Origin of the sequence: Enterobacter cloacae complex sp. P6RS (genome assembly GCF_014982245.1) — a bacterium.
Taxonomy (GTDB): Bacteria; Pseudomonadota; Gammaproteobacteria; order Enterobacterales; family Enterobacteriaceae; genus Enterobacter; species Enterobacter bugandensis.
In genome coordinates this window covers 176197-291539 of the sequence record NZ_JADCLB010000020.1, presented here as the reverse complement: position 1 = coordinate 291539, position 115343 = coordinate 176197, and the positions used below count along the sequence as shown (strand labels likewise).

At 56.7% G+C, this 115343-nt stretch carries 108 protein-coding genes, 2 pseudogenes and 1 riboswitch (2 of these 111 only partly in view); of the genes and pseudogenes, 69 read left to right on the top strand and 41 right to left on the bottom strand.

What is annotated here, in order from left to right; translation table 11 throughout:
* On the bottom strand, window positions 1–418 hold the 5' portion of the coding sequence (locus INF73_RS15105) for a hydrolase (RefSeq protein WP_028013628.1). It extends 149 nt beyond the left edge of the window; 418 of the gene's 567 nt are visible here — the first part of the coding sequence; its start codon is at window positions 416–418; its stop codon lies off the left edge, out of view.
* A 264-nt stretch (window positions 419–682) separates the two neighbouring features.
* Between INF73_RS15105 and aspS the strand changes: the two genes are divergently transcribed.
* The 6 genes from aspS to ruvB all read left to right on the top strand — a co-directional run bounded on the left by aspS (window position 683) and on the right by ruvB (window position 5938).
* On the top strand, window positions 683–2455 hold the full coding sequence (gene aspS / locus INF73_RS15100; RefSeq protein ID WP_028013627.1) for an aspartate--tRNA ligase: 1773 nt from the start codon (window positions 683–685) through the stop codon (window positions 2453–2455).
* A gap of 1 nt (window position 2456) precedes the next feature.
* Entirely contained in the window at window positions 2457–2900 is a 444-nt protein-coding gene (nudB, locus tag INF73_RS15095; RefSeq protein ID WP_059353978.1) for a dihydroneopterin triphosphate diphosphatase, read from the top strand.
* A gap of 27 nt (window positions 2901–2927) precedes the next feature.
* The gene (locus INF73_RS15090; protein WP_003859747.1) at window positions 2928–3668 is read left to right on the top strand and encodes a YebC/PmpR family DNA-binding transcriptional regulator; all 741 of its coding nucleotides are present in this window, start codon (window positions 2928–2930) and stop codon (window positions 3666–3668) included.
* A 34-nt stretch (window positions 3669–3702) separates the two neighbouring features.
* Window positions 3703–4224, top strand: a complete 522-nt coding sequence (gene ruvC, locus INF73_RS15085; protein ID WP_003859749.1) for a crossover junction endodeoxyribonuclease RuvC — start codon at window positions 3703–3705, stop codon at window positions 4222–4224.
* An 80-nt stretch (window positions 4225–4304) separates the two neighbouring features.
* A complete protein-coding gene (gene ruvA, locus INF73_RS15080; protein ID WP_193540538.1) occupies window positions 4305–4919 on the top strand; it encodes a Holliday junction branch migration protein RuvA in 615 nt (204 codons plus the stop codon).
* 8 nt (window positions 4920–4927) lie between these two features.
* On the top strand, window positions 4928–5938 hold the full coding sequence (ruvB, locus tag INF73_RS15075; protein WP_028013623.1) for a Holliday junction branch migration DNA helicase RuvB: 1011 nt from the start codon (window positions 4928–4930) through the stop codon (window positions 5936–5938).
* A gap of 52 nt (window positions 5939–5990) precedes the next feature.
* On the opposite strand, the gene znuB is transcribed toward ruvB, so the two are convergent.
* Window positions 5991–6776 carry a zinc ABC transporter permease subunit ZnuB gene (gene znuB, locus INF73_RS15070; protein WP_041909449.1) on the bottom strand — a complete coding sequence of 262 codons (786 nt, stop codon included), beginning with the start codon at window positions 6774–6776 and terminating at the stop codon, window positions 5991–5993.
* Window positions 6773–7528 carry a zinc ABC transporter ATP-binding protein ZnuC gene (gene znuC / locus INF73_RS15065; RefSeq protein WP_028013621.1) on the bottom strand — a complete coding sequence of 252 codons (756 nt, stop codon included), beginning with the start codon at window positions 7526–7528 and terminating at the stop codon, window positions 6773–6775. Before znuC ends, znuB begins: the two co-directional genes overlap by 4 nt.
* A gap of 77 nt (window positions 7529–7605) precedes the next feature.
* Here znuC and znuA point away from each other — a divergent pair, with 77 nt between their 5' ends.
* The 3 genes from znuA to lpxM all read left to right on the top strand — a co-directional run bounded on the left by znuA (window position 7606) and on the right by lpxM (window position 10977).
* Window positions 7606–8550 (top strand): zinc ABC transporter substrate-binding protein ZnuA, encoded by a 945-nt coding sequence (znuA, locus tag INF73_RS15060; RefSeq protein ID WP_069733103.1) that lies wholly within the window; start codon window positions 7606–7608, stop codon window positions 8548–8550.
* 15 nt (window positions 8551–8565) lie between these two features.
* Complete coding sequence (gene mepM / locus INF73_RS15055; protein WP_088205060.1) at window positions 8566–9885, top strand: murein DD-endopeptidase MepM; 1320 nt, start codon at window positions 8566–8568, stop codon at window positions 9883–9885.
* Between the two features lie 120 nt (window positions 9886–10005).
* Window positions 10006–10977, top strand: a complete 972-nt coding sequence (gene lpxM, locus INF73_RS15050; RefSeq protein ID WP_193540540.1) for a lauroyl-Kdo(2)-lipid IV(A) myristoyltransferase — start codon at window positions 10006–10008, stop codon at window positions 10975–10977.
* A gap of 48 nt (window positions 10978–11025) precedes the next feature.
* Here the strand turns inward: lpxM and pyk are convergent, their stop codons facing one another.
* Together pyk and INF73_RS15040 are read right to left on the bottom strand one after the other, a co-directional pair.
* Window positions 11026–12468 (bottom strand): pyruvate kinase, encoded by a 1443-nt coding sequence (gene pyk, locus INF73_RS15045; protein WP_028013616.1) that lies wholly within the window; start codon window positions 12466–12468, stop codon window positions 11026–11028.
* Between the two features lie 139 nt (window positions 12469–12607).
* Window positions 12608–13477, bottom strand: coding sequence for a MurR/RpiR family transcriptional regulator (locus INF73_RS15040; RefSeq protein WP_028013615.1), 870 nt, complete (start codon window positions 13475–13477; stop codon window positions 12608–12610).
* A 358-nt stretch (window positions 13478–13835) separates the two neighbouring features.
* Between INF73_RS15040 and zwf the strand changes: the two genes are divergently transcribed.
* The 3 genes from zwf (at window position 13836) to kdgA (ending at window position 18038) form a co-directional block, all read left to right on the top strand.
* Window positions 13836–15311 carry a glucose-6-phosphate dehydrogenase gene (gene zwf / locus INF73_RS15035; RefSeq protein WP_193540542.1) on the top strand — a complete coding sequence of 492 codons (1476 nt, stop codon included), beginning with the start codon at window positions 13836–13838 and terminating at the stop codon, window positions 15309–15311.
* Window positions 15312–15545: 234 nt separating this feature from the next.
* Window positions 15546–17357 carry a phosphogluconate dehydratase gene (edd, locus tag INF73_RS15030; protein ID WP_041909456.1) on the top strand — a complete coding sequence of 604 codons (1812 nt, stop codon included), beginning with the start codon at window positions 15546–15548 and terminating at the stop codon, window positions 17355–17357.
* A 39-nt stretch (window positions 17358–17396) separates the two neighbouring features.
* Window positions 17397–18038, top strand: coding sequence for a bifunctional 4-hydroxy-2-oxoglutarate aldolase/2-dehydro-3-deoxy-phosphogluconate aldolase (gene kdgA / locus INF73_RS15025; protein WP_014884307.1), 642 nt, complete (start codon window positions 17397–17399; stop codon window positions 18036–18038).
* A 42-nt stretch (window positions 18039–18080) separates the two neighbouring features.
* On the opposite strand, the gene purT is transcribed toward kdgA, so the two are convergent.
* Window positions 18081–19259, bottom strand: a complete 1179-nt coding sequence (gene purT, locus INF73_RS15020; RefSeq protein WP_193540544.1) for a formate-dependent phosphoribosylglycinamide formyltransferase — start codon at window positions 19257–19259, stop codon at window positions 18081–18083.
* Between the two features lie 170 nt (window positions 19260–19429).
* Here purT and INF73_RS15015 point away from each other — a divergent pair, with 170 nt between their 5' ends.
* Both INF73_RS15015 and ptrB read left to right on the top strand, forming a co-directional pair.
* The gene (locus tag INF73_RS15015; protein WP_045260314.1) at window positions 19430–20080 is read left to right on the top strand and encodes a tellurite resistance TerB family protein; all 651 of its coding nucleotides are present in this window, start codon (window positions 19430–19432) and stop codon (window positions 20078–20080) included.
* Between the two features lie 85 nt (window positions 20081–20165).
* Window positions 20166–22226, top strand: a complete 2061-nt coding sequence (ptrB, locus tag INF73_RS15010; RefSeq protein WP_193540546.1) for an oligopeptidase B — start codon at window positions 20166–20168, stop codon at window positions 22224–22226.
* Here the strand turns inward: ptrB and exoX are convergent.
* The 3 genes from exoX to INF73_RS14995 form a co-directional block, all read right to left on the bottom strand.
* A complete protein-coding gene (gene exoX, locus INF73_RS15005; protein WP_025756911.1) occupies window positions 22223–22885 on the bottom strand; it encodes an exodeoxyribonuclease X in 663 nt (220 codons plus the stop codon). The two genes, ptrB and exoX, sit on opposite strands and share 4 nt — an antisense overlap.
* Window positions 22886–22909: 24 nt before the next feature.
* Window positions 22910–23560: a carbon-nitrogen hydrolase family protein gene (locus tag INF73_RS15000; protein WP_193540548.1), complete on the bottom strand. Its 651-nt coding sequence runs from the start codon at window positions 23558–23560 to the stop codon at window positions 22910–22912.
* A 110-nt stretch (window positions 23561–23670) separates the two neighbouring features.
* The gene (locus INF73_RS14995) at window positions 23671–23901 is read right to left on the bottom strand and encodes a DNA polymerase III subunit theta (protein WP_013096102.1); all 231 of its coding nucleotides are present in this window, start codon (window positions 23899–23901) and stop codon (window positions 23671–23673) included.
* Window positions 23902–24037: 136 nt separating this feature from the next.
* Here INF73_RS14995 and yobA point away from each other — a divergent pair, with 136 nt between their 5' ends.
* Genes yobA through INF73_RS14980 form a run of 3 tightly spaced genes read left to right on the top strand, consistent with a single transcriptional unit; the run spans window position 24038 to window position 25635 of the window.
* Window positions 24038–24409, top strand: coding sequence for a CopC domain-containing protein YobA (gene yobA, locus INF73_RS14990; protein ID WP_193540550.1), 372 nt, complete (start codon window positions 24038–24040; stop codon window positions 24407–24409).
* Between the two features lies 1 nt (window position 24410).
* Entirely contained in the window at window positions 24411–25280 is an 870-nt protein-coding gene (copD, locus tag INF73_RS14985; RefSeq protein WP_047364782.1) for a copper homeostasis membrane protein CopD, read from the top strand.
* A 16-nt stretch (window positions 25281–25296) separates the two neighbouring features.
* Window positions 25297–25635, top strand: a complete 339-nt coding sequence (locus INF73_RS14980; RefSeq protein ID WP_028013604.1) for a YebY family protein — start codon at window positions 25297–25299, stop codon at window positions 25633–25635.
* A gap of 440 nt (window positions 25636–26075) precedes the next feature.
* Here INF73_RS14980 and INF73_RS14975 read toward each other — a convergent pair whose 3' ends face one another.
* Together INF73_RS14975 and INF73_RS14970 are read right to left on the bottom strand one after the other, a co-directional pair.
* Window positions 26076–26951, bottom strand: a complete 876-nt coding sequence (locus INF73_RS14975) for a benzoate transporter (protein ID WP_028013549.1) — start codon at window positions 26949–26951, stop codon at window positions 26076–26078.
* 172 nt (window positions 26952–27123) lie between these two features.
* On the bottom strand, window positions 27124–28065 hold the full coding sequence (locus INF73_RS14970) for a VirK/YbjX family protein (protein ID WP_193540552.1): 942 nt from the start codon (window positions 28063–28065) through the stop codon (window positions 27124–27126).
* A gap of 168 nt (window positions 28066–28233) precedes the next feature.
* On the opposite strand from INF73_RS14970, the gene pphA reads away from it, so the two are divergent.
* Window positions 28234–28878, top strand: a complete 645-nt coding sequence (pphA, locus tag INF73_RS14965; protein WP_193540554.1) for a protein-serine/threonine phosphatase — start codon at window positions 28234–28236, stop codon at window positions 28876–28878.
* A gap of 34 nt (window positions 28879–28912) precedes the next feature.
* Here pphA and INF73_RS14960 read toward each other — a convergent pair whose 3' ends face one another.
* From INF73_RS14960 to yebS, 4 genes are all read right to left on the bottom strand, one after another.
* Window positions 28913–29152, bottom strand: coding sequence for a YebV family protein (locus INF73_RS14960; protein ID WP_008500472.1), 240 nt, complete (start codon window positions 29150–29152; stop codon window positions 28913–28915).
* Between the two features lie 105 nt (window positions 29153–29257).
* Entirely contained in the window at window positions 29258–30706 is a 1449-nt protein-coding gene (gene rsmF, locus INF73_RS14955) for a 16S rRNA (cytosine(1407)-C(5))-methyltransferase RsmF (RefSeq protein ID WP_370567538.1), read from the bottom strand.
* 71 nt (window positions 30707–30777) lie between these two features.
* Window positions 30778–33411: a PqiB family protein gene (locus tag INF73_RS14950; RefSeq protein WP_028013545.1), complete on the bottom strand. Its 2634-nt coding sequence runs from the start codon at window positions 33409–33411 to the stop codon at window positions 30778–30780.
* Window positions 33380–34663, bottom strand: coding sequence for a membrane integrity lipid transport subunit YebS (yebS, locus tag INF73_RS14945; protein WP_193540558.1), 1284 nt, complete (start codon window positions 34661–34663; stop codon window positions 33380–33382). The genes INF73_RS14950 and yebS overlap by 32 nt, the downstream gene beginning before the upstream one ends.
* Window positions 34664–34795: 132 nt before the next feature.
* On the opposite strand from yebS, the gene INF73_RS14940 reads away from it, so the two are divergent.
* From INF73_RS14940 to htpX, 4 genes are all read left to right on the top strand, one after another.
* A complete protein-coding gene (locus tag INF73_RS14940; RefSeq protein ID WP_008500476.1) occupies window positions 34796–35293 on the top strand; it encodes a GAF domain-containing protein in 498 nt (165 codons plus the stop codon).
* Between the two features lie 96 nt (window positions 35294–35389).
* On the top strand, window positions 35390–36076 hold the full coding sequence (proQ, locus tag INF73_RS14935) for an RNA chaperone ProQ (RefSeq protein WP_193540560.1): 687 nt from the start codon (window positions 35390–35392) through the stop codon (window positions 36074–36076).
* Window positions 36077–36095: 19 nt separating this feature from the next.
* Window positions 36096–38144, top strand: a complete 2049-nt coding sequence (gene prc / locus INF73_RS14930) for a carboxy terminal-processing peptidase (RefSeq protein ID WP_028013542.1) — start codon at window positions 36096–36098, stop codon at window positions 38142–38144.
* Window positions 38145–38337: 193 nt separating this feature from the next.
* Window positions 38338–39219, top strand: a complete 882-nt coding sequence (gene htpX / locus INF73_RS14925; RefSeq protein ID WP_010432647.1) for a protease HtpX — start codon at window positions 38338–38340, stop codon at window positions 39217–39219.
* Window positions 39220–39269: 50 nt separating this feature from the next.
* Here the strand turns inward: htpX and INF73_RS14920 are convergent, their stop codons facing one another.
* Window positions 39270–40643, bottom strand: a complete 1374-nt coding sequence (locus INF73_RS14920; protein ID WP_193540562.1) for an MFS transporter — start codon at window positions 40641–40643, stop codon at window positions 39270–39272.
* Window positions 40644–40821: 178 nt separating this feature from the next.
* Between INF73_RS14920 and kdgR the strand changes: the two genes are divergently transcribed.
* Window positions 40822–41613, top strand: coding sequence for a DNA-binding transcriptional regulator KdgR (kdgR, locus tag INF73_RS14915; RefSeq protein ID WP_014884288.1), 792 nt, complete (start codon window positions 40822–40824; stop codon window positions 41611–41613).
* 65 nt (window positions 41614–41678) lie between these two features.
* On the opposite strand, the gene INF73_RS14910 is transcribed toward kdgR, so the two are convergent.
* Complete coding sequence (locus INF73_RS14910) at window positions 41679–41918, bottom strand: YobH family protein (protein ID WP_193540564.1); 240 nt, start codon at window positions 41916–41918, stop codon at window positions 41679–41681.
* Window positions 41919–42077: 159 nt separating this feature from the next.
* Here INF73_RS14910 and mgrB point away from each other — a divergent pair, with 159 nt between their 5' ends.
* From mgrB to rlmA, 7 genes and pseudogenes are all read left to right on the top strand, one after another.
* Window positions 42078–42221, top strand: coding sequence for a PhoP/PhoQ regulator MgrB (gene mgrB, locus INF73_RS14905; RefSeq protein WP_006175995.1), 144 nt, complete (start codon window positions 42078–42080; stop codon window positions 42219–42221).
* A 74-nt stretch (window positions 42222–42295) separates the two neighbouring features.
* Window positions 42296–42586 carry a YebO family protein gene (locus INF73_RS14900; protein WP_193540566.1) on the top strand — a complete coding sequence of 97 codons (291 nt, stop codon included), beginning with the start codon at window positions 42296–42298 and terminating at the stop codon, window positions 42584–42586.
* 23 nt (window positions 42587–42609) lie between these two features.
* Window positions 42610–43599 carry an MBL fold metallo-hydrolase gene (locus tag INF73_RS14895; RefSeq protein ID WP_193540568.1) on the top strand — a complete coding sequence of 330 codons (990 nt, stop codon included), beginning with the start codon at window positions 42610–42612 and terminating at the stop codon, window positions 43597–43599.
* Window positions 43600–44123: 524 nt separating this feature from the next.
* Window positions 44124–44268, top strand: a pseudogene (locus tag INF73_RS14890) (DUF2627 domain-containing protein).
* A 13-nt stretch (window positions 44269–44281) separates the two neighbouring features.
* Window positions 44282–44491 carry a transcription antiterminator/RNA stability regulator CspE gene (cspE, locus tag INF73_RS14885; protein WP_001062678.1) on the top strand — a complete coding sequence of 70 codons (210 nt, stop codon included), beginning with the start codon at window positions 44282–44284 and terminating at the stop codon, window positions 44489–44491.
* A 217-nt stretch (window positions 44492–44708) separates the two neighbouring features.
* Window positions 44709–46427, top strand: coding sequence for a peptidoglycan glycosyltransferase FtsI (gene ftsI / locus INF73_RS14880; RefSeq protein ID WP_028013537.1), 1719 nt, complete (start codon window positions 44709–44711; stop codon window positions 46425–46427).
* Window positions 46428–46494: 67 nt separating this feature from the next.
* Window positions 46495–47310, top strand: coding sequence for a 23S rRNA (guanine(745)-N(1))-methyltransferase (gene rlmA / locus INF73_RS14875; RefSeq protein WP_049138827.1), 816 nt, complete (start codon window positions 46495–46497; stop codon window positions 47308–47310).
* On the opposite strand, the gene mntP is transcribed toward rlmA, so the two are convergent.
* From mntP to manX, 5 genes are all read right to left on the bottom strand, one after another.
* Window positions 47307–47873, bottom strand: a complete 567-nt coding sequence (gene mntP, locus INF73_RS14870) for a manganese efflux pump MntP (protein WP_193540570.1) — start codon at window positions 47871–47873, stop codon at window positions 47307–47309. The two genes, rlmA and mntP, sit on opposite strands and share 4 nt — an antisense overlap.
* Before the next feature lie 10 nt (window positions 47874–47883).
* Window positions 47884–48074: riboswitch (yybP-ykoY riboswitch) on the bottom strand.
* Window positions 48075–48272: 198 nt separating this feature from the next.
* A complete protein-coding gene (locus INF73_RS14865) occupies window positions 48273–48731 on the bottom strand; it encodes a DUF986 family protein (RefSeq protein WP_047367801.1) in 459 nt (152 codons plus the stop codon).
* A 54-nt stretch (window positions 48732–48785) separates the two neighbouring features.
* The gene (locus INF73_RS14860; protein ID WP_006810994.1) at window positions 48786–49637 is read right to left on the bottom strand and encodes a PTS mannose transporter subunit IID; all 852 of its coding nucleotides are present in this window, start codon (window positions 49635–49637) and stop codon (window positions 48786–48788) included.
* A gap of 12 nt (window positions 49638–49649) precedes the next feature.
* Window positions 49650–50450 carry a PTS mannose transporter subunit IIC gene (manY, locus tag INF73_RS14855; protein ID WP_003859914.1) on the bottom strand — a complete coding sequence of 267 codons (801 nt, stop codon included), beginning with the start codon at window positions 50448–50450 and terminating at the stop codon, window positions 49650–49652.
* A 47-nt stretch (window positions 50451–50497) separates the two neighbouring features.
* Window positions 50498–51466 carry a PTS mannose transporter subunit IIAB gene (manX, locus tag INF73_RS14850; RefSeq protein ID WP_028013533.1) on the bottom strand — a complete coding sequence of 323 codons (969 nt, stop codon included), beginning with the start codon at window positions 51464–51466 and terminating at the stop codon, window positions 50498–50500.
* Window positions 51467–51927: 461 nt separating this feature from the next.
* On the opposite strand from manX, the gene yoaE reads away from it, so the two are divergent.
* Window positions 51928–53487, top strand: coding sequence for a CNNM family cation transport protein YoaE (yoaE, locus tag INF73_RS14845; protein ID WP_028013532.1), 1560 nt, complete (start codon window positions 51928–51930; stop codon window positions 53485–53487).
* Between the two features lie 241 nt (window positions 53488–53728).
* Here the strand turns inward: yoaE and sdaA are convergent, their stop codons facing one another.
* From sdaA to pabB, 3 genes are all read right to left on the bottom strand, one after another.
* Entirely contained in the window at window positions 53729–55093 is a 1365-nt protein-coding gene (gene sdaA, locus INF73_RS14840) for an L-serine ammonia-lyase (RefSeq protein WP_028013531.1), read from the bottom strand.
* 184 nt (window positions 55094–55277) lie between these two features.
* Window positions 55278–55856, bottom strand: a complete 579-nt coding sequence (locus INF73_RS14835; protein ID WP_028013530.1) for a CoA pyrophosphatase — start codon at window positions 55854–55856, stop codon at window positions 55278–55280.
* A gap of 2 nt (window positions 55857–55858) precedes the next feature.
* A complete protein-coding gene (gene pabB, locus INF73_RS14830) occupies window positions 55859–57187 on the bottom strand; it encodes an aminodeoxychorismate synthase component 1 (RefSeq protein WP_028013529.1) in 1329 nt (442 codons plus the stop codon).
* Window positions 57188–57248: 61 nt separating this feature from the next.
* Here pabB and INF73_RS14825 point away from each other — a divergent pair, with 61 nt between their 5' ends.
* On the top strand, window positions 57249–57431 hold the full coding sequence (locus INF73_RS14825; RefSeq protein WP_008500497.1) for a YoaH family protein: 183 nt from the start codon (window positions 57249–57251) through the stop codon (window positions 57429–57431).
* A 6-nt stretch (window positions 57432–57437) separates the two neighbouring features.
* On the opposite strand, the gene INF73_RS14820 is transcribed toward INF73_RS14825, so the two are convergent.
* A complete protein-coding gene (locus INF73_RS14820) occupies window positions 57438–57782 on the bottom strand; it encodes a RidA family protein (protein WP_028013528.1) in 345 nt (114 codons plus the stop codon).
* A 133-nt stretch (window positions 57783–57915) separates the two neighbouring features.
* Between INF73_RS14820 and INF73_RS14815 the strand changes: the two genes are divergently transcribed.
* The 5 genes from INF73_RS14815 to rnd all read left to right on the top strand — a co-directional run bounded on the left by INF73_RS14815 (window position 57916) and on the right by rnd (window position 64295).
* Window positions 57916–59826: an ATP-dependent DNA helicase gene (locus INF73_RS14815; RefSeq protein ID WP_182035259.1), complete on the top strand. Its 1911-nt coding sequence runs from the start codon at window positions 57916–57918 to the stop codon at window positions 59824–59826.
* Between the two features lie 66 nt (window positions 59827–59892).
* Window positions 59893–60588 (top strand): tRNA (adenosine(37)-N6)-threonylcarbamoyltransferase complex dimerization subunit type 1 TsaB, encoded by a 696-nt coding sequence (gene tsaB, locus INF73_RS14810; protein WP_047367799.1) that lies wholly within the window; start codon window positions 59893–59895, stop codon window positions 60586–60588.
* A 37-nt stretch (window positions 60589–60625) separates the two neighbouring features.
* Window positions 60626–61207 carry a Slp family lipoprotein gene (locus INF73_RS14805; protein ID WP_041909497.1) on the top strand — a complete coding sequence of 194 codons (582 nt, stop codon included), beginning with the start codon at window positions 60626–60628 and terminating at the stop codon, window positions 61205–61207.
* Between the two features lie 203 nt (window positions 61208–61410).
* The gene (fadD, locus tag INF73_RS14800) at window positions 61411–63096 is read left to right on the top strand and encodes a long-chain-fatty-acid--CoA ligase FadD (protein ID WP_072252102.1); all 1686 of its coding nucleotides are present in this window, start codon (window positions 61411–61413) and stop codon (window positions 63094–63096) included.
* Window positions 63097–63167: 71 nt separating this feature from the next.
* Window positions 63168–64295, top strand: a complete 1128-nt coding sequence (rnd, locus tag INF73_RS14795) for a ribonuclease D (RefSeq protein ID WP_028013523.1) — start codon at window positions 63168–63170, stop codon at window positions 64293–64295.
* A 74-nt stretch (window positions 64296–64369) separates the two neighbouring features.
* Here rnd and minE read toward each other — a convergent pair whose 3' ends face one another.
* The 3 genes from minE to minC are packed head-to-tail and all read right to left on the bottom strand — an operon-like array spanning window position 64370 to window position 66186.
* Window positions 64370–64639, bottom strand: a complete 270-nt coding sequence (gene minE / locus INF73_RS14790; RefSeq protein WP_010432714.1) for a cell division topological specificity factor MinE — start codon at window positions 64637–64639, stop codon at window positions 64370–64372.
* A 3-nt stretch (window positions 64640–64642) separates the two neighbouring features.
* Window positions 64643–65455: a septum site-determining protein MinD gene (minD, locus tag INF73_RS14785; RefSeq protein ID WP_045260291.1), complete on the bottom strand. Its 813-nt coding sequence runs from the start codon at window positions 65453–65455 to the stop codon at window positions 64643–64645.
* 23 nt (window positions 65456–65478) lie between these two features.
* Window positions 65479–66186 carry a septum site-determining protein MinC gene (gene minC, locus INF73_RS14780; RefSeq protein WP_028013521.1) on the bottom strand — a complete coding sequence of 236 codons (708 nt, stop codon included), beginning with the start codon at window positions 66184–66186 and terminating at the stop codon, window positions 65479–65481.
* Between the two features lie 123 nt (window positions 66187–66309).
* Between minC and INF73_RS14775 the strand changes: the two genes are divergently transcribed.
* The 3 genes from INF73_RS14775 (at window position 66310) to INF73_RS14765 (ending at window position 67826) form a co-directional block, all read left to right on the top strand.
* On the top strand, window positions 66310–66585 hold the full coding sequence (locus tag INF73_RS14775) for a YcgL domain-containing protein (RefSeq protein WP_041909499.1): 276 nt from the start codon (window positions 66310–66312) through the stop codon (window positions 66583–66585).
* Window positions 66586–66632: 47 nt separating this feature from the next.
* Window positions 66633–67292: a fumarylacetoacetate hydrolase family protein gene (locus INF73_RS14770; protein ID WP_193540572.1), complete on the top strand. Its 660-nt coding sequence runs from the start codon at window positions 66633–66635 to the stop codon at window positions 67290–67292.
* A gap of 93 nt (window positions 67293–67385) precedes the next feature.
* The gene (locus INF73_RS14765; RefSeq protein ID WP_028013518.1) at window positions 67386–67826 is read left to right on the top strand and encodes a YcgN family cysteine cluster protein; all 441 of its coding nucleotides are present in this window, start codon (window positions 67386–67388) and stop codon (window positions 67824–67826) included.
* Between the two features lie 33 nt (window positions 67827–67859).
* On the opposite strand, the gene dsbB is transcribed toward INF73_RS14765, so the two are convergent.
* The gene (gene dsbB / locus INF73_RS14760) at window positions 67860–68390 is read right to left on the bottom strand and encodes a disulfide bond formation protein DsbB (protein WP_028013517.1); all 531 of its coding nucleotides are present in this window, start codon (window positions 68388–68390) and stop codon (window positions 67860–67862) included.
* A 46-nt stretch (window positions 68391–68436) separates the two neighbouring features.
* Window positions 68437–69975: a sodium/proton antiporter NhaB gene (gene nhaB / locus INF73_RS14755; RefSeq protein WP_048998676.1), complete on the bottom strand. Its 1539-nt coding sequence runs from the start codon at window positions 69973–69975 to the stop codon at window positions 68437–68439.
* 201 nt (window positions 69976–70176) lie between these two features.
* On the opposite strand from nhaB, the gene fadR reads away from it, so the two are divergent.
* Window positions 70177–70896: a fatty acid metabolism transcriptional regulator FadR gene (gene fadR, locus INF73_RS14750; RefSeq protein ID WP_028013515.1), complete on the top strand. Its 720-nt coding sequence runs from the start codon at window positions 70177–70179 to the stop codon at window positions 70894–70896.
* 45 nt (window positions 70897–70941) lie between these two features.
* Here fadR and INF73_RS14745 read toward each other — a convergent pair whose 3' ends face one another.
* Window positions 70942–72474, bottom strand: coding sequence for a SpoVR family protein (locus INF73_RS14745; protein WP_023293929.1), 1533 nt, complete (start codon window positions 72472–72474; stop codon window positions 70942–70944).
* Between the two features lie 321 nt (window positions 72475–72795).
* Between INF73_RS14745 and INF73_RS14740 the strand changes: the two genes are divergently transcribed.
* The gene (locus INF73_RS14740) at window positions 72796–74094 is read left to right on the top strand and encodes a D-amino acid dehydrogenase (RefSeq protein ID WP_192987264.1); all 1299 of its coding nucleotides are present in this window, start codon (window positions 72796–72798) and stop codon (window positions 74092–74094) included.
* 9 nt (window positions 74095–74103) lie between these two features.
* Window positions 74104–75174 (top strand): catabolic alanine racemase DadX, encoded by a 1071-nt coding sequence (gene dadX, locus INF73_RS14735; RefSeq protein ID WP_028013513.1) that lies wholly within the window; start codon window positions 74104–74106, stop codon window positions 75172–75174.
* Window positions 75175–75220: 46 nt separating this feature from the next.
* Here dadX and INF73_RS14730 read toward each other — a convergent pair whose 3' ends face one another.
* Window positions 75221–76954, bottom strand: a complete 1734-nt coding sequence (locus INF73_RS14730) for a potassium/proton antiporter (protein ID WP_193540574.1) — start codon at window positions 76952–76954, stop codon at window positions 75221–75223.
* Between the two features lie 88 nt (window positions 76955–77042).
* Complete coding sequence (gene ldcA / locus INF73_RS14725) at window positions 77043–77957, bottom strand: muramoyltetrapeptide carboxypeptidase (protein WP_193540576.1); 915 nt, start codon at window positions 77955–77957, stop codon at window positions 77043–77045.
* A 106-nt stretch (window positions 77958–78063) separates the two neighbouring features.
* On the opposite strand from ldcA, the gene emtA reads away from it, so the two are divergent.
* Entirely contained in the window at window positions 78064–78675 is a 612-nt protein-coding gene (gene emtA, locus INF73_RS14720; protein ID WP_028013510.1) for a membrane-bound lytic murein transglycosylase EmtA, read from the top strand.
* A 36-nt stretch (window positions 78676–78711) separates the two neighbouring features.
* Here the strand turns inward: emtA and INF73_RS14715 are convergent, their stop codons facing one another.
* A complete protein-coding gene (locus tag INF73_RS14715) occupies window positions 78712–79443 on the bottom strand; it encodes a flagellar brake protein (RefSeq protein ID WP_193540578.1) in 732 nt (243 codons plus the stop codon).
* A gap of 207 nt (window positions 79444–79650) precedes the next feature.
* On the opposite strand from INF73_RS14715, the gene INF73_RS14710 reads away from it, so the two are divergent.
* Window positions 79651–79905 (top strand): GlsB/YeaQ/YmgE family stress response membrane protein, encoded by a 255-nt coding sequence (locus INF73_RS14710; RefSeq protein WP_028013508.1) that lies wholly within the window; start codon window positions 79651–79653, stop codon window positions 79903–79905.
* A gap of 112 nt (window positions 79906–80017) precedes the next feature.
* Window positions 80018–82120: a TonB-dependent siderophore receptor gene (locus tag INF73_RS14705; RefSeq protein WP_193540580.1), complete on the top strand. Its 2103-nt coding sequence runs from the start codon at window positions 80018–80020 to the stop codon at window positions 82118–82120.
* Between the two features lie 60 nt (window positions 82121–82180).
* Here INF73_RS14705 and INF73_RS14700 read toward each other — a convergent pair whose 3' ends face one another.
* The gene (locus INF73_RS14700; RefSeq protein WP_193540582.1) at window positions 82181–83866 is read right to left on the bottom strand and encodes an alpha,alpha-trehalase; all 1686 of its coding nucleotides are present in this window, start codon (window positions 83864–83866) and stop codon (window positions 82181–82183) included.
* 282 nt (window positions 83867–84148) lie between these two features.
* Here INF73_RS14700 and INF73_RS14695 point away from each other — a divergent pair.
* Window positions 84149–84841: pseudogene (locus INF73_RS14695) on the top strand (carbohydrate porin).
* Window positions 84842–84855: 14 nt separating this feature from the next.
* On the opposite strand, the gene INF73_RS14690 reads toward INF73_RS14695, so the two are convergent.
* Window positions 84856–85812, bottom strand: coding sequence for an AraC family transcriptional regulator (locus INF73_RS14690; RefSeq protein WP_028013503.1), 957 nt, complete (start codon window positions 85810–85812; stop codon window positions 84856–84858).
* 115 nt (window positions 85813–85927) lie between these two features.
* On the opposite strand from INF73_RS14690, the gene INF73_RS14685 reads away from it, so the two are divergent.
* Entirely contained in the window at window positions 85928–87115 is a 1188-nt protein-coding gene (locus tag INF73_RS14685; protein WP_045260284.1) for an MFS transporter, read from the top strand.
* Window positions 87116–87155: 40 nt separating this feature from the next.
* Here INF73_RS14685 and gap read toward each other — a convergent pair whose 3' ends face one another.
* On the bottom strand, window positions 87156–88166 hold the full coding sequence (gene gap, locus INF73_RS14680) for a type I glyceraldehyde-3-phosphate dehydrogenase (RefSeq protein WP_049138809.1): 1011 nt from the start codon (window positions 88164–88166) through the stop codon (window positions 87156–87158).
* Between the two features lie 78 nt (window positions 88167–88244).
* On the bottom strand, window positions 88245–89225 hold the full coding sequence (locus INF73_RS14675; RefSeq protein WP_047364876.1) for a GlxA family transcriptional regulator: 981 nt from the start codon (window positions 89223–89225) through the stop codon (window positions 88245–88247).
* A 148-nt stretch (window positions 89226–89373) separates the two neighbouring features.
* Between INF73_RS14675 and INF73_RS14670 the strand changes: the two genes are divergently transcribed.
* On the top strand, window positions 89374–90345 hold the full coding sequence (locus INF73_RS14670; protein ID WP_193540584.1) for a fatty acid desaturase: 972 nt from the start codon (window positions 89374–89376) through the stop codon (window positions 90343–90345).
* Entirely contained in the window at window positions 90338–91096 is a 759-nt protein-coding gene (locus INF73_RS14665; protein ID WP_028013498.1) for a phosphate/phosphite/phosphonate ABC transporter substrate-binding protein, read from the top strand. The genes INF73_RS14670 and INF73_RS14665 overlap by 8 nt, the downstream gene beginning before the upstream one ends.
* Here INF73_RS14665 and INF73_RS14660 read toward each other — a convergent pair.
* Complete coding sequence (locus tag INF73_RS14660; RefSeq protein WP_048956565.1) at window positions 91075–91971, bottom strand: LysR family transcriptional regulator; 897 nt, start codon at window positions 91969–91971, stop codon at window positions 91075–91077. The two genes, INF73_RS14665 and INF73_RS14660, sit on opposite strands and share 22 nt — an antisense overlap.
* 23 nt (window positions 91972–91994) lie before the next feature.
* A complete protein-coding gene (locus INF73_RS14655; protein ID WP_193540586.1) occupies window positions 91995–94283 on the bottom strand; it encodes an FdhF/YdeP family oxidoreductase in 2289 nt (762 codons plus the stop codon).
* 978 nt (window positions 94284–95261) lie between these two features.
* Between INF73_RS14655 and INF73_RS14650 the strand changes: the two genes are divergently transcribed.
* The 19 genes from INF73_RS14650 to tssG form a co-directional block, all read left to right on the top strand.
* Window positions 95262–95756, top strand: a complete 495-nt coding sequence (locus INF73_RS14650) for a hypothetical protein (RefSeq protein WP_028013496.1) — start codon at window positions 95262–95264, stop codon at window positions 95754–95756.
* Between the two features lie 23 nt (window positions 95757–95779).
* Window positions 95780–96283 (top strand): type VI secretion system lipoprotein TssJ, encoded by a 504-nt coding sequence (gene tssJ / locus INF73_RS14645; protein WP_028013495.1) that lies wholly within the window; start codon window positions 95780–95782, stop codon window positions 96281–96283.
* A 28-nt stretch (window positions 96284–96311) separates the two neighbouring features.
* Entirely contained in the window at window positions 96312–97655 is a 1344-nt protein-coding gene (tssK, locus tag INF73_RS14640) for a type VI secretion system baseplate subunit TssK (protein WP_041909533.1), read from the top strand.
* Window positions 97656–97672: 17 nt separating this feature from the next.
* Entirely contained in the window at window positions 97673–98911 is a 1239-nt protein-coding gene (locus tag INF73_RS14635) for a DotU family type VI secretion system protein (RefSeq protein ID WP_028013493.1), read from the top strand.
* Window positions 98912–98913: 2 nt separating this feature from the next.
* Window positions 98914–102534, top strand: a complete 3621-nt coding sequence (gene tssM, locus INF73_RS14630) for a type VI secretion system membrane subunit TssM (RefSeq protein ID WP_193541641.1) — start codon at window positions 98914–98916, stop codon at window positions 102532–102534.
* Between the two features lie 16 nt (window positions 102535–102550).
* On the top strand, window positions 102551–103267 hold the full coding sequence (gene tagF / locus INF73_RS14625) for a type VI secretion system-associated protein TagF (protein ID WP_028013492.1): 717 nt from the start codon (window positions 102551–102553) through the stop codon (window positions 103265–103267).
* Window positions 103268–103278: 11 nt separating this feature from the next.
* A complete protein-coding gene (gene tssA, locus INF73_RS14620) occupies window positions 103279–104295 on the top strand; it encodes a type VI secretion system protein TssA (protein WP_193541639.1) in 1017 nt (338 codons plus the stop codon).
* Between the two features lie 75 nt (window positions 104296–104370).
* Window positions 104371–104895, top strand: coding sequence for a type VI secretion system contractile sheath small subunit (gene tssB, locus INF73_RS14615; protein ID WP_008502644.1), 525 nt, complete (start codon window positions 104371–104373; stop codon window positions 104893–104895).
* 3 nt (window positions 104896–104898) lie between these two features.
* On the top strand, window positions 104899–106398 hold the full coding sequence (gene tssC / locus INF73_RS14610; RefSeq protein WP_006810956.1) for a type VI secretion system contractile sheath large subunit: 1500 nt from the start codon (window positions 104899–104901) through the stop codon (window positions 106396–106398).
* Between the two features lie 224 nt (window positions 106399–106622).
* On the top strand, window positions 106623–107105 hold the full coding sequence (locus tag INF73_RS14605) for a type VI secretion system tube protein Hcp (RefSeq protein WP_008502640.1): 483 nt from the start codon (window positions 106623–106625) through the stop codon (window positions 107103–107105).
* Between the two features lie 58 nt (window positions 107106–107163).
* Window positions 107164–107655, top strand: coding sequence for a type VI secretion system amidase effector protein Tae4 (locus INF73_RS14600; protein ID WP_023330611.1), 492 nt, complete (start codon window positions 107164–107166; stop codon window positions 107653–107655).
* A complete protein-coding gene (locus INF73_RS14595) occupies window positions 107652–108005 on the top strand; it encodes a T6SS amidase immunity protein Tai4 family protein (RefSeq protein ID WP_048960690.1) in 354 nt (117 codons plus the stop codon). Before INF73_RS14600 ends, INF73_RS14595 begins: the two co-directional genes overlap by 4 nt.
* 86 nt (window positions 108006–108091) lie before the next feature.
* Window positions 108092–109852: a type VI secretion system-associated FHA domain protein TagH gene (gene tagH, locus INF73_RS14590; protein ID WP_059358138.1), complete on the top strand. Its 1761-nt coding sequence runs from the start codon at window positions 108092–108094 to the stop codon at window positions 109850–109852.
* Window positions 109849–110646, top strand: a complete 798-nt coding sequence (locus INF73_RS14585) for a PP2C family serine/threonine-protein phosphatase (RefSeq protein WP_023336024.1) — start codon at window positions 109849–109851, stop codon at window positions 110644–110646. The genes tagH and INF73_RS14585 overlap by 4 nt, the downstream gene beginning before the upstream one ends.
* A 16-nt stretch (window positions 110647–110662) precedes the next feature.
* The gene (locus tag INF73_RS14580) at window positions 110663–111661 is read left to right on the top strand and encodes a hypothetical protein (protein ID WP_059358136.1); all 999 of its coding nucleotides are present in this window, start codon (window positions 110663–110665) and stop codon (window positions 111659–111661) included.
* A 9-nt stretch (window positions 111662–111670) separates the two neighbouring features.
* Window positions 111671–112483 (top strand): type VI secretion system accessory protein TagJ, encoded by an 813-nt coding sequence (locus INF73_RS14575; protein ID WP_059358135.1) that lies wholly within the window; start codon window positions 111671–111673, stop codon window positions 112481–112483.
* Entirely contained in the window at window positions 112476–113039 is a 564-nt protein-coding gene (gene tssE, locus INF73_RS14570) for a type VI secretion system baseplate subunit TssE (RefSeq protein WP_028013485.1), read from the top strand. Before INF73_RS14575 ends, tssE begins: the two co-directional genes overlap by 8 nt.
* A gap of 2 nt (window positions 113040–113041) precedes the next feature.
* Window positions 113042–114913, top strand: a complete 1872-nt coding sequence (gene tssF, locus INF73_RS14565) for a type VI secretion system baseplate subunit TssF (RefSeq protein ID WP_045260272.1) — start codon at window positions 113042–113044, stop codon at window positions 114911–114913.
* Window positions 114910–115343, top strand: partial view of a type VI secretion system baseplate subunit TssG gene (gene tssG / locus INF73_RS14560; RefSeq protein WP_192987244.1) — the 5' end (the start) only. 610 nt of this gene lie beyond the right edge of the window; only the first 434 of its 1044 coding nucleotides appear in the window; the start codon lies at window positions 114910–114912; its stop codon lies beyond the right edge, outside the window. Before tssF ends, tssG begins: the two co-directional genes overlap by 4 nt.

The window sequence follows — 115343 nt, the reverse complement described above, 5'->3', positions numbered from 1 at the left end:
GGGCTGTCGATTCGACGCCGATATTGGTGGAAATGCCGCACAGAATAATGGTGTCGATACCGCGGCGGCGAAGCTGCAGCTCAAGGTCGGTCCCGTAGAACGCGCCCCACTGGCGTTTAGTCACTTCGATATCGCTGTCGCGTTTGCCCAGCGACACCGGGTACGTCCACCAGTTTTCCGGCAGGGTATGCGCGGGCGCCTGGGCATCAACGGGCTGTTTTAACGCCTCGGCGAAATCAGCGGACCAGCCTACGCGCACCATGACCACAGGGGCACCGATGGCGCGGCACTTCTCGGCCAGGCGAGCGGCGCGGCTGACGACTTCATCCGCTGCGTGTGGGCCACCGGCGAAGGGCAGGATCCCTTCCTGTAAATCAATCACAACAAGCGCGGTTTTGCGGGCATCAAGTGTTAACATCGTCACTCCAGGTAAATTAATCACTTCCGTAACACCTTACGACGTGATGACCTGTTATCGGTCGGATAATTTTGTTAATTTTTGTGAGAATGCGCAATAAGAGTGCAGCAAACGACCGTCTGGCGGTGGTTCGCTCTTATCGTCCGGCGGAATTTCCAGTATAATAGCCGCCTTTTTTCATCCAGTTGTGACATACAGAAAGCTGCGACATAGTAGCCTGCATACCAGGCGACATTTAGCCTGCGGCTAATTAAGGGATATCTCATGCGTACAGAATATTGCGGGCAGCTGCGTCAGTCCCACGTCGGACAGCAGGTCACCCTGTGTGGTTGGGTCAACCGTCGTCGTGATCTTGGTAGCCTTATCTTCATCGATATGCGCGACCGTGAAGGTATCGTTCAGGTGTTCTTCGACCCGGATCGCGCAGATGCGCTGAAGCTGGCCTCTGAGCTGCGTAATGAGTTCTGCATTCAGGTCACCGGCACCGTGCGTGCGCGTGACGAGAAAAACGTTAACGCAGACATGGCGACGGGCGCTATCGAAGTGCTGGCGTCCGATCTGGTTATCATCAACCGTGCCGAAGCGCTGCCGCTGGACTCCAACCACGTCAACACTGAAGAAGCGCGTCTGAAATACCGCTACCTGGATCTGCGTCGTCCGGAAATGGCTCAGCGCCTGAAAACCCGTGCGAAAATCACCAGCCTGGTGCGTCGCTTTATGGATGACCACGGTTTCCTCGATATTGAAACCCCGATGCTGACCAAAGCCACGCCGGAAGGCGCGCGCGATTACCTGGTGCCATCCCGCGTTCATAAAGGCAAATTCTACGCGCTGCCGCAGTCACCGCAGCTCTTCAAACAGCTGCTGATGATGTCCGGCTTCGACCGCTATTATCAAATCGTTAAGTGCTTCCGCGACGAAGACCTGCGCGCTGACCGTCAGCCAGAATTTACCCAGATCGATGTTGAAACTTCCTTCATGACCGCCGAACAGGTGCGTGAAGTGATGGAAGCGCTGGTGCGTAGCCTGTGGAATGACGTGAAGGGCGTTGAGCTGGGCGATTTCCCGATCATGACCTTCGCCGAAGCGGAACGTCGCTACGGCTCCGACAAACCAGACCTGCGTAACCCGATGGAGCTGGTGGACGTGGCTGACCTGGTGAAATCCGTTGAGTTCGCGGTATTCGCGGGACCGGCTAACGATCCGAAAGGCCGCGTGGCTGCCCTGCGCGTACCGGGCGGCGCGGCGCTGAGCCGTAAGCAGATTGATGACTACGGCAACTTTATTAAGATCTACGGCGCGAAAGGTCTGGCCTATATTAAAGTGACCGAGCGTGCGAAAGGTCTGGAAGGGATCACCAGCCCGGTGGCGAAATTCCTGAACGCGGACATCGTGGAAGCGATCCTTGAGCGCACCGGTGCGCAGGACGGCGACATGATCTTCTTCGGCGCAGACAACAAGAAAGTCGTTGCGGATGCGATGGGCGCGCTGCGTCTGAAGCTCGGCAAAGACCTGAACCTGACCGACGAAAGCAAATGGGCGCCGCTGTGGGTTATCGACTTCCCGATGTTTGAAGACGACGGTGAAGGCGGCCTGACCGCGATGCACCACCCGTTCACCTCGCCAAAAGAGATGACGGCGGCAGAGCTGAAAGCGGCGCCGGAAGAGGCAGTGGCAAACGCTTATGACATGGTTATCAACGGCTATGAAGTGGGCGGCGGCTCCGTACGTATTCACAGCGGTGAAATGCAGCAGACCGTGTTCGGCATTCTGGGTATTAACGAGCAGGAACAGCGCGAGAAGTTTGGCTTCCTGCTGGACGCCCTGAAGTACGGCACGCCTCCGCACGCGGGTCTGGCCTTCGGTCTCGACCGTCTGACCATGCTGCTGACCGGCACCGATAACATTCGTGACGTTATCGCCTTCCCGAAAACCACTGCCGCAGCGTGTCTGATGACCGAAGCGCCAAGCTTTGCCAACCCGGCAGCGCTGGCCGAGCTGGGCATTGAAGTGGTGAAGAAGGAAGAGAAAAACTGATATGGCATATAAGCTTCCCGTTTCTGTCCTGGTGGTCATTTATGCAGAAGACACGAAGCGGGTGCTGATGTTGCAGCGGCGCGACGATCCTGATTTCTGGCAGTCGGTTACCGGCAGCCTGGAAGAGGGGGAGACCGCGCCGCAGGCCGCCGCGCGTGAAGTAAAGGAAGAGGTCACCATTGACGTTGCTCATGAGCAACTGACCCTGAAGGACTGTCAGCGCACGGTGGAGTTTGAAATTTTTAGCCATTTACGTCATCGCTATGCGCCGGGCATTGAGCGCAACACGGAGTCGTGGTTCTGTCTCGCGCTCCCCCATGAGCGGGAGATTGTGTTTACCGAACACCTGAACTACCGCTGGGTGAACGCGGCGGATGCCGCCGCACTGACCAAGTCGTGGAGCAACCGGCAGGCGATTGAAGAATTTGTAATTAACGCGGCCTGAGAAGGCGCGATTTTTGGAGAACTTTTTATGGCAGGTCATAGTAAGTGGGCCAACACCAAACACCGTAAAGCGGCACAGGATGCCAAGCGCGGTAAGATCTTTACCAAAATCATCCGCGAGCTGGTGACAGCAGCGCGTCTGGGCGGCGGCGACCCGGCTTCTAACCCACGCCTGCGCGCGGCGGTAGATAAAGCGCTGTCTAACAACATGACGCGTGACACCCTGAACCGTGCTATCGCACGCGGCGTGGGCGGTGATGAAGACGCGAACATGGAAACCATCATTTATGAAGGTTACGGCCCTGGCGGTACTGCGGTGATGGTTGAATGCCTGTCCGACAACCGTAACCGTACCGTTGCGGAAGTGCGCCACGCGTTCACCAAAACCGGCGGCAACCTGGGCACTGACGGCTCCGTAGCTTACCTGTTCAGCAAAAAAGGCGTCATCTCTTTCGAGAAAGGCGACGAAGATGCGATCATGGAAGCGGCGCTGGAAGCGGGTGCGGAAGACGTGGTGACCTACGATGATGGTGCCATTGACGTCTACACCGCGTGGGAAGAGATGGGTGCCGTGCGCGATGCGCTGGAAGCGGCGGGCCTGAAAGCGGACAACGCTGAAGTCTCCATGATCCCGTCCACCAAAGCGGATATGGATGCAGAAACCGCACCGAAACTGCTGCGTCTGATCGACATGCTCGAAGACTGCGACGACGTGCAGGAAGTGTACCACAACGGTGAAATCTCTGATGAGGTTGCAGCGACTCTCTGATGAGAGCCTGTAAACCGTTTACGGGAGACGCGTGATGTCGATTATCCTCGGGATTGACCCCGGCTCACGCGTCACCGGGTATGGCGTTATCCGTCAGGTGGGACGCCAGCTAACCTACCTCGGCAGTGGATGCATTCGCACCAAAGTGGACGATCTGCCGTCGCGCCTCAAGCTTATTTATGCGGGCGTATCGGAGATCATCACCCAGTTTCAGCCAGACTATTTCGCCATTGAGCAGGTCTTTATGGCGAAGAACGCGGATTCGGCGCTGAAGCTCGGTCAGGCGCGTGGGGTGGCCATCGTGGCTGCGGTGAACCAGGATCTCCCTGTGTTCGAATACGCCGCGCGCCAGGTTAAGCAGACGGTGGTGGGCATCGGTAGCGCGGAGAAGAGCCAGGTGCAGCACATGGTGCGCACCCTGCTGAAGCTTCCCGCGAACCCGCAGGCCGACGCCGCCGATGCGCTGGCGATTGCAATTACCCACTGCCACGTCAGCCAGAACGCGATGCAAATGAGCGAGTCGCGGCTCAATCTGGCGCGAGGCAGGTTACGATAATCAGAAATCAGGCTGGATAAACATCCAGCCTTTTTTTATTATGTCGGCAGTTAATTTCTCCCAGAACGCAGGAGCGTCACGTGATAGGCAGACTCAGAGGCATCATCATTGAAAAACAACCCCCGTTAGTGCTGCTGGAAGTGGGTGGCGTGGGCTATGAAGTCCATATGCCGATGACCTGCTTCTACGAGCTGCCGGACGCGGGCAAAGAGGCGATTGTCTTTACCCAGTTTGTGGTGCGTGAAGATGCCCAGCTGCTGTACGGCTTTAACAACAAGCAGGAACGCACCCTGTTTCGCGAGCTGATTAAAACCAACGGTGTGGGGCCAAAGCTGGCGCTGGCGATTTTGTCCGGCATGTCCGCTCCGCAGTTTGTGAATGCTGTTGAGCGCGAAGATCCCGCGGCGCTGGTTAAGCTTCCGGGCATTGGTAAGAAAACCGCAGAGCGTCTGATTGTTGAGATGAAAGACCGCTTTAAAGGTCTGCACGGCGATCTGTTCACTCCGGCTGCCGATTTGGTTCTGACTGCTCCGGGTGCGCTAGCCTCTGATGATGACGCCGAGCAGGAAGCGGTTGCCGCGCTGGTGGCGCTGGGCTATAAACCTCAGGAGGCCAGCCGGATGGTGAGCAAAATTGCCAAACCGGACGCCAGCAGTGAAACTCTGATTCGTGAAGCGCTGCGCGCTGCATTGTGAGGTAAAGGATGATTGAAGCAGACCGCCTGGTATCGGCAGGCACCCTTCAGGCAGAAGACGTGGTGGATCGTGCGATCCGCCCGAAGCTGCTTGATGAGTACATCGGCCAGCCGCAGGTACGTTCCCAGATGGAGATTTTCATCCAGGCGGCAAAGCTGCGCGGCGATGCGCTCGATCACCTGCTGATTTTTGGCCCGCCGGGGCTAGGGAAAACCACGCTGGCGAATATCGTTGCCAATGAAATGGGCGTCAACCTGCGTACCACCTCCGGCCCGGTGCTGGAGAAAGCGGGCGATCTGGCGGCGATGCTGACCAACCTTGAACCGCATGACGTGCTGTTTATCGATGAGATCCACCGCCTGTCACCGGTGGTGGAGGAAGTGCTCTATCCGGCGATGGAGGATTACCAGCTGGATATCATGATCGGCGAAGGCCCGGCCGCGCGCTCCATCAAAATCGATCTGCCGCCGTTTACCCTGATTGGCGCCACGACCCGCGCTGGGTCGTTGACCTCTCCGCTGCGCGACCGCTTTGGCATCGTTCAGCGTCTGGAGTTTTATCAGGTACCCGATCTTCAGCATATCGTGGGGCGCAGCGCGCGCTACATGGGGCTGGATATGAGCGAAGAGGGGGCATATGAAGTGGCAAAGCGTTCCCGCGGTACGCCGCGTATTGCCAACCGCCTGCTGCGCCGCGTGCGTGACTTTGCTGAAGTGAAGCACGATGGTTCGATTTCCGCCGAGATCGCCGCCCAGGCGCTGGATATGCTGAACGTCGATGCTGAAGGCTTTGACTATATGGACCGCAAACTGCTGCTGGCGGTGCTGGACAAGTTCTTTGGCGGGCCGGTCGGGCTGGATAACCTGGCGGCGGCAATTGGCGAAGAGCGTGAGACTATCGAAGATGTGCTGGAGCCGTATCTGATCCAGCAGGGCTTCTTACAGCGTACCCCACGTGGTCGTATGGCGACGGTGCGGGCGTGGAATCATTTCGGTATTACGCCGCCCGCGATGCCGTAAGTAGCGATAAATGGTAGCCCCGGTAAGCGAAGCGCCACCGGGGACATGCTCACTACTGCGCGGTCTTTTTCATCATACTGAAAACAAACAACACCGCCGCGCTCAAGACCACCGACGGCCCTGCTGGCGTGTCATAAAACGCCGAAAAGGTTAACCCGCCCGTGACGGCGATCATCCCGATAACCACCGCGATACCGGCCATCTGCTCTGGCGTACGTGCAAAACGGCGCGCCGTGGCGGCAGGGATAATCAGCAGCGATGTTATAATCAGCGCGCCGACAAACTTCATTGCGACACCAATCGTTAACGCCGTCACCAGCATCAGCAGCAGCTTCACGCGCTGCAGCTTCACGCCGTCGACAAACGCCAGATCCGGGCTGACGGTCATTGCCAGTAAATTCCGCCACTGCCACAGCAGAATACCCAGTACCACCACCACGCCAATGGCGATCGCGATGAGATCGTCAGGCGTCACGGCCAGCAGATCGCCGAACAGGTAGGCCATCAGGTCAACGCGGATATTTGACATCAGGCTAACAACGACCAGACCCAGCGACAGCGCGCTGTGCGCCATGATGCCAAGCAGCGTATCAATCGCGAGGTGAGGGCGCTTCTCCAGCCAGACCAGACCGGCCGCCAGCAGCAGCGTGACCACAATCACCGCGTAAAAGGGATTCACATCCAGCAGCAAACCAAAGGCAACGCCCAGCAGCGACGCATGCGCCAGGGTATCACCGAAGTAAGACATTCTGCGCCACACCACAAACGAGCCGAGTGGGCCTGCGGCGCAGGCAAGCATAACCCCGGCCAGCCAGCCGGGCAGTAACAGTTCAATCATGAGTGTCCATTTCCCCGACGCAGAACGATTCGTCCCTGCAAATCATGGCGATGATTATGATGATGACGATAGATGCCAAGCTGTTCAGCGCCGCGAGGGCCGAACATGGAGATAAATTCCGGGTGCATTGAGACCACTTCAGGCGTGCCGGAACAGCAAATGTGATGGTTGAGACACAGCACTTCGTCGGTTTTCGCCATCACCAGATGCAGGTCATGGGAGACCATCAGCACGGCGCAGTTCAGTTCGCGGCGCAGCTGGTCGATCAAATCATAAAGCGCGACCTGACCATTGACGTCCACGCCCTGGGTTGGCTCATCCAGCACCAGCAGCTGCGGGCTGCTCAGCAGCGCACGGGCCAGCAAAACGCGCTGCGTCTCACCGCCGGACAGCTTCTGCAACGGCGCATCGATAAGGTGGCCCGCCTGCACGCGCTTCAGCGCCGGGAGAATATCGGCTTTTCGCGTGCCCGGACGCAGACGCAGAAAACGATTTACCGTCAGCGGCAGGGTGGCGTCCAGGTGTAATTTTTGCGGCACATAGCCGATCCGCAATTTTTCCTCGCGCGTGATTACACCTTCATCCGGTGTAACCAGACCCAGCACCACGCGTACCAGAGTGGATTTACCTGCGCCATTGGGGCCGAGCAGCGTCAGAATTTTTCCGGGCTTGAGATCCAGCGATACGTCAGAGAGGACGCGGCGCTGGCCAAAGGAGACCGAAATATTGTCGAGAGAAACCAGAGTCGTCATGTCAATTTAAGCTTGAAGAAGTCAACGAATGTTATAATATCACATTCCACGCATTCACTACGATGATTAGTCGCATTATGTTACATAAAAATACGCTTCTTTTCGCAGCATTATCCGCTGCCCTTTGGGGAACAACCGCACAAGATGTTAACGCCGCCGTTGTTGCTTCGCTTAAACCGCTTGGATTCATCGCGTCGGCCATTGCCGATGGGGTAACGGAAACCCAGGTTCTGCTCCCTGACGGGGCCTCAGAGCATGACTATTCTCTGCGTCCGTCTGATGTAAAACGCTTACAAAACGCAGACTTAGTTGTCTGGATTGGTCCGGAGATGGAAGCATTCATGCAGAAATCCGCCAAACAGATTGCTAATGAAAAACAGGTCGCGATTGCCGGGCTTTCCGGCGTGAAACCGTTGCTCATGAAAGGGGCGGATGATGACGGTGACGAACATGACCATCACGCTGCAGAGGGTGAAAAAGGTGATGGAGATCACCATCACGGCGAGTACAACATGCATCTCTGGCTATCCCCAGAGATAGCGCGGCTTTCAGCGGTTGCAATCCATGACAAATTAGTGGAACTTATGCCGCAAAGTCGAGCCAAACTAGACGCCAACCTGAAGGATTTTGAGGCACAATTAGCCGCAACCGATAAGCAGGTAGGTAATGAGCTCGCACCGTTGAAAGGAAAAGGGTATTTCGTTTTTCATGACGCCTACGGCTACTACGAAAAACACTACGGCCTGACCCCGCTTGGGCACTTTACCGTCAACCCTGAAATTCAACCTGGTGCGCAGCGTTTACATGAAATCAGAACACAGTTGGTTGAGCAGAAAGCGACATGCGTTTTTGCTGAGCCACAGTTCAGGCCAGCGGTCGTAGAAGCCGTGGCCAGGGGAACATCCGTGCGCATGGGAACCCTTGACCCGCTAGGTACGAATATCCAGTTGAGCAAAGCGAGCTATTCGCAGTTCCTCAGCCAACTGGCGAACCAGTATGCGAGCTGCCTGAAAGGAGATTAACGAGGAAGTGAATACGTGCAACAGATAGCCCGCTCTGTCGCCCTGGCATTTAACAATCTGCCTCGACCCCACCGCGTTATGCTGGGGTCGCTTACAGTTCTCACCTTAGCGGTCGCCGTCTGGCGGCCCTATGTTTACCACCCGAGTTCTGCCCCTATCATTAAAACCATCGAGCTTGAAAAGAGCGAGATCCGCTCTTTGCTGCCTGAAGCCAGCGAGCCTATCGACCAGGCCGCTCAGGAAGATGAAGCTATCCCTCAGGATGAACTGGACGATAAAACCGAGAACGAAGCGGGGATCCACGAATACGTTGTTTCTACCGGTGACACGCTGAGCAGCGTGCTCAACCAGTACGGTATCGACATGGGCAATATCAGCCAGCTGGCCGCTGCGGATAAAGACCTGCGTAACCTGAAAATCGGGCAACAGCTCTCCTGGACATTAACGGCGGATGGCGATCTTCAGCGTTTGACCTGGGAAATGTCCCGCCGCGAAACCCGCACCTATGACCGCACTGCAAACGGTTTCAAAATGACCAGTGAAATGCAGAAAGGCGACTGGGTTAACAGCGTGATGAAAGGTACCGTGGGCGGAAGCTTTGTTTCCAGCGCCCGTGATGCGGGCCTGACCAGCGGTGAAATCAGCGCGGTGATCAAAGCCATGCAGTGGCAGATGGATTTCCGTAAGCTGAAGAAAGGCGATGAGTTTTCCGTCCTGATGTCCCGCGAAATGCTGGACGGCAAGCGCGAGCAGAGCCAGCTGCTGGGGGTGCGTCTGCGCTCCGAGGGAAAAGATTACTACGCCATTCGCGCTGAAGACGGCAAGTTCTATGACCGCAGCGGTACGGGCCTTGCGAAAGGCTTCCTGCGTTTCCCGACGGCGAAACAGTTCCGCGTCTCCTCTAACTTTAACCCGCGTCGTCTGAACCCGGTTACCGGGCGCGTTGCGCCTCACCGCGGGGTAGACTTCGCGATGCCGCAGGGCACGCCGGTGCTGGCCGTTGGCGATGGCGAAGTGGTGATGGCAAAACGCAGCGGTGCTGCGGGTTATTACGTGGCTATCCGTCACGGTCGTACCTATACCACCCGCTATATGCACCTGCGCAAGCTGCTGGTCAAACCGGGGCAGAAAGTGAAACGCGGCGACCGTATCGCGCTCTCCGGCAACACCGGACGCTCTACTGGCCCGCACCTGCACTATGAAGTGTGGATCAACCAGCAGGCCGTGAACCCGCTGACGGCCAAACTGCCGCGCACCGAAGGCCTGACAGGTAAAGATCGCTCCGATTACCTGGCGCAGGCGAGAGAGGTGATACCGCAGCTGAGCTTAAACTAAGCTCTCTGTTTTGTGAAAAAAGCCGGTGTCAGCATGCGCCGGCTTTTTCTTTTGTGCGTGGGCGACTGCCTCGCTACACTATCTGAATAATTTTTTGCGTCACCAGACCCTGGAACCAGCATGGAAACAAAAAAAAATAATATTGAATACATTCCTGAGTTTGAAAAATCCTTTCGACATCCGCGCAACTGGGGCGCCTGGCTGGGGGTTTACACCTTTGCGGGCATCGCTATGCTGCCTGCCGCGCTGCGCGATCCCGTACTGGGAAAAATTGGCCGTCTGGCCGGACGCTTAGGTAAAAGCGCGCGTCGTCGTGCGCAGATCAACCTCTATTACTGTTTTCCTGAAAAAAGCGATGCCGAGCGCGAGGCCATCATCGACGCGATGTATACCACCGCACCGCAGGCCATGGCGATGATGGCGGAGCTGGCGCTGAAAGGACCGAAAAAAATCATCGACCGCGTTGACTGGAAAGGGCTGGAAATCATCGACGAAATGCGTCGCAATGATGAGAAGGTCATTTTCCTCGTGCCGCACGGCTGGGGCGTGGATATTCCGGCAATGCTGATGGCTTCCCAGGGGCAGAAAATGGCGGCGATGTTCCATAACCAGGGCAATAAAATCTACGATTTTGTCTGGAACACGGTACGTCGTCGTTTTGGCGGACGTTTGCATGCGCGTAACGACGGCATCAAGCCGTTTATTCAGTCTGTACGTCAGGGGTACTGGGGCTACTATCTGCCGGACCAGGACCACGGACCCGAGCACAGCGAGTTTGTCGACTTCTTTGCGACCTACAAAGCCACGCTCCCCGCCATTGGCCGCCTGATGAAGGTCTGCCGCGCCCGCGTGATCCCGCTCTTTCCGGTTTACGACGGTAAAACGCATCGCCTGAGCATTGAAGTCCGTCCGCCGATGGACGACCTGCTGACCGCGGACGATCGCACCATCGCGCGCCGCATGAACGAAGAGGTGGAGCTGCTGGTGGGGCCGCATACCGAACAGTACACGTGGATACTGAAGCTGCTGAAAACGCGGAAGCCGGGAGAGACGGAGCCCTATAAGCGTAAAGAGCTTTACCCGAGGAAATAGAGAACCTTCACTTTGTCCCTCTCCCCTTAGGGGAGAGGGGATCGGATCTTACTCTACGGTCAGTACGCGCGTGGTATTGGTTGAGCCGATGGTGCTCATCACGTCACCCTGCGTCACGATGACGATATCACCAGACACCAGATAACCTTTATCGCGCAGCAGGTTTACGGCATCGTGCGCCGCGGCTACGCCGTCATTGGTGCTGTCGAAGTGTACCGGGGTAACACCGCGGTAAAGCGCCGTCAGGTTCAGCGTACGCTCGTGGCGTGACATGGCGAAAATCGGCAGGCCGGAGCTGATGCGAGAGGTCATCAGCGCGGTGCGGCCAGATTCGGTCATGGTGATGATCGCCGTAACGCCTTTCAGATGGTTGGCCGCGTACATGGCGGACATCGCAATCGCTTCTTCCACATTGTCGAACTGGATATCCAGGCGGTGCTTGGAGACGTTAATGCTTGGGATCTTCTCCGCGCCCAGGCAGACGCGCGCCATTGCGGCCACGGTTTCTGCCGGATACTGGCCCGCCGCGGTTTCCGCTGACAGCATCACCGCATCGGTACCGTCCAGCACGGCGTTAGCGACGTCCATGACTTCCGCACGGGTTGGCATTGGGTTAGTGATCATGGATTCCATCATCTGGGTGGCGGTGATCACCGCGCGGTTCAGCTGACGTGCGCGACGAATCAGCGCTTTCTGGATACCGACCAGTTCAGGGTCGCCGATTTCCACGCCCAGATCGCCACGGGCAACCATCACCACGTCAGAGGCGAGGATCACATCGTCCATCGCATCCTGATCGCACACGGCTTCCGCGCGTTCAACCTTAGCGACGATTTTGGCATCACAGCCTGCGTCACGGGCCAGGCGGCGCGCATAGTTCAGATCTTCGCCACAGCGTGGGAAGGAGACCGCCAGGTAGTCAACGCCGATCTGGGCCGCCGTTACGATATCCGCTTTGTCTTTGTCGGTCAGGGCTTCCGCAGAGAGGCCGCCGCCCAGTTTGTTGATGCCTTTATTGTTGGAGAGCGGGCCGCCGACGGTGACTTCAGTGAACACTTTCATCCCCTGAACTTCCAGCACCTTCAGCTGGACGCGACCGTCGTCGAGCAGCAGGATATCGCCAGGGACCACATCAGCCGGCAGGCCTTTATAGTCGATCCCGACTTTCTCTTTATCGCCTTCGCCTTTGCCGAGGTTGGCATCCAGCAGGAATTTGTCGCCGATATTGAGGAAAACTTTACCTTCTTTAAAGGTTGATACACGAATTTTTGGACCCTGCAGGTCACCGAGGATAGCGACGTGGCGGCCCAGCTTAGCGGCGATCTCACGCACTTTATCGGCACGCAATTTATGGTCTTCTGGCGTACCGTGAGAGAAGTTCATACGTACCACGTTGGCGCCAGCGGCGATAATCTTTTCGAGGTTATTATCGCGATCGGTGGCCGGGCCTAAGGTGGTGACGATCTTGGTTCTGCGAAGCCTTCTGGACATGTAATACTCCGTTGACTGAAACAACTTTGGTGTTGCGTGAACATTGAATCGGCCTTCATCTACCGCAAGGCAGTAAAGAGGGGGCCGAATGCCGAAAATCGTTACATCTAATTATGGGTTACGTCTTCGTTATCTACTTTCAGGGAACATCGCTCTTTATAAGCAATTCTTTATCAAAACGCGATTCCTTCAGCGCTTCCTTGACTCGCTTCAAGTTATCTCGGAATTTTGCGCCCCGGCGTAAGGTAAATCCGGTCGCCAGCACGTCGATTACCGTGAGCTGCGCCAGACGGGACACCATTGGCATATACATGTCGGTATCCTCAGGCACGTCCAGGGTAATGGCGAGAGTCGCCTCCCGCGCCAGCGGCGTGCCGGCGGTGGTGAGGGCGATTACCATGGCATCGTTTTCACGGGCCAGCTGCGCCAGCTCAACCTGGCTTTTGGTGCGGCCAGTGTGCGAAATCAGTACCACGACGTCATCCTCACTGCAATTCATACAGCTCATGCGTTGCAGCACAATGTCATCGGAATAAATAACCGGCACGTTAAAGCGGAAGAATTTATTCATGGCGTCGTGCGCCACGGCGGCTGACGAGCCAAGACCGAAGAACGCAATGCGTTTGGCCTGGGTGAGTAAATCCACCGCGCGGTTTACTGAACTCATATCCAGGCTTTGACGAACGTGATCGAGCGTGGCCATGGCCGACTCAAATATTTTTGCCGTATAGGCATCTACGCTGTCGTCTTCATCCACATTACGATTAACATAGGGGGTACCGTTTGCCAGACTTTGTGCCAGATGCAGTTTAAAATCAGGAAAGCCGCGCGTTTCCAGGCTGCGGCAGAAGCGGTTGACCGTCGGTTCACTGACGCCCGCTTCCTGAGCCAGAGCGGCGATGCTTGAATGAATCGCCTGAGCGGGCGCGGCCAGAATGACTTCAGCCACTTTTCGCTCGGATTTGCTAAGGTGTTCCAGTTGATACTGGATTTTTTCAAGCATGTTCATTGTTAACAAGGCGCTCATGGGGGTGGAAACGATTTCACTCATTGATGAAATCTTGATTCGATTAGCCGATATTACCCCTGTGGCTTCCCTAAAGGGTAACAGTCGACGAGATAATGTTGTTGTTTTTTTTCATTACTTGATCGATGTCGGGTTTTGCTATGACCCTGTTGCGCAAATTATCGACGGCTGTTGCGTCATTACGTCGCCATAATCGGCTGAATGGCGAAAAATCGCCGTATCGCACGAGACGATAAGCGCTAATGGTTTCGGGAATGACGTAAAAGCAGTACAGTGCATTGTAATAAAATTACAACGATACCTGGCATAAGCACCAGGTGATCCAACTGAGGAGAATGACATGGCGGTAACGCAAACAGCCCAGGCATGTGACCTGGTCATTTTCGGCGCGAAAGGCGATCTTGCACGCCGAAAATTGCTGCCTTCCCTGTATCAACTGGAGAAAGCGGGCCAAATTCATCCGGATACGCGTATCCTGGGTGTTGGGCGCGCCGACTGGGACAAGGACGCTTATACCAAAGTCGTCCGCGAGGCGCTCGAAACTTTCATGAAGGAAAAAATTGATGAAAGTTTGTGGGATACCCTCAGCGGTCGTCTCGACTTCTGCAACCTGGACGTGAATGACGTCAGCGCGTTTTCCCGCCTGGGTGCCATGCTGGATCAGAAAAACCGTGTCACCATTAACTATTTCGCCATGCCGCCAAGCACCTTTGGTGCCATCTGCAAAGGTTTGGGCGAAGCCAAACTGAACGCCAAGCCGGCGCGCGTGGTGATGGAAAAGCCGCTCGGGACGTCGCTGGCAACCTCTCGTGAAATTAACGACCAGGTGGGCGAGTTCTTTGAAGAGTGCCAGGTCTACCGTATCGACCACTATCTCGGTAAAGAGACGGTACTGAACCTGCTGGCGCTGCGTTTCGCTAACTCCCTGTTTGTGAATAACTGGGACAACCGCACTATCGACCACGTGGAAATTACCGTGGCGGAAGAGGTGGGGATCGAAGGTCGCTGGGGTTACTTTGACCAGGCCGGCCAGATGCGCGACATGATCCAGAACCACCTGCTGCAAATTCTGTGCATGATTGCCATGTCTCCGCCGTCTGACCTGACGGCTGACAGCATCCGCGATGCCAAAGTGAAAGTGCTGAAGTCGCTGCGCCGCATCGACCGCTCCAACGTGCGCGAGAAGACCGTGCGCGGCCAGTACACCGCCGGGTTTGCGCAAGGCAAAAAAGTACCGGGCTACCTGGAAGAAGAGGGCGCGAACAAGACCAGCAACACCGAGACGTTTGTGGCGATCCGCGTGGATATCGACGACTGGCGCTGGGCGGGCGTGCCGTTCTACCTGCGTACCGGTAAGCGTCTGCCTGCGAAATGTTCCGAAGTGGTTGTCTACTTTAAGAACCCGGAACTGAACCTGTTCAAAGAGTCCTGGCAGGAGCTGCCGCAGAACAAGCTGACCATCCGTCTGCAGCCGGACGAAGGGGTGGACATCCAGATCCTCAACAAAGTGCCGGGCCTGGATCATAAGCACAACCTGCAGACCACCAAGCTGGATCTGAGCTACTCCGAAACCTTCAACCAGACGCACCTTGCGGATGCTTACGAGCGTCTGCTGCTGGAAACCATGCGCGGTATCCAGGCGCTGTTCGTGCGTCGCGACGAAGTGGAAGAGGCGTGGAAATGGGTCGATTCCATCACCGAAGCCTGGGCTGCCGATCAGGATGCGCCAAAACCGTATCAGGCGGGTACCTGGGGGCCTGTGGCGTCGGTGGCGATGATCACCCGCGATGGCCGCTCCTGGAACGAGTTTGAGTAGGATAATCTGCTAGCCCGAAAGTGTTATTTTACCGGTAACATGATCTAACACAGCTAGTGGCACAATTTTTATACTTTTAAGCTCCGCGTGGATTCACCCGCGGGGCTTTTTTTATTACACTGCCGGAAGTGATTTTGCCCCTGAGCTCCGGACAGCAAGCGTTTCAGCGTTGTTAACAACCGCCAGCGACTTTGTAAACTCCCGAGCCCGGACAGATAAATTAAAGGAGCTTTTATGAATCCTGTATTGTTACGCGTAACACAACGCATTATCGAGCGCTCGAAAGAGACCCGTTCGGCCTACCTCGCCCGCATTGAACAGGCGAAAAGCAACACCGTTCACCGCTCCCAGCTGGCCTGCGGTAACCTGGCCCACGGCTTCGCCGCATGCCAGCCCGATGACAAAGCCTCCCTGAAAAGCATGTTGCGTAACAATATCGCTATTATCACGTCCTATAACGATATGCTCTCCGCGCACCAGCCGTATGAGGTCTATCCCAACATCATTCGTAAAGCGCTGCACAGCGTGAACGCGGTGGGGCAGGTGGCGGGGGGCGTCCCGGCCATGTGCGACGGCGTGACGCAGGGGCAGGATGGTATGGAGCTGTCGCTGCTGAGCCGCGAAGTGATTGCGATGTCTGCGGCTGTGGGCCTGTCACACAACATGTTTGATGGCGCGCTGTATCTCGGCGTGTGCGACAAAATCGTCCCGGGACTGGTGATGGCGGCGCTGTCGTTTGGTCATCTGCCTGCGATTTTCGTGCCGTCCGGCCCGATGGCCAGCGGTCTGCCGAATAAAGAAAAAGTGCGTATCCGCCAGCTGTATGCGGAAGGCAAAGCCGATCGTCAGGCGCTGCTGGAAGCCGAAGCCGCTTCCTACCATGCGCCGGGCACCTGTACGTTCTACGGCACGGCCAACACCAACCAGATGGTGGTGGAGTTTATGGGGATGCAGCTTCCGGGCTCGTCCTTCATCCAGCCGGACGCGCCGCTGCGCCAGGCGCTGACCGAGGCCGCGGCCCGTCAGGTGACGCGCCTGACAGGAAACGGCAATGAATGGATGCCGATGGGCAAAATGGTCGACGAAAAAGTGATCGTCAACGGTATCGTCGCCCTGCTGGCGACCGGCGGTTCAACTAACCACACCATGCACCTGGTGGCCATGGCGCGCGCGGCGGGTATCCTGATTAACTGGGATGACTTCTCCGACATCTCCTCCGTGGTACCGCTGATGGCGCGTCTGTACCCGAACGGTCCGGCGGACATCAACCACTTCCAGGCCGCGGGCGGCGTGCCGCTGCTGATGCGCGAGCTGCTGAAAGGCGGTCTGCTGCATGAAGACGTGAACACCGTAGCCGGATTTGGTCTGCAGCGCTACACCCAGGAGCCGTGGCTGAACAACGGCGAGCTGGACTGGCGCGACGGGGCGACCGCGTCTCTTGATCCGCAGGTGATTGCCACTATCGACAAACCGTTCTCCCACCACGGCGGTACCAAAGTGCTGAGCGGCAACCTTGGCCGCGCGGTGATGAAAACCTCTGCCGTGCCGGAAGAGAACCAGGTTATCGAGGCCCCGGCGGTAGTGTTTGAAAGCCAGCACGACGTGTTGCCTGCCTTCGACGCCGGTCTGCTGGATAAAGACTGCGTGGTGGTCGTGCGTCATCAGGGGCCAAAAGCGAACGGCATGCCAGAATTACATAAACTTATGCCACCACTTGGTGTATTATTGGACCGCCGTTTCAAAATTGCGTTAGTGACCGATGGCCGCCTGTCAGGCGCATCCGGCAAAGTGCCTTCCGCCATCCACGTCACGCCTGAAGCCTACGACGGCGGCTTGCTGGCGAAAGTGCGCGACGGCGACATGATCCGCGTGAACGGCCAGACTGGCGAGTTAACCCTGCTGGTGGATGACGCGGAGCTGGCGGCACGTCAGCCTCATATTCCTGACCTGAGCGCATCGCGCGTGGGGACCGGACGCGAAATGTTCAGCGCGCTGCGTGAGAAGCTCTCCGGTGCGGAGCAGGGCGCAACCTGTATTACGTTTTAAGACGACTTGATTTTAACGATCTGGCGAGAGAGAACTCTGATGAAAAACTGGAAAACAAGTGCAGAAGCAATCCTGACCACTGGCCCTGTCGTGCCGGTTATCGTGGTAAACAAGCTGGAGCACGCTGTGCCAATGGCGAAAGCGCTGGTTGCGGGCGGCGTTCGCGTTCTGGAAGTGACCCTGCGTACCGCCTGCGCGATGGACGCCATCCGCGCCATCGCTAAAGAAGTGCCGGACGCCATCATCGGTGCGGGTACCGTTCTCAACGCGCAGCAGCTGGCGGAAGTGACCGAAGCCGGTGCACAGTTTGCCATCAGCCCGGGTCTGACCGAGCCGCTGCTGAAGGCCGCGACCGAAGGCACTATTCCCTTGATCCCGGGCATCAGCACCGTTTCTGAACTGATGCTGGGCATGGACTACGGTCTGAAAGAGTTCAAATTCTTCCCGGCGGAAGCGAACGGCGGCACCAAAGCGCTGCAGGCAATTGCGGGTCCCTTCTCTCAGGTACGCTTCTGCCCGACGGGCGGTATCTCCCCGGCTAACTACCGCGACTACCTGGCGCTGAAAAGCGTGCTGTGCATCGGCGGCTCATGGCTGGTTCCGGCGGATGCGCTGGAAGCGGGCGACTGGGATCGCATCACGAAACTGGCTCGTGAAGCGGTTGAAGGCGCGAAGCAGTAAGCCATATGCAGCATGAAAAACGGGCCTTTCGGCCCGTTTTTTTTATCCTGCTACCTGAACGTTCGCAGCCGCCGCTTTTGCTCTTGCTACGGCCTCGTCAACGTTATCCCCGGTGGCTAACGCCACGCCCAGACGACGCGTACCGTCGATCTCCGGCTTGCCGAACAGACGGACCTGCAGGCCTGCGCCCACCGCGCCTTCGACGTTATCAAACGTCACATTCTGGCTGGTCAGCTGCGGAAGGATCACCGCCGACGCCGCCGGGCCGTACTGGCGGATGCCGCCAACCGGCAGGCCGAGGAAGGCGCGCACGTGCAGGGCGAACTCCGAGAGATCCTGCGAAATGAGCGTGACCATACCGGTGTCGTGCGGGCGAGGGGAGACTTCGCTGAAGATCACTTCGTCACCGCAGACGAACAGCTCCACGCCGAACAGGCCATAACCGCCCAGAGCCAGAACGGTTTTACGGGCAATCTCCCGGGCACGCTCCAGCGCCAGGTTGCTCATCTGCTGCGGCTGCCAGGATTCACGATAATCGCCATCTTCCTGACGGTGACCGATTGGGTCGCAGAAATGGACGCCGTCCACGGCACTGACGGTGAGCAGAGTGATTTCGAAATCAAACTTCACCACGCCTTCGACGATCGCGCGACCGGCACCGGCACGGCCACCCTGTTGCGCATAATCCCACGCGCTGTCCAGCGTGCTGCTGTCGCGAATAAAGCTCTGACCTTTCCCGGAAGAGCTCATCACCGGCTTAATGATGCACGGGTAGCCAATCTCTTCAACGGCCTGCAGGAATGCGGCTTTGTCACCCGCGAAACGGTAGCTTGAAGTAGGCAGTCCCAGCTCCTCCGCCGCCAGGCGGCGAATGCCTTCACGGTTCATGGTCAGCTTTGCCGCTTTGGCGCAGGGCACCACGCGCTGGCCTTCCTGCTCAAGGGCGATCAGCGTATCGGTTGCGATAGCTTCAATTTCCGGCACGACAAAATCCGGTTTCTCCCGTGCAATGAGCGTACGCAGGGCATCACCGTCCAGCATGTTAATCACATAAGAACGATGGGCGACGTGCATGGCGGGCGCGTCGGCGTAGCGGTCTACGGCAATCACCTCCACCCCTAAACGCTGACACTCAATGGCGACTTCTTTACCCAGTTCCCCCGATCCCAACAGCATTACGCGCGTCGCCGCAGGTCGCAGCGCGGTTCCTAAACGAGTCATAACATTCCCCCTGAAAAAGATGCGCGCAGTATAAACGAAAACGTTTGCGTCTGTCTTGCGCACGGCAAAAGGGCAGACCAGAAATTTGCGCTTCTTTAGGCTTGATGGACATTTCCTGACGCCTGCTCGCTTACGCTGGAGACCATGTTAACCGTTAAGCGAGGGAAACCATGTCAGGCTGGTTAAATCAACTGCAATCCATGCTAGGGCAGAAAACGTCTGGTTCCGGCGAGCAGGGGCTGAGCAAACTGCTGGTACCGGGGGCGCTCGGTGGGCTGGCAGGGCTGCTGGTTGCCAATAAATCCTCACGCAAGCTGCTGGCGAAGTACGGTACCGGCGCGCTGCTGGCCGGGGGCGGCGCTATCGCCGGCACCGTGCTGTGGAACAAATACAAGGACAGGGTGCGAGCGGCGCACCGCGATGAACCTCACTATGGGGAGCATACTTCTCCGCTGGATCTGCGCACGGAGCGGCTCATCCTTGCGCTGGTGTTTGCCGCCAAAAGCGACGGGCATATTGATGATAATGAAAGAGCGGCTATCGAACAGCAGCTGCGCGAGGCGGGTGTTGAAGAACAGGGCAGAACGCTGGTGGCGCAGGCCATTGAACAGCCGCTCGATCCGCAGCGTCTGGCACTGAGCGTGAAAAATGAGGAAGAGGCGCTGGAACTCTATTTTCTCAGCTGTGCCGCCATAGATATCGATCACTTTATGGAGCGTAGCTACCTTAACGCCCTCGGCGACGCGCTGAAGATCCCTCAGGACGTGCGCGAGGGGATAGAAAAAGATATCGGGGAACAAAAACAGGCGCTACAGGGCTAACTCGCGCCCCCGTGGTCATGTTTCGCTTGCATCATGCGCGGGTTTTGCCAACCTTATAGGGTGTAAAACTTAAAAGAATGATGACATGCCACCGAAAGCCCGACGTACTCCTTATGCGATCGTCACGCATGGCGATACGCGCATAGACAACTATTACTGGCTGCGGGACGATTCGCGTTCCCGGCCAGAGGTGCTCGACTACCTGCACGAGGAAAACGACTATGGCCGCAGGGTCATGGCCAGCCAGCAGGCGCTGCAGGACCAGCTGCTGAACGAAATGGTGCAGCGTATTCCCCAGCGCGACATCTCCGCGCCCTGGACCAAAAACGGCTATCGCTATCGCCATATCTATGAGCCGGGCAACGAGTATCCCATCTATCAACGACAGTCGGTATTAAGCGCCGAGTGGGATGAATGGGACATTCTGCTGGATGCGAACCAGCGCGCTGCCCACAGCGAGTTTTATACCCTGGGCGGTATGTCCATCTCCCCGGACAACACCATCATGGCGCTGGCGGAGGATTATCTCTCCCGGCGCCAGTACGGCCTGCGTTTTCGCAATCTGGAAACTGGCAACTGGTATCCGGAAATGCTGGAAAACGTCTCCCCGGATTTTGTCTGGGCGAACGATTCCGAGACGGTCTACTACGTTAAAAAGCACGCCTCCACGCTGCTGCCTTATCAGGTGTGGCGCCATACCGTAGGCACGGACTCAGCCGATGACGAGCTGGTCTATGAAGAGAAAGACGAAACGTTTTATGTCAGCCTGCATAAAACCTCCTCGCGCCACTATGTGATTATCTACCTCGCCAGCGCCACCACCTCGGAAGTGCTGCTCCTGGATGCCGAACTGCCTGATGCCCAGCCGCTCTGTTTCCTGCCGCGCCGCAAGGATCACGAGTACAGCCTGGATCACTTCCAGCACAGCTTTTATCTGCGTTCGAATCGTGAAGGCAAGAACTTTGGTCTGTACAAAACCAAGGTGCGCGACGAGCGCAAGTGGGAGGTGCTCATTCCCGCGCGGGATCAGGTGATGCTGGAAGGGTTCACGCTGTTTACCGACTGGCTGGTGGTTGAGGAGCGCCAGCGGGGGCTGACCAGTATCCGGCAGATCAACCGTAAAACGCGTGAGGTGATAGGGATTGCGTTCGACGATCCGGCCTACGTCACGTGGATCGGCTTTAATCCGGAACCTGAATCTTCCCGGCTGCGCTACGGCTACTCGTCCATGACCACGCCGGATACGCTCTTCGAGCTGGATATGGATACCGGACAGCGCCAGGTGCTCAAGCAAACCGAAGTGAAGGGCTTTGATTCCGACAATTACCGCAGCGAACACCTGTGGGTCACCGCGCGCGATGGCGTGGAGGTGCCGGTTTCGCTCGTTTATCACAAGGCGCATTTCCAGAAGGGTAAAAATCCGATCCTGGTCTACGGCTACGGCTCCTATGGCTCCAGCATGGATGCTGACTTCAGCAGCAGCAGATTAAGCCTGCTCGACCGCGGCTTTGTTTTCGCCATTGCCCATATTCGCGGCGGCGGCGAGCTGGGGCAGCACTGGTATGAAGACGGGAAATTCCTGAAAAAGAAAAACACCTTCAACGACTATCTTGACGTCTGCGATGCGCTGATTGAGCAAGGCTATGGCGATCCTCAGCTTTGCTTCGGCATGGGCGGCAGCGCGGGGGGGATGCTGATGGGGGCGGTCATCAATCAGCGGCCCGATCGCTTTAAGGGCATTGTTGCGCAGGTCCCGTTTGTCGATGTGGTTACCACTATGCTCGATGAGTCCATCCCTTTGACGACCGGGGAGTTTGAGGAGTGGGGCAACCCGCAGGATGAAACCTATTATCGCTATATGAAAGAGTACAGCCCGTATGACAACGTGGAAGCGAAAGCGTACCCGCACATGCTGGTGACGACCGGTTTGCACGATTCACAGGTGCAATACTGGGAACCGGCAAAATGGGTAGCAAAGCTGCGGGAGCTGAAAACCGATGACAACCTGCTGCTGCTCTGTACCGATATGGACTCCGGGCACGGAGGGAAATCGGGTCGATTCAAATCCTACGAAGGGGTGGCCCTGGAGTATACCTTTTTGATAGGCCTGGCGCAGGATACGTTGCCAGGCCGTGTGCAGCGTTAAGCTTCGCCCAGATAGTGTTTCAGGGTTAAGCGCAGTTCCGGGCTCATTTTGTCGAGGTTGTTATACAGCCAGCGCAGATAGCCCGGATCTTTATCCGCAATATCCGATACCGCTCTCCCGCGGTATTTGCCGAAGGTGAACGTCGTCAGCAGCGCAGGGCGTCCGGTGATCGTTGCCATATCATCCGGCGTCCAGCCCGATGTGTTCATAATATCTATGAGCAGCGCGGCGGTGATATAGCAGTCATACAGGGCGCGGTGATGGTGCAGCCCTTCAGGGGTTCTGACGCTGAGCTTGCGGGATTTATACAGCGCCATATTGCTGTATTTGATCCCTGGCCAGAGGCGACGCGCCAGCTTCATGGTACAAATCCACTCCCCGGGCATTTCGGGGAGTACCCGACGGTCAAAGCTGGCGTTGTGGGCAACGTACCATGGGCTGCCGTAGTAGTGCGGGATAACGTCTTCTATCCAGGGTTTATCCGCCACCATTGATTCTGTAATGCGATGGATAGCCATGGCCTGTGGGCTAATAGGGCGATCGGGACGCACCAGATGGCTCATCGGGTTGACGATTTTTCCATCAACCACGTCGACCGAGGCCACTTCCACAATTCCGCCCTGAAGATCGCAAGTTTCGGTATCAATGACGCGCAGCATGAAAATCTCCTGAGCTTAAAACGCTTAGCCTAAAGGAATGATATCGCCTTGCCAACCCTGTCCGCTGCGCGTGCCGGTCAACAGGAGCTCACCCTTATCTGCCCGAACGATCAGCTGGCCTTTTTCATCCCATAACGCGCTGCCCGCGCCGGCATTTGCCATTAACACCGCGATAGCATACCTGTGCGCAAAACGCTGCAGGGTATTGATGGACTGTCGCCAGCGGTAATCCCTCACCGACTGGCAGCTGGTGAAGAGTGTTGCCTGCGGATCAAGATTCGGGGAATCGCTTTGCCCATCGATAATCGCGAGCTGTTTATCACCCGGCACCAGGCTGGCGCCGCTCCCCTGAGGGTAACGCAGAATACGATCGCGAGAGGGGGTAAACAGCGCAAGGCCTTTCTGGCGCTGACCGTTTCGTTCAACGGGAAGCCCTGCAATGAGGGTAATGCGGTAAAAATGCGCGGCGTCAAGCAACGGCTGTAGTCGATCGTCTTCGGGCGGGAGCGGTAATGCCGTCGCGCCCGGGCCGGTTAATGAGAGTTCCGGGAAAACCAGCAAATCGCACTGATGCTGTGCTGCTTCGGCAATAAAGTTGAGATGGTGCGCAATATGGTCATCTACGCTGTGATGCTGCCCGCCATACTGGGCTGCCGCAATATTCCAATGTGACATCGTGACTTCCTTATACACAGAGTCGCAGGGATTAAAGAGTACACCTAATTTAATCAGGGTTATCTTATCCTGCCAGATTCCGCGTAAGGAAGTGTAACGAGTCGTTAAGCTTATTTAACTTTCGGCTCGTACGGCAAGCGGGAGAGGTTGACCGAGGCGAGACGGTGGGCAATTAACCTTTCGCGAAACCAGTCACGCAGATGGGCGGGCTGTTCTCGCTCCACCACTTCAGCCACGATGGGCATGTTGTAACGCTCTTTAAAGGCGACGCCAGCGGCAGCGAGATCGACATTCACTTTATCCATCTCGTCCTGAGGAAGGGCGGCCAGATTGATCTTCATTACCTTCTCCTTATTTTGCGGCGGCAACGTTACCGCGATTGCGCGACGATGACAAGCAGAGCGGGATGATCCTCGACTCGTTTATTATACAGCGTTATTCTTTAGCTTACAGACATAACAAAAAGGAATGATTGTGATGGGTTTATTCACTTCCCGCGCGGTATGCGCACTGGTTTTTTTGGCCTCAACGGTAATCTCACCCTCCGTGCTGGCGCATGCGCATCTTGAGCAGCAGAGCCCGGCAGCGGACAGCCAGGTGGCGTCACCGCAGGTGCTGACGCTGAATTTCTCCGAAGGTATCGAGCCCGGATTTAGCGGCGTCGTGGTGACGGATGCGCAAAAGCAGGTGATCAAAACCGGTACCGCCACGCGAGACGAAAAGAACAAAGCACAGCTGACCGTTCCGCTGGAACAGACGCTGGCGCCGGGGGCTTACCGGGTGGACTGGCACGTGGTTTCCGTCGACGGCCATAAAACCAAAGGCAGCTATCGCTTCAGCGTGAAATAGCATGCTGGGACTGTTATACGTAGGATTGCGCTTTATCCATTTTGCGGCGCTAATGCTCGTTTTTGGCAACGCGCTTTACAGCGTCTGGTTTGCGCCTTCCGGGCTGCACCGCCTGATGGCCCGGCGTTTCCAGCTCCAGCAGAGAGTGGCGTCCATCGTCAGCCTGACCGCTGCGATCCTGATGTTTATGCTTCAGGGCGGCTTAATGGGCAACGGCTGGGGCGATGTGTTTAACCCGCAAATCTGGAACAGCGTGCTGGGAACGCGGTTTGGTGGCGTCTGGTTGTGGCAAATTATCCTCGCTGCCATCACCGTTGTCGTCGCGTGGCTCGCGCCGCTGAAAGGCTCGCGCCTGCTGCTGCTCGCCATGGGCCAGCTTATCCTGCTGGCAGGGGTAGGGCACGCGGCGATGAGCGACGGCCCGATGGGGGCGATACAGCGACTCAATCATGCTGTTCACCTGCTGTGTGCCGCAACCTGGGTGGGTGGATTGCTGCCGCTGCTGTTTTGCATGCGTCTGGCGAAAGGACGCTGGCAGAACGCGGCCATCTATACCATGATGCGTTTCTCGCGCGTGGGGCATTATGCCGTCGCAGGCGTGCTGCTCACCGGCGTAGTGAATGCGCTGTTGATTCTGGGCATTCATATTCCCTGGCAGGCTGGCTACGTGCAGTTTTTGTTGTTCAAATGTGCTCTCGTGGCGTTGATGGTGGCAATTGCGCTGGCAAATCGGTATTTTCTGGTGCCACGGTTCCGTCCGGATTCCGGGCGCGCACAACAGATGTTTATCAGGATGACACAGGCAGAGGTGGTGCTGGGCGCGCTGGTTCTGGCAACGGTCAGTCTGTTTGCTACCTGGGAACCCTTCTGACAAGGTTAACTATTAAATGAAAAAGACAGTACTTTCTCTCTTATTGCTGGCCTGCGCGGGAAGCGCTCTGGCGGCACCGCAGGTAATCACCGTAAGCCGCTTTGAAGTGGGCAAAGACAAATGGGCCTTTAATCGCGAAGAGGTGATGCTGACCTGCCGTCCGGGCCATGCGCTGTATGCGATCAACCCGAGCACGCTGGTCCAGTACCCGCTCAACGATACCGCTGAGCAGCAGGTCGCCAGTGGCAAGAGCAGCGGTCAGCCAGTCAGCGTGATTCAGATTGATGACCCGGCCAACCCGGGGCAGAAGATGAGCCTGGCACCGTTTATCGAGCGCGCTGACAAGCTCTGCTGACGTTCAGGTTTCCAATAAAAAAACCGCAGATGCTCGCCAAAGCACTGCGGTTTTTCACTTTTAATGATGCTCTGACGCTTTTTTTCAGGCCACTTTTGCTGTGGACTGGAAAACCTGGCGTCGTCATCTATTCTTAAAAGGCAAGGCGACTTAGCCTGCATTAATGCCAACTTTTAGCGCACGGCTCTCTCCCAAGAGCCATTTCCCTGGACCGAATACAGGAATCGTATTCGGTCTCTTTTTATCTCTATGTTTCTCAAAAGGTTTTTTGGTTATGGACCGAAAACCCCGAGAATGGCTGGACAGTTCCCTATCCTTACTAAACCATAACATACTCAGGACCGCGTACGTCCAGGGTTTTTTGGCATCTTTGTTAAAAAATTGTGGCCGGGCGATCGCTGTGGAATCTTCGTCGGTGAAGTAAAGGCCCGGTCTGATAGTTAAATAATGAATTCCCTGAATTTATCTTTGTTGTTAACGATATACTCGGGGAAACTGTCTGCCGACAGCTCTTGCCTGATTAACTTCCTGTCTCGTCCCCAGATATCTTCGGCGTTTTTTATCACCTTCATGATATGTTCCGGGTTATTGAACTCAGGCAGATCGTATTCCGTGTGGGAGATGGTGGACATTTTTTCAGAGATGCGTTCAGGGGTCATAACCCATGAGAAATGCCAGCCACTATTTTCAATGATGCGATTGTTAAGTTTGAACCAATTCCATTTAAGCCAGGACCAGTTTTTGACGCTTCTGGTGCGTTTAAGATTTCTGAACGACTCAGGCTCGCCGCCAAAAAAATGAACGAGGTTTTTATATTTTGTGGCTCTCGGCAGTTTACATTTTCTTGGGGTGTTATCTGTATTAAAAACCTGCAGATTAAACTGATAATTATAAAAGTTTTGATAAAGCGTTGTGCAGAGTTTATTCGCGTTGATAGAGCCGATAACCTGTGGTGAAAAAATCTCGTCCACATCGGAAATTAAAATCAAATCATCATCTTTAGCACTTTTGAGGCCCTGCATGATGGCATTTCTCTGCGCGGCTTCATTCGCCCATGCATCCACCACCAGACCGTCCTGATGCTGATCGCCGCCGTCAGAGGCTTTCATGAGAGGTGTTTCATCATGCACAACATAAATAATTTTATCTTTAAAAGGACCGTATTTATTTATGTCAAAGTGAAGCTGCCGCTTTTTGCCGGTAAAGGTATGCGTTGACTCAACAATAACGAAGCGATCAACAACGCCTGCTAGCGTATTCAGCCTGATATCAAGAAGCATATCTTCATCGTAATACAAGAAGCAGTCGTAAATCATCATTAAAGTCCTTAAATTTGCGTCTACACTGCGCTTTTCCAACGCATTCGCTATTTTCATTTCGCGCAATGCTAACTGAGCACCCCTGGCATATGCAAGAGTGCTCTGCTTTATCATTCCTTTCTCAAACCAAGTGCATTCTCTGTGCTGAGAGCGAAAACGCTTGTAGCGATTAGAAATGGGACTTAACGGACGCCTCAATTTCATCAAGCAGTTCAAAGCGACGACGGTATTCAGCGCGTTTTTTACTGGCTATCTCGTCGAGGGATTTGCGCTCCATCTGCAGCGGCAGCTGCCAGCAGAAGGCGGAAAGTTTTTTTCCACCCAAAGAATCCCAGAATTCGTCATAGCTGGCGTGGAAATGACGGCCTTTGCTGAGGCGATAGCGCAGCGCGCGGAAAACGTGTCCTTCATCGCTGACGGCAAAAATGGCCCGAACAGATGACTGCGCTGCCAGCTGGAAAAGTACCTCCATCAGCACGCGCTTGGGAAACAGGCCATGGCAGGCGCGAGTTGCCAGTTTAATGGCATCTCGTGACACGCATCGACGGGGTCCCTGAAGTCCGCCAATGACCATAACGGGCTGGCCATTGCTGCGGGCGACGCTAAAGGTCAGGCTGGCCAGAAGCGTATCCTCGTTGTCGCGCAGCCAGAGCGTGCTCTCACCTTCACGCTCGGCTTTGCCGGCTGAGGACGCATTAACCGTGTAGGTCACGCCTTCTTTGACATGGAACTGCGCAATAGGTTGTTCCTGCGCGCCGGTCATAGCCTGGGCAAGACGGCTCTCCTTCAGGCGATCGATCCAGTAGTAATGGTTAACGATAGCGTCGGCGCGATCGTTTGCCGTCAGACCGCGCATCAGGTACTGCCGATGTGTCTTGCTGGGCAACGTAATTTGCGATGTCAGCAGTTTGTCGAAATCGTCACGGCCAGAGAGGGCTTCCAGCATGCGATGGGTGGAAGACCAAAAGAGCAGGGAACGTAAAAGGAACTTCATTCGGTAGTCGCGTTTCCGCCAGATTGGCCCCGGGACGCGTTTGCCGTTCACCAGCTCGGAAATAATATTCGTGCGATGCGGATAGAAAACATCGTTATGTAGCTGTGTATTAGACACGTGAAGACCTCTCGTATTTATTTCCCCTTATTCTAAGGAGCCAGTAAAAAGGGATTAAGAGCGCGCGGATCTTTATTTCTCTTTGGTTTACCGTTTGTTTTACTTTGTAAGGGCAGCGCTGATCTTCTTGCGCTTTAGACGGCGGCTATACTGTTAAAGGGAGGCCTTATGTATCAGCGAATAGAAGGTGGAAAGTGGCGTCACGTATGGGTTGTCAGCGACATACACGGCTGTTACCAGAGGCTCATGGAGGAACTGAAACGCCGTCATTTCAATCCTTATGAGGATTTACTTATTTCCGTTGGCGATCTGATCGATCGTGGTCCGGACAGCGTGAAATCATTGCAGCTCATCAATGAGAAATGGTTTCGAGCAGTGCGGGGCAATCATGAGCAAATGGCAATAGATAGCCTGGATAATAATGATTTTGCGCTCTGGACATTGAATGGCGGAATGTGGTTTTCGCGGCTTGAGCATGAGGAGCAGCAGCGGGCGCGCTCGTTACTTAACGCATGTCGTGCGTTACCGCATATTATCGAAATTACTTGCGCGAACGGGTTGAACGTTATTGCTCATGCTGATTACCCGGCGGAGGAATACCGCTGGGAAAAACCGGTAAGCGCCCAGCGCGTGTTATGGGATCGCGACCGCCTGATGGGGTTTATGGTGGGCAAAGGGCAGGGAATTAGCGGGGCGGATCATTTCTGGTTCGGCCATACGCCCGTCGATAGACGCTATGATTTTTCAAACCTGCACTATATTGATACCGGTGCGGTTTTTGACGGGTACTTCACGCTGGCACAACTGCAGTAATAAATAACCCGCCTTCGGGCGGGTTCTCTTTAGGTCAGGCAAGGCGCATGACCCAGGCATCGGTTTTACTATCGTAATGCTCGCGGTAAAGAACAGAGTGTTCGCCATCAAGTATCGCCGGGACGCTGGTGTCCGCATCCCATGCATCGAGCTGCATGCACAAATCCGGGTCGGATTTGCAGGGAATACTTAACGTTCGATCGCCTTGTGCTTCGCCGCGCAGTTCTGCGTCGTCGATCTCAAAAGCGCCAATACGCACGCTGGTTTTCGTCATAGTGCTCTCCGGGTCGGTTGTCAAAATCTGGTATGACCAGTATGGGCATCCATTTTTGATCGTAGACAAGGAGAGCAAAATCGCCAGTAAAAAAATGCGCTTTTTTCACGCGGTGCGATCGTTACCGGTAAACAGTCGGCCATCCCGGACCAGTTCGCGTGGATAGCTGTTTTTAAGCCTTGAACCGACCTTTTTGGCCAGCCCCAGCGGGAATCCCTGATAGGTCACCACCACTTCATCTGCGGAAGGCGAGCTGTCAGGATAAACATCGCGGCCACGGTACCACTCTTCGGCTTCCTGGTGCGTCAGGGCGAACGTATTCTCATGACCGGCAAGCGCGATGGCCGCCTCGTGCTGCCAGCGATAGCCTTTATTATGCACTTCCGCCAGGCGGATCCCGATTCGGGAAAAACGGACCTTTCCGATGAGCGGAGCGATCTCTGCCGGGAACAACCATACCTCTTTATCACGCACCCAGAGTTGCAGGCTCTCATCCCAGACCAGACCAACCTTTTCGGCGGCGGCGACAAGCTGTGCTGCATCGCGCCCTTTGAGGGGGGCAAACGGGAAGTTGCCGACCTTGAATTTGGGGGCGGGCAGGGGAGCAACCGCCTGCGTTTTACGCAGGCGCGCCACAAAGAAGCCTTCGCAGTCGTAAATCTGCGGGAACACGTGGAGGAAACCTTCCGGCGTGACCGCCTCCTGTGCCGAGGAAAACAGATCGTTAAGCGGCAGGAACTCGACCGCATCAGGGTATTGCGCTTTCAGCCACAGGCAGACGTCTTCGTTTTCATCGCGGTTTAAGGTGCATGTTGAATACACCAGCGTGCCGCCGGGGCGCAGGGCGTGGAACGCGCTGTCGATCAGCTCGCGCTGCGTGGCGGCGATCTCAAGATTGCTCTCCACGGACCAGTTCTTTAACGCATCGGGATCTTTACGCACTACCCCTTCACCGGAGCAGGGGGCATCCAGCAGGATGGCATCAAACATTTCCGGCAGGGCGGCGCCAAAGACGCGACCGTCGAAGTGCGTAAGAGCGACATTGTGAATGCCGCAGCGGCTGATATTGGCATGCAACACCTTCACGCGGCTGGCGGAAAATTCGTTGGCGAGGATTGCTCCGCGATTGCCCATGCGCGCGGCAATCTGCGTGGTTTTCGAACCGGGCGCGGCGGCGACATCCATCACGCGTTCAGGCGCGTTGCCGTCGGCGAACAGGGCGGCAACCGGTAGCATCGAGCTCGCTTCCTGAATATAAAACAGACCGCTCAGATGTTCTGCGGTACTTCCCAGCGGCACCGCGTCTTCGTCATCGCGGTCGATCCAGAATCCCTCTTCACACCACGGAACCGGCGTAAGCTGCCAGCCGTACGGAGAAACCAGGGCCAGAAAATCCTCGACGCTGATTTTCAGCGTATTAACGCGGATGCTCCGGCGTAACGGACGCTGGCAGGCGGCGATAAAATCGTCCAGCGACAGATGAGAGGGAAGCGCCTCGCGCATCTGCGCCAGGAATTGATTGGGAAGAAATACGGAGTTTTGAGCCACGAGCACACCACAGGGAAAAGTTCAGGTGCGCAGTGTAACATAAAGGCTCCGGTGCGTTGACACCGGAGCCTGTCAGATTAACGCGGCAGGGCCGTTCCCCATTCGCGCCACTCTTTCGGTTCGCTTTCCAGCAGCAGGAAGTGTTTACCCGGCTGCGCCTTCGGCGCCAGCGGCGTTCCCGGCGGGGTGGCAAACGCAATACCGCCGCGGATGAACTGGTTGAAGGTACCGGTTTTCACCACGCCACCCGTCAGGCCGAAGTCCAGCGAATAGCCGGATGCCAGCCAGAACACCGAGTTATTACGCACCAGATGCTGGTAACGCTCGCTGATGCGTAGCGCCACCATCACGCGGTCGGAGAGCGTGCCGAGCGTGAGGCCCGTTACCGTACCCACCTCAATGCCGCGGAACAGCACCGGCGTACCGATGCCAAGCGAGCCCGCTTCCGGCACTTCCACTACAATGCTCAGGCCGCCAAGGTAGCGCGAGTCGGTAATGGTAGCTTCCTGCAGCTCGAAATCACGACGGGCTTTGCCCTGACCGGGCTCGACGTTGATGTAAGGCTGCAGAATGGTGTCGAGATGCTCAACGCCCGCGGCCGAAATCTGTGGGGTCACCACCGAGAAGCGGGAACCCGAGCGGGCGAAGGTCTGCACATATTCCGGATAAAGCACGGCGGTGGCCTGCACCTCGTTGCGCGAGGTGATGAGCGTCAGCTTCTGGATCTGCCCGATATCAATGCCCAGGTAGCGAATTGGCATGCCTTCCGCCAGCTTGCCGGCATCGAACGCATGCAGGGTAATCTGCCCACCCACGGCACGCGCGGCGGTTTCGGACGGGAAGAGAATTCGCTTATCGCCTTTACGCAGGTTCGCGCCCGCGCCGCTGAGGTTATCAAAGCTGATCGCTCCGCGCAGCGCGCGCGAGAGCGGGGAGGCCTGCACGGTCAGGCCGTTGCCGTTAAGCTGCACCTTCGCGCCGCCCTCGGCCCAGAAGACGCTGTTTGGGGTCAGCAGCTTGCGGTACTCAGGCTTGATATGCAGTTCGATATCAAACGCGTCCGCACGCGGGCGAACGGCGATCACCTCTCCAACCTCAAATTTGCGGTAGAGCACCACGGAGCCCGCCTGAACGTCAGGCAGCGTCTCGGCGCTTAAGGTCAGGGTCGTGGTTGGCATATCGCTCAGGCTGTTTTCAATCGCTTTGTCCAGGTTGGCGTACAGCGGGTAGCTGTCGCGAACGGGGCCTTTATTGCCCGGCAAAATGCGAATGCCGCCGTTAACCCATTCGCTGGCGCTGGCGCCGAGGAACTCCACGCCGTCCAGACCCACCTTCACGTCGACGCGGCTGTTCACCACGAACTTACTGTCGCCATGGACGAGGTTGCTGTATTGCGGATCGATAGCTACCGAGAAGCTCACGCCATTTTCGGAGAGCGTTCGCTCCAGCACCTGACCCACCTGTACGCCGTGCAGAATCAGCGGCTGACCGGCCTCAATGCCGTAACTTTCAGGCGCATTGAGCGTAACCGTCACGACGCCCGGTTTTTGCAGCAGCGCTTTATCCGCCGGGGCAATGACGAAGCTATTGCTGGGCTGACCTTCACCGGGGATCAGTTCAAAGGTATTTCCGGTCAGCAGCGTGCTGAGGCTGGCATCGTTCAGAGAGAGTTTAGGGCTGCGCATCTCGATGCGCGTTTTCTCGCGCAGGAGATCGACCACGCTCGGATCGACCGTCATTTCGCCCGTGACCGAGCCGCCCGGATTGAGCGTCATTTTGGTGAGCTGGCCGACCTGCAGTCCCTGGTACATCAGCGGCGTTGACCCCGCTTTCAGCCCTTTGGCATCAGGCAGAACGAGCTTAACGATCACGCCACGCTGGCTGTGCGCCAGGTCGGCGTACAATCCGAAGGTGTCATCAGCGGTGGCTGGGCTTGAGTTTTCCGGGGAGTCAAAGGCAATGGCGCCGTTAACCAGGGCGGCCAGACTCTCCAGCTTCACTTTTGCACCGCTCAGACTCAGGTCGGCATCCACGCCGGACACGTTCCAGAAGCGGCTGCCTTTTTTCACCAGATTGGTGAAGCGACGCTCGATCAGCACATCAATGGTGACGCCCTGTTTATTCGGGTTGATGCTGTAATCGTACACGCGGCCAACCGGAATCTTGCGGAAGTAGACCAGCGAGCCGCTGTTCAGCGAGCCCAAATCCGGTGCCTGAAGATGGATCATCAGATCGCCGTTATTGAGGCGGTATTTCGGCTGCGTATCCAGCGCGACAAAGTGATCCTGCGGTTCACCCTTGCCCGGCATCATGCCGATGTAGTTGCCGCCAACCAGCGCATCCAGCCCGGACACGCCGGCCAGGGAGGCTTTCGGCGTCACCAACCAGAACTGCGTTTCGCTGCGAAGAGCATCCTGCATGTCAGATTTTATACTGACCCGCACCTGAATCTTGTTAAGCCCTTTTCCAAGGGAGATGTCCTGAACCGTACCGACTTCGACCCCCTGAAAACGAACGGGGGTTCGTCCGGCGACGATGCCGTCGGCGGTCTGAAAATCAATGGTGACGGTACTGCCGCGATCTTCATAGCTCGTCCAGATAAGCCAGCCTGCAATCATCAGGGCGATGACAGGCAGCAACCAGAATGGCGAAATGCGGCGTTTAGTTTTAATTCTCGCTTCAGTCGGCGAAGCGGGGGTTTCCTGACTCATGTGCATCCCAAAGTAAGCGGCTATCCAGCCATTCCACAGCAAGAATAGTCAATATCACCGCAGAGCCGAAATAAAAAGCCGCGGGTCCCATAGTAAAAGCAAGAAGCTGGTCGCGATTGATCAGCGACATCATCAGCGAAATCACAAACAGATCCAGCATTGACCAGCGGCCAATCCAGGTGACGAATCGCAGAAGCAGAATACGGGTACGTAAACCTTGTTCACACTTAAAGTGAATGCTGACGAGCAGGGTAAACATCACCACCACTTTGGTAAAGGGAACCAGGATACTGGCAATAAAGACGATGGCCGCCACCCCAACGTTACTGTGCGCAAGGGAGATAATACCGGAGAGGATAGTATCCTCCTGACGGCCACCGTTCACGTAAATAATGGATATCGGCAGCATATTGGCCGGGAACAGAAACACCAGGGAGGCAATCAGTGCCGCCCAGCATTTTTGCAGGCTGTTGTTGCGTCGTAACCTCAACGGTATGTGGCAGCGCGGGCAGCGTCCACGCTTGTCGGGCAACCCGGTGTAATGGCATCCCAGACAGACGCGGAGGTTTTCATCCGGGCGGGTGGCAGGGCGCTGCGGGTAAAAACGCTCCCAAAGCTGCTCAACGTTCAGGTGGATCAGTGTCAGGATGCTGAGCAATACCAGGCAGATAAAGGCAAAAAGCCCGACGCCCGGCTGCAGAAAGGCATAGTCCTGCACCTTGATTGATGCCACGCCCACGCCCACCAGATAGATATCCAGCATGACCCACTCTTTAAGCTTTTCCAGCATCAGCAATACCGGACGCAGGTTCATTCCGAGGATGTTACCAAACCACAGGTAGGCAATGGCTGCAACCAGCACCAGCGGCGCGCCGACAACGCAGAACAGTACCATGGCGGCGGTGAGAGGATCGCCCTGGCTCGTCATCTGCCAGATACCCTGCAGCACGTTGGCGTCAATGCGCATACCAAGCAGGTAAAGCTTCAGAAGCGGTTCGGTCCAGGCAAAGGGCATCAGCAGCAGCATGGTAACGGCCATAGCGGCAAGGCGGGTTAACGACCAGTCGCGGCCGTCACGAATTTTAGCGTCGCAGCGGGGACAAAAGGCGCTTTGGTGCGATTTCATCTTCGGCAACATAAAAAGCGTATCGCACTGGGGGCAACGCTGATAATGTGCACGAGGCAAAGCGTCGCTTACCGTATGGACAGTTATCTTTTTTGTCGGCGTAATTTTGGTTGTTTTTAAGGCCATCAGCTGCGCGCAAATAAGTATTGTTGAACGTTATATTAACTCATGAACGGATTCATCTTGAGCATGAGCGCATTTATTGCTTATTTTAATAGGCTATGCGGTAATTTTGTAAGACAACTAAGTGATTGAATAATGAACAAAACAGAATTCTACGCGGATCTGAACCGCGATTTTAAGGCATTGATGGCAGGTGAAACCAGCTTCTTAGCCACTCTGGCAAATACTAGCGCATTGCTGTTCGAACGGCTATCCGATGTGAACTGGGCTGGCTTTTATCTCCTGGAAGGTGAAACGCTGGTGCTGGGTCCGTTTCAGGGCAAACTGGCCTGCGTGCGTATTCCGGTAGGGCGCGGCGTATGCGGTACCGCGGTGGCCGAGAATCAGGTTCAGCGCGTGGAAGATGTTCATGCGTTTGACGGGCATATCGCCTGTGATGCTGCCAGCAATTCAGAGATCGTTCTGCCGCTGGTGGTAAAAAATCAGATTATTGGCGTTCTGGATATCGACAGTACGGTCTTCAGTCGCTTTACAACCGAGGATGAACAGGGGCTGCGCGAGCTGGTGGCGAATCTGGAAAACGTCCTCGCTGCAACCGATTATCAAAAATTCTTTGCGAGCGTCGCAGGATAATCAACGGATAACGTAGCATTTACTGATAGCGTCATTATAATGACGCCTGTTCATGCCTGCGCTTGTTGGCAACGTCCGTTGTAATCAGGAAATTTCATGGAAAATCAACCTAAGTTGAATAGCAGTAAAGAAGTTATCGCATTTCTGGCCGAGCGTTTCCCGCAGTGCTTCAGCGCGGATGGTGAAGCACGTCCCCTGAAAGTCGGTATTTTTCAGGATCTGGTAGCGCGTGTTGAAGGGGAAATGAACCTCAGCAAAACTCAGCTGCGTTCTGCCTTACGTCTTTATACTTCGAGCTGGCGTTACCTGTACGGTATCAAACCGGGCGCGACCCGCGTGGATCTCGACGGCAACCCTTGTGGCGAGCTGGACGAGCAGCACGTAGAACACGCGCGCAAGCAGCTGGAAGAAGCCAAAGCACGCGTTCAGGCACAACGTGCAGAACAGCAGGCGAAAAAACGCGAAGCCGCAGCGGCAAACGGCCAGGAAGAAGCGCCTCGTCGTGAGCGTAAACCACGTCCTGCGCCGCGTCGTCACGACAATAACGATCGCAAACCGCGTGCAGACAAACCAGCAGCGAAAGCCCCTCGTGCGCCTCGTGAAGAGCAGCGCCATACTCCGGTTTCTGACATTAACGCCCTGAGCGTGGGTCAGGCTCTGAAAGTAAAAGCGGGCAACAACGCAATGGACGCCACCGTACTGGAAATCACCAAAGATGGCGTTCGTGTACAGCTGACTTCTGGTATGTCAATGATTGTACGCGCAGAACACTTGTTGTTCTGAAACGGAGGCCAAGCCTGGCATGAACACTTTTTTTAAGCTCACCGCGCTGGCGGGCCTGTTTGCCATAACAGGTCACGCTTTCGCAGTGGACGATATCACGCGTGTTGATCAAATTCCGGTACTCAAGGAAGAGACGCAGCACGCGACGGTAAGCGAACGTGTAACCTCTCGCTTTACCCGCTCGCACTATCGTCAGTTCGATCTCGATCAGGCCTTTTCGGCCAAAATCTTTGACCGCTATCTGAACTTGCTGGATTACAGCCATAACGTTTTGCTCGCCAGCGATGTCGAGCAGTTCGCTAAGCGCAAATCCGAGGTGGGTGATGAGCTGCGGTCAGGCAAGCTGGATCTGTTCTACGATCTCTACAACCTGTCGCAAAAGCGCCGCTTTGAACGCTATCAGTACGCTCTGAAAGTGCTTGAACGTCCAATGGACTTCACCGGCAACGACACCTTCAATCTCGATCGCAGCAAAGCGCCCTGGCCGAAAGACGAAGCCGAGCTGAACGCGCTGTGGGATGGAAAGGTCAAATACGACGAGCTGAGCCTCAAGCTGACCGGCAAAGATGAAAAAGAGATCCGCGACACGCTGACGCGTCGTTACAAATTTGCCATTCGCCGTCTGGCGCAGACCAACAGTGAAGATGTTTTCTCGCTGGCGATGACCGCCTTTGCGCACGAAATCGATCCGCACACCAACTATCTCTCTCCACGCAATACCGAACAGTTCAATACTGAGATGAGCCTGTCTCTGGAAGGTATTGGCGCGGTACTGCAAATGGATGATGACTACACGGTGATCAATTCCATGGTCGCGGGCGGCCCGGCATCCAAAAGCAAAGCGATAAGCGTAGGCGATCGCATTGTGGGGGTAGGACAAACCGGTCAGAGCATGGTTGATGTCATTGGCTGGCGTCTGGACGATGTGGTTGCGCTGATCAAAGGTCCGAAAGGCAGCAAAGTTCGTCTGGAGATTCTGCCTGCCGGTAAAGGCACCAAAACCCGTATCGTGACCCTGACCCGCGAGCGTATCCGTCTGGAAGACCGCGCGGTGAAAATGTCGGTGAAAACCGTGGGTAAAGAGAAGGTGGGTGTCCTGGATATCCCTGGCTTCTACGTGGGGCTGACAGACGATGTAAAAGTTCAGCTGCAGAAACTTGAGAAGCAGAACGTGAGCAGCGTCATTATCGACCTGCGCACGAACGGTGGCGGTGCGCTGACCGAAGCGGTGTCGCTCTCAGGCTTGTTTATCCCGTCTGGCCCGGTTGTACAGGTGCGTGATAACAACGGTAAAGTTCGTGAAGATGCTGATAACGACGGTGTGGTCTATTACAAAGGCCCGCTGGTGGTCCTGGTTGACCGCTTCAGCGCGTCCGCATCTGAAATCTTTGCCGCTGCAATGCAGGACTATGGCCGCGCGCTAATCGTGGGTGAGCCCACCTTCGGCAAAGGTACTGTTCAGCAGTATCGCTCGCTGAACCGTATTTACGATCAGATGCTGCGTCCGGAATGGCCTGCGCTGGGCTCCGTTCAGTACACCATTCAGAAGTTCTACCGCGTTAACGGCGGCAGTACGCAGCGTAAAGGCGTAACGCCGGATATCATGATGCCGACCGGCACGGAAGAGACCGAAACCGGCGAGAAGTTTGAAGATAACGCGTTGCCGTGGGACAGCATCAATGCTGCGACATTCGTGAAGGCGGGTGATATGACGCAGTTTGGCCCTGAGCTGCTGAAAGCGCATAATGAACGTATCGCGAAAGACCCGGAATTCCAGTACATCATGAAGGACATTGCGCGTTTCAATGCTCTGAAAGATAAGCGGAATATTGTTTCTCTGAACTACGCTCAGCGTGAAAAAGAGAACAATGAGGACGACGCAACGCGTCTGGCGCGTATCAACGATCGCTTCAAGCGAGAAGGTAAGCCTCTGCTCAAGAAACTGGACGATCTGCCAAAAGATTACCAGGAGCCGGATCCGTACCTGGACGAGACGGTGCATATCGCGCTCGACCTGGCGAATCTGGAAAAAGAGAAGCCTGCCGTACAGCCCGCTCCGGCAAAATAATCTCCCAACAGGCACAAGAAATTGTGCCTGTTTCTTTTTGTTCTGCATCCTTCCGTCAGGCTGATTTCCAATTGTGTAAAGTTGTGTCTTTCTGGTGACTTACGCCCACCGGATGCTTGAAAATAGCCGCAATACCCATACGATGTGGGTAATCGCATAGTGCGTTTTGTTAAACTGAGGTAAAAAGAAAATTATGATGCGAATCGCGCTCTTCCTGCTCACCAACCTCGCGGTGATGGTGGTTTTCGGGCTCGTGCTAAGCCTGACGGGAATTCAGTCGAGCAGCGTTCAGGGTCTGTTGATTATGGCGCTGCTGTTTGGTTTTGGTGGCTCTTTCATTTCCCTGCTGATGTCAAAGTGGATGGCGCTGAAATCCGTCGGCGGTGAGGTGATTGAACAGCCGCGTAACGACATGGAACAGTGGCTGATGAATACGGTGGCACAGCAGTCTAAGCAGGCAGGCATTGCGATGCCGCAGGTTGCTATTTACCATGCCCCGGATATTAACGCGTTTGCTACGGGTGCCCGTCGTGATGCGTCGCTGGTTGCCGTGAGCACCGGGTTGTTGCAGAACATGAGCCGTGACGAAGCCGAAGCGGTTATCGCGCACGAAATCAGCCATATCGCCAACGGTGACATGGTGACCATGACCCTGATTCAGGGCGTGGTGAACACCTTCGTTATCTTCATCTCCCGTATCCTGGCGCAGATTGCGGCTGGCTTCATGGGCGGCAACCGTGATGAAGGTGAAGAGAGCAACGGTAATCCGCTGATCTACTTCGCCGTATCGATGGTGCTGGAACTGGTGTTCGGTATTCTGGCGAGCATTATCACCATGTGGTTCTCCCGTCACCGTGAGTTCCATGCGGATGCCGGTTCAGCGAAGCTGGTAGGGCGTGAGAAGATGATTGCCGCCCTGCAGCGTCTGAAAACCAGCTATGAGCCGCAGGAAGCGAACAGCATGATGGCCTTCTGCATCAACGGCAAATCAAAGTCGCTGAGCGAGCTGTTTATGTCTCACCCGCCACTGGATAAACGTATTGAAGCGCTGCGCAGTGGGGAATACCTGAAGTAACGCTAAGTGCTTAAATAAGCCGGGCAGGAGAAGACTCCGCCCGGCTTTTTTTATGCCTGAACGCCGGGTTGGGTCACGCGCAACCCGCTGACGATGGCTGCAAGGGTGGCAAGCGCACCTGCGGTGAGAAGCGCAACGTGGTTGCCGTTTTGCCCGGCAAGGTTAAACATCAGGGCAACCAGCGCCGCACCGGTGCTTTGCCCCAGCAGACGCGCGGTCCCCAGCATGCCGCTGGCACCTCCGCTGCGGTGGCGCGGCGCAGAGGTAATAATGGTGTGGTTGTTGGGGGACTGAAACAGGCCAAACCCGGCTCCGCACAGGATCATGCGCCAGATGATGTCCAGATCCCCTGGCGATGATGGCAGCAGCGCCAGCGCGAAAAGACCTGTTGCCATCACGGCCAGCCCCACCGCGCCCAACAAACCGGCATGTACACGTTCTATTAAGTAACCTGCCAGGGGTGCCATCACCATCGTCGCCAGCGGCCAGGGGGTTAACAGCAGCCCGGTCTCCACTTCGGAACGTCCTATCACGCTTTGCAGGAAGAATGGCAGAGAAACCAGAGCCAGCATCTGGGCGCAGAATGAGCAGACGGAGGTGCAGATGGAAAGCGAAAAGAGGGGAATACGCAGCAGATCGACCGGCAGTAAGGGCACCGGCAGGGAAAGCTGGCGGCGAACAAAGAAGAAGCCCGTCACCAGCAGGGCAACAAGCTCCACGGCGGTTAGCATCAGGGATTGACCCTGCGCAAAACCGCTCAGGGCGGTAATCAGCAGACCAAAGGTGAGCGCATTCATCACCGCGCTTGCTACGTCAAAGCGCGGCATGGTGCTTTTCGGGCCGTTAGCGGGGAGAAATCGCAGGGCAAAGAAGATGGCCACGATACCCAGCGGCACGTTTATGGCGAACAGCCACTGCCACGAGGCGACAGAAAGAATGGCCGCTGCAATCGTTGGCCCGGCGGCAGAAGAGACCGCGACAATAAACGAATTTATCCCCATGCCGCGGCCCAGATGGCGGTACGGATAGATTAGGCGGATTAGCGCCGTATTGACGCTCATCAGCGCCGCGCCGCCAAAACCTTGCGCGATGCGCGCCAGCGTCAGAGTATGCAGAGAGTCCGAAAGGGCGCACAGCAGTGATGTAAAGGTAAATACCACCAGCCCGCACTGATATACCCGACGGTAGCCGAACATATCGCCCAGAAAAGAAAAGGAGAGCAGGGAAACCACAATCGCAATCTGATAGGCGTTAACAATCCATATCGAACTGGCCGGGGAAGCATGCAGATCGGTGGCAATGGTGGGAAGGGCAACGTTCGCAATCGCGCCGTCAAGAACGGCCATTGAGATACCAATAATAATCGTAGCGATAGCGCCATACCGCTGGGGCAAAGGCAGGCCATCGGAAAGGTTTTTTTCCATCGGGGATAAATTGCTCAGAGTGAAATTATTCTCAGGGTAACTATTTTAGCATCGTTAACACCGTTTTATGTCGCAGATTTGTAACGAAGTAAACGCGGATTGATTGCAGGTAACATGACGGGAATTTATAATAAAAACCGGTTCTGATTTTTATAAAACACTCTCTATGAGGTGGTAAATGGCAATTGCGGATTTGGATAAACAGCCAGATTCAGTTTCTTCCGTGCTGAAGGTGTTTGGCATCTTACAGGCGCTCGGGGAAGAGCGTGAAATTGGTATCACAGAGTTGTCACAGCGCGTGATGATGTCGAAAAGCACCGTTTACCGCTTTTTGCAAACCATGAAATCACTGGGTTACGTTGCACAGGAAGGCGAATCTGAAAAATATTCTCTGACGCTGAAACTCTTTGAACTGGGTGCCCGTGCCTTGCAAAACGTGGATCTGATCCGTAGCGCGGATATCCAGATGCGCGAGATCTCTCGCCTGACCAAAGAGACTATCCACCTGGGCGCGCTGGATGAAGACAGTATTGTTTACATCCATAAAATTGACTCCATGTATAACCTGCGTATGTATTCGCGCATTGGTCGTCGCAACCCGCTTTACAGCACGGCAATTGGTAAGGTTCTGCTGGCGTGGCGCGATCGTGAAGAAGTTAAACAGATCCTCGATGGCGTGGAGTACAAACGCAGCACTGAACGCACCATTACTAACACCGATGAGTTATTAACGGTGCTCGACAAGGTGCGTGAGCAAGGGTACGGCGAAGATAACGAAGAACAGGAAGAAGGGCTGCGCTGTATTGGCGTTCCGGTGTTTGACCGTTTTGGCGTCGTGATCGCGGGGTTGAGCATCTCTTTCCCAACGCTTCGCTTCTCGGAAGAGCGCCTGCACGAGTACGTGGCTATTCTGCATACCGCCGCGCGTAAGATTTCTGAACAGATGGGTTACCACGACTATCCGTTCTAACCCCGGTTAGCATAAAAAAACGCCGCATCTTTGCGGCGTTTTATATTCGTCGTTAACGCTGTGGCTCAGCCATTATCAATCACGACGGAGGTCTTACGCAGTACCGGGCAGTTGGTTAACCCAATGATCCCGCTATCAGAATGGAGATACTGCGCCGTGCTGACTCCCTGTGCTGTTAAATACTTACATTGAATGCCTAACCCTGCGGCGTTTTCGGTGCTTCCCACCAGCACGCCATAACCCGTTAAAAGAAGGCCAATCCAGAGTATCGCCAGTGCAATAATTGTACGAATAATTAAGCGCATTATTACCTCTTTATCATTGTTATCATGATGCTAGCCTAACCGGTTTACGTAATGAAACAAGTGCAGGATTCTGAAAAGAGCCTGATGGCGCTACAGTTAGTCCTTGTTTAAGATAACCGTGATAACCTGGTCATATCAGGTCTGTAAACGGAGTGTGGAGTGAAAAAAATACGCTGGGTGATTCTGATTATCGTGCTGATAGCGTGCGTGGTGTTGTGGACGCAGACTATCAACGTGATGTGCGATCAGGATGTACAGTTTTTTAGCGGCGTTTGCGCAATCAATAAGTTTATTCCGTGGTAGCACGCATTTTTTCTTCAGGTGATTTCCTTCCTTCGCGCCAGTGGTAAAATAGATGTTTTTATTGAGGTGGTGAAATGGGTGAGTTACTGAATTCAGGGCTGCTAAATATGGCATCCCTGATGATCTCTTTGGTTGTTCTGCTGGTGGGGCTGGTCATTTGGTTTTTCGTAAACCGTGCCAGTTCACGTACCAATGAGCAGATCGAACTGCTGGAAGCGCTGCTTGAGCAGCAAAAACGGCAGAATGCACTGTTGCGTCGTCTGTGCGAGGCTAACGAGCCGGAAGAGAAAGAAGCACAAAAAGAAGCGGTCGCTGACGAGAACAACGATCAAGACGATTTTATCCGCCTGGTGGCTGAGCGTTAATCGTATTATTCCGGGAGGTGGCAGTGGTCTGGAAAAATCCCTGGTATGACCCCTCCCTGAAACATCACACCCCAAACGGTTTTCGTAATACCACTTCTGCAGGACACCAGCCTGGCGACCTTGACCGCTGGCGCAAAGAACGCAAAGCAGCTGGTTTACCGAAGCCGCCCGCGCTCGGCTACGATGACTTTATCCGGCGGTGGTGGCAACCGGCCGATCTTCAGCAGCCGCAGCAGGATGGGGCGTGGTGGCTCGGACATGCGAGCATACTGCTGCAGCTGGACGGCAATATCCTTCTTACCGATCCCGTTTTTTCAAGGCGCGCTTCGCCACTTCCTTTCTTAGGGCCGCAGCGTAGAACGCCTCCGGCACTCTCTGTCGATCAGCTGCACCAGCTTGACGCGGTCGTTATCTCGCATAACCATTACGATCATCTTGATGAACTCACTGTTCGCCACATTCTCAGACGCTTTCCCGACGTCAGCGTGTTTGTTCCTTTAGGCCTGGGCGGCTGGTTTCGCCGCCGGGGCGCAAAACAGGTGGTTGAGCTTGACTGGTGGCAGAGTTTTACCTGGCAGGGGATAACATTATCCGCCGTACCGGCGCAGCACTGGAGTATGCGCACGCTCTGGAACCGCAATCGCTCATTGTGGTGCGGCTGGGTCTTTGAAGGGCGGCATCACCGGTTCTGGTTTAGTGGCGATACCGGCTATTCGCCTGAGCTGCTGTTGATACCGGAACGTTTAGGGAAAATTGATGCTGCAGCATTGCCCGTTGGCGCCTACGCTCCGCGATGGTTTATGGCCGTACACCATATGGATCCCCAGTCTGCCGTTGCGCTGTGGCAACAGTTAGGTTGCCCGCTGGCGTTCCCTGTTCACTGGGGCGTGTTTGAGCTGGCGGATGAAGCGCTGGATGACCCCATAAAAGAATTAACTGACGCGCTGGATAATGTAGCAACAGTTAATAATACTTTCAGGATACTGAAAATTGGCGAGTATTTACCCTTATAAACGAAGCCATAGATTGTTGCGTATATTGTGTATGTATTCGTCGACAGGAAAATTTTAATTTTATCGAAACGTTTTGCTTGCCTTTTTTTGATGCAGAGTCATAAAAATTTCATTATTTTGGTGCATAACATTGCTAATTACCTGATGGATTTTAATACAGAAGGGTGCGGATTATTAACATCGTTTTTGGCTGAAACAATACGGTCACGTTACAATGATTTAAGCATAAGTTTTCACAATTTGTTCTAACTCAATCAACGCCAAAGATTTCTTTTCCCGTCTGCTGGACGCATTGTAATGATTGAGCTATGTTAAAAAAGTCTTAGATTACAGCGGTTGTGCAAGCAGCGTTGAGTCTGTGTAAGGGAGTATAGCCGTCTGTTTGAGAAGCGCATAATTGTGCAATTCCTTACAGACAGTGTTCGAATTTGTGCGGCGGATCGAGACATGTTTAAAAATGGCTTGCCATATTAAACATAGTGTGTGATAACACGTTTTGGGTCAAACGAGGTACAGTTCTGTTTATGTGTGGCATTTTCAGTAAAGAAGTCCTGAGTAAACACGTTGTCGTTGAATACCGCTTCTCTGCCGAACCTTATATTAGTGCCTCATGCAGTAATGTCTCAGTTTTATCTCAGTTAATGCCTGCGGGCTAAGAAAACACTCTAAGGAATTTTGCAAAATGGCAAAGATTAAAGGTCAAGTTAAGTGGTTCAACGAGTCTAAAGGTTTTGGTTTCATTACTCCTGCTGATGGCAGCAAAGACGTGTTCGTACACTTCTCTGCAATCCAGGGTAACGGCTTCAAAACTCTGGCCGAAGGCCAGAACGTTGAGTTCGAAATTCAGGACGGCCAGAAAGGCCCAGCTGCAGTTAACGTAACTGCTATCTGATCGAACCGCTGCTGACTGGGGCGCATAGCGCTTCACTCTCAGACATAAAGCCTCGCTTCATGCGGGGCTTTTTTATTCCCTATCTTTCAAAATGTTACTATCTACGGTCTTGTTAGCAACTTGTTGCAAAGCTGCGAGGTTAGTATCACAGTTTCGCCTCCCTAAGCGCATCTTTTCTCGTTAAATCAGAGCGTTGTTTAACAGCCCTGGGGTTCAGGTGAAGAAAAAATTGATATTAACCGCTGGCAATTTCACGCCGGCGCGTTTCGCGCTGCTCTGTTTCGCTATTTTCTGCAGTCTGGCCTTTTTACTTGGCCGCGTTGCCTGGCTACAAATCATCAAACCTGACAATCTGGTGAAGCAGGAAGATATGCGATCCCTACGTCAGCTGGCGATTGATGCGCCGCGTGGGATGATTATGGATCGTGAAGGGCGACCGCTGGCGGTCAGCGTGCCCGTCCGGGCCGTATGGGCCGATCCTAAAACGGTGCTGGCAAAAGGGGGCGTTGGGTTTGATGAACGCTGGCAGGCGCTGGCGAGCGCGCTGCACCTCTCGTTGAGCACCCTTTCATCACGAATTAACGCCAACCCCCAGGGCCGCTTCATCTACCTGGCGCGTCAGGTCGATCCTGCTCAGGCGAAGTGGATTGATAAGCTCAATTTACCCGGCATTAATTTGCGCGATGAATCCCGCCGCTTTTACCCGGCAGGCCACGTGGCGGCAAACCTGATTGGCTTCACCAATATTGACGGGCAGGGCATTGAAGGGGTGGAGAAAAGCTTCAATACTCAGCTGACCGGTAAAGCGGGTGTCCGACAGGTCCGGGAGGATCGCTACGGGCGCGTGGTTGAAAACCTGACGGAAGTGGCGCCCACGCCGGCACATAACATCCAGTTGAGTATTGACGAGCGGCTGCAAACCATTACCGAAGACGCGCTGGACAATGCCGTCGCCTGGAATAAGGCCGAGTCAGGGGCATCGGTGCTCATTAATATCCCCACCGGGGAAATACTCGCCATGGCGAGCTATCCGGATTTCAATCCCAATAACCGGGAAGGCGCGACGATAAACGATTTTCGCAACCGGGCAATCAGCGATACGTTCGAGCCCGGTTCGACCGTCAAGCCGCTGGTGTTGATGACGGCTCTGCAGCAGGGGCTGGTCCAGCCGGACAGCGTCATTGATACCCACCCGTATACCCTTGACGGGCACCGTATCCGCGACGTGGGTTATTATCCTGAGCTGACCATGACCGGGATCCTGCAAAAATCGAGCGACACCGGCGTATCCCGACTCTCGCTGGCGATGCCTGTCCAGCATCTTATTGATACCTATCGAAACTTTGGATTTGGCACCAACACGGGGCTTGGCTTAACGGGCGAAAGCGCCGGGCTGTTGCCACAGCGTAAATACTGGAGTCAGCTAGACCGCGCGACTTTTGCCTTTGGCTACGGCCTGATGGTCACACCGCTCCAGCTGGCCCACGTCTACGCGACGATTGGCGGCTTCGGGCTTGAGCGTCCACTCTCCATCACCCGCATCGATCCCCCGGTTATCGGCCACCGCGTCATGCCGGAGGAGATCGCGCATGAAGTGGAGCACATGATGGAAAGCGTCGCGCTGCCCGGCGGCGGGGGCGTTAAGGCCGCCGTTCGCGATTATCGCGTGGCGGTTAAGACCGGGACGGCGAAGAAAATTGATGATAGCGGCAAATATGTCGATAAATACGTCGCCTATACCGCGGGCGTTGCGCCTGCCAGCGACCCGCGTTTCGCCCTGGTGGTGGTGATTAACGATCCACAAAACGGGGCCTACTATGGCGGTGCGGTTTCCGCGCCGGTCTTCAGCGAAATCATGGGCAACGTGCTGCGCCTGGAGAATATCAAACCCGATGGCCTGCCGGCCGGTTCAGACCACCTTATCGTCATGCGGTAATCCAGCCGTTTTATAGCAGGGCGAATAGCGGTACACTTCGCCCTTTGGTTTATCTCCCGGAGTTTCCATGTCCTTCAGCTGTCCCCTTTGCCACGCGTCACTGACGCGCTCAGATAAAAGTTATGCCTGTCCGCAGGGACATCAGTTTGATATGGCGAAAGAAGGGTATGTGAATCTTCTTCCGGTGCAGCACAAGCGCTCCCGCGATCCGGGCGATAGCGCAGAGATGATGCAGGCGCGCAGGGCGTTTCTCGATGCCGGGCACTATCTGCCGCTGCGGGAGACGGTGGCGCAGATGCTGGGTGACTTATTGCCTGATTCGGCGTCCGCCATGCTTGATATCGGCTGCGGGGAAGGATACTACACCGCACGGTTTGCGGATGTGGTGCGGGAGAAGGGGGCCGTGACATTCGGTCTCGACGTATCGAAAGTGGCGATCCGCGCGGCGGCTAAACGTTACGCTGGCGTGACGTTTTGCGTGGCATCCAGCCACCGGCTGCCGTTTGATAATGCCAGTATGGATGCCATTATCCGCATCTACGCGCCGTGTAAAGCAGACGAGCTGGCGCGCGTGGTGAAGCCCGGAGGCTGGGTGATAACCGTCACGCCGGGCCCGCGTCACCTGATGGAGCTGAAGGGACTCATTTACGACGAGGTGCGTCTGCATGCCCCACACTCTGAACAGCTGACAGGCTTTACGCTGAAGCAGGAGCATTCAGTGGCGTATGAAATGAATTTGAACGGGGAAGAAGCGGTAGCCCTGCTGCAGATGACGCCGTTCGCGTGGCGGGCAAAGCCGGAAGTATGGGATGCGTTAGCGGCTCGGACGACGTTTGGCTGCCAGACGGATTTCAGTATCCACGTCTGGCAGCGCGACGCTTAAGGCGCGAAGTGTGCCCAGAGGATCTGGGCACCAATGCCGATCAGCACAATTCCGCCTAAGATCTCGGCGCGTTTACCCAGCAGCGGGCCGATAAACCGCCCGACCATCATGCCCAGCGTGGACATAATCAGCGTTGCACAGCCAATGGCCAGCGCGGTGGTGATAATATTGACCTGCAGGAACGCCAGACCCACCCCGACGGCCATGGCGTCAAGACTGGTTGCGATAGCGGTTGTCACAAGCAGCCAGAAACCGTGGCGGTGCAGCGGTGCTTCCTCTTCATCATTATTCCCGCGAAAACCTTCAATCATCATTCGGCCTCCGAGAAACACCAGCAGGACGAACGCAATCCAGTGGTTCCACTCCAGCACGAACTGGCTGGCGAGCATGCCCAAACCCCAGCCGATGAGCGGCGTCAGCGTTTCGATGGCACCAAAGATCAGACCGGTGCGCAGAGCTTCTGTGAATTTAGGTTTGTGGAGCGTGGCGCCTTTGCCGATGGAGGCGGCAAATGCATCCATGGACATGCCAAAAGCGAGAAGGATCGTAGCGGAGATGTTCATAAGAGCGTCCAGACCGGGGATATCCATATGACACATCACTGCCCCCAGTAAACAGCAGTTGATGTATCTATGGTCTCGCCTGATCTCTTTTGCACGGTAAGCGTGCTGAAAGCGATCCGTACGCGCCACGTTTTTCAACGAGTATGTTGACGCGTACATTTCCTGCGTGCAGGAAATCGGCTACTCCCCAACGACGGGCGCAACCTTAACATATTTTGAGAATATAAAACAACTACGAGCAAGGCTTAATTTATCTGCATCTTTGATAACGATTTTCATTTAGGTTTATGCGTGAAAATATCGTTAATAAATATAAGTCAAAGAGGATAGAAGATATAGCAACGGCTATATTCTTTGCGAAAGAATATCACAATATATAGCCGAGGTTATAATGTTAACTTATTGAGTTTTAACGAGTAATGTGTAGATTTTCTCAAGGTCATCAATATTTTTGACCCGAATGAGCAGGCGGCGCTGTTCTAATTGCATCACTAACACGCCGTCTTCGGATAAATTCATCTCTTTAATGCGGTTATATTCTATCCATACGTTGGCGAAGAAGAATCCCTGTTTTTTAAAAATGAGTTTTGGCGAGCGGATCCAGAACAGGTAAATCGCCATTAATGCCAGCGCACATAATAACCATGTGGTTAATATTGCACCGTGGCTGGTCACGTTATTGTAAATCAGAATGACCACCAGGCCGGCGAAGATAAATGCATCAATGCGTCCACGGCGTAAGAGGGGAAGGGTCAGCAGCGTCTCGCCGTTACGGCGAGGCATAATGAATTCGTCGTAGATCGCGTAAGCCAGAAGGGCAACAATAAACAACACCAGTACGATGTCCGTAACAGTCATTCATCCTCCAGATAAAAAGACCGGGGGCAAGCCCCCGGTCGAAAACGCAATGTTTTACAGGCCCAGCAGGCCGACAGCGTAGCCCGCGATACCGATGACGAAGAAGCCAACGATGATCCACAGCGGGTTCACTTTCTTACGCAGCAGCCACATACAGGCGAAGGTCAACAGCAGCGGCACCAGGCCAGGCATCAGCTGGTCCAGAATCGTCTGCACGGTGGTGACGCGGGTTTGACCATCCTGACCGGTGATGGTTGAAACCACCAGCGGGATGTTCACGTGCGTCCACTTGTTAACCAGCGCCCCCATCACAAACAGGCCGAGAATAGACGCCCCCTCGGTCAGTTTCTGCAGGAAGCCGCCGCCCATATCCTTAACGATGTCCACGCCCTTACGGTAGCCGTAGGCCACGCCGTAGTAACGGGTCAGCAGACGTACCGCGTTGAACAGGATAAAGAACAGCAGAGGACCGAGCAGGCTGCCGCTCATCGCGATCCCGGCACCCAGCGCCGCGAAGACCGGACGAACAGTACCCCAGAAGATAGGGTCGCCCACGCCGGCCAGCGGACCCATCAGACCGACTTTGATACCGTTGATGGCACCATCGTCAATCTCCGCGCCGTTCGCACGCTGCTCTTCCATCGCCAGCGTCACGCCCAGAACCGGAGCCGCGACGTAAGGATGGGTGTTGAAGAATTCCAGGTGACGCTTAATCGCCTGACGGCGTGCTTCGTTGTTCTCAGGGTAGAGGCGTTTTATCGCCGGCACCATAGAGAAGCAGAAGCCCAGCGCCTGCATACGTTCGAAGTTCCATGAACCCTGAAACAGGTTAGAACGGATGAACACGCCACGAATATCACCCGGAGTGAGTTTTTTCTCGGTGGTAGTTTTTGTCATATCAACCATTTCGCTCACCTGTTAGTCCAGTTCGTTATCGAGATCGTTGTTACCAGCAGCCTGCGCTGGGGCACCCGCAACGCGGTTGTATTTGGGGCTGAGCTGGATGTAGAGAATCGCCATCACGGCACCAATCACGCCCAGCGCAACCAGGTTGAAGTTGGTGAATGCTGCGGTGACGAAGCCGAGGTAGAAGAACGGCATCAGGTAGCCCGCGCGCATCATGTTGATGACCATCGCGTAACCTACCACGACGATCATACCGCCCGCGATGTTAAGACCGCTGGTGACCACTTCAGGAATCGCGTTCAGCATGCCCTGAACTTCACTGGTGCCGACAGAGATCGCAACGATAACCGCCGGGATTGCGATACGCATCGCCTGCAGGAACAGGGACGACACGTGGATCCAGGAGAGTGCCGTGAGGTTGCCGTTCTCGGCCGCCTTATCCGCCGCGTGCTGGAAGGCCACGGTGATGGTACGAACGATGATGGTCAGCACCTGGCCTGCTGCGGCCAGAGGAATGGCAAGGGCAATACCTGCACCAATACTCTGATGACCGGCAATAACCAGAACGGTTGAGATGATAGAGGCCAGTGCGGCATCAGGCGCAACGGCGGCACCGATGTTCATCCAGCCCAGGGCGATCATTTCCAGCGTACCACCGATGATGATACCGGTTTTCATATCACCCAGAACGGCACCGATCAACGTACAGGCCACCAGAGGGCGGTGGAACTGAAATTCATCAAGTACGGATTCCATACCCGCAATACACGCGACGATGAACACCAGCACAATCTGAAGAGTGGTAATCTCCATTGTACTTCTCCTATAACATAAGCTTTATGTGAAAAACCGGCGCGGGCTTATTTCCCAACTTTACCGATCAAATCCATCATTTTCAGTTTCTGGTCAGTGGAAACCTTACGGGCTTCCAGCTCAATACCGCGGGCATTCAGCTTGTTGAACGCCTCGATATCTTTCGCATCAACTGAAATCGCGTTGTTGACCTGCGTTTTGCCCTGACGGAAAGCCATACCGCCGATGTTCACGGAGGTGATTTTCACGCCGCCTTCAACAATGCGCTCGACGTCTGTCGGGTTAGTAAACAGGAGCATCACGCGTTCACCCGCGTATTTCGGGTTGTTGTAAACGCGGATCATCTTGGCGACATCCACCACGTGCGCGGTAACCCCCGGTGGTGCAACCTGAGTCAGAAGGGTTTTACGGACAGTGTCGGCGGCCACTTCGTCACTGACCACGATGATACGCTGTACGTTGGTCTCTTTGGTCCAGCGAGTCGCAACCTGTCCGTGAATCAGACGGTCATCAATACGCGCCAGGCCGATAACCATGTAATCGTTCGGTCCCATCGGTTTTGCCGGTGCCGCTGCTTTCGGTGCCGCCGCAGCCGGGGCAGGGGCGGGTTTTTCAACCGGCTGAGCCTTCAGGGCTTTCACCCCTTCGCGGCCGGTTTCAACGGCCAGCGCGACCAGCTCATCGAAGCCTGGGTTGTCGTCGCGCGCCATAAAGGTTTCCACCAGCATGGGAATGTTTACCCCGGCGACGACTTCATAATGCTCTTTATCGACGACAATGCGGCTGGCAGCATTAAACGGACTGCCGCCCCATGTATCGACGAGAAACAGCACGCCTTTGCTGGTATCCAGCTTCGCGAGTTGAGCGTTGTACTTCTCAATCAGCGTCTCGGCATTTTCACCGGGAACGAAATCGATCCAGCCGACGTTTTCCTGCTCGCCCAACAGCATCTCTGCCGTTTTGAGTAGCTGCTCAGCAGCCCAACCATGTGTGCCTATGACAATAGCAATGGTCACTTGCTACCTCCTTTTATTATCATTAATACGCCTGCCGGGCAGACGTACTGAGAATCGTATTGGCGAACCGAATCGATTCAGATAAGGGTTAGAGTTCAATAAACTAAGACTTCCGCGAATTATTTTAGACAGTGAAAAAATAATTTATGTGATGAAGATCCGTAATTTAGCTTTCCCGATCGAGAAAATTCTCAACACAAATTTAGTCTTAATGCGTTTTTGCAAAGGAACGTAAATCTTTGCGTAAAACCTATTGTCTCTGATATGTTTAGCCTCCGTTTACTTGTTCAGGAGTATAGGGCTACAGCCCACTATATGGACCGTCACCGACGTCAGTCATCTATCAGGCTATTCCGCGCCTTTTTCACCGGCGAACCACGCCACGTATCAACTCTGTCTGCCTCTTATTTGCCCACGTTGAGTGGGGCACCGTTTTGTCATTCCTTTAGCAGGAGCTTGTCATGGAATTCTTAATGGACCCGTCAATCTGGGTGGGACTGCTCACGCTGGTCGTACTGGAGATCGTTCTCGGCATCGATAACCTGGTATTTATCGCCATCCTTGCGGACAAGCTGCCGCCAAAACAGCGTGATAAAGCGCGTCTGATTGGACTCTCGCTGGCGCTGGTCATGCGACTGGGGCTGCTCTCCGTTATCTCGTGGATGGTCACGCTGACCAAACCGCTCTTCTCCGTCATGGACTACACCTTCTCCGGCCGTGATTTGATCATGCTAATCGGGGGGATATTCCTGCTCTTCAAAGCGACAACAGAGCTGCATGAACGGCTGGAGAACCGGCAGCATGATGATGGTCACGGTAAGGGCTACGCCAGCTTCTGGGTCGTGGTGCTGCAAATTGTGGTGCTGGATGCAGTCTTCTCGCTGGATGCGGTGATTACCGCGGTCGGTATGGTGAACCACCTGCCGGTGATGATGGCGGCTGTCGTGATTGCGATGGCGGTGATGCTGCTGGCCTCGAAACCGCTGACGCGCTTCGTCAACCAGCATCCGACGGTGGTCGTGCTCTGTCTGAGCTTCCTGCTGATGATTGGTTTGAGCCTGGTGGCGGAAGGTTTCGGCTTCCATATTCCGAAAGGCTACCTGTACGCCGCGATTGGCTTCTCGATCCTGATCGAACTGTTCAACCAGATTGCGCGCCGTAACTTTATTAAGCAGCAGTCAAATCAGCCGCTGCGCGCCCGTACGGCGGACGCCATTCTGCGCCTGATGGGCGGACGCCGTCAGGTGAACGTCCAGTCTGACCCTGAAAACCGTAACCCGGTGCCGGTTCCGGAAGGGGCGTTTGTGGAAGAAGAACGCTACATGATTAACGGCGTGCTCTCCCTGGCTTCCCGCTCGCTGCGCGGCATCATGACGCCGCGCGGGGAAATTAGCTGGGTCGATGCGAACCTGAGCGTTGATGAAATTCGTCAGCAATTGCTCTCATCTCCGCACAGCCTGTTCCCGGTGTGTCGCGGTGAACTGGATGAAATCATCGGCGTGGTGCGGGCGAAAGAGATGCTGGTGGCGCTGGAAGAGGGCGTCAACGTGGAGGCCATTGCAGCTTCGTCGCCGGCGATTGTCGTACCGGAAACGCTGGATCCGATCAACCTGCTGGGCGTATTGCGTCGCGCGCGCGGTAGCTTTGTTATCGTCACCAACGAGTTTGGTGTGGTACAGGGGCTGGTGACGCCGCTGGACGTGCTTGAAGCGATTGCCGGTGAATTCCCGGATGAAGACGAAACGCCTGAGATTGTGGCCGACGGCGAAGGCTGGCTGGTCAAAGGTGCGACCGACCTGCACGCGCTTTCGCATACGCTGGGGCTGGAAAACGTGGTTAACGATGAAGAAGACATCGCAACCGTGGCGGGGCTGGTTATCGCCGTAAACGGTCAGATCCCGCGCGTCGGGGATGTGATCGAGCTTCCTCCATTGCACATCACTATCGTTGAAGCTAACGACTACCGCGTCGATCTGGTCCGCATTGTTAAAGAACAGTCTGCACACGACGAAGACGAATAAGTCTGCTTAACGGGTACGATGTGCCCGTTACGATCTTCTGGCGGGGAAGATTTTCCCGCCAGCCATTGTGGCGTTACTACCGCGCCTGCTTCTCTCTCAACCCGTTCGCTATTTAGCCGCTGCCTGATGTCAGGCCGAGCGCGAGCAGCCGCGACCGTAAAAGTGTAGTGGGGAAAGAAGAAGGAGACGAGAATGAAGGGAGAAATTCGCCCATCCGTTGCGGATGGGCGAAAGAGAGGGATTAGTCGCACTGCACCTTAATGGCCAGACCGCCGCGCGACGTTTCACGGTACTTCGCGTTCATGTCTTTGCCGGTTTCGTACATGGTTTCGATAACCTTATCCAACGACACGCGTGGTTCGCTGGTACGGCGCATCGCCATGCGCGAGGCGTTAATCGCTTTGACGGAGGCAATCGCGTTACGCTCAATGCACGGCACCTGCACCTGGCCTGCGACCGGATCACAGGTCAGACCGAGGTTATGCTCCATGCCAATTTCCGCCGCCACGCAAACCTGTTCAGGGCTTGCGCCCAGCAGCTCGGCCAGACCGGCCGCCGCCATGGAGCAGGCCACGCCTACTTCACCCTGACAGCCCACTTCAGCGCCTGAAATGGACGCGTTCATCTTGTACAGCGCGCCGATAGCGCCTGCCGCGAGGAAATAACGGATATAAATATCCGGCGTCACAGGCTCGATAAAGTGATCGTAGTAGGCCAGCACCGCCGGAACGATCCCGCACGCGCCGTTGGTTGGCGCAGTCACGACGCGCCCCCCCGCGGCGTTCTCTTCGTTCACCGCCAGAGCAAACATGTTCACCCAGTCAACTACGTTCATCGGGTCGTTAGAGAATTTGTCCGTGGTCACCAGCATACGGCGCAGGGCAGAGGCACGACGCGGCACGCGCAGTGGCCCTGGCAGTACGCCTTCGGTGTTCATCCCGCGATCGATACAGGCGCGCATGGTTTGCCACACGTTGGCAAAATAGTCTTCGATCTCTTTTTTGCTGTGCAGCGCCAGCTCGTTCTGCATCACCATGCCGGACAGCGACAAACCGGTCTCTTTGCAGTAGCCCAGCATCTCGGTGGCCGATTTGAACGGATAGGGCACGTTCACGTCGCCCGCGCTCTCTTTACCGAAATGCTCTTCGTCAACGATGAAGCCACCGCCGATGGAGTAGTAGGTTTTGCTGTAGATCTCTTTTTCGCCGCTCCAGGCGTGGATAGTCATGCCGTTTTCATGCAGCGGCAGGTTGTCGCTGCGAAAACGCATGCCGTCATCCTGCGGGAAATCCACTTCGTGCTGACCGTTAGCCAGCAGCAGGCGACCGCGCGCTTCCACGTCGCGGATGAATGCCGGGATGGCATCAATATCAACAGTGTCCGGCATATTGCCCGCCAGACCCATAATAATGGCGATATCGGTGTGGTGGCCTTTACCCGTTAATGACAGTGAACCGTAAACGTCTACGGCGACACGGGTAACGCTTTCCAGTAATCCTTTTTCGACCAGATCATCGACGAACTGTTTACCGGCCTTCATCGGCCCTACAGTGTGGGAAGAAGAAGGACCAATCCCCACTTTGAACATGTCGAATATACTAATCACTTTCACACTCCTGACAGGGTTACCGGGGTTCCAGTAACGATGTTATAACTGCGCATAGTGTAAGAGGGAACACCAACCTCGGCTTAACTATTCACATGAATTAAACTAATGGTTAACGATGGGTTTTGCTAATAGCGCGACGCGGATCGCAAACCTGCAAAAAAGGCTGGAATGTAAAGTATAGTCAAGGCTTCAGGCCGATTTGTAGCGCCAGTTCACGAATGATGCCCGCCGTCATGCCCCAGACAAAATAATGCTGATACCAGGACAACCAGACCCGATGGTCGTGCCCCCGGCGATGGATATCCAGCGGATGATAGCGGCTTAGCCGGAGCGCCTCTTCAAGCGGCATCTCAAACACCGCAGAAACTTCGTCGACGCTGGCGTGATACTGAAGATTGGGGGGGATAATGCCGACGACCGGCGTGACCTGAAAGCCGGTCACGCTGTCGACGGGCGGCAGCACGCCGATGACTTCCACCGCGTCAGGCGGGATCGCCACCTCCTCCTGCGCTTCCCGCAGCGCGGCGGCAATCAGCGACGCATCGGTGCTGTCCACCGCCCCTCCCGGAAAGGCCACCTGACCGGCGTGTTTGCGCATATGCGGCGAACGCTGCGTAAGCAGCAGGCCCGGCTGTTCCCGGCGCACCACCGGGATCAGCACCGCCGCCTGACGCTGATTCAGCGTGGCGCGGTTGACCTGCGGCCGTAGCAGCTGAAAGCGCGACAGAAAATCATCCAGCGTCAGGTTCTCTTTCTCCACCGTTAGTTCTCCAGTTGCTTCAGGATGCGGTTCACCTTATCAAAGGTTTCCTGATATTCCGCCTCGACCTGGCTGTCCGCCACAATGCCGCCGCCCGCAGAACAGTACAGATTGCCGCCGCAGGCCGTCAGCGTGCGAATGGTAATGCTGGTATCCATGGTGCCGCACAGGCTGATATAGCCGATGCTGCCGCACCAGGCGTTGCGGCGGTGCGGTTCCAGTTCGTCGATGATTTCCATGGCGCGAATTTTTGGCGCACCGGTGATGGAGCCACCCGGGAACGCGGCCCGGAGCAGATCGCAGGCGGTGCGAGAGGCGGGCAGACGCGCGGTGATGGTACTGACCAGATGATGCACTGCCGGGAAAGGTTCGACGACGAACAGCTCCGGCACGCGCACGCTGCCTGGTTCGGCGACCCGGCCAATATCGTTACGCATCAGGTCGACAATCATCAGGTTTTCGGCGCGATCCTTCGGTGACCCGGCGAGTTTCTCCGCCTGCTGGCGATCGGCGTCCGGATCGGCAAGGCGCGGCAGCGTGCCTTTAATCGGGCGGGTCTGAATCGTCCCTTCCGCCAGATGGATAAAACGCTCCGGCGACAGGCTGAGGATGGCCCCCTGTTCCAGACGTACAAACGCGCTGAACGGAGCCCTGTTGCTGGCATTGAGACGGGTAAACGCCTGCCACTCGTCCCCCTGGTATGCTGCCTGGAAACGCTGGGCAAGGTTAACCTGATAGCAGTCGCCGCTTTGCAGATAGGCCTGCACGCGGGAGAATTTTTCCGCGTATTCCAGCGCGGTCATGTTCGAGCGCCAGCCGGAGGTCAGGGTGAACGCTTCAGCTGGAGCAGGCTGTTGTGCCTCAAGCCAGGCCAGACGCGCCTGCACGTCATCATGGCTCAGCAGGGAGACCCTTTTTTTCTGGTGGTCCACAATCAACGCCCAGTCATACAGCCCCACGGCCATGTCCGGCAGGGCAATATCCGCCTGCGCATGCTCGGGCAGCATCTCGAAGCGGCGACCCAAATCGTAGCCAAACAGGCCCAGCGCGCCGCCCTGGAAGGGCAGGTCCAGGTTAGGGGTAGCGGATAAGCCCAGCGCGTTGATTTCCTGCTGAAGCTGCATCAGCGGATCGTCCGTCGTCGACAGATCGTCGGTCGTCAGCGTTTTCAGGGGATCGGCCACCAGAATATCGAAGCGGCTGTACGGGTGATCCGCATGGCCGGAGTGCAGCAGCATGGCAAAAGGAAGATGGCTCAGACGGGCAAACCAGAACTCAGCGGCGTCAGCGCGCCAGGGTAAGGTAACAACAGTGGGGAAGCGCATGTTCATGTATGGCATACTACCGGGCAGCGTGAAATAATTAGCGCGAATAATTTAGCAGGAGTTGACGATGTTTGCAGGTTTACCTTCTCTGAGCCATGAACAACAGCAGAAAGCGGTTGAGCGAATTCAGGAACTGATGTCCCAGGGGATGAGCAGCGGACAGGCGATTTCCCAGGTGGCGGAGGAGCTGCGCGCCACCCATACCGGCGAGCGGATCGTGGCGCGTTTTGAGGATGAAGATGAAGAGTAATCGGGCTTAAACAGCCGCGATAATCTTGATCTCAACCTTGTATTCCGGTTTCATCAGCGTGGCCTGTACGGTGCAGCGTACAGGCGCGTGACCCGCTACCACCCACGCATCCCAGGCTTTGTTCATCGCCGCGAAATCGTCTTTATTTGCCAGGAAAATGGTCGCATCCAGAATGCGGGATTTATCGCTGCCCTGTTTTTCCAGCACGGCATCAATCTGCGCCAGGGTATTCGCCGTCTGTTCGAACGCATCCGCGTCCAGATTTGACGGTACACCGGTGTAATACAGCGTCTGGTTATGGATCACCACATCAGACCAGCGGGCTTCGGCATCAATGCGCACAATTGTCATAAACGTTTCCTCGTTATTTTTCGTCGTCAGGCGGCAAGACTGCCATATTGTTCTGCCGTCGTCACTATTTGGGGTGGCACAGGAGAAGATGGGCTGACATAATCCCTGTGCAAAAATACAGTGAGAGAGCAACGTGGCAGACGATTTTTCCCCTGAAGGTCAATTAGCGCAGGCGATCCCCGGCTTCAAGCCCCGTGAGCCTCAGCGACAGATGGCGCACGCCGTTGCCCGCGCCATTGATCAGGCCCAGCCGCTGGTGGTTGAAGCCGGAACCGGCACGGGTAAGACCTATGCTTACCTTGCGCCGGCGCTGCGGGCGAAAAAGAAGGTGATAATTTCCACCGGATCGAAAGCGCTGCAGGATCAGCTCTACAGCCGCGACTTGCCCACGGTTGCGAAAGCGCTGAAATACAAAGGGCGTCTGGCCCTGCTGAAGGGACGCTCCAACTATCTCTGCCTGGAGCGACTCGAACAGCAGGCGCTGGCCGGCGGCGATTTGCCGGTACAAACCCTGAGCGACGTCATTATCCTGCGCGCCTGGGCGAACCAGACCGAAGAGGGCGATATCAGCACCTGCGCGAGCGTGCCGGAAGACTCCCCGGCCTGGCCGCTGGTGACCAGCACCAACGACAACTGCCTCGGCAGCGACTGCCCGCTGTATAAAGACTGTTTTGTAGTGAAAGCGCGCAAAACCGCGATGGACGCAGACGTGGTGGTGGTGAACCACCACCTGTTCCTCGCGGACATGGTGGTTAAGGACAGCGGTTTCGGCGAGCTGATCCCGGAGGCGGACGTGATGATCTTCGATGAAGCCCATCAGTTGCCGGATATCGCCAGCCAGTATTTCGGCCAGTCGCTCTCCAGCCGCCAGCTACAGGATCTGGCGAAAGATTTTACCATTGCCTACCGTACCGAACTCAAAGATACCCAGCAGTTGCAGAAGTGCGCCGACCGTCTGGCGCAAAGCGCGCAGGATTTCCGCTTACAGCTTGGCGAGCCGGGCTATCGCGGCAACCTGCGCGAACTGCTGGCGGACAAAAATATCCAGCGCGCGCTGCTGCTGCTCGATGATGCACTTGAGCTCTGCTACGACGTGGCGAAGCTGTCCCTCGGACGCTCCGCGCTGCTTGACGCCGCCTTCGAGCGCGCCACGCTCTATCGCGGGCGGCTCAAACGGCTAAAAGAGATCAACCAGCCGGGGTACAGCTACTGGTATGAATGCACCTCACGCCACTTTACCCTGGCGCTCACGCCGCTGACGGTGGCCGATAAATTCAAAGAGGTGATGGCGCAGAAGCCGGGAAGCTGGATCTTCACTTCCGCAACCCTGTCTGTAAATGACGATCTGCATCACTTCACCGAGCGCCTCGGCATTGAGCAGGCGGAATCACTGCTGCTGCCCAGCCCGTTTGATTACGAAAAGCAGGCGCTGCTCTGCGTGCCACGCAATCTCCCGCTGCCGAACCAGCCGGGCGCGGCGCGGCATCTCGCGGCGATGCTCAAGCCGATGATTGAGGCCAACAACGGGCGCTGCTTTATGCTCTGCACCTCACACGCCATGATGCGCGATCTCGCCGAGCAGTTTCGCGCCACCATGACCCTCCCGGTGCTGCTGCAGGGCGAAACCAGCAAAGGCCAGCTGCTGCAGCAGTTCGTCAGCGCCGGTAATGCCCTGCTGGTGGCAACCAGCAGCTTCTGGGAAGGGGTGGACGTGCGCGGCGACACGCTCTCGCTAGTGATCATCGATAAGCTGCCGTTCACGTCGCCGGACGATCCTCTGCTCAAGGCGCGGATGGAAGACTGCCGTCTGCGCGGCGGCGATCCGTTTGACGAGGTTCAGCTGCCGGATGCGGTCATTACGCTTAAGCAGGGGGTAGGGCGCTTAATCCGTGACGTCACCGATCGCGGCGTGCTGGTCATCTGCGATAACCGCCTGGTGATGCGTCCTTACGGCGCAACGTTCCTCGCCAGCCTGCCGCCCGCCCCGCGTACGCGGGACATTAAACGCGCGGTGCGTTTCCTGGCAAACCCAACGGCGGAGTAATTCGCTCCGGAGTGTGCTAAGATGCGCGCCATTTTGTGACTGACCCTTGCGAGAGCGCGACGACTGATGCGAATTCTGGCTATTGATACCGCGACAGAGGCTTGCTCTGTTGCTCTGTTAAACGACGGTGCTGTTTCTGCTCATTTCGAAGAGTGTCCACGGGAACACACCCAGCGTATTCTGCCCCTGGTAAAAGCCATTTTAACCCAGGGCAACACCACCTTAACCGACCTCGACGCGCTGGCCTTTGGCCGCGGCCCCGGCAGCTTTACGGGCGTGCGCATTGGGATTGGCATCGCGCAGGGGCTGGCGCTGGGCGCTGACCTGCCGATGATCGGCGTCTCTACGCTTGCGACGATGGCGGAGGGAGCCTGGCGCATGACGGGCGCGACCCGCGTGCTCGCCGCTATTGACGCTCGCATGGGTGAAGTTTACTGGGCGGAATATACCCGCGATGAAAACGGCGTCTGGCACGGCGAAGAGACGGAAGCAGTGCTTAAGCCTGAAGCCGTTACTGAACGCCTGAAGCAGCTGTCCGGCGAGTGGGCGACGGTCGGCACGGGCTGGCCGGCGTGGCCAGAGATGGCGAGCGGCACCGGCGTGACGCTGGTGGACGGCAACATGCTCCTGCCTGCGGCGGAAGATATGCTCCCGATTGCCCGTCAACTGCTTGCAGCAGGAAAAACCGTTGCCGTTGAACATGCGGAGCCGGTTTATTTGCGAAACACCGTCGCGTGGAAGAAACTTCCGGGCCGCGAATGAATCTCAGTAACAGGAACTGAGAAAAAGGAGTCGCATCATGGCGGTTCAGACTAAAGTAGTACGCCTTTTTATGGCAGGCGCGGTTGCCATAGCACTGAGCGGTTGCGTAACCGTACCTGATGCGATCAAGGGCAGCAGCCCGACGCCACAGCAGGATCTGGTTCGGGTAATGAATGCGCCCGAGCTTTACGTCGGCCAGGAAGCCCGCTTCGGTGGGAAAGTGATCGACGTGCAGAACCAGCAGGGGAAAACCCGTCTGGAAATTGCCACGGTACCGCTCGACAGCGGCGCGCGTCCCGTACTCGGTGAAGCCTCTCGCGGGCGTATCTATGCCGACGTTAGTGGTTTCCTCGACCCGGTCGATTTTCGCGGACAGCTGGTAACCGTTGTCGGGCCGATTACCGGTTCGGTGCAGGGCAAAATCGGCAACACGCCGTACAAATTTATGACCATGCAGGTGAACGGCTATAAGCGCTGGCGTATCGCCCAGCAGGTGGTGATGCCGCCTCAGCCAATCGACCCGTGGATGTGGGGTCCACATCCTTATCGTTACGGTTATCCGGGATGGGGCTGGTATAACCCGGGCCCTGCACAGGTGCAAACGATCGTAACTGAGTAACTTACTGTTATTGTTAAGAAAGAGACAGCGGCTCAGCCGCTGTCTCTGTTTTTTTACGGATAAAACGAAAAAAAAGAGTGACGCGCTTCGCAACCTGCAATCTGAACAATTAATAAACTGGTACGCTGAGTTAATATAATGTTAACAAACTGTTTATTATCGGGGCTGTGATGACGACGAACACTCATTTCAGAGGTGATGCATTGCAAAAGGTTTGGCTTAACCGTTATCCCGCAGATGTGCCTGCGGAGATCAATCCTGACCGTTATCAATCCCTGGTGGAATTATTTGAACACTCGGTACGGCGTTACGCAGACCAGCCCGCATTTGTGAATATGGGCGAGGTGATGACGTTCCGTAAGCTTGAGGAGCGTAGCCGGGCGTTTGCGGCTTATCTGCAGGAAGGACTTGGGCTGCAAAAAGGGGATCGCGTCGCGCTGATGATGCCGAACCTGCTGCAATACCCGGTGGCGCTGTTTGGCATCCTGCGTGCCGGGATGATTGTCGTCAACGTTAACCCGCTTTACACGCCGCGCGAGCTGGAACATCAGCTGAACGACAGCGGGGCGGTGGCGATTGTCATTGTTTCTAACTTTGCCCATACCCTGGAAAAAGTGGTCGACAAAACCCAGGTGAAGCACGTCATCCTGACGCGCATGGGCGATCAGCTTTCCACCGCCAAAGGGACGCTGGTTAACTTTGTCGTTAAATACGTCAAACGTCTGGTACCAAAATACCATCTGCCGGATGCTATCTCCTTCCGGCGCGCGCTGCATGCGGGCTATCGCATGCAGTACGTCAAGCCTGAAGTCGTCTCCGAAGACCTGGCCTTCCTCCAATACACGGGCGGCACCACCGGCGTGGCCAAAGGGGCGATGCTGACCCACCGCAACATGCTGGCAAACCTTGAGCAGGTTAATGCCACCTACGGGCCGCTGCTGCATCCGGGTAAAGAGCTGGTAATCACCGCGCTGCCGCTGTATCACATCTTTGCGCTGACCATGAACTGCCTGCTGTTTATCGAGCTGGGCGGGCAAAACGTATTGATCACCAACCCGCGCGATATCCCGGGTCTGGTTAAAGAGCTGGCAAAATACCCGTTTACCGCCATGACCGGGGTGAACACCCTGTTTAACGCGCTGCTCAACAACAAAGAGTTCCAGCAGCTTGATTTCTCCACGCTGCATCTCTCCGCGGGCGGCGGCATGCCGGTTCAGCAGGCGGTGGCCGAGCGCTGGGTGAAGCTAACCGGGCAATATCTGCTGGAAGGCTACGGCCTGACGGAGTGTGCCCCGCTGGTGAGCGTCAACCCGCACGATATCGACTACCACAGCGGCAGCATCGGCCTGCCGGTCCCGTCGACGGAAGCAAAGCTGGTGGATGATGAGGATAACGAAGTGCCTCACGGCGAGCCGGGCGAGCTGTGCGTCAGAGGGCCGCAGGTGATGCTGGGTTACTGGCAGCGTCCTGATGCGACTGACGAAATCATTAAAGACGGCTGGCTTCACACCGGCGATATTGCGGTGATGGATGACGAAGGCTTCCTGCGCATCGTCGATCGCAAAAAAGATATGATCCTGGTTTCCGGCTTCAACGTCTATCCGAACGAAATCGAAGACGTGGTGATGCAGCACAGCGGCGTGCTGGAAGTGGCGGCGGTGGGCGTTCCTTCCGGCAGCAGCGGTGAAGCGGTGAAGATATTTGTGGTCAAGAAAGATCCTTCTCTTACCGAGGAAGCGCTGATAACGTTTTGTCGCCGTCAGCTGACGGGCTATAAGGTGCCGAAGCTGGTGGAATTCCGCGATGAGCTGCCGAAATCCAACGTCGGGAAGATATTACGACGAGAATTACGTGACGAAGCCCGTGCCAAAGTAGACAATAAGGCCTGAGCTTCACGTTAATCGCCCAGACGCCGGTTAAGCCGGCGTTTTTTATGGGCGCAAACAAAAGAGAATCCGATTTGAATTACCAGATGATCACGACCAACGACGAGCTGGCTTCGCTGTGCGAAGTGACGCGCGACTTTCCTGCCATCGCTCTGGATACCGAGTTTGTCCGTACTCGCACCTATTATCCACAGCTGGGTTTGATACAGATGTACGACGGTAAGCACGTCTCGCTGATCGACCCGCTCGGCATTACCGACTGGGCGCCGATGCGTGACCTGCTGCTGGATACTGCGGTAACGAAATATCTGCACGCGGGCAGTGAAGATCTGGAAGTCTTTCTTAACACCTTTGGCATCATGCCTCAGCCGCTGATTGATACGCAGATCCTCGCGGCGTTCAGCGGCCGTCCGCTGTCGTGGGGCTTTGCCGCCATGGTGGAGGAGTACACGGGCCTGACGCTGGATAAAAGTGAATCCCGTACCGACTGGCTGGCCCGTCCGCTTACCGAGCGTCAGCTGGAATATGCGGCGGCAGACGTGTTTTACCTGCTGCCGATTGCCGGACAGCTGATGAAAGAGGCGGAAGCCTCCGGCTGGCTGTCTGCCGCGCTGGACGAGTGCCGTATGACGCAGCAGCGTCGCCAGGAAGTGGTTGACCCGAAAGAGGCCTGGCGTGATATCACCAACGCCTGGCAGCTTCGCACGCGTCAGCTGGCCTGCCTGCAGCTGTTAGCGGACTGGCGTTTGCGTAAAGCGCGCGAGCGCGATCTGGCCGTGAATTTTGTGGTGCGTGAAGAGCATCTCTGGGCGGTCGCGCGCTATATGCCGGGCAGCCTGGGCGAACTGGACAGCATTGGCCTTTCCGGCAGCGAGATCCGTTTCCATGGTAAAACCCTGCTGGCGCTGGTCGCCAAAGCGCAGGCGCTGCCGGAGGACGCACTGCCTGAAACGCTGCTGAATCTCATGGATATGCCGGGCTATCGTAAAGCATTTAAGGATATCAAAGCGCTGGTGCAGGATGTCGCAACGGAAAGCAAGCTGAGCGCTGAACTGCTGGCGTCACGCAGACAGATTAACCAGCTGCTGAACTGGCACTGGAAGCTGAAACCGCAGAATGGCGTGCCGGAACTGATGGCTGGCTGGCGCGGGGTATTGATGGCCGATCGCCTGAATACCTTGCTGGAAGGTTATCCGCGATAAAAATATGCCGGGCGATATACCCGGCATATTCTCCCCGGTGGCGCTGCGCTTACCGGGGCTACGACACCAGGAACCTACGGACGCGACTCTTCCGCTTCCGGAAGCGTTACGTTCAGCTCCAGAATCGAAATATCCCCGTCTTTTTGCTCCAGCTGTACGGTGACCATCTCCGGGTCAATCTGCACATACTTACAGATCACTTCCAGGATGTCCTTGCGCAGCTGCGGCAGGTAGTGAGGCTCGGCGTCGCTACGACGACGCTCCGCAACGATAATTTGCAGGCGTTCTTTTGCGATGTTGGCGGTGCTTTTTTTCCGCGAGAGAAAAAAGTCCAGTAATGCCATAACTTATCCTCCGAACAGGCGTTTGAGGAAACCTTTCTTCTCTTCTTCAATGAAGCGGAAAGGACGTTCTTCTCCCAGCAGACGGTCAACGGTATCGGCGTAAGCTTTACCTGCATCTGCCGTTGTATCAAGGATCACGGGCTCGCCCTGGTTAGAGGCGCGTAATACGGACTGGTCTTCCGGGATAACGCCAACCAGTTTAATGCGCAGGATCTCCAGCACGTCTTCCATGCTCAGCATGTCACCTTTGTTTACGCGACCCGGGTTATAGCGGGTCAGCAGCAGGTGCTCTTTGATCGGATCCTGGCCATTTTCCGCACGGCGGGATTTGGAGGCCAGAATACCGAGAATACGGTCGGAGTCACGCACGGAGGAGACTTCCGGGTTGGTGGTGATGATCGCTTCATCAGCAAAGTAGAGCGCCATCAGGGCACCGGTTTCGATGCCGGCAGGGGAGTCACAGACGATGAAGTCGAACTCCATTTTTTTCAGCTCGTCGAGCACCTTTTCCACGCCGTCACGGGTCAGGGCATCTTTATCACGCGTCTGAGAAGCCGGAAGAATGAAGAGGTTCTCGGTGCGCTTGTCTTTAATCAGCGCCTGGTTCAGCGTGGCATCGCCCTGAATGACGTTCACGAAGTCATATACGACGCGACGCTCACATCCCATGATGAGGTCGAGGTTACGCAGACCGATATCGAAGTCGATAACGACGGTTTTCTTTCCCTTCTGGGCCAAACCAGTAGCGATGGCCGCGCTGGAGGTGGTCTTGCCAACGCCTCCTTTACCCGAAGTAACAACAATAATGCGTGCCATAGAAATTCCTTGTTAAAAAGGGATTAATTCAACGGTTGAACGGTCAACGCGTCGTCTGCCAGAAGCAGGCGAGCCGCTTTGCCATAAAATTCGGCTGGGATCTTGTCGCTCAGCCAATATTCACCTGCGATGGACACCAGTTCCGCCGTCAGATGAGTACAAAATATTTGCGCGTCCCGATCGCCACTTGCGCCCGCGAGCGCACGTCCACGCATCATACCGTAAACGTGAATATTGCCATCTGCAATAAGCTCTGCGCCAGCGCTGACGTGGCTTGTAACAATTAGATCACAGTTTGGCGCATAAATGCGCTGACCGGAACGAACCGGCACATCAATCATTCGCGTTTTTGTGAGAGCGGTAACGTTTTGCGCCGCAGGAGGGGGCGTTTGTACGGCAGCGGGTGCTGCACGTGGGGTTTTTTCTTTGCCTTCATTAAGAAGAGGCAGCCCCGCACGGTCGATTTCCGCTTTCAGCTCGGGATCTTTGCAGCCGCTGATGCCGACAATACGCAGCCCGGTAGAGGAGACCGCCTGCTGGAGACGTGTCCAGTTAACCGGCGCCTCAAGACCGCTGACGTTGATGACGACGGGGGCGTGCTTCAGAAAGGCGGGAGCCTGGGCGATTTTGTCTTCTAACGCCTGACGAATAACCTCGGGTTTTGCATCATGCAAATGAACCACTGATAAGGTGAAGCTACTGCCTTTAAGCTCGATGGGCGTGTTTGACATCCTGGCCTTACTCAATTTGCTATTAACCGCAACCATTCGCTGCGATATTCCGAAGAGTATCAGGCATGTTATAGTCAGGAGTATATTGAGGCAAGCAACCACCCATTAATTCAGAGTAAAAACATGTTTTGTGTGATCTACAGAAGTACAAGCCGTGACCAGACCTATCTTTATGTCGAAAAGAAAGACGATTTTTCACGCGTGCCGGAAGAATTAATGAAGAACTTTGGCCGACCACAGCTGGCGATGCTGCTGCCGCTGGACGGCCGTAAGAAACTGGTGAATGCCGATCTGGAAAAAGTGAAAACGGCATTAGCCGAGCAGGGCTATTATTTACAGCTTCCACCGCCGCCTGAGAATTTATTAAAACAGCACCTCGAGGCGTCCGGGAAAAAATAGCCTCAGCTGTTTTCGGGCATAACACATCAACCGATTAGGGGTCGAGCATGTATCAACATCATAACTGGCAAGGTGCATTACTGGATTATCCCGTCAGCAAAGTGGTCTGCGTGGGCAGCAACTATGCGAAGCATATTCAGGAGATGGGCAGCGCAACCCCAGAAGAGCCGGTCCTGTTTATTAAGCCCGAGACGGCGCTATGCGACATCCGCCAGCCGCTGGCGCTGCCGCAGGGGCTGGGGTCGGTACATCACGAAGTAGAGCTTGCCGTGCTGATCGGCGCCACGCTGCGCCAGGCTTCCGAAGAGCATGTCGAGAAAGCGATTGCCGGCTACGGCGTGGCGCTGGATCTGACCCTGCGCGACGTGCAGGGCAAAATGAAGAAGGCAGGGCAGCCGTGGGAAAAAGCCAAAGGCTTTGATAACGCATGTCCGATTTCAGGGTTTGTTCCGGTGAATGAATTTACCAACGATCCGCAGGACACTCCGCTCAGCCTGAAGGTTAACGGCGAGATCCGCCAGCAGGGCACCACGGCAGATATGATCCACAAGATCGTGCCGCTGATCGCCTACATGAGCCGTTTCTTCACCCTGAAGCCGGGCGATGTGATCCTCACCGGCACGCCGGAAGGCGTGGGCCCGCTCGCCAGCCGCGATGAGCTTGAGGTCGGTTTTAACGGCCTGTCGCTAAAAACCCGCGTGCTGTAACCGCATCTTGCCGCCTGCAAAGGGCGGCAAAACTTGCAACCACGTGCCAGACTCGTTATAAGGTGCGCTTTCTTTTGACGTGTGGACATCCTGATGAACGACATTCCTTTCTGGCAAAGCAAAACTCTTGACCAAATGACCGACGCGGAGTGGGAATCGTTGTGCGACGGCTGCGGGCAGTGCTGCCTGCACAAGTTGATGGATGAAGACTCCGATGAGATCTATTTCACCAACGTCGCCTGCAGGCAGCTGAACATTAAAACCTGCCAGTGCCGCAACTACGAACGCCGCTTCGAGTTCGAGCCGGACTGCATCAAGCTCACCCGTGAAAATCTGCCGACTTTTGAGTGGCTGCCGCACACCTGCGCGTATCGCCTGCTGGCGGAAGGGAAAGATCTACCGGCCTGGCATCCTCTGCTGACCGGTTCAAAAGCGGCGATGCACGGCGAGCGTATCTCGGTACGCCACATTGCGGTGAAGGAGTCCGAGGTACGGGACTGGGAAGATCACATCATGAATCACCCTAATCGGTGATAATAAAAAACCCGCCGGGGCGGGTTTTTGCTTTTACCTTCCAAACAAATCGCGTTTCTTCGGTTTGAACGGCTGAGCGATCAGCACCAGCAGCGCCACGACGAAGTAGGCCACAAAAATGCCCACCAGCCACTGCGGCATCTCCAGCGTCAGGAATTCCCACTGACGTACGGAGCAGTCACCGGATGCGACAAACACCTGCGGAAGCCACTTATCCAGCGGCAACCAGCTCGGGAAGCGGGCGGCGAAATCACAGGTCATAAACGGTGACGGATGCAGCTGCATCATGGTGTGCTGCCAGGAAAGCTCAATACCTTTCCAGGCGCTGTACAGCCAGATGGCAATACCGACGTAGCGCAACGGCGTTTTTGGGGCAATTGCGCCCACCAGGCCTGCACCCATAATGCCGAACAGCGCGCAGCGCTCGTAGATGCACAGCACGCAGGGCTTGAGTCCCATCACGTGCTGGAACCACAGCGCAACCATTTCCAGCGCAAAGGCGGTCAGGGCCATCAACAACCACGCTCCGCGACCGCGGGAGCACTGGTTTAAAAATCTCAACATAATCATTTCCCTGGAACATGCTTAGAAAGCGCAGTGTAAACGAATTTTAATGCGCCGCAAGTATACCCGCTTGTAGCAGCCATTGCGTACAGGGAACGAGAGTAATTTTGATGCACAGCAAACCAACAACGGTGAGCACCAGCGTGTACGGCAGCGCCATCCAGACCATTCTTCCATAAGAAAGCCGTATGAGCGGTGCCAGCGCCGAGGTCAGCAGGAAGAGAAATGCCGCCTGGCCGTTAGGTGTTGCAACGGAGGGCAGGTTTGTTCCGGTGTTGATGGCTACCGCCAGCAGGTCGAACTGCCCGGTACTGACGATCCCTTGCTCCATCGCCGCTTTGGCCTCATTGATATACACCGTCCCGACAAAGACGTTATCGGAAATAGAGGACAACAGACCGTTAAAGAGATAGAACAGCGTAAGCTGCGAGTCCGGCGAGGCCTGAAGCACAAACGCGATAATCGGTGCGAAAAGGTGTTGGTCAATAATCACCGCCACGACCGCAAAAAAGACCGCCAGCAGCGCGGTAAACGGCAGGGCTTCGGTAAAGGCTTTACCAATAGCATGTTCGTCCGTTACCCCGCTAAAGGTGGTAGCAAGAATAATGACGGAGAGGCCAATCAACCCGACTTCGGCAAGATGCAACGCCAGCGCGGCGATAAGCCAGATGCCGATGATCCCCTGCGCAATCAGACGCAGCGTCTCCTGGCGCGTACGCTGTTTGCGGCTCTGCTCGTCAAATTTATGCAGTTCATTGCGGACCGGTTCAGGCAGCTGTGCGCCGTAGCCGAACAGCCTGAATTTTTCGACCAGAATGCAGGTCGCCAACCCGCAGACCAGCACAGGCACGCTGACGGGGGCCATGCGCAGGAAAAACTCGCCAAAATGCCATTCAGCCGCTTTCGCGATGATCAGGTTTTGCGGCTCGCCCACCATGGTCATCACGCCGCCCAACGCCGTACCGACCCCTGCGTGCATCATCAGGCTGCGCAGAAACGCGCGGAACTGTTCCAGCACGTCGCGGTTATGCGCCTCGACGTGGCTATCGTCCTGTAAATCCTCACTTGGGCGAGAGGAGGCCACGCGGTGATAAATGCCGTAAAATCCGACGGCGACGCTGATCACCACCGCGACAACGGTGAGCGCATCCAGGAAGGCCGACAGAAAGGCGGCGGCAAGGCAAAACGCCAGCGAGAGGATCGTTTTTGACGTAATGCTCAGCAGCAGGCGGGTAAAGATAAACAGCAGCAGCTGTTTCATAAAGTAGATACCGGCCACCATAAAAATGAGCAGCAGGAGCACTTCCAGATTGGAGGCCAGCTCTGCTTTTACATGCTCTGCGGACGTCATGCCGATGACAACGGCTTCAAACGCCAGCAAACCGCCGGGCAGCAGGGGATAACACTTCAGCGCCATGGCCAGGGTGAAGATAAATTCCGCCACCAGCAGCCACCCGGCGATAAACGGATCCACGCTAAAAATGATGGGATTAACGACCAGGAAAACCAGCAGTATCAGTTTGTACCAGTCAGGAGAATGGCCTAAAAAATTGCGCCACAGCGCGCGCCCAAAAGAAATTTCCACAACAGACGTCCTTCCCGTTAAGTAATACAAAACATCAGTATACGCAAAAATCGTGGCCCGGAGGCGGATAAGACCGCATTGTAAATTTCACAAAAATGAAACGGCGATCCCTCTTTTCTCACTTTGCCGCGCTACCTGCCGTTGCACGCCTCTGGTATGATGAGTCCAATTTGCAAAAAGCTGTGTAATGGAAATCTCACTATGGTCATTAAGGCGCAGAGCCCGGCGGGTTTCGCGGAAGAGTACATCATTGAAAGCATCTGGAATAATCGTTTCCCTGCGGGGTCCATTCTTCCGGCTGAACGCGAACTCTCTGAACTGATTGGCGTCACTCGCACCACGCTGCGTGAAGTGCTTCAGCGACTGGCGCGTGATGGATGGTTGACGATCCAGCACGGCAAGCCAACAAAGGTAAACAACTTCTGGGAAACCTCGGGGCTGAACATTCTTGAAACGCTGGCGCGCCTCGACCACGAAAGCGTGCCGCAGCTGATTGATAATCTGCTCTCCGTGCGCACCAACATCGCGACTATTTTTATTCGTACCGCTTTCCGTCAGCATCCTGAAGATGCGCTTGCGGTGCTGGCCAGCGCGAATGAAGTTGAAGATCACGCCGACGCCTTTGCCACCCTCGATTACAACGTGTTTCGCGGCCTGGCGTTTGCCTCCGGCAACCCGGTTTATGGCCTGATCCTCAACGGTATGAAAGGGCTCTATACCCGCATTGGTCGTCACTACTTCGCTAACCCTGAAGCCCGCAGTCTGGCGCTGGGCTTCTACCATAAGCTGAGCAAGCTCTGCACCGAAGGCCTGCACGATCAGGTTTATGAAACCGTACGCCGCTACGGCCACGACTCCGGTGAAATCTGGCACCGTATGCAGAAAACGCTGCCGGGCGATTTGGCGATTCAGAGTCGCTAAAATAAAAAACCTCTCAATCGAGAGGTTTTTTTTCGCCCGGTGGCGCTACAGCGTATTCAACCGCGCCGGGCAGCGTTCCAGCAGCTCGACGCTGCCGTCCTCATTCTGCTGCTCCAGCTGCACGTCAAAGCCCCACAGGCGGTGCACGTGCTTCAGCACCTCTTTACGTCCTTTATCCAGCGGCGCGCGGTTGTGCGGGATATAGCGCAGCGTCAGGGAGCGGTCGCCGCGCAGGTCCACGTTCCACACCTGAATATTGGGTTCAAGGTTGCTCAGGTTGTACTGGGAGGAGAGGCGGGAGCGGATCTCCCGGTATCCTTCCTCGTTGTGGATCGCGGAGATCTCCAGATAGTTGTTGCGGTCATCGTCCAGTACGGTGAAGAAGCGGAAATCGCGCATGATCTTCGGCGACATGAACTGGCTGATAAAGCTCTCATCCTTAAAGTCGCGCATCGCAAAATGCAGCGTTTCCAGCCAGTCAGAACCGGCGATATCCGGGAACCAGTACTTGTCCTCTTCCGTTGGCGACTGGCAGATGCGCTTAATATCCTGGAACATCGCAAAGCCCAGCGCATACGGGTTAATCCCGCTGTACCACGGGCTGTTGTAGGGCGGCTGGAACACCACGTTAGTATGGCTGTGGAGGAATTCCATCATGAACCGCTCGGTGACTTTCCCCTCGTCATACAGATGGTTGAGAATGGTGTAGTGCCAGAATGTTGCCCAGCCTTCGTTCATCACCTGGGTCTGTTTCTGCGGATAGAAATACTGGCTCACCTTACGCACGATACGCAAAATCTCGCGCTGCCACGGCTCCAGCAGCGGGGCGTTCTTCTCCATAAAATAGAGCAGGTTTTCCTGCGGCTCGGACGGGTAACGACGCGCTTCGGCAATCGTTTTTTCCTCCTCACGCTTCGGCAGGGTGCGCCACAGCATGTTCACCTGGCTCTGCAGATACTCCTCGCGGCTTTTCTGCCGGGCTTTCTCCTCCTGCAGTGAGATTTTCTGCGGGCGTTTATAGCGGTCCACGCCGTAGTTCATCAGCGCGTGGCAGGAGTCGAGCAGCTTCTCTACCTCGTCCACGCCGTAGCGCTCTTCGCAATCAGTAATATATTTACGGGCGAAGATCAGGTAATCGACGATGGAGCTGGCGTCCGTCCAGCTGCGGAACAGATAGTTATTTTTAAAGAAGGAGTTATGGCCGTAGCAGGCGTGCGCCATCACCAGCGCCTGCATGGTAATGGTGTTCTCTTCCATCAGATAGGCGATACACGGGTTGGAGTTAATGACGATCTCATACGCCAGCCCCTGCTGGCCGTGCTTGTACAGCCGCTCCGTTTCAATGAATTTTTTACCAAACGACCAGTGCGGATAGTTGATCGGCATCCCGACGCTGGAGTAAGCGTCCATCATCTGTTCGGAGGTAATCACCTCAATCTGATGGGGATAGGTATCCAGGCGATACAGTTTTGCCACCCGGTCGATTTCGGCGAGGTAGACATCCAGCAGCTCGAAGGTCCAGTCGGGTCCATCGCTCAGACGTGTGTTGTCCTTGTTCAGGGAATCAATAGTAGCCATTAGCGCGCCCTCGTTGTGGGTGCTCTCTCTGTCTGGAGAGCCTCCTTTCAAGCATAGATCAACGTGTTAAAAAGCGTGCTGGCGCAGAAATTTTTTCTTTGCGATTTCCCGTTTTTGATACGGCAAAAAAAGCGCACTCATCAGAATTTTATGCTGGTTAAAAATAAAGCTCAGCAGGAGATCCCAAATTATCCCTTTCCCCTAATGCTGGGGGATGTGTGAGGTAAGTCACCATAAAAAAGTCGTATGTTGAATAATATTTTCAACTAGGTTATCAATCTGTAATTAGATGATTGTTCTTTTGCTCATAATGGAGTGGCTATGCGTGTTGTCATACTGGGAAGTGGTGTCGTTGGCGTAACCAGCGCCTGGTATTTAAGTCAGGCGGGACATGAGGTTACCGTTATCGATCGTGAATCCGGCCCGGCGCTTGAAACCAGTGCGGCAAATGCCGGTCAAATCTCTCCTGGCTATGCGGCCCCGTGGGCGGCGCCCGGCGTGCCGCTGAAGGCAATCAAATGGATGTTCCAGCGCCACGCGCCGCTGGCCATCAGCCTTGACGGCACGCAGTTCCAGCTGAAGTGGATGTGGCAGATGCTGCGCAATTGCGACACCCGGCACTACATGGAAAACAAAGGCCGCATGGTGCGTCTGGCGGAATACAGCCGTGACTGCCTCAAAGCCCTGCGCGCGTCGACGGGGATTGAGTACGAAGGCCGTCAGGGCGGCACGCTGCAGCTGTTCCGCACCGAGCAACAGTATGAAAACGCCACCCGCGATATCGCCGTGTTGGAAGATGCCGGTGTACCGTATCAGCTGCTGGAAGCCAGCCAGCTGGGGCAGGTGGAACCCGCGCTGGCCGAAGTGGCCCACAAGCTGACCGGCGGTCTGCGTCTGCCGAATGACGAAACCGGCGACTGTCAGCTCTTTACCCAGCGTCTGGCACAGATGTGCGAGCAGGCTGGGGTGAAATTCCGCTTTAATACCTCCGTCGACAAGCTGCTGTCGGAAGGCGAAAAAATTTATGGCGTGAAGTGCGGCGACGAGGTGATAAAGGCGGATGCCTACGTGATGGCGTTTGGTTCCTACTCCACCGCCATGCTGAAAGGCATCCTCGATATTCCGGTCTACCCGCTCAAGGGCTATTCATTGACTATCCCGGTGAAAGAGGAGAGCGGGGCGCCTGTGTCAACCATCCTGGATGAAACCTATAAAATCGCCATTACCCGCTTCGATAAGCGTATTCGCGTCGGCGGCATGGCGGAGATTGTCGGCTTCAACACCGAGCTGCTGCAGCCGCGTCGTGAAACGCTGGAGATGGTAGTGGGCGATCTCTTCCCGCGCGGCGGGTTTGTGGAACAGGCGACGTTCTGGACCGGCCTGCGTCCGATGACCCCGGACGGCACGCCGATTGTAGGCCGCACGCCATACAAAAACCTGTGGACCAATACCGGACACGGCACGCTCGGCTGGACGATGGCCTGCGGCTCGGGCCAGCTGCTGAGCGACCTGATTTCCGGGCGCACGCCGGCAATTCCGTTTGACGATTTAAGTGCTGCGCGCTATCAATCAGGATTTACGCCATCGCGTCCTCAGCACCTGCACGGCGCGCATAATTAAGGAGTTGTCATGTCCCGTCCTGTTCTGGCTCAGCTGGATCTGCAGGCCCTGAAGGAAAACCTGCAAATTGTTCGCCGGGCAGCACCTGGTTCGCGCGTCTGGTCAGTCGTCAAGGCAAACGCCTACGGCCACGGTATTGACCGTATATGGAGCGCGCTCGGCGCGACCGACGGTTTTGCGTTACTCAATCTCGAAGAGGCCATCCTGCTGCGCGAGCGCGGCTGGAAAGGGCCTATTCTGCTGCTGGAGGGGTTCTTCCACGCGGACGATCTGCCGCTGCTGGATAAGTATCGCCTGACCACCAGCGTTCACAGCAACTGGCAGATTAAAGCCATTCAGGATGCGAAGCTCCACGCTCCGCTGGATATTTATCTCAAGGTGAACAGCGGCATGAACCGCCTGGGCTTCCAGCCCGAGCGGGTGCATACGGTCTGGCAGCAGCTGCGTGGCCTGAAAAACGTCGGCGAAATGACGCTGATGGCGCACTTTGCCGATGCGGAAAAACCGGACGGCATTGCTGATGCTATGGTCCGCATTGAGCAGGCGGCTGAAGGGCTCGATTGTCCGCGCTCTCTGTCGAACTCGGCGGCGACGCTTTGGCATCCTGAAGCCCACTATAACTGGGTGCGTCCGGGGATCGTTCTGTACGGTGCATCACCCTCAGGCCAGTGGCAGGATATTGCCAACAGCGGCCTGAGGCCGGTCATGACCCTGCGCAGCGAGATCATCGGCGTGCAGACGCTGAAGGCGGGCGACACGGTAGGCTACGGCAGCCGCTTCCGGGCGAAGGGCGAGCAGCGGATTGGCATCGTCGCGGGCGGTTATGCCGACGGCTATCCGCGTATCGCGCCGACCGGCACGCCAGTGTGGGTTGATGGGGTGCGCACGGGAACGGTAGGCACGGTATCAATGGATATGCTGGCCGTTGACCTGACGCCATGCCCGCAGGCGGGCATCGGTTCACCGGTCGAGCTGTGGGGCAACGAAATCAAAATTGATGACGTGGCGGCCGCGGCGGGAACGGTAGGGTATGAACTGATGTGCGCCCTGGCACCAAGAGTGCCGGTTGTGACGGTGTAACTTGTATCTTTGCCGGGTGACGCGAAGCCGCCACCCGGCAAAAAAACTACTCCGCGTCCTCTTCCATCGGCCTCAAACCGACCTTCCGCACCGCGTTATCTTCTTTTTCTGCCACCGTCCAGATCATCCCGGCAAACTCCACCTGGTCACCCACAACCGGCGCAGCGCCAAGCCGCTGCTGAATGATTTCGCCCAGCGTTTGCGGGTTATCACCGTCTTCTGCACCTTCATCCAGGCCATAAATGAGCGCCACATCCGCAAACTTGGCGCTGGCTTCCAGAATAAAATCGCCGAAGAAACGCTGGTCCAGCGCCACGGGAGGCGACTGGCTGAACAGCTTGCCCAGCGCGGGCAGGTCGCGCTCGCGGCCAATGACGCACAGAATATCCCCTTCGCGCAGGCGGGTGCTGCCAGTCGGGTGCAGCAGGACATTATCGCGGAACAGGGCGGCAATGCGCGTTTCAGTCGGCATGTGCAAATCGCGCAGCGAGGCCCCCACGCACCATTTGTCGGCGCTCAGCTGATAGACGAACTGCTCCCACGGGTTTTCCGGGTGAATATCCAGCCCCACGCGGGAGACCGGCCAGCCTACGGGCGGCACCACTACTTTGGCCTTTTTCGCCGCCCACCCGAGCGACGTGCCCTGGAACAGCAGGGAAATCAGCACCACGAAGAACGCCACGTTGAAGAACAGCCGCGCGTTGTCGAGACCGGCCATCATCGGGAACACCGCAAGGATAATCGGCACCGCGCCGCGCAGGCCGACCCAGCTGATAAAGACGCGCTCGCGCAGGTTAAAACCGCGAAACGGCAGCAGGCCTGCAAATACGGAGAGCGGACGGGCGAAGAAGATCATCCACGCCGACAGCAGCAGCGCCGGAACGGCGATCGGCAGCAGGTCCGACGGGGTCACCAGCAGGCCCAGCACCAGGAACATGCCGATTTGCGCCAGCCACGCCAGGCCGTCAAAGTTCTGCAAAATAGCATGACGGTTGCGAATAGGGCGGTTGCCCATCAGGAACCCGCAGAGGTAGACGGCGAGAATACCGCTGCCGTCCAGCGCGGTGGTAACGGCAAAAATGAGAATGCCGCCGCTCAGCGCCAGCAGAGGGTAAAGCCCCGAGGGCAGAGAAATGCGGTTGATCGTCTGCTGTAACAGGTATCCCCCCGTCAGGCCGATGACAATCCCCAGCCCGAACTGCTGCAGAATATGCAGGGCAAACATCCAGCTCAGGCCCGTCTCGTGCTGCTGGATCATCTCTATCAGCGTGATGGTCAGGAACACCGCCATCGGATCGTTACTGCCGGATTCAATCTCAAGCGTTGAGCCAACGCGTTCGTTAAGCCCTTTACCCCCAAGCAGGGAAAAGACCGCCGCCGCATCGGTAGAGCCAACGATTGCGCCAATCAGCAAGCCTTCCATGAGATTGAGATTGAAAAGCCATGCGGCCATCATCCCGGTGAGGCCGGAGGTGATCAACACGCCGACGGTCGCCAGCGACAGCGCAGGCCCTAAGGCCACGCGGAAGGAGCTCGCCTGAGTGCGCATCCCGCCGTCGAGCAGGATCACCGCCAGCGCGAGGTTACTCACCATGTAGGCGAAGGGATAGTTATCGAAGGGGATACCGCCGATGCCGTCAACGCCGGCCAGCATGCCGATGGCAAGGAAAATAACAAGAATGGGTATGCCAAGACGCGATGAAAATGAACTTAATAAAATACTGCTGGTTACAAGTACAGAACCCAAAATGAAAAGGCTGATTATCGCTGCGGCATCCAATGTTCTCTTTCTCCCACCTCAATGTTAACGCTGTTACTAAAACCCTAACATATTAACAACGGCAACAGCGTTTTATTAAGGGGGTTTTTTATGCTTTTATGACCGGATGACCACCGATCGTTAACCGACTGCCCGAAACATCATGTGTAAGCGTCGCCTGCGCGCCCAGCGCAAGGGTAACGGTCTGCTGCTCATGGCCGAAATCCAGACCGGTGATAACCGGAATATCCAGCCGCGAGCGGATGAAATCGACCATCGTTTCCAGGGAGTAGCCCGCATCATAGTCATTCGGGGCAGAGCCGCTGAAGCTGCCCAGCACGATCGCGGACTGGCGATCGAGAATACCGGCATGATAAAGCTGCAACAGCATCCGTTCGACGCGGAACGGATGTTCGTTAATATCTTCCAGCACCAGAATGCCGTCCTCGATGTCCGGCATCCACGGCGTGCCGATAAGCGAAACCAGCATTGCCAGGTTACCGCCCCAGAGCTGGCCTTCACATTCCCAGTGCGGTCCATTGCCCTGCCACTCCACGCTGTAGGTAGGAGTGCGCAGCGCGCGCCAGAAGTGTTCAACCGTAAACGCATTCAGCTCCGGGGCGCCGAAGTTACCGGCCAGCATCGGGCCGCTAAACGTGATGACGTTATGCAGTGCCAGCAGCCCAAGCTGGATAACGGTGAAGTCGCTGTGGCCGCATATCAGCAGCGGATCCTGCTGCTGGCGCTGCGCCAGGCCCTGCCAGTCAATGCTCTCAAGCAGCCTGCTCGCACCATAGCCGCCGCGCACCGCAAGGACTATTCGGTTTTCGCCCTTCAGGTTCACCAGGCTATTGATATCATTTAGCCTCTGCGCTTCTGTTCCGGCAAAACGCTGCTGGCGGCGGGGGATAATTGTCTGATTTTCTACCTGATGGCCGGATTCCAGTAAGCGCTGAACGCCCCGCTGCGCCGCGTCCTGGTTAATACAGTAGCCCGACGGCGCGATGAGATGAAACTGAGACATGGCAATTCCTTGCTGAATGAGAAACTAATTGTCTATATCATGCCGCGTATACGCCGCCTGCTTCAAGGGCGGCGCACCGCGATGACCGGCTATAAGGATAGATGACGTGAAATTGAGATGGTTTGCTTTTTTGATTGTTTTGCTGGCTGGCTGTAGTTCAAAACATGATTATCAAAACCCGCCCTGGAATCCGGAAGTGCCGGTGAAACGGGCCATGCAGTGGATGCCGATCAGTGAAAAAGCCGGGAAGGCGTGGGGCGTCAGCCCGCGGCTGATCACCGCCATTATTGCGGTGGAGTCCGGTGGCAATCCTACGCTTGTCAGCAAATCCAACGCGGTGGGGCTGATGCAGCTGAAAGCCTCTACGGCGGGGAGAGAGGTCTACCGCTATATGGGCTGGAGCGGCCAGCCGTCGACCAGCGAGCTGAAGAACCCGGAACGCAACATTTCTATGGGGACCGCTTACCTGAGCATTCTGGAACACGGCGTGCTGAAGGGCATTGAGGATCCGGAAGTGATGCAATACGCGCTGGTGGTCTCGTACGTGAATGGCGCCGGGGCGTTGCTCAGAACCTTCTCCTCTGACCGCAAAGAGGCGATTGAGGAGATCAACGACATGGACAAAGATGAGTTCGTCGAGCATGTGGCGAAAAATCATCCGGCACCGCAGGCGCCTCGCTATATCTGGAAAGTACAGAAAGCGATGGATGCCATGTAATGCCGCAAACGGGCGGCGCTCGCTGCCCGACTTTTCCTACAGAACCTTATTCGCACGTTCCCGTGCTTCCCGTTCCAGCGAATAGATAATGCGCTGCAGCTCGCGCTCCGCGCCGGGCCCGACGTTCAGAAAACGGAAGCTCAGACGCGGCGTGGTAATCGTTTCATTTTTGCTGTCCACCACCGTGCGCTCGCTGATGGCAATCAGCTGTGCATCGAAATAAAAACGGCCCCAGCCCGCCATATCCAGTTCAATTTGCGTGAACCGCATGCCTTCTACCAGACCCTCCGGCTTCGGGGTATCCATCAGCGCGCCCATTCCGCCCAGCGACAGGTCAAAGAGACGGAAGCGGATCTCTTTTTTGTCCGGCATTTTAGCCTTACAAAAATAGGCAGGATGAAGCGGGGCGCTGATGCGGAAATATTCACGGCGCTGGACAAACCAGAGGTTGCCAGGAAGGAGGGTAACAAAAGCCGGAAGTCCCTGGTATTCGCTCAATTCCAGTCGCGGCAGGACAAATTCCACTTTGGCCCCATGGGTTTCGGCCATGACCACGATATTCTCTGCTTTCAGCGCCGCGCGGTTTTCATACTCCAGGCTGCCCAGGTCAATAACCAGCCTCTCCTGCGAGACGTCAAGGATCTTGCTGATAAACTGATTATTCGACCAGCTGATGCGCAGCGGCACTTCGCCTTTTTGCAGGTCGCGTAATACCCCTAATACAGCCAGCGGATTTTGCTTGATGAACTGCTCACTGTAATGACTCACGCCGGATGGCTCCTTGATTGATGACAGACTGTCTTAGCGTTATCGGCAATCCACCCTCAAACTTAATACAAACCGGTGAGATTTTTTTACCGTTGTCCGCAGGATAAGTCGGTGAGACGAAACTGGTTTTCCGGTGATGACCTATACTTAAGTTAGCTGTGCAGAAGGTTTTCTGTACATGCGTTTAATCTGCAAGAGGGCATTGCTATGGGTATCATCGCCTGGATTATCTTTGGCCTTATTGCCGGCGCTATCGCAAAACTGATCATGCCGGGAAACGATGGCGGCGGCTTTATTTTGACCTGCGTACTCGGGGTCGTTGGTGCGGTTGTAGGCGGCTGGCTGGCGACGATGTTTGGTTTTGGTGGTGACATCAGTGGTTTCGACATGCACAGTTTCCTGGTCGCTGTCGTGGGAGCCATTGTCGTGCTGGGCATATTCAGATTACTGCGACGAGCATAAAATGACAGAACGGCTCTCTGCGGAGGGCCGTTTTTTTTGCCGCTATATTGATTTGCTAATCTAAATGATAATAATTGTCGTTCCGTATTACATGTAATAACAAGACGACATTATGAACTCCTCACGTTTTACGTTATGCACCCTGGCGGGTGCCGTCACGCTGGCATTGCAGGTCCAGGCTTTCGCCGAAGAATCAACCATTGTCGTCACGGGCTCAGAGCAGGGCAGCGCGCTGCCGGCCTGGACCAACAGCGCCACCAAATCGGCCGTTGCCGAAAGTAAAACGCCGCAGGTTATCAACACGCTCTCTGCGCCGGAGATCGAAAAGCGTCACGCGAACTCCGTGAATGAAATCCTGCGCTATGCCCCAGGCGTCTCAACCGAGGTGCGGGGGAATACCTCCTACATGAGCGAATACAAAATTCGTGGCTTTACCGTTGATCAGGAGTTTTACAACGGACTGCAGCTACCCTATAACGTCACCGGCAACACCAAGGCGCGCATCGATCCGCTGTTAATAGGGAGCGTCGATATCCTGAAAGGGCCTTCATCGGTGCTTTACGGCGGCGGTTCGCCGGGCGGGCTGGTAAATATTCAAAGCAAAAAGCCGCAGCGGGAAGCCCGAACCGAGGTCGGTTTTAACACCGGGAACCGTAATCTGAAAGAAGGCTACCTCGATTCGACCGGACAAATTGCCGACAGCGACTGGAATTACCGCCTGCTGGGTAAGGCGACGGAGAATAACGATCAGCCGCACACCAGCCGCTATGAAAATTATCTGGTCGCCCCGTCCGTTACATGGCAACCCGACAGTAAAACTCGCCTCACCCTGGATGCTCTGGCGCAAAACTCCCCGAGCCTGACGCCGTCTAACCCGCTGCCGCTCGCTTATCTGCGGTCCAAATATGCCGATCGCCGGGATTACGCCGGAGATGAGTGGAGCGGGTTTAAGCAGCGGCAGTGGATGCTGGGCTACAGCTTCGAACACGAATTTGACAGCGGCTGGGGCTTTAATCAGAAAGCGCGCTATTTCGACGTCGATACCCACCAGAACAGCGTCTACGCGACGGGAACGGGAAGTGAGGTCTATCAGCTTAACCGCTTTGCCTATACCACCGATGAAGATCTTAAGAGCTTCAACATCGACAACCAGGTGACAAAAACCGTTGCGCTGGGCGAATGGAAACACCATCTGCTGGCCGGGTTTGACTATCAGAGGCTGAACTCCCATTTCCACTACCGCTACGCGTCGACTACGCCGGGCATGGATATGCGTAATCCGGACTATTCGCAAATCCACGAAAGCGCGCTGGGGCTCTACACCGCCCAGAAAAACCGCCTCAGCTACCAGCAGAACGGGTACTACCTGCAGGATCAGGTGGAATTTGGCGGCTTAAGTCTGTTGGGCAGCCTGCGCTACGACGATTACCGCTCCGTCACCACCGATTACCTGCAAAACGGCGATAAGGCCTGGGTATCGCAGGATCGCGTTACCAAACGCCTGGGGGCGCTTTACGCCTTCGATAACGGTATTTCGCCGTTTATCAGCTATTCAGAAGGTTTTGCACCGGTCTCGCCGCAGGGGACGCTCACGGCGAAAGACGTCAAGCCAACCACCAGCAAGCAGGTGGAAGGAGGGGTTAAATATCTGCTGGCCGAGTACGCCACGACGTTTACCGCCTCGGTGTTTAACATCCGGCAGAAAAACGTCGTCACCTCCGACCCGGGCTTCCTGAACTACCGTCAGACTGGTGAAGTGGAATCCAAAGGCGCGGAGCTCTCCGCCATCAGCCGCCCGACGGACAACCTGACGCTGATTGCCAACTATGCCTACACCCACGTAATTAATACCGAAGATGATAAATACCAGGGCAAGCGTCCCACTCAGGTGCCGGAAAATGCGTTCAACCTGTGGGGGGACTACACCTTCGAGAGCGCGCCGCTGAAGGGGCTGATGCTGGGGGCCGGGGCGCGCTATACCGGGCCGATGGAGATTTCACCGTCTAACGATGCGGGTAAGCTGGGGGGCACTACGCAGTACGATCTGGCGGCGTCGTACCGGATGGGCGAAATTCTGCCTTCGCTGGCGGGGCTGACGCTTAAGGCGAGTATGCAGAACATCACCAATAAAGAGACGCTGACCTGCTACGATGCGACCAACTGCTGGATTGGGCGTGACAGGACGTATCAGCTAGGGGCGAGTTACAGCTTCTAAATCCCTGTGAGTTCAAAATGAAGGCCGGGTAAGGCGTAGCCATCACCCGGCAATACTCACTTACTGCGCCGCAGCTTTCACCGGCGCAGCCTCATCGTTCGCCGCAGGCTGATTTTCCGGCACGCTGTCGCACGGTTTCTCTTTCGGACAAACCAGATCCAGCATTTTCAGCGTCACGCCGTTACTCCAGCCGAACCCATCCTGGAGCGGATATTCACCGCCGCCACCGCCGGTACCGGTAGAAGAGACATCATATTTCTCCACCAGCTTCTTCTCGCGGTCATAAGTGTGCTGAACGTTCTTCAGGAAGCGCCAGGTCACGTCCATTGCAACCTTATCCTGCCCATAGTTCTGCAACCCTTCCGTTGCCACCCACTGCAGCGGTGCCCAGCCGTTTGGCGCATCCCACTGCTGGCCGCTGTTGATGGTGGTGGTGGTAATACCGCCCGGCTTCAACAGGCGCGCGGAGGTGGCCGCGGCCACTTTATCGGCGCGATCCTGCGCCGCCGCCTTCACGTAGAGCGGGAAGAGGGCCGCCGCCGTGAGCTGGTTACGCACCTTCTTACTCTTAAGATCGTAATCGGCGTACCAGCCCTCTTTATCGTTCCACAGGTGGCGCTCGATGGCTTTTTGACGCGCGGTTGCTAATGCCTCGTATTTACTCGCCGCCGCGCTGTCGCCTGCCTCCTGGCCTGCTCGCGCGAGCAGTTTTTCCATTTTAAACATCAGGGCGTTCAGATCGACGGGCACAATGCTGGTGGTGCGGATGGTGCCGAGCTTTTGCGGGTCGTCCATCCAGCGGGAGCTAAAGTCCCAGCCCGAGGCCGCCGCGGAGCGCAAATCGCGGTAGATCTCCGTCGCAGGCCGGTTAGGGTTGCTCTTCGCCGTGGTGATATCGTCAAGCCAGGACTCCGGGCGCGGGGTATCGCGATCGTCCCAGTAGCGGTTGAGTACGGAACCGTCATCGAGCTTCACCACGCGCTGGTTAGCCTGCCCAGGCTGAAGGCTTTCGACACCCTCCATCCAGTAGGTGTACTCTTTCTCCATTTGTGGACGGTATTTTTTCAGCGCGTCTTTGTCATGCGTCGCGAGCAGCTCAACCATCAGTGAGAAGAACGGCGGCTGGGAGCGGCTCAGGTAGTAGCTGCGGTTACCGTTGGGGATATGGCCGAAGGTATCAATCTCATACGCAAAGTTATCCACCATATCGCTGATTTTGTCCCAGTGATCGCTCTCCGCCAGGCCCAGCATGGTGAAATAGCTATCCCAGTAGTAGACCTCGCGGAAGCGCCCGCCGGGCACAACGTAAGGTTTCGGTAACGGCAGCAGGGAATCCCATTTGTTACTGGCTTTATCCGTGGTGCGCGTCAGCACAGGCCAGAGGTCGTCAATGTGCTCACGTAAGCTTTGTCCCGCAGGCGGCACATATTTTTCACCTTCCGCAGGCAGTATGAAGTTCATCTCCACAAAGTGGCGCAGGTCAAAGCTTGTCTGGGTGTGCTGCATCCGGTAATCCGCCAGTATCATCAGCGGGTCGCTTTTGGGAACGGCATCGGCAAAGGTTTTCTGATCGGGAAACAGTTTGGCACTCTGCACGTCGTTAAACAGAGGGCCAAGCAAAATATCGGGTGAATTTTTCTGGTAGGCTGGCTGTTCTTCAGCATAACCCATCGTTGCCACACCGAGCAGCGCGCCTCCCAGCGCGAGGTGCAAAAGAGCAGGGCGTAAAGTACGAGGTCTTATCATCGGTTCGTCTCCTGTATTCCTGAACAGCGTGACCGCTGTTATCAATCACCTGAAAACCTTAGACGAATATTGCCCGCTTCGCGTGTTGAATATCCCATTTTGCGCAGAACCAGACAATTTACCGCTTCGCACGCCCTGTCCGGAAGGATTTGTTGTGCAACAAAAAAAATAATAGAACCCAAAAGGCTATGTAGTCGAAATGGCGATGCTCTCTATTTGCGTATTCACTTTTATAATCAGGATGGATTTTATGAAATTAAAAAAAAACGGTAAAACTGATAAGTGCATTTTATTCCGGCGCTTAGACAGCAGCAGGCGGCCGCCGCGCAGGCAGCACCCGCCGTTGTTGTGCAGTCCGAAGAGCCGGTGAGCAAAGCCGAACCGCCAAAGCTGACGCTTTCAGGGTTTGGTGATATTAAATTTTATGGTGACGTGGAGTTTAATATAGATGCCGCCAGTAAAACAGGCAGTCTGACCTCCATTAAGCAAAGCACTAATAGCGACCGGGCGCCGGGATATAAAGAACGCTGGGATATTAACGGGCATAATTTATGAGGTTTTGATGGTTATCGGAAAATGGATAACGGCAATTTTGCCGGATTTTCCGTTCAGCCTCTCGGCGGGAAAATGTATCTCGATGATGCGGTATTCTTCTTCGGTTCTGTGAACGACGGGGAAATTAAAGTCGGACGATCTCTACAGCGACGGCTACGGGTTTACTATGACCTGGGACGGGCTTAAAACCGATCCGGAGAACGGCGTGGTCATGAACCTCAACACCGCTTACCTGGACGCGAAGGGCGAGTACGATATTCATACCATCCATACGATCTGATCCCGAACGTCATGAAGATGAAAAACTTCAACATCTATCTGGGCGCGTATGCGTCCTGGGTCAACGCTTCGCCGAAAGCGGGCGATAAGAAAAACGACGATCGCTACGGTGGCCGCGTGCGCTTTAAATACTCTTTCTGATGCCAGCCTGCCGGTCAGACCTCTTCCGGGGCCTGGCCGGCTTCCCGCAGCGTGCCCGGCGCATGGCCAATGATGCGCTTAAAGGCCCGGCTAAACGCCGCCAGCGATCCGTAACCCAGCCGCAGGGCGACCGTTTCAATCGGCTGATTTTCGTGACGAATGTACTGAATCGCCAGCCGCATTCTCAGTTCGCTGAGATACTTTGCCGGGGTCGTCCCCGTCGCGGCCAGAAACCGTTCGGCAAACACGGAGCGTGAGGTGCCCGCTTCTTTCGCCAGGTCCGCCACGCTCCAGTTCAGGCCAGGCTGCTGGTGCATGGCGTAAATGGCCCGGCTCAGGCGCGGGTCGCGTAAAACCTGCACCCAGCCGGTAGCTTTACCGCAGCCGCCCTCAACCCAGCCGCGCACAATTAACGCCGCCACCACATCAGCCAGCCGGGCAAGGATCCCGGCGAAACCGGCCTGACGGGTCATGGATTCTCGCTCCATCGCCGCCAGTAGCGGATGAATTTCCGGCCAGGTGGACATCAGCCGGCTGACCATCATCACTTCCGGCATTGCTTTGATCAGCGGCTGCATCCCGCCGAGCTCAAAATCCATACACCCGCTAAAGATGATGGTGTTCTCGCTCTCCGGACAGGGCTCGCAGGTAATGGCGCACACCGAGCCGCAGATAGGTTCGCTCGGAAAAGCGTTCACCGGGGTAATGGCTGCCTGCGCGTCAGAGAGCAGGGCGTGGGCATTCCCGCCAGGAATAAACAGCGCGTCGCCGCCGCTCAGTTCGAAGGTCGCACCGCTCTCCATACGCAGCAGGGCGCTACCGTGGCTCACAAAATGGAACTGCGCCTTACCGGGCGCCTGGTGGAACGCCACGCCAAACGGCGCGCTGGCTTCAATCCGTCGGTATTTCACGCCCGACAGGCGCATGCCGCGTAAGAGTTCGCTGATCAAATCGGGGGACTGAACGGTCATGGCGCAACTCCGGACGAATAATCAATAAGTGGAGATTATATGTCATAGATCGTCCACGGTGAACCCTCTATGCTTTTGCGACAGTTGTCACATTTTTATAACGGGAGAACAACAGATGAATTCATGTGTCGTGGCGAGAGAGGCCGTGGCGCCAGCCAGACCCGCCTGGCGGGCCGTCTATTCACTGGGGCTGGGCGTGTTTGGGTTGATAACGGCTGAGTTCCTGCCAGCCAGTTTGCTGACGCCGATGGCCGCGAGCCTGGGCGTCAGCGAGGGCATGGCCGGGCAGGCCGTCACCGCCACCGCGCTGGTGGCGCTGGTCACCGGGCTTCTGATTACGCCGGCGACCAAAAGTATCGACCGTCGCTGGGTACTCATGTTTTTCTCCGTGCTGCAAATCATCTCCAGCCTGCTGGTGGCCTTTGCGCCTACGCTGCACGTCCTGCTGATGGGGCGCCTGCTGTTAGGGGTCGCCATCGGTGGCTTCTGGGCGATGTCGACGGCCACCACGATGCGCCTGGTTCCGACGGATAAAGTGCCGAAGGCGCTGGCGGTGATCTTCTCCAGCGTGTCGATTGCCACCGTGGTTGCTGCCCCGCTGGGGAGCTATCTGGGTAGCCTGATCGGCTGGCGCAACGTCTTTGTGCTCTGCATACTGCCGAGCGTACTGGCGCTGCTGTGGCAGATCTGGGTGCTGCCGTCCATGAAGCCCGAGAGCAGCGGTAGCCTCAGCACGCTGTTCCGCGTGCTGCGTCGACCGGGCATGATCGGCGGCATGCTGGCCACTATTCTGATCTTCAGCGGCCATTTCGCCTTCTTTACCTACCTGCGCCCGTTTCTGGAAACGGTGGGGCAGGCGAACGTTGAGACCATTTCACTGATCCTGCTGGGCTTTGGGCTGGCGAACTTTGTCGGTACTTCCGTTGCCGGACATCTGCTGGCACGTAATCTGCGCCTGACGCTGGCGCTGGTGCCGTTCGCCATGGGCATACTGGCGCTGACGATGGTGGCGTTTGGCCATCTGGCAATGCTGGACGGTTTCCTGGTGGCGCTATGGGGCTTTGCGTTTGGTCTGGTTCCGGTGGGCTGGTCAACCTGGCTTGCCACCACCGTTCCGGATGAAGCCGAAAGTGCAGGGGGGCTGCTGGTGGCCTCAATCCAGCTGGCGATAAGCGCCGGTGCGGCCGGGGGCGGGGCGGTATTTGACCTTAACGGTGCCAGCGGCGTATTCGCCGGAAGCGGGTTCCTGCTGGTGACGGCGATGGTGATTGTGTTGATGGGCGTGAAAGTGAAAGCGGAATGATTTTTTGCCGGGTGAGCGTTCGCGCCACCCGGCTCCAGGCTTACAGCCCTTTCTTATCCATGAGCACCGCCAGATCCACCAGGCGGTTAGAGAAGCCCCACTCGTTGTCATACCACGCCAGGATCTTCACCATGTTCCCGCCAATTACCAGCGTGGAAAGCCCGTCGATAATGGAGGAGCGCGGGTCGCCCTGGTAGTCGCTGGAGACCAGCGGTTCATCGCTATAGCCCAGGATCCCTTTCAGAGGCCCGCTGGCGGCCGCGTTGCGGAACGCCTCATTCACCTCTTCGGCGGTTACGCTACGGCTGAGCGTTACCGTTAAATCCACAATCGACACCACCGGCACCGGCACGCGCAGGGAGTACCCGGTCAGCTTGCCGTCCAGGGAGGGGATCACTTTGCCCAGCGCTTTCGCCGCGCCGCTGGAGTAAGGCACAATCGACAGCGCCGCCGCGCGCGCGCCGCGCAGATCTTTTTCCGGCTGGTCGTGCAGCGCCTGGCTGTTGGTGTAGGCGTGCGTCGTGTTCATCAGACCATGCTCGATCCCGAACTGCTGATGCAGCACCTGAGCCGCCGGCGCCAGACCGTTAGTGGTACAGCTCCCGTTACTGACGACCACGTGCTGTGCCGGGTCGTAGCGATCGTGGTTCACTCCCATCACAACCGTCAGATCGTCATTCTTGCCGGGCGCGGAGATGATGACGCGCTTTGCGCCACCCTGCGTGACGTGCACCGCCGCTTTTTCCCGATCGGTAAAGAAGCCGGTGGCCTCAATTACCACGTCAACACCAACATCGCGCCACGGAATATTTGCCGGGTCGCGTTCGCTAAACACCACAATCCGCTGACCGTCCACCTGCAGCGCGCCGTCAGCCGCTTCAACGGGCGCGGGCAGTTTGCCCAGAAGGGAATCATGTTTCAGCAGGTGGGCGAGGGTTTTACTGTCCGTCAGATCGTTAATGGCCACAATCTGAAGATCCGGGTTACCCAGCGCCGCGCGCAGGAAATTACGTCCGATACGGCCGAAACCGTTAATACCGACCTTAACCATGGTGCACTCCTTATCTCTGTTGTCTGGAGTCACTGTAGGCGCGGGGCCGGTTGGCGTAAACGACAAAAAAGGATCAGATTACGCCATCTTGCGGCAGTGGAAGCGCTGGCGATACTCGCCTGGCGTGAGGTGGAGCTGTTTCTCAAACACGCGGCGCAGGTTAATGCTGGTGCCAAACCCGCTTTGCTCGGCAACCCGCTCAAGGGGATCATGGGTCTGCTCAAGCAGCTGTCGGGCGGCGGCCAGGCGCGCTTCCATCACGTAACGGGCAGGCGAGACTCCCGCGTCGCGGGTAAAAACTCGGGTGAAATTGCGCGGGCTCATCGCCACCTTTTCGGCCAAATTTTCCACGCACAGGTCGGCGGTGAGGTTCTGCAGGATCCAGGTTTGCAGTTCGCTGATAGGCCCCGATGCGCCAGGCTGCTGCAGGCTATAGCGGCTGAACTGCAGCTGTCCGCCGGGGCGACGCAGATACATCACCATATCCTGCGCCACGTCGCGGGCGAGGGTAAATCCGTAGTCGTCTTCCACCAGCGCCAGGGTCAGATCGAACCCGGAACTCACGCCGCCGGAGGTCCAGATGGGGCCATCCTGAATATACAGCGGGCCGCCTTCGACGTGGATAGCCGGGTACTGGGCTTGCATCGTCTCCAGCAGCCGCCAGTGGGTGGTTGCACGGCGGCCGTCCAGCAAGCCGGTCTGGGCAAGCAGCATCGCGCCCCCGCAAATGGAGGCGACCCGCCGGGCGTGCGGGGCAGCGAGGTGCAGCCAGTCCACCACCGCCGTGCTCTCCTGCTCGTTGATCCCGCGTCCGGTGATGATAATGGTGTCCAGCGGTTCGCGCGGATCCAGCTCCGGCAGACGATAGTCCGCCAGCAGGTTCAGGCCAGACTGGCCGTGGATCACCTGGTGGGGCTGCGTGGTGGCAATGATGATACGGTAGCGGGGCTGGGCAAGCCCTTCCGGATGCAGCCGGTTGGCCTGCATCAGAATGTCGGCGATACCGGCGGCCTCAAACAGCATGCCGCCGTCAGGTACGATAATTAATATTTTCTTCATGTCCTGAAAAGTACCTTTACCAAAGAATAAGTCAAGCCGGGCGTGACCCTGCGTTTCCGGCAAAGCAAAGCGATTTAAGTTCTTTGTCATTTCAGGCGTTATCCCCGATCGTCAGAGCATTGTCTCTGGCGAAACGGCGTCTGAAGGAATGAGTAAACGAAGCTCCCTCTATTTACATCCGCAGCAGCGCAATCACATCCACCGACTTGCATCTGGGATTCTGTGGCGAAGTGAACTCCCTACGTGGCTGCTGATCGTCATTATCTATACCGGCTGGTTTTCCACCCTAACATTCTGGCAAACGCTCGGCCTGCTTCCCGCCACGCTGCTGCTTATCTGGTTTACCGCCTGGTACATGTCCCTGCAGCACGAGCTGATCCACGGGCATCCCACCCGTTTTGCCTGGCTTAACCAGCTGTTCGGCACGCTCCCTCTGGCGGTCTGGTATCCGTACGGCCTGTACCGGGATTCCCATCTGGCCCACCATCGGTACGATAGCCTGACCGATCCGGCGGATGACCCGGAGTCGTATTATTTCACCGAGGCGAGCTGGGCGCGCTTTTCCCCGTGGCAGAAGCGCCTGATCCGGGCCCGGAATACCTTCGCCGGGCGGCTTCTGCTGGCGCCCCTGCTGGATATCGTCCAGACGCTGGGCAGCGCCGGGGCGGCGTTTCGTCATTTTCACCTGCGGGCGATGGCGATGTGGCTGGTTCACGCTCTGCTGCTGGCGGCACTTTTCGCGTGGATGGTGCATCACGGCTTTTCGCCCGTCTGGTTTGTGCTGGCGGTAAGCTATCCGGCGCTGGCGCTGACCAAAGTCCGCTCGTTCTACGAACATCGGGCGGCAGACGATCCGCTCGCGCGCTCGGTGATTAACGAGGCCGGGCTAGTCTGGCGGGTGCTGTTTTTGAATCTCAACTACCATTCTATTCACCACGATTTACCGGGCGTTCCCTGGTACGGGTTGCCGACGATCTACCGGCAAAACCGGGAGGCGTACTGGCAGCGTAACCACGGCTTTGTGGTCCGGGGCTACGGTGAATGGCTACGCCAGTTCTGGACCCGGCCAGTGGAGGTCACCGTCCATCCCGGAAAACAACAGGAGGAGAGGTATGAGTAACCTGCTGGCGTTTCCCATGTACGCCGTGGATCGCGGCGATACCCGCGCGCTCTGGCTGGCGGTTCAGCATCTGCTGGCTGCGCGTGGCGTGCCCGTCGGTGGTGCTCCCGGCTGGCCGGAGTCTGACCTGCTGGCCCACTGGCAACAGCCTGAGCTTATCCTCAGCCAGACATGCGGCTACCCGCTGGTGACGCAGCTCCCGGAGGTACAGGTGGTGGGCTGTTTTCACTATACCGCCGCGGGCTGCGAAGGGAGCCAGTACCGCAGTTTTCTGGTAGCGCGCGCGGAGGAAAGGCATCTCACGCTGGCGGATTTCCGCGGACGTCGGGCGGTTTGTAATTCGGAAGACTCGCAGTCCGGCTATAACGCGCTGCGAAAAAAGGTGGCTCCCCTGATTGTTGACGGACCATTTTTTTCACAAACGTCCTTCAGCGGCAGCCACCGTCAGTCGCTGATTGACGTGCAGCGCGGGAAGAGCGATATCGCCGCCATCGACTGCGTGACCTGGGCGCTGCTGGAGCGTCATGAGCCGGAACGGCTTGCGGGGCTGGCGGCGTTCGATCGAACGCCGCTGACGCCAGGGCTGCCATTAATCACGTCGCGACGCACGTCCCCAGAAACGCTCAGCGCCATTCGCGATGCGCTGCGCGAGCTGGTGAGTGCGCCGGAATACCGGGAGGTCTGCGCCGCAGTGCTGATCGGCGGTTTTAGTGTGGTGTCGCGGCAGGCTTACGCCTCCTTGTCCGCGTGATAAATCGCCTGCGCGTCGGTAAAGCAGCGCAGCGCCAGCGAAGAGACGGGTTTCTGCCTGCGCATAATCAGGCCGATGGGAGCCTCAATGTTCGCGTCGGCGATGGGGACAATCCTGAAAGTGCTGTTCAGGGCTTCCAGCCCGTTATTCAGCGGCATCACGGCGCAGCATACGCCGCTCTGAACCGCCTGAATGATCTGGAACGTGGAGTCGCTCTCAAAAACGGCCGTCGGTTCGATGCCAGCAGCTTTAAAGCTGGCCTCCATATGCGCCCGGTAGTGCATCCCTTTGGTCAGGAACCCCAGCGGAAAATCCGTCAGGTCGTGCCAGGTCAGCGTCTCCGGGGTAAGCTGGAAATGACGGGTGTCGTGGAGCAGCCCCATCTTCGTTTTAGGAAGCTGAATAATGTCAAACAGGCTGGTGTCGATGCTGTTCAGGTAGCAAATCCCCAGCTCAAGCTGATTGCGGCTGACGCCGTCGGCAATCTGCGCCGAAGACATAGAATAGAGGCTGTAGGTCAGCTCCGGGTACTTTTGCGTAAGCAGGCGGATAAAGATCATCGGATCCACGCTCGCCAGCGGCACCATCCCCAGACGGAGTTCTCCCACCACCTGGCCTTTACACAGCGCGGCTTCCGCCTGCAATCCGTCGTGTGCGGCAAGAAGCGCGCGCGCCCATGCGAGGATGCGCTCTCCCTCCGGCGTAAACCCTTCAAAGCGCTGCCCGCGCACGATCAGCACCAGCCCCAGCTCCTCTTCCAGGCTGCGGATGCGCATGGAGAGGGTCGGCTGGGTGATGTTGCACCGCAATGCCGCTTTACCAAAGTGGCGGGTCTCGTCGAGCGCGAGTAAATATTTTAACTGTTTTATGTCCATCACTCTTCTCTGCGCGTAAAGCCTTACAGCATGCGGATCTCTTTCGAGCGCAGGGTAATGCGAACCGGAACCGATTTATACGACGGCGTACCGCTGTCCTTATCGAGATAATCGAGCGGCACCAGCACGTTGGCCTCCGGGTAATACGCGCCGACGGAGCCCGGGGCGATGTTGTACGCCACCACCGTAATATCTTCCAGACGCTGCGCGCTGCCGGGGAGGGCGGTTTCGATATCCACGCGATCGCCGTGTTCCAGCCCTGACTGCGCCATATCTTCTTCGTTCATAAACAGCACGTCGCGGCGGCCAAATACGCCACGGTAGCGATCGTCCAGGGCGTAAATGGTGGTGTTGTACTGATCGTGGCTGCGCAGCGTGATCAGGCGCAGCACATGCTCGCCTTCACCGCTGGCGTTTTCCTGTACGCCGTCGAAAACCGAGAACATCGCTTTGCCCGTTGCGGTCGGCCAGATACGCTGTGTCGGAGGCAGCGGCATGCGGAAGCCGCCGGGAACACGGATCCGCGCATTGTAGTTCTCAAAGCCCGGAATGGTCTGCTCGATCAAATCGCGGATGCGGTCGTAATCCTCGACCAGCGTCAGCCAGTCCACGCGTGTTTCCGGCAGGGTAGCCTTTGCGAGGCCAGCGACTATGGCAGGCTCCGAACGGAGCAACGGCGAGGCGGGTTTCAGCTTGCCGGAGGAAGCATGCACCATCGACATAGAGTCTTCGACGGTGATGGACTGGCGGCCGGTGGCCTGCATATCCAGCTCCGTGCGGCCGAGGCACGGGAAAATAAAGGTCTCTTTGCCCACCAGCAGATGGGTACGGTTCAGCTTGGTCCCGACGTGCACGCTCAGATCCAGGTTACCCATCGCCGGGAAACCGTTCTCGTGGTCGGGCATCGCGACGGCAAAGTTACCGCCGAGGCAAATGAGCGCTTTTGCGCGACCGTCGATCATGGCCTGCGTCGCCTGTACCGCATCGTGTCCGTGACGGGAAGGGGGCTCAAAGCCAAACACCTCTTTCAGGCGGTTCAGGAAGGCCGGGGCAGGCTTCTCGCTAATCCCGACGGTCCGGTTCCCCTGAACGTTAGAGTGGCCGCGCAGGGGGCAGATCCCCGCGCCGGGCTTGCCGATATTCCCGCGCAGAAGCAGCAGGTCAGCAATCAGGCGGACGTTCGCCGTGCCTTTATTGTGCTGGGTAATCCCCATTCCGTAAGTAATGATGGTGGCGTTTGATTTGGCATAGGCCTCGGCCACCTTTTTGAGCGCCGCCTGGCTGAGCCCCGACTCGCGCTCAATGTCGTCCCAGCGGGTCTGCGCGATATCGGCGGCAAAATCTTCAATACCCCGGGTGTGTTCTGCAATAAACGCGCGGTCAAGCACGTCACCGCGTTCGGCCTCCATCTCCAGAAGGTGTTTAGCAATGCCTTTCAGCGCGGCGGCATCGCCCCCGGCCTTCACCTGGAAGTAGGTCGAGGCGATGTCCGTAGAGCCATAGGTTGCCATTTCAATCACGCTTTGCGGGTCGGCAAAACGTTCGAGGGCGCGTTCGCGCAGCGGGTTGAAAACGATAATCGGCACATTGCGACGCGCCAGCTCGTGCAGGGTACCCATCATTCGCGGATGGTTGGTGCCGGGGTTGTGACCGATGGAGATCACCAGCTCAGTCTTGTCGAAATCATCCAGCGAGACGGTGCCTTTCCCAATTCCGATGGAGCGCGGCAAGCCGACGCTGGTGGCCTCGTGACACATATTCGAGCAGTCCGGGAAATTATTGGTGCCGTACTCGCGGGCGAACAGCTGGAACAGATACGCCGCTTCGTTGGAGGCGCGCCCGGAAGTATAGAACTCGACCTGGTCCGGTTCGAGCCCGCGCAATATTTCCCCGATGCGTTGAAACGCCTCGTCCCAGGCGACGGGCCGGAAGGTATCGCTGGCCCGGTCATAGCGCAGGGGATGCGTCAGACGACCGTAACCTTCCAGCTCAAAGTCCGATTTAGCCAGCAGCGAGGAGACGCTGTTTTCCGCCAGAAAATCGAGCGTCACGCGCTTACTGGTCGCTTCCCAGGTCACCGCTTTCGCGCCGTTCTCGCAGAACTGGAATGTCGACTTGTGCTCTTTATCGGGCCACGCGCAGCCGGGGCAGTCAAAACCGTCCGGCTGGTTGGTACGCAGCAGCGTCGCGGGAGCGTCCAGGGTATCCATTTGGGTACGTACTGCAATGGCCGTCGCCTTCAACGCGCCCCAGCCGCCGGCAGGACCATCGTAGTGTCTGATACCGGGAACTGAGCGTCTTTTAGTGTTCATACTGACTCCTGACGTGTTTGGTCGCGCAACGGCTGGGTAATAAGCAAAAGCAATGACTGGCGGAGATGGAAATCCACGCGGTCGAGTTACGGCTCTTGCCTGTAATTATCTTTATAACAATGAGTTAAAAATGTTGGCATGCAACTATTTAAAGAAATTATAACGAAATTTTATCATTTTAATAATAAATTGTATCTATCATCCGGTAGGCAGGATAGATAGCATCGAGAGAGAAAGCATGTAGCGCAGGTAAAATTTCGAATGAAAGAGACGGTCGATCAAAAGTGGAAACATGGCGGCTGACAGGCACTGTAGCAACGTCGGTATTCGAAATAGTGACGAGAAGGTTTACTCCGGCTTAATGATTAATGGAAATGTATAATCACTTACAGGGTTATTATCACAACATGAAATATAAGTTATTTTGAGTCGTGAAATTAAAGGCGCAGTCAATAAGTTAAAAAGTGATGGTGTCGTCAGGTGATGCGGCAATATTAAACATACCCTGTTAGTGCAACAAATAATTGATCGTCGATATCTTCTTCTGATATCACCAAAACGACATTTCTACTAATTATGGTAGTGGCGATAATAGCATTATTGCGTTAATGAAATCCTTTCTCTTTTGAATTTTATGCTTTAATAACAGTGTGTTATATCATTATCAGGTGTTGAAATAAGTAGATCCAGGCCATGTCGGGTTTTTTTATCAGATTAATCCTATAATGTTTCGGCTGCTTCAATTACCACCACTTACGCTGCGGTAAATATTGAATTGAAGCAAAGCTCATGTAAACTTGTTTACCGTTTGTCAAAATATGTCAGGAAGACGCTGGGCCTTATTCTGAAGGGCTCATGCGGTAGCTATGTCTTTAAATTAGTAACACCCCGAAATTATCCTGACTATTTTAACAATAGCACCTAAGTCAAATTTCATCCCCTTATCTCCATCATCAAAATATCGCTACGGAAAAGCATATGAAAATGCGCGTACTGTTTTCACTTCTGTTTGTAATGGCGGTGGCGGGCTGTAAAGCGCCACAGAAACCGGCAATCACCGACGACACGATCGTGACCAGCCAGGTCAACGGTGTCACCCTGACCCACCGTCACGCCGTGGTGCCGCCAACGGAATTCACCCAGCTCAACGAGCCTTATCGTGCCATGTACCCGGCCTCCCTGATGAGCCGTCCTGATTTTGGCGGAAAGGTTATCCGTACGCTGGAAACCGGAAAAACCTATGTAGTGCTGGGGCAGGTTGAACACTACTGGATGGCGCTCGCCGATGAGGGGAACGACCAGCTGATTGGCTACGTCCCGATGCGTGCCGTTATCAAAGCCGACCAGTACGAAGCCACCGTCCGCAAACAGGCCATTCGTCCTAAGGTGCGTAAAAAAGCGACCTGCGTCGATGTGGATGGCAACAGCAAAGCCTGCAAAGACAGCGCTAACGGTACCTGGATCCTGAACTAAACGGCTTTCGTGGGCGTATTTTTATGAATAATAAAAAGTTTCATCGGCTGTGGTTAGTCTTTTACGCGGCGATTTTCGCCCTTGTCAGTGGTTGTACGTCGTCTTCACACAGCGACCCTTCCCGCTACAATCTGCAGTTTCAGGCTCATCCACAAATCAATGATTCTGCGCCACTTAAAGTCCGGGTGCTGTTGTTGAAATCCGATGCGGATTTCATGTCCAGCGACTTCTATTCCCTGCAGAACAACGCGTCAGCAACGCTTGGCGCGAATCTGCTGAACAGCGACGTTTTCTTCCTGATGCCGGGACAGCTGTCCAAAACCCTCAGCGGTCAGAGCGATCCTGAGGCGCGTTATATCGGCGTGATGGCGGAATATCAGAAGCTGGACGGTAAAAAATGGCGCGTTTCACTCCCGCTGCCTGTGCCAGGCGAAAATCATATCTACCAGTTCTGGAAATGGTCCGCGGATGAACTCCAGGCCAACGTTTTTCTCGACGTAAACGGCATTCGGGTCATCAGCCAGTAACGCGCTTCACAACAGGAAACACATCATCATGACCAAAGCAGAAAAGGTCGTCTGGACCGAAGGCATGTTCCTGCGTCCACACCATTTTCAGCGGACTGAAAGTTATCTGCTCAACCATGTTCGTGAGTGGGGTGCGCTGCAGCGTTCCTATCTCTGGGGCTTTCTCGACGTAGAACTGGACGAAGCGATGCTTCGCCAGGGCTGCATTGCCCTGAGCTACTGCAGCGGGTTACTGCCGGACGGCACCTTTTTCCAGGTCCGCAACGGACGCAATGGTCCCGCGCCGCTAAAAATTCCTGACAATCTCACCAACGAAAAGGTGGTGCTCGCGCTGCCGGTTCGTCGTGGCGAGCGGGAAGAGGTGATTTTCAGCGAAGAGCCTGCCTCGCTGGCCCGCTTCGTCGCGTTTGAGCAGGAGGTGGAGGACGATAACGCCATGTCGGTGGGGGATGCCACCGTCCAGTTTGGCCGCCTGCGCCTGACGCTGATGCTGGAAAAAGACCTCACGGCAGAATGGACATCCATCGGCGTGGCGTTTGTGACTGAAAAACGCAACGACAACCACGTGCGGCTGGATAACAGCTACATCCCGCCGATGCTGAACGCCAATAACAGCCCGCAGATCTACAGCATGATCAACGATCTGCACGGTTTGCTGGTGCAGCGCAGCCAGCAGATTGGCGGCCGCCTGCGTCAGCCTGGCCGCTTTAACACCTCTGAACTGATTGAATTTACGCTGCTTTCGCTCGTGAACCGTCATCTGGGCGAGGTTTCACATTTAAAAACGCTGCCGCTGCTGCACCCGGAAACGCTCTGGCGCAGCTGGCTGCCGTTTGCCACCGAGCTCACGACCTGGACGTCGCAGCGCACCACCGAGAGCGTGCTGCCGATCTACGATCACGACGATCTGGCGAACTGCTTCAGCAAGCTGATGCTGATGCTGCGCCAGGGGCTGTCGCTGGTGATGGAAGACCACGCCATTCAGCTGCCGCTTAACGAGCGCTCGCATGGCCTGAACATCGCCACTGTTCCTGAAACCAGCATGGTGCGCGAATTTGGCTTCGTGCTGGCGGTGAAAGCCAACGTGCCGGGCGAACACCTGCAAACCCACTTCCCGGCGCAGATGAAAATTGCCCCGGTCTCGAAAATTCGCGATCTGGTTCAGCTGCAGCTGCCGGGCATTATGCTGCGCGCCATGCCGGTCGCGCCGCCGCAGATCCCGTGGCATGCCGGCTACAGCTACTTCGAGCTGGAGAAGGGCAGCGAGCTGTGGCACGAGATGGATAAGTCCGGCGCATTCGCCCTGCACCTTGCAGGGGAGTTCCCGGGGCTGGATATGGAGTTTTGGGCCATCCGTAGCCCGACAGAATAATAAAGCGAGCGCTTAATATGCAGGAACGACAGGATAGCGGCAGTGATGCCGCGTTTACCGGAGCCAGTAGCAACAATCAGCTGGTGGCGGCCGCCAATCCGCTGCTCAACGCGATTCCGCAGATCCGTCATTCGGTATCACATGACGATCAGGTGGCGTTACGCCAGCGCCTGATCGATGAGATTCGCCGTTTTGAAGTCCGCTGCCAGCAGGCGGGGCTGCCCTACGAAGTGATCGTCGGGGCACGCTACTGCCTGTGCACGGCGCTGGACGAGGCCGCCGCGCTGACTCCCTGGGGCAGCAGCGGCGTCTGGTCCAGCAATGGCCTGCTGGTGACGTTCCATAACGAAACCTGGGGCGGCGAAAAGTTCTTCCAGCTGCTGGCGCGCCTGTCGCAGAACCCGCGCGAGCATATCCTGCTGCTGGAGATGATCAACTACTGCCTGCTGCTCGGCTTCGAGGGGCGCTATCGGGTGCTGGACAATGGCCGCACCCAGCTTGAAACCATCAAGCAGCGGCTGTGGCAAATGATCCGCGGCGTGCGCGGCAGCTATCCGCCGCCGCTTTCTCCCCATCCGGAAGATCGTCCGGTGCTGCGCAAGCTCTGGCGGCCGATGGTTCCCCTGTGGGCCTGCGTGGCGCTGGCCGGGTTTATCGCCTGCCTGTTTTACATCGTGCTTAACTGGCGCCTTGGCGACAACACCAACCCGGTGCTGGCGAAGATTTATCAGTCCCAGCTGCCGGAAACCACCATCCAGCAGCCAGCGCGTCAGCTGCCCGCAGTGCTTAACCTGCGCGGCTTCCTGAAGCCTGAAATTGAGGCGGGCCTGGTGGCGGTAAAAGACCAGGCAGATCGCAGTGTCGTGATCCTGAAGGGCGATGGGCTGTTTGCCTCCGCCTCGACCGTCGTGCGCGACCGCTATGAACCGGTCATCAACCGCATTGCGCAGGCGATGAACAACGTCAGCGGCAAAATTCTGGTGGTGGGCTACAGCGATAACGTGCCGATCCGCAGCGCGCGCTTTGCCTCTAACTACGAGCTCTCACTGGAACGCGCGCGCTCCGTACAGAAAATGCTGCAGGGAAGCCTCTCTCAGCCTGGCCGCGTGAAGGCGGAAGGGCGGGGCGAGATTAACCCGGTGGCGCCGAACACGACGCCGGAAAACCGCGCCCGTAACCGCCGTGTGGAAATTACTCTGCTGGTGTCGCCTGAAAACACCCAGGCCGAGCTGAACGGATTGCCGCAAGGAAACTAAGGATGCTGACTACACTTCTTTCCATTCTGACCAACCGCATTCTGTGGAGCTTCCTCGGCGTAACGGCGCTGGCGGCGGTGATCTGGATGATTGGCCCGCTGTTGTCCATCGTGGACACCCGACCGCTCGAATCCGAACAGAACCGCATCATCAGTATCGCCGTGGTCTACCTGCTGTGGGCGCAGGGCCATATTCTGCCGCGCCTTTATAACGCCTGGTTGAACCGCAAGCTGATGGACAAGCTCAACGAGAACACCACCAGCCCGGAGGCGGCGGATCCGCAGCAGCGCCTGAACAGTGAGGAGCAGATCCTCGCCAGCCGTTTTGATGAAGCCGCGCAGATGCTTAAAAAAGCGCACTTCAGCAAAGCGGGCCAGGGCGCTCAGTGGACCCAGCGCTTCAGCACGCAATATCTCTATCAGCTGCCATGGTACGTCATTATCGGCGCGCCGGGCTCAGGTAAAACCACGGCGCTGGTGAACTCCGGGCTGCAGTTCCCGCTGGCCGACCGTTTCGGTAAGACCGCGCTGCGCGGTATTGGCGGCACGCGCAACTGCGACTGGTGGTTCACCAACGAGGCCGTGCTGCTGGACACCGCGGGTCGCTATACCACCCAGGAGAGCGAGCAGGCGCAGGATGCCGGTGAGTGGCTGCAGTTCATGGGGTTACTGCGCAAGTACCGTCGCCGCCAGCCGATCAACGGCGTCATCGTCACGATCAGCATTTCGGACCTGCTGACCCAGTCTGCCGAGGCGTCCCGCCAGCAGGCGGTAAATCTGCGCCAGCGCCTGTCCGAGCTGCATGAACAGCTGGGTATCCGCTTCCCGGTGTACGTGATGGTGACCAAGGCCGACCTTCTCAAAGGTTTCCGCGCCTGGTTTGCCGACTACGATAAAGCGCAGCGCGACCAGATCTGGGGCTTCACGCTGCCGTGGGAGCAGACCAAACACGCCGATTACGACCTGATGGGCAACTTCCAGCAGGAATTTTCTCTGCTGCAGCAGCGTCTTGATGCCGGGCTGCCGGAAACCATGCTCAAAGAGCATGACGCGAAAACCCGCGCCGAAGCGTATCTCTTCCCACAGGAGTTCGCTGCGCTGCGTCCGCTGCTGGCGGACTACCTGAGCACGGTCTTTGCGCGCTCCAACTTCGAAACTGAGTTCTCACCGCGCGGGATCTACTTCGCCAGCGGGACGCAGGAAGGCATGCCGTTTGACCGCGTAATGGGCGAACTGAACCGCGCGCTCTCCCTGCCGGAAGGGGCAGAGCGCGATAACTGGGATTCGGTCAGTAAAGAAGCCCCAATACCGGGCGCGAAGGGCCAGAGTTTCTTCATCAAGAACCTGCTGCAAAACGTTATTTTCCAGGAAGCCGGGATCGCCGGGGAAAACCGCTGGTGGGAACTGCGCAACCGGGCGGTGATCTGGTCCGGCTACGTGGCGCTGCTGGCCCTGCTGGCGATCCTCGGCGGGCTGTGGCTCACCAGCTATGCTAAAAACAAGGCCTATCTGGAAGAGGTGGATGCGAAGGTGCCGCTGCTGGACCAGCAGAGCAAAGCGTTGCAGAACCAGCCGCAGCGTGACCTGTTCGATCTGCTGCCATTGCTGAATGGCCTGGTGGACCTGCCGAAAAGCGACGCGTTTGATGTCAACGATCCGCCAGTCTCCCGCCGCATGGGGCTTTACCGTGGGGATGACGTCAGCGATGCTTCGCAGTCCCTGTACCAGAAGGCGCTGGATCAGCTGCTGTTGCCCGCCGTTGCTATGCACATCACCACCTGGCTGCGCAACGATAACGGCAGCGACGTGGAGTACAGCTACGAGGCGCTGAAAGCCTATCAGATGCTCTATCAGCCGAAGCACTACGACGGCAAATTCCTGCACTCCTGGGTGATGCTCAACCTGCAGCGCAACCTGCCGCAAAACGTCACGAAGGCGCAGCTGCAGCAGCTCGAATGGCATCTCACCCAACTGCTGGAGCCGAAAATTCAGGCCTCGCCGTACGCGCAGGACGAATCCCTGGTGGGGCGTGAAAGAGCGCTGATCGGCCAGCAGCCGCTTTCAACCCGCGTCTACGGTCGCCTGAAGCGCCTGCTGGAACATGACGACAACCTCAAACCGGTCTCCCTTTCCGACCTGGGCGGGCCACAGAGCGAGCTGGTGTTTTCACGCAAAAGCGGTAAGCCGGTGAGCGAAGGGGTGCCGGGTCTTTATACGCCGGACGGTTACTGGAAAAGCTTTAACAGCCAGATTGACAGCGTAACGACCGCCCTGCATGAAGACGACGCCTGGGTGCTGGGCGCCGCGACCGCGCAGGAAGATAAACAGCAGATCGATAACGCCGTACGTCAGCTCTACATGCGCGACTTTATCGCGAATTGGGATCGCTTTCTCGCCGACATCCAGCTTAACAACAGCGCCGATCTCTCCCAGCGCATCAACACTGCGCGCCTGCTCTCTGGCGCAAACTCGCCCCTGCGCCGTCTGGTGCAGAACCTGAGCCAGGTGCTGACGCTCTCCCGGGATACCCCGGCACCGGAAGATGCCGATAAAGCGCAGGCGCAGAGCAACCGCGCCACCCGCACGCTGGAAGCGCTGTTTAGCAATAATGACAATTCCCCGACGCAGGCCGCCGCGATTACTCAGGCGCCGGAGCAGCTGGTGACGGACCACTACGCGCCGATGATTGAGCTGGCCCAGCCGCTGGAAAAGGGTGGCAAGACCATCGTGTTTGACGATTTTCTTAAGCAGGTGGACGAGCTTTATCGTTACCTGACCGCCGTGCAGGACGCCGCCAACAGCGGTATGCCGGCGCCGGGCGGCGAGGCGATCAGCCGTCTGCAGGCCAGCGCCGGTCGACTGCCGGGCGGATTGCAAACCATGTTCAGCAACATGGCGGTGGGGGCCAGCAGCGATACCCAGCGCCGCGATCTGGAAAACGTGCGTAAGCGGATCAACGTTGAAGTCGGCGGTTTCTGCCGTCAGGCGATAGCGGGTCGCTACCCGCTGGTGCGCAGCGCCAGCACTGAGGTCACCCCGGACGATCTCGCCCGCATGTTCGCGCCGGGCACCGGGCTGATGGATACCTTCTTTCGCGACAACCTGACCAGCAAAGTGGATACGACGCAGGCAAACTGGCGCTTTATGCCGGGTATCGACGGTAAAACCCTGCCGGGCAGCGAAGGGCTGCTGAGGCCGTTCCAGCAGGCCCAGTCGATTCGCGACGCCTTCTTTGCTAACGGCGCAACCACGCCGTCCTTCAAGGTGACGGTTCGCACCGTGCGAATGGATAACACCATTCTGAACCTGACGCTGGATGTCGACGGCCAGCTGCTGCGTTACAGCCACGGTCCGCAGGCGGTGCAGATCATGAACTGGCCGGGGCCGGGCGGCACCAACCAGGTCCGTATGCAGCTGGGTCTGGCTAACGGCAGCACCGCGACGCTTGTGACCAACGGCTCCTGGGCGTTAAACCGCTTTTTTGACAAAGCGAGCACCAGTCCGGGCGCGGGTAGCCTGAGCCGTCAGGCCACCTTCAACGTCGACGGACATCAGGTCACGCTGGAGTTTGCGCCGAACAGCATCCGCAACCCGTTCCAGCTTCCCCGTTTTTCATGCCCATAACCGCAAGGACAGCCGTATGACGAATACCCCTGCGATGAACCGCTACAGCTGGTATGGCAAATTACCCAGCGCCGGAGATTTCCTGCAGCGTCGCTTTCCTGACACCTTACAGCGCCAGTGGTCGCACTGGTTTCAGGTTGGCCTGCTGGCCTGGCAGCAGGAAGAGCAGCGCAGCGGCGAGCGCCAGTTCACCAAAGCTCCGGTCTGGAACTTCGTCGTCCCGCCGATGCTGGGCAGCCAGATGATCCAGATGGGCTGCCTGCTGCCCGGCCGCGACAGCGTTGGCCGACAGTACCCGGTCTGCATTCAGCTGAGCTTCGCCCCGTCAGAGTGGTCGACCAGCCTGCTCAGCCAGGCGGAGAGCTGGTATCAGCAAATTGGTCGTCTGGGGCTGCACGCGGTGCGTAACAGTTTTTCCGCCTCGCAGCTGGATGAGATGCTGATGTCCATTCCGGCGCCGCAGCCCGTCGAGCCGCAGAAGCGCTCTGACATCCTCGACGTCATTGGCTACGACGAGGACGGCCAAAGCACGCTGGGCTGGCCGCAGGCGGCAGAGTGCTTTGACCCGCTGCGTCAGACCAGCTACTGGTGGACCAACCGCTGCGACGGTTACCCGCTGTACACCCACGTTCACAGTGGCAACTTCACCGGCCAGCTTTTTACCCTGCTGTTCGACCCGGCAGGGGGCGCCCGCCCGGGGCGTCACGGTCTCTATCCGCCTATGTTTGAATAAGCAGGGATCTCATGAATATCGAAGAATTTCTCGCGCCAATAAGTCCCGACAAGCCCTGTGGCGACAATCTGGAATATGACGCTGACTTCCAGGCGATGAACCAGGCCAGTCAGGGCAAAGCGGAACAGCAGTTTGGCGACACCATCATCCCGGCAGAGCCTGCGGACTGGAACACGGTAGAAAAATTCGCTACCAGCCTGCTGAGCCGCACCAAAGATCTTCGCGTGATGCTGGCGTTAACCCACGCCTGGACCCGCCGTCGCGGTCTTGCAGGCTACGCGGACGGGCTGTTGGTGGTGCAGGAGGCGATCGCGCGCTACTGGGAGCCGCTCTATCCGCTGCTGGAAGAGTATGGCGAAACCGACCCGTTCTATCGCATTAACGCTCTGGCAGGGCTGAGCGATAAATCCGAGCTCACCGTCGCGGTACGTAACGCCTCGCTGCTGCGTTCAAACGGCGATGAAATTTCGCTGCGTGACGCCCAGGCGCTGCTGGACGGCAGTAAAACCGAGTGTCCGGACTATCCCGGCGGTCGCCCGAGGCTGATTGACGAACTGGCCCGCGGCGACCAGCCGGGGACCGCAGCGGTCATTGTGATTAACGAACGGCTGCTGGCCATCCGCGAGCTGCTCACCGGGCATCTCGGTGAAAGCGGCGTACCGGAAATGGAACAGTTGATGAAAACAGTGGGGCTGGTCGCCAGCGCCTGTCAGGTGACCGACATCAGCAAGCTGCTGCCGAACCGTGAAGCGCAGGCTGAACAGCACGCTGAGCCGCAGCCTGCGGCAGCGCAGCCCGTTCAGCCGATCACCGACTGGCGCAGCGTGCAGGTTACCAGCCGCGCCGACGCGCAGCTAATGCTGGAAAAAGCGAAGCAGTATTTCGCGCAGTACGAACCAAGCCATCCCGCACCGCTGATGATTGAACGGGTGCAGCGGCTGTCAGAACTTAACTTTATGGACATTATTCGCGACCTGGCGCCAGACGGCGTTAACCAACTGGAAAACATCTTTGGACGCCGCGAATGACGCGTCCTGGCATTATGACGACAGGCATGGAGTCTGCCGTTTCACCTTCACCGCGCATCTTTGATGGAGAACATCATGGCAATGAGTAACAGTGGACAGAAATTCATCGCACGCAACCGTGCTCCCCGCGTGCAGATCGAATACGACGTAGAGATCTACGGTGCAGAACGCAAAATTCAGCTGCCGTTTGTGATGGGCGTTATGGCCGATCTGGTTGGCAAGCCGGTGGAAAACCTGCCAGCCGTCGACGAGCGTAAATTCCTGGAAATCGACATCGATAACTTCGATGAACGCATGAAGGCGCTGAAGCCGCGCGTGGCGTTCCAGGTAGATAACACCCTGACCGGCGAAGGTAAGCTCAACGTCGATCTGACCTTCGACAGCATGGACGACTTCCTGCCGGACGCGGTGGCCCGCAAAGTTGAGCCGCTGAACAAGCTGCTGGAGGCGCGCACGCAGCTCTCTAACCTGCTGACCTACATGGACGGCAAAAACGGTGCGGAAGAGCTGATTGCAAAAATTCTCCAGGATCCGACGCTGCTCAAATCCCTGAGCCAGTTGCCAAAAAATGACGAAAGTGCGAAAGGTAGCGAGGAATAATCGATGAGCAACCAGACTCAACAACACGATCAGCAGGCGGGTCAGGCGTTCAGCCAGGATGAGTTCAGCGCCCTGCTGAACAAAGAGTTCCGCCCGAAAACCGATCAGGCGCGTTCCGCCGTGGAGAGTGCGGTCAAGACCCTGGCGCAGCAGGCGCTGGAAAATACCGTCACCTTCTCGAACGACACCTACCGCACCATTCAGAACCTGATTGCCGGTATCGACGAGCAGCTCTCCCAGCAGGTGAACCAGATCATTCACCACGAAGAGTTTCAGAAGCTGGAGAGCGCCTGGCGCGGCCTGAGCTACCTGGTCAACAATACCGAAACTGACGAGATGCTGAAGATCCGCTTTATGAGCATCTCCAAGCAGGAGCTGGGCCGCACCCTGAAACGCTACAAGGGCGTGGGCTGGGACCAGAGCCCGATCTTCAAGAAAATCTACGAGCAGGAGTACGGTCAGTTCGGCGGCGAGCCGTTTGGCTGCATCGTCGGCGACTATTACTTCGACCACAGCCCGCAGGACGTTGAGCTGCTGGGGGAAATGGCGCGCATTGGCTCTGCGGCGCACTGTCCGTTCATTACCGGTACCGCGCCGGGCGTGATGCAGATGGAGTCCTGGCAGGAGCTGGCTAACCCGCGCGATCTGACCAAGATCTTCCAGAACACCGAATACGCCGCCTGGCGTTCACTGCGTGAATCCGAAGACGCCCGCTATCTGGGGCTGGTGATGCCGCGCTTCCTGTCGCGCCTGCCGTACGGCATTCGCACCAACCCGGTGGACAGCTTTGACTTTGAAGAGCAGACCGACGGCGCAAACCACAACAGCTACTCGTGGGCGAACGCGGCCTATGCGATGGCCGCCAACATCAACCGTTCCTTCAAAGAGTACGGCTGGTGCACCTCGATTCGCGGCGTGGAGTCCGGCGGGGCGGTGGAAAACCTGCCGTGCCATACCTTCCCGAGCGATGACGGCGGCGTGGACATGAAGTGCCCGACCGAGATCGCCATCAGCGATCGTCGCGAAGCCGAGCTGGCAAAAAACGGCTTTATGCCGCTGGTACACCGCAAAAACTCCGACTTTGCCGCCTTCATCGGCGCGCAGTCCCTGCAAAAACCGGCGGAGTACCACGATCCGGATGCGACCGCCAACGCGCGCCTGGCATCACGCCTGCCGTACCTGTTCGCCTGCTGCCGCTTTGCCCACTACCTGAAGTGCATCGTGCGCGACAAAATCGGCTCCTTCCGCGAGCGCGAAGAGATGGAGCGCTGGCTGAACGACTGGGTGATGAACTACGTCGACGGTGACCCGGCTAACTCCTCCCAGGAGACCAAGTCCCGCAAACCGCTGGCGGCTGCGGAAGTTCAGGTGCAGGAGATTGAAGACAACCCGGGCTACTACGCCGCGAAGTTCTTCCTGCGTCCACACTACCAGCTGGAAGGTCTGACCGTTTCTCTGCGTCTGGTTTCTAAACTGCCGTCGCTGAAGACGAAAGACGCGTAAGAGCAACATCTGCACGGGCCGGCAAGAAAGACGGCTGGAACGGTAATAATGACTTCACATTCATTCCGTTATTTCGGAGGAATGTAAGACTGTCAAATGACACGGGTCATTTGATATGAGGCAGAGGTAAAATATGGACGGTTTTATTCAGCCCCATGCTTTCCTGTTTGCCATATAAGTGCTTTTTCGAAAGCAATATTGTTCATCCACGAAGAGTAGATATTATGGCTATTGATATGTTTCTGAAGGTCGAGGGTGTTACGGGCGAATCTAAAGATTCTAACCACACCGGCTGGACTGATATTACCTCCTTCTCCTGGGGCGCTTCCCAGCCAGGTAATATGAGCGTTGGCGGTGGCGGCGGTGCCGGTAAAGTTAACTTTAACGACCTGCACGTTAACGCGCTGATCGACAAATCCACCACCGCTATCCTGAAACACTGCGCCAGCGGCAAACACCTGACTAAGGTTGAACTGTCCGTCTGTAAAGCGGGCGGTCAGCAGGTGGAATACTCCCGCATTACGCTGGAAGATGTGCTGGTGACTTCCGTTCAGTACACCGGTGCAGACAACGGCGACACCGTGGGTGTGACCTATGCATTCCAGGCTGCGAAAGTGAAACAGCAGTACTGGGAGCAGACCACGTCGGGTGGTAAAGGTGCTGAAAGCAGCGCTGGCTGGAATATCAAAGAAAATAAAGAAGCATAATAATAGTGGGCCCGAAAGGGCTCACTTTACCCTGAGCTTCTTATCAAGGAGAAACGAGATGTCTCATATGCGTCCTGCTTTTGGTGCCGCCTGGAACAGATTCAGAGAAGTTAACGTAAACGTAGAACAGGTTGGCAAATTATTGGGTGGAAAAGTTCAGCATAATATCGACGCCGGTATTTTTAAAAATGCCTGCCCAATTCGTATGAGTTACGTTTTAAATTACTGTGGCATTCCGATCCCTTCTAACAGTAAATATGCGACAGTGACCGGGAACGACAAAAAGCGCTATATGTTCCGCGTTAAAGATATGATTGCATTTCTACCCACGGTACTGGGCAATGCAGATATGTCGGTCTCTTCCCCAACGCCTGCGCAATTTGCAGGCAAGCAAGGCATTATCATCTTTACCGGGCACGGCTGGAGCGACGCAACCGGTCATGTCACACTCTGGAATGGAAATATTTGCTCTGATGATTGCCATTTCCTCGGCTCACCGGGTAATGGTTCGTTTATTCCGACCAACGCCACCTTCTGGAGCCTGAAATGAAACGTTTATTACTTCTGGTATTGGCTATCAATGCCTCTGCTGTTTATGCCCAAAATCTGCCTGCCGTCAGCGCTTTTTCTCAGCAACAAATCTTTGAAAATTGGGTGCAAAACCGTTGCATCAGTAAGATCGCGGACAGTAAAAGTCTGAAAGATGATGCAGAGGCCAGCGCGGCCGCCTGGCTGGAAGCAAGCAATCTCCCTGCTGAAAATTTTGAAAAAGCTGACCAGATCATTGTTTCTTCTCTGAAAGAGAAGATAGGCGGTACTGAACCGGGTCAATATCAGGTTTTAAAGTGCAGCTTAATCGCCAACAGCGACGCGATTCGTCCGCTCAAAACCGCAAAATAGAAGCAATGGAAGCGGCCCCAAACGCCGCCGTTCTCGTCCCGAGAGCGGCAGCGTTTGAGCGCTAATCATACCAGCAGGAATACGCCATGCGATTCACGATTATTTCTACGAAACCCGGTCATCAGCCGCCGCAAAGCAGCTGTGATTTTTACGCCCCGGGCGGCACCATTGGGCGCGGTACGGATAACAATCTGGTATTGCCGGACAATGACCGCACCATCTCGCGTCTGCAGGCCATTGTCCACGTTGACGCTCAGGGCGAATGCCGTGTCACCAACCGTGGCAGCGTCACCCGCGTGGTATTGAATGATATTCCGCTGGAGCGCGGACGTCAGGTTGAACTGCAGGATGGCGACATTCTCGGTATTGATGACTACCGTATCGAAGTGACCGAACTGATCCACGACACACAGCCGGTGAGCCGTATGGCGGCCAGCATGCAGCAGCAGGCGCGTCCGACAGCCGCACCCGCTGCGCCCGCTGCGCAAGCGAAGCCTGCTAACCCCGCGCCACGCGGGAAGGCGGAACCGACCGCCGTGCCTTCCGAAATCTGGGACAGCCTGATGCAGGAGTTCTCCATCTCCGACAGCATCTCCAGCAACCGAGCAAAACCGCAGCCTGCGGCCTCACAGGATCCCTTCTCCCAGCCCGCCGCGCCGGAGCGTAATGCCGAAGATCCGTTGGCGATGTTCAACGACAGCGATCCAACGCTTGAGCGCAAGAACGTCGACCCGGACACCCTGTTCAGCGACGAAGCGCTGTTCAAAAAAGAGAGCATTTTTGACGATGTGACGCCTTCCACGCTGGTGCCGCCGGTTGAGGGGCAACCCGCCCCTAAAGAAGACGCGGCGGACGAGCTTGACCCGCTGGCGCTGTTCGGTGGAAAGGCCAGCGCGCCAGCCGCGCGCAATGATGACCCGCTCGGGCTGATGGGCGGAGCACCGTTAACCCACCCGGATGATATTGCAGACGAAAAGCCAGCATCAACGCCTGAACCGGAGCAGGAAGAGGACGTGCTTGCCGATTCTCCGCTGTTCGCCCCAGAGCCGCAGGAAACGCCGCGTGAAGAAGAGCCGGCGCGGCCGGATTACGCAGGCTTCACCATGCCTACGCCGCAGGCCGTTGCGCGCAGCAGCGCTCAGGCACCGAAGGGGCGCCTGCGCATCGACCCGGTCAATAACGCGGCATCCCCAACCGCCAGCCCGAATAACGGCGAGAAGGGTGAAGTGCTGCAGGGCGAGCTGCTGCAGGCGCTGCTTGAAGGTATGGGCCTGAGCGAAATGCAGCCTGTTCCGCAGTTTGACCGGGAAAATATGCGTCAGTTGGGGCAGATTCTCGGCATGTTCTCGCAGGGCACCGTGGCGCTGCTCTCGTCGCGCTCCATCCTGAAACGCGGCGTAAAAGCCGATATGACCATGGTGCTGGACGATGCCAACAACCCGTTCAAGCTGTTGCCGACCGGGAAAACCGTCTTAATTCAGATGTTCGGCACCCCGATGCCGGGCTTTATGCCGCCGACCAAATCGGTGCGCGATGCGCTGATCGACCTGCAGGCGCACCAGCTGGGGATGATCTCCGGTATCCGCGCCATCATCGCCGCGATGCTGCAGTCCTTTAACCCGGAACAGCTGGAGGAGCAGGCGAAGCAGAACGGCATGACCTCGCGTCTGGCGCTGCCGGGCAGCCGCAAAGCCGCCCTGTGGGACTATTTTGTTCGCAGCTATGGCGAGACGGCGGGCGAGATTGAGGATGACTTCCACACCCTGTTCGGCGAAGCCTTCCTTCATGCGTATGACATGGAGGTGAATCAGTACAAAGACTCACAGAGCGGATCGGAAGACAAATGAATATCGCAACCGCTTCTCTCTCCCGCCAGGGGACGCGCGCCAGCAACCAGGATCAGACGGGAGAAACCATAGGGGAACGCTCAGCCTGCTTTGTCGTCTGCGACGGCATCGCGGGTCTGCCCGGTGGTGAAGTCGCCGCGGAACTGGCCCGTAACAGCATTATCTCCCGCTTCGATGGCGACAAGCACCTCAACGCGCAGCATATCCGTGACTACGTGCAGACGGCGAATCGCACCATTCTGAGCGAACAGCAGGCCGTTCAGGACTATCGCCGGATGGGCACGACGCTGGTCAGCCTTTTCATTGACCGGGATTACGGGCTGGCGTACTGGGCGCATGCCGGCGACAGCCGCCTGTACCTGTTTCGCCGGGGGTGGCTGTGGCACGTCACCACGGACCACAGTCTGGTGCAGCAGATGAAGGATGCCGGGCATCAGACGGACGATCTCAACAGCAACCTGCTTTATCTGGCGCTGGGAATTGAAAACGGCGGACCGGAAGCGAGCTACAGCGACGTGGTGCAGGTAGAAGACGGCGATGCCTTTTTACTCTGCACCGACGGGTTCTGGCACGGCGTCAGCGAAGAGCAAATGAAGCAGTCGCTGCACATGGTCAATACGCCGCAGGAGTGGCTGACCTTAATGAACCAAATCATTCAAAAGAATGGCGAGCAGGAGGGGAATGCGCAGGATAACTATACCGCCCTGGCGGTATGGATGGGCAACCCTCAGGACACCACTTTGCTGCACACCCTCTCTGATGCAGCACAATTTCTTCCCTGCGGAACTGATTAGACACACAAGGAACGATATGAAACTTTGGCTATCGGGTTTGGCACTTCTGGCGGCGACCTCCACCGCGCAGGCTGAAAATTTCCGCATCGTGCAGTCTCCTGCGCAGAAGCTGGATATCTGGATCGACAACATCAAAGACAACACCCCGCAGAGCTGGTGTAAGCCAGAAGTGGCGCTGCGCATTGTGGCGAACGGCAAGAAAGATGTCTCCGTGCTGGAAAACTTTGTGCCGCGTCTTGGCTCGCTGCTGGAACACCAGTGCAGCAAAGTGAATAAACTCAGCTGGACGCTCAACGATCCCGAGGGGACGACGCTGGCGCAGGGCACGGCAGCTAAAGCGCAGGACTGGGCGCTGGTGGTGAAACAGCAGCAGGCCGCGCCTGCCGAGACCGTCACCGCAACCCCAGCCAGCGGCGCGTTACTGCCACCCGATCAGAACGTGGCTTCCCGCACCGTTGCGGCCGACCGCACGCCGTGGCAGGAGTTTACCCTGCAGGATGGCTGCCACCTGCGCACCTTCTGGGAGGGCGGCGCGTCCGCTCCGGCGCTCTTTATTCCGGATTCTGACACCACCCGCTGCGGTAACGGCAGCTGGCTGAGCGGTCACACCGTTATCTCTCAGTCCCGCAACGGCGGGCAGAAAGAGATGGCGGTGACCTACATTCACGGCTTCCCGGTGATGGGGCTGAATCAGAGCGCCGATCCGGAAAACGCACTGATCACCTCCGTCAATAAAGAGCGCATGGTATTCAGCACGCCAGACAGCGATCAGAGCTGGATGATCCTGCCTTACGACAGCACCCTGAACAGCTGGAAGAGCAACGGCACGGTAGCGGTAGAAATTTCCCGCGAGACCGCCAGCGACGATGCAAAACTGCAGGCGCGTATTGCGGCGGTGAAGAAAACCTGGAGCGCCTGGGTTGTCCCAGGCACCCCGCTGAATATCGTTCTGATTGATACCCTGCGTCCTCAGCTGCGCGATCCGGCAGTGGGCGCCTGGCGCGCGGCGAATTAAGGAATGGCTATGAATACGCTCTATCAACACCTGGCGGGTGAAACGCTCAACGACGCGCTGGCGCGTCTTGAAGCGGAGATCAAAGCCCGTCCGGCAGATGCAGACCTCCGCGCCGCGTTCGTGCAGTTTTTAATCCTCAGCGGCAACGGGACGCGCGCGCTGACCCAGCTGAAAAGCTGGCTGGCGCTGAAGCCGCAGGCGAAACCCACCGTCACGCTGCTGGAGCAGTCCATTCAGGGTGAGCTGCAGCGCGCGCAGGTGATGGCGGGGCAGGCGCGTCCGGCCATGCCTGAAACTCAGTGGCCGTGGCTGACCACCCTGGCCGCGGCGCTCCGCGAGGAGGGTGAGCGTGCCCGGTCGCTGCGCCTTGAAGCGCTTGACCAGGCGCAGGCCACTCCCGGTCACATCACCCTCGAAAACGATGAGGCTCAGCCGTTTGACTGGCTGATGGACGGCGATGCCCGTCTCGGCCCGGTGTGCGAAACCATCGTGAACGGCCGCTATTTCTGGCTGCCGTTTAACGCTATCGCCGAGATCCGTTTCCAGGCGCCTGCCAGCGTGACCGATCTGGTCTGGCGTCACGCGCTGGTGCGCCTGACTGACGGTACGGAGCAGGTATGTCAGATCCCGGCGCGTTACCCGTTTGCTGCCGATGCGTCGGATGCGATCAAACTGGGCCGCACTACCGAGTGGCAGCCGCTCGACGAGGACGGCACCCTGTACGAAGGGATGGGCCAGAAAGCCTGGCTCAGCGAGCAAAGCGAAAGCCCGTTGCTGTCGTTAAGCCTCGTGTCGTTTGCGATGGATGGAGACGATGAGTAATCCCGCTGGCGAAGGCGATCTGCTGCGCAGCGGCTGGCAAGCCCGCAGCAGGCAGGAGAAGGTGGGGGCGCGCGACAAAATGCAGCCTTCGCTGCTCGATCGCCTCACCGATAACGATCCGGAAAAAAAACGCGAGCCGGCCAACAGCAACCTGATCACCCACGCCGCGCTGCGTCGTAACGTGCTGCGGGATTTGCAGTGGCTGTTTAACACCATCAACCACGATGCCTCCGGCGATTTAAGCGCGCTACCGCACGTGAGCCGCTCGGTGGTTAACTTCGGCGTCGCGCCGCTGGCCGGGAAGAGAATGTCGGATATCGAATGGCACGATATTCAGCGCAAGCTCACCGAGGCCATCATCAATTTTGAACCGCGCATTTTGCCGCAGGGGCTGCAGGTCCGCTGCGTGTCGGATACCTCCTCGCTGGATCTGCACAACGTGCTCTCCATCGAGATTAAAGGGCGCTTATGGTGTGTGCCGTACCCGCTGGAGTTTCTGTTTCGCACCGATGTCGATCTGGAAAACGGCCATTTTGAACTGAAAGATGCGGGGTAATCATGGAAAGTAAACTGCTCGAATATTACAACCGTGAGCTGGCCTACCTGCGCGAAATGGGGGCCGAGTTTGCCGAACGCTATCCGAAGGTCGCCGGGCGGTTGGGCATGCGCGGCATCGAAGTGGCGGACCCGTACACCGAACGCCTGATGGAAGGTTTCGCGTTTCTGACCTCCCGCGTGCAGATGAAAATGGACGCGGAGTTTCCGCGTTTCTCCCAGCGTCTGCTGGAGATGATCGCGCCGAACTACCTCGCGCCCACCCCTTCAATGGCGATTGCGGAAATTGAGCCCGACAGCAGCCGCGGCGATCTGAGCAACGGCTTTATTGTGCCGCGCGGCACCATGATGGACAGCCTGGCGCTGAAAAAGACCGGCGTAACCTGCAGCTATACCACCGCGCACGAGGTCAATCTGCTGCCGCTGAAAATTGACAAAGTGGAGCTCGGCGGCGTGCCCGCTGACCTGCCGCTGGCGCAGCTCGGCTTAAGCCAGCGGGGGATCAACAGCGCCTTGCGGATCCGCATTGCCTGCGACGGCCCGCAAAACCTTGGGCACCTGAATTTTGACCGGCTGGAGTTTTTCCTTAGCGGCCCGGACATTGAGGCGCTGAAGCTGCTGGAGCTGGTGATGGAGCACCACGCCGGGATCGTCTGCCAGACGGTCAGCCCGCAGCCGCAGCGACAGCTGCTGGCAACGGATGCGCTGCGTCAGGAGGGCTTTGCGCCGGACCAGGCGCTCCTCCCGGACGATCTGCGCAACTTTGACGGCTACCGTCTGCTGCAGGAGTATTTTGCGTTTCCGGCCCGCTTCCGCTTTATCAGCCTGAGCGGTCTGAGCACGCTTATCCAGCGCTGCGAAAACGAAAAAGCCTTCGATATCTTCATTCTGCTGGATAAGTCGGATGAACAGCTGGAGCGCGTGGTCGACGCCAGCCATCTGGCGCTGCACTGCACGCCGGTCATCAACCTGTTCCCGAAAGTGGCGGCCCGGCAGAAGCTGAATGAAGGCCAGCATGAATACCATCTGGTGGTCGATAACATCCGTCCGCTGGACTACGAAATTTATGCGGTAAATAAAATTTTTGGCAGCGCCGACGGCCAGCGCGACGACCAGACGTTTCGTCCGTTCTGGAGCACCTGGAGCGGCGACGCGGGCAACTACGGGGCCTATTTTTCCCTGCGCCGGGAACAGCGCGTGCTCTCCGAGCACGCCCTGCGCTACGGCACCCGTACCGGCTATATCGGCTCGGAAGTCTTTGTCTCGCTGGTGGATGAACAGCATGCCCCGTGGCAGGAAAACCTGCGCTACATCTCTGCCGAGGTGCTCTGTACCAGCCGCGACCTGCCGCTGATGCTCCAGCAGGAGCTCGGGCAGTTCATTATGGCCGACTCCATGCCGGTGAAGGGGTTAACCCTGCGCAAAGGCCCGACGCCGCCGCGTCCGGCGCTGGCGGAAGGGTTCAGCACCTGGCGGCTCATCAGCCAGCTGCAGATGAACTACCTCAGCCTGATGGACAGCGAAAATGAAGAGGGGGCAGCGGCGCTGCGCCAGCTGTTAGGTCTGTACGCCAACCTGGCCGAAACGCCGGTTGCACGTCAGGTGGAGGGGGTTCGCCACTGCGTGCTGGAGCCGGTACACCGCCGCGTGCCTGAACCCGGCCCGGTCGTTTTCGCTCGCGGAATTGGCATCACCCTGACGGTGGACGAGCGGGCGTTTTCCGGCGCCAGCCCGTGGCTTTTCGGCAGCGTGATGGAGCGCCTTTTTGCCCGTCTGGTCTCCATCAACAGCTTCACCGAGTTCACCCTGAAGAGTCAGCAGCGCGGCGAGATAGGCTACTGGGCGCCGCGCATGGGTAAAAGGGCGCTGGTATGAGTGACGCTGCCACCGCACCGCTGCGCGTGCATCGCCTGACGAAGCTGCCGGATACGTTCTGGCACGGGGTCCGCGAGACGCCCTGGCGCTACGATCTGTTTCAGCTGTTAAGGCGCATTGATGCCCAGGGCGGCGAGCGCTACCCGCTGGGACGCGCGCCGCTGCCGAAATTTGAGCCGCTGCGCATTGGCCAGCAGCCCTCAATGAGCTTTGCGCCGTCGACGCTGGCCCAGGTGCGACAGCGTGAAGAAAGCGGGCTGCATGAGGTGTCGATCCTCAGCTTTGGCCTGTTTGGCCCGAACGGCCCGCTGCCGGTGCATATGACCGAGTACGCCCGCGAGCGGATTCATCATCACCAGGACACCAGCCTCAGCGCGTTTGCCGATCTGTTCCATCATCGTCTGGCGCTGCTGTTTTACCGCGCCTGGGC

Bases quoted from the DNA above. Each gene is read 5' to 3' on its own strand.
- aspS (WP_028013627.1), top strand. From the start codon at position 683: ATGCGTACAGAATATTGCGGGCAGCTGCGTCAGTCCCACGTCGGACAG.
- nudB (WP_059353978.1), top strand. From the start codon at position 2,457: ATGGCATATAAGCTTCCCGTTTCTGTCCTGGTGGTCATTTATGCAGAA.
- INF73_RS15090 (WP_003859747.1), top strand. From the start codon at position 2,928: ATGGCAGGTCATAGTAAGTGGGCCAACACCAAACACCGTAAAGCGGCA.
- ruvC (WP_003859749.1), top strand. From the start codon at position 3,703: ATGTCGATTATCCTCGGGATTGACCCCGGCTCACGCGTCACCGGGTAT.
- ruvB (WP_028013623.1), top strand. From the start codon at position 4,928: ATGATTGAAGCAGACCGCCTGGTATCGGCAGGCACCCTTCAGGCAGAA.
- znuB (WP_041909449.1), bottom strand. From the start codon at position 6,776: ATGATTGAACTGTTACTGCCCGGCTGGCTGGCCGGGGTTATGCTTGCC.
- znuC (WP_028013621.1), bottom strand. From the start codon at position 7,528: ATGACGACTCTGGTTTCTCTCGACAATATTTCGGTCTCCTTTGGCCAG.
- znuA (WP_069733103.1), top strand. From the start codon at position 7,606: ATGTTACATAAAAATACGCTTCTTTTCGCAGCATTATCCGCTGCCCTT.
- lpxM (WP_193540540.1), top strand. From the start codon at position 10,006: ATGGAAACAAAAAAAAATAATATTGAATACATTCCTGAGTTTGAAAAA.
- pyk (WP_028013616.1), bottom strand. From the start codon at position 12,468: ATGTCCAGAAGGCTTCGCAGAACCAAGATCGTCACCACCTTAGGCCCG.
- INF73_RS15040 (WP_028013615.1), bottom strand. From the start codon at position 13,477: ATGAACATGCTTGAAAAAATCCAGTATCAACTGGAACACCTTAGCAAA.
- zwf (WP_193540542.1), top strand. From the start codon at position 13,836: ATGGCGGTAACGCAAACAGCCCAGGCATGTGACCTGGTCATTTTCGGC.
- edd (WP_041909456.1), top strand. From the start codon at position 15,546: ATGAATCCTGTATTGTTACGCGTAACACAACGCATTATCGAGCGCTCG.
- kdgA (WP_014884307.1), top strand. From the start codon at position 17,397: ATGAAAAACTGGAAAACAAGTGCAGAAGCAATCCTGACCACTGGCCCT.
- purT (WP_193540544.1), bottom strand. From the start codon at position 19,259: ATGACTCGTTTAGGAACCGCGCTGCGACCTGCGGCGACGCGCGTAATG.
- INF73_RS15015 (WP_045260314.1), top strand. From the start codon at position 19,430: ATGTCAGGCTGGTTAAATCAACTGCAATCCATGCTAGGGCAGAAAACG.
- ptrB (WP_193540546.1), top strand. From the start codon at position 20,166: ATGCCACCGAAAGCCCGACGTACTCCTTATGCGATCGTCACGCATGGC.
- exoX (WP_025756911.1), bottom strand. From the start codon at position 22,885: ATGCTGCGCGTCATTGATACCGAAACTTGCGATCTTCAGGGCGGAATT.
- INF73_RS15000 (WP_193540548.1), bottom strand. From the start codon at position 23,560: ATGTCACATTGGAATATTGCGGCAGCCCAGTATGGCGGGCAGCATCAC.
- INF73_RS14995 (WP_013096102.1), bottom strand. From the start codon at position 23,901: ATGAAGATCAATCTGGCCGCCCTTCCTCAGGACGAGATGGATAAAGTG.
- yobA (WP_193540550.1), top strand. From the start codon at position 24,038: ATGGGTTTATTCACTTCCCGCGCGGTATGCGCACTGGTTTTTTTGGCC.
- copD (WP_047364782.1), top strand. From the start codon at position 24,411: ATGCTGGGACTGTTATACGTAGGATTGCGCTTTATCCATTTTGCGGCG.
- INF73_RS14980 (WP_028013604.1), top strand. From the start codon at position 25,297: ATGAAAAAGACAGTACTTTCTCTCTTATTGCTGGCCTGCGCGGGAAGC.
- INF73_RS14975 (WP_028013549.1), bottom strand. From the start codon at position 26,951: ATGATTTACGACTGCTTCTTGTATTACGATGAAGATATGCTTCTTGAT.
- pphA (WP_193540554.1), top strand. From the start codon at position 28,234: ATGTATCAGCGAATAGAAGGTGGAAAGTGGCGTCACGTATGGGTTGTC.
- INF73_RS14960 (WP_008500472.1), bottom strand. From the start codon at position 29,152: ATGACGAAAACCAGCGTGCGTATTGGCGCTTTTGAGATCGACGACGCA.
- INF73_RS14950 (WP_028013545.1), bottom strand. From the start codon at position 33,411: ATGAGTCAGGAAACCCCCGCTTCGCCGACTGAAGCGAGAATTAAAACT.
- yebS (WP_193540558.1), bottom strand. From the start codon at position 34,663: ATGGCCTTAAAAACAACCAAAATTACGCCGACAAAAAAGATAACTGTC.
- INF73_RS14940 (WP_008500476.1), top strand. From the start codon at position 34,796: ATGAACAAAACAGAATTCTACGCGGATCTGAACCGCGATTTTAAGGCA.
- proQ (WP_193540560.1), top strand. From the start codon at position 35,390: ATGGAAAATCAACCTAAGTTGAATAGCAGTAAAGAAGTTATCGCATTT.
- prc (WP_028013542.1), top strand. From the start codon at position 36,096: ATGAACACTTTTTTTAAGCTCACCGCGCTGGCGGGCCTGTTTGCCATA.
- htpX (WP_010432647.1), top strand. From the start codon at position 38,338: ATGATGCGAATCGCGCTCTTCCTGCTCACCAACCTCGCGGTGATGGTG.
- INF73_RS14920 (WP_193540562.1), bottom strand. From the start codon at position 40,643: ATGGAAAAAAACCTTTCCGATGGCCTGCCTTTGCCCCAGCGGTATGGC.
- kdgR (WP_014884288.1), top strand. From the start codon at position 40,822: ATGGCAATTGCGGATTTGGATAAACAGCCAGATTCAGTTTCTTCCGTG.
- INF73_RS14910 (WP_193540564.1), bottom strand. From the start codon at position 41,918: ATGCGCTTAATTATTCGTACAATTATTGCACTGGCGATACTCTGGATT.
- INF73_RS14900 (WP_193540566.1), top strand. From the start codon at position 42,296: ATGGGTGAGTTACTGAATTCAGGGCTGCTAAATATGGCATCCCTGATG.
- cspE (WP_001062678.1), top strand. From the start codon at position 44,282: ATGGCAAAGATTAAAGGTCAAGTTAAGTGGTTCAACGAGTCTAAAGGT.
- rlmA (WP_049138827.1), top strand. From the start codon at position 46,495: ATGTCCTTCAGCTGTCCCCTTTGCCACGCGTCACTGACGCGCTCAGAT.
- mntP (WP_193540570.1), bottom strand. From the start codon at position 47,873: ATGAACATCTCCGCTACGATCCTTCTCGCTTTTGGCATGTCCATGGAT.
- INF73_RS14865 (WP_047367801.1), bottom strand. From the start codon at position 48,731: ATGACTGTTACGGACATCGTACTGGTGTTGTTTATTGTTGCCCTTCTG.
- INF73_RS14860 (WP_006810994.1), bottom strand. From the start codon at position 49,637: ATGGTTGATATGACAAAAACTACCACCGAGAAAAAACTCACTCCGGGT.
- manY (WP_003859914.1), bottom strand. From the start codon at position 50,450: ATGGAGATTACCACTCTTCAGATTGTGCTGGTGTTCATCGTCGCGTGT.
- yoaE (WP_028013532.1), top strand. From the start codon at position 51,928: ATGGAATTCTTAATGGACCCGTCAATCTGGGTGGGACTGCTCACGCTG.
- pabB (WP_028013529.1), bottom strand. From the start codon at position 57,187: ATGAACATGCGCTTCCCCACTGTTGTTACCTTACCCTGGCGCGCTGAC.
- INF73_RS14825 (WP_008500497.1), top strand. From the start codon at position 57,249: ATGTTTGCAGGTTTACCTTCTCTGAGCCATGAACAACAGCAGAAAGCG.
- INF73_RS14820 (WP_028013528.1), bottom strand. From the start codon at position 57,782: ATGACAATTGTGCGCATTGATGCCGAAGCCCGCTGGTCTGATGTGGTG.
- tsaB (WP_047367799.1), top strand. From the start codon at position 59,893: ATGCGAATTCTGGCTATTGATACCGCGACAGAGGCTTGCTCTGTTGCT.
- INF73_RS14805 (WP_041909497.1), top strand. From the start codon at position 60,626: ATGGCGGTTCAGACTAAAGTAGTACGCCTTTTTATGGCAGGCGCGGTT.
- minE (WP_010432714.1), bottom strand. From the start codon at position 64,639: ATGGCATTACTGGACTTTTTTCTCTCGCGGAAAAAAAGCACCGCCAAC.
- minD (WP_045260291.1), bottom strand. From the start codon at position 65,455: ATGGCACGCATTATTGTTGTTACTTCGGGTAAAGGAGGCGTTGGCAAG.
- minC (WP_028013521.1), bottom strand. From the start codon at position 66,186: ATGTCAAACACGCCCATCGAGCTTAAAGGCAGTAGCTTCACCTTATCA.
- INF73_RS14775 (WP_041909499.1), top strand. From the start codon at position 66,310: ATGTTTTGTGTGATCTACAGAAGTACAAGCCGTGACCAGACCTATCTT.
- INF73_RS14770 (WP_193540572.1), top strand. From the start codon at position 66,633: ATGTATCAACATCATAACTGGCAAGGTGCATTACTGGATTATCCCGTC.
- INF73_RS14765 (WP_028013518.1), top strand. From the start codon at position 67,386: ATGAACGACATTCCTTTCTGGCAAAGCAAAACTCTTGACCAAATGACC.
- dsbB (WP_028013517.1), bottom strand. From the start codon at position 68,390: ATGTTGAGATTTTTAAACCAGTGCTCCCGCGGTCGCGGAGCGTGGTTG.
- fadR (WP_028013515.1), top strand. From the start codon at position 70,177: ATGGTCATTAAGGCGCAGAGCCCGGCGGGTTTCGCGGAAGAGTACATC.
- INF73_RS14745 (WP_023293929.1), bottom strand. From the start codon at position 72,474: ATGGCTACTATTGATTCCCTGAACAAGGACAACACACGTCTGAGCGAT.
- INF73_RS14740 (WP_192987264.1), top strand. From the start codon at position 72,796: ATGCGTGTTGTCATACTGGGAAGTGGTGTCGTTGGCGTAACCAGCGCC.
- dadX (WP_028013513.1), top strand. From the start codon at position 74,104: ATGTCCCGTCCTGTTCTGGCTCAGCTGGATCTGCAGGCCCTGAAGGAA.
- ldcA (WP_193540576.1), bottom strand. From the start codon at position 77,957: ATGTCTCAGTTTCATCTCATCGCGCCGTCGGGCTACTGTATTAACCAG.
- INF73_RS14710 (WP_028013508.1), top strand. From the start codon at position 79,651: ATGGGTATCATCGCCTGGATTATCTTTGGCCTTATTGCCGGCGCTATC.
- INF73_RS14705 (WP_193540580.1), top strand. From the start codon at position 80,018: ATGAACTCCTCACGTTTTACGTTATGCACCCTGGCGGGTGCCGTCACG.
- INF73_RS14700 (WP_193540582.1), bottom strand. From the start codon at position 83,866: ATGATAAGACCTCGTACTTTACGCCCTGCTCTTTTGCACCTCGCGCTG.
- INF73_RS14690 (WP_028013503.1), bottom strand. From the start codon at position 85,812: ATGACCGTTCAGTCCCCCGATTTGATCAGCGAACTCTTACGCGGCATG.
- INF73_RS14685 (WP_045260284.1), top strand. From the start codon at position 85,928: ATGAATTCATGTGTCGTGGCGAGAGAGGCCGTGGCGCCAGCCAGACCC.
- gap (WP_049138809.1), bottom strand. From the start codon at position 88,166: ATGGTTAAGGTCGGTATTAACGGTTTCGGCCGTATCGGACGTAATTTC.
- INF73_RS14675 (WP_047364876.1), bottom strand. From the start codon at position 89,225: ATGAAGAAAATATTAATTATCGTACCTGACGGCGGCATGCTGTTTGAG.
- INF73_RS14670 (WP_193540584.1), top strand. From the start codon at position 89,374: ATGAGTAAACGAAGCTCCCTCTATTTACATCCGCAGCAGCGCAATCAC.
- INF73_RS14665 (WP_028013498.1), top strand. From the start codon at position 90,338: ATGAGTAACCTGCTGGCGTTTCCCATGTACGCCGTGGATCGCGGCGAT.
- INF73_RS14660 (WP_048956565.1), bottom strand. From the start codon at position 91,971: ATGGACATAAAACAGTTAAAATATTTACTCGCGCTCGACGAGACCCGC.
- INF73_RS14655 (WP_193540586.1), bottom strand. From the start codon at position 94,283: ATGAACACTAAAAGACGCTCAGTTCCCGGTATCAGACACTACGATGGT.
- INF73_RS14650 (WP_028013496.1), top strand. From the start codon at position 95,262: ATGAAAATGCGCGTACTGTTTTCACTTCTGTTTGTAATGGCGGTGGCG.
- tssJ (WP_028013495.1), top strand. From the start codon at position 95,780: ATGAATAATAAAAAGTTTCATCGGCTGTGGTTAGTCTTTTACGCGGCG.
- tssK (WP_041909533.1), top strand. From the start codon at position 96,312: ATGACCAAAGCAGAAAAGGTCGTCTGGACCGAAGGCATGTTCCTGCGT.
- INF73_RS14635 (WP_028013493.1), top strand. From the start codon at position 97,673: ATGCAGGAACGACAGGATAGCGGCAGTGATGCCGCGTTTACCGGAGCC.
- tssM (WP_193541641.1), top strand. From the start codon at position 98,914: ATGCTGACTACACTTCTTTCCATTCTGACCAACCGCATTCTGTGGAGC.
- tagF (WP_028013492.1), top strand. From the start codon at position 102,551: ATGACGAATACCCCTGCGATGAACCGCTACAGCTGGTATGGCAAATTA.
- tssA (WP_193541639.1), top strand. From the start codon at position 103,279: ATGAATATCGAAGAATTTCTCGCGCCAATAAGTCCCGACAAGCCCTGT.
- tssB (WP_008502644.1), top strand. From the start codon at position 104,371: ATGGCAATGAGTAACAGTGGACAGAAATTCATCGCACGCAACCGTGCT.
- tssC (WP_006810956.1), top strand. From the start codon at position 104,899: ATGAGCAACCAGACTCAACAACACGATCAGCAGGCGGGTCAGGCGTTC.
- INF73_RS14605 (WP_008502640.1), top strand. From the start codon at position 106,623: ATGGCTATTGATATGTTTCTGAAGGTCGAGGGTGTTACGGGCGAATCT.
- INF73_RS14600 (WP_023330611.1), top strand. From the start codon at position 107,164: ATGTCTCATATGCGTCCTGCTTTTGGTGCCGCCTGGAACAGATTCAGA.
- INF73_RS14595 (WP_048960690.1), top strand. From the start codon at position 107,652: ATGAAACGTTTATTACTTCTGGTATTGGCTATCAATGCCTCTGCTGTT.
- tagH (WP_059358138.1), top strand. From the start codon at position 108,092: ATGCGATTCACGATTATTTCTACGAAACCCGGTCATCAGCCGCCGCAA.
- INF73_RS14585 (WP_023336024.1), top strand. From the start codon at position 109,849: ATGAATATCGCAACCGCTTCTCTCTCCCGCCAGGGGACGCGCGCCAGC.
- INF73_RS14580 (WP_059358136.1), top strand. From the start codon at position 110,663: ATGAAACTTTGGCTATCGGGTTTGGCACTTCTGGCGGCGACCTCCACC.
- INF73_RS14575 (WP_059358135.1), top strand. From the start codon at position 111,671: ATGAATACGCTCTATCAACACCTGGCGGGTGAAACGCTCAACGACGCG.
- tssE (WP_028013485.1), top strand. From the start codon at position 112,476: ATGAGTAATCCCGCTGGCGAAGGCGATCTGCTGCGCAGCGGCTGGCAA.
- tssF (WP_045260272.1), top strand. From the start codon at position 113,042: ATGGAAAGTAAACTGCTCGAATATTACAACCGTGAGCTGGCCTACCTG.